Here is an 87,432-nt window from a genome sequence, read left to right on the forward strand (position 1 = left end):
CCGAGCGCGACGCCGACGACTGCAGCCAGGCCGAAGCCGATGGCGACGCGCTGCAGCGAGATCAGCACTCGCCAGGCCAGCCCGATATCCTGCGGACCATTGTCGAAGAACGGATGCGCGATCAGATCGTAGGCCTCGTTCCACACCTGAGTGGGGGGCGGCAGGCTGGCTGTGGGCGACGAGCAGGCGATCTGCCAGACGACGAGCATGAGGGCGATGACGATGACCGGCGGCACCAGCGCGCTCGCCAGCTTTCCGGCGATGACGATCGGGTCGAAGCGGCGTCTCGCCTTGGCGGTGAAGGCAATGACCTCAGCCGGTTTGGCCGGCGCGGGGAACGCCTTCACCGTGGTGTCCTCGATGGCTTGGATGGACATCTTTTCGAAAAGCTCCTTGGGCAGCACTTTGGGACGGAGTTGAAGGCGACAACGGCGCGAAGGCGCCGTTGCGCTTGGGACGACAAACGGCGCATGGCGCCGTTTGCGCCGTTCAGGCCGATGCCTTGATCTTCAGGCTGTCGAGATAGGCGGAGGGGTTCTCCGGATCGAAGGTCTTGCCGTCGAAGAAGGTTTCGACGCCGCGCGACGAGGAGGCCGGAATGTCGCTTGCCGCGACGCCGAGATCCTTCGCCGCCTCGCGCCACAGATCCTCTCGGTTGACCTGATCGACCAGCGCCTTGATGTCGGTGGTCGGCGCAAACTTGCCCCAGCGGATATTCTCGGCGAGGAACCAGCTGTCGTGGCTCTTGAAGGGATAGGACACGCCGCCCTTCCAGAACTTCATGTAGAGGTCGGTGCCGGTGGCGACGCGGCCATTGCCATAGTTGATGTCGCCTTTGAGGCGGCCGATGATGTCGGCGGTCGGCACGTTCATCCACTGCCGCTTGCCGATGATGGCGGCCATCTCGTCCTTGTTTTCCTTGGCCTCGCACCACTGCTGGGCTGCCATCACGGCCATCAGGATCGCCTTGGTGGCGTTCGGGTATTTGTCGATGAAGGCGGCGCGCAGGCCGAGCGCCTTTTCCGGATGGCCCTTCCACAATTCGCCTGTCGTGGCGGCGGTGAAGCCGACGCCCTGGTGGACGAGCTGCTCGTTCCACGGCTCGCCGACGCAGAAGACGTCCATGTTGCCGACCTTCATGTTGGCCACCATCTGCGGCGGCGGCACGACGATGGTCGAGACGTCCTTGTCGGGATCGATGCCGCCGGCGGCGAGCCAATAGCGCAGCCAGAGGTCATGCGTGCCGCCCGGGAAGGTCATGGCGGCCTTGATTTCCTTGCCTTCAGCCTTCTTGGCGGCGAATGCCTCCTTCAGCCTGGAGGCGTCGAGCCCGACGCCGGTGGCGGCATATTCCTGCGCAACCGAAATGCCCTGGCAGTCGTAGTTGAGCCGCGCCACGATCGCCATCGGCAGCGGCTGGTTGTTCTGCGTCACCTTGCCGGTGTGCATCAGGTAGGGCATCGGCGTCAGGATATGGGCGCCGTCGATGCCGTTGGCTTCGCCGCCGAGCATCAGATTGTCGCGCGTCGCGCCCCAGGAGGCCTGCTTGAGCACCTCGACATCGGGCATGCCGAACTTTTCGAAAAGCCCCTTCTCCTTGGCGATCATCAGCGGCGCCGCATCGGTCAGCGCGATGAAGCCGAGCTTGGCGCCGGTCACTTCCGGCATGGCGGTAGCCGCATAGGCGCCGGATGGCAGCAACGCCCGCGCCGCCGCCAGCGTTGCCGCGGTGGCGGCACTCGCCCGCAGGAAATCGCGGCGGGTGATGCCCGTGAGGGGGGCTTGTGTCTCGATGCGTTTCGTCATCGTCATCTCCGGTTGGGCGCGGCCTTGGGATCCGCGCCGTCGATTGCGTGTTCGGTCAAAACAAAAAAGCCGCCGGCCAGGTCTTAGCGCCCGAAAGACCGGGATCGCATGTTGACCTGAGCGGCAGCTTTGCCTGTGGCGCCCGCCATTGGACGCCTGTTTCGTGACCCCTGAGGAGCCTCCTTATTGCAAAGCAGGAACCATGCCAGTTTTGGATGAGAGGGAAAATATCAATGGAATCAGTGATGCGTGCCGATCGAGACGTTCCGGCACCGCAGCCGGACAGGCCAAAGATTGTTCATTAGCACAATTGCACGCACAATTTTTGTGCAATGCACAAGAATGACGCGAAAATGATCAGGCGTCAGTGCGGGCCGATTTCTGGCCGGCAATGTAGGCGTCGATCTCGTCGGGATCGAAGATCTGGCCGTCGAAGAACCCGTCAGGACCGAGCACCAGGCTTGCCCCGGCCGAACCGACCGGAGTCGCTGCTTTCAGCGCGCCCTCGACCTTGGCATTGGCGCCGGGCAGCGCCACGCCAAGCGGCCTCAGCCCCGAGCGGTAGAGGTCTGGCCGGTAGCAATCCCTGGCGATGGCGAGATTTTCCGGCGTGTGCGCGACATGCCCCCAGCGCACCATCTGCGTGTAGAACCAGAGCGCATGGCTCTTCCAGGGAAAGTTCGCTGCCTTGTCGAAGGGCAGGAAGAAGTCGTCGATGGTCTTCTCCGCGCCGCCGCCGAGATCAAGACGTCCGGTCAGGATCGGCATCTGCACCGCCGGCGGCAGGCCGAGGAAGCCGGGCTGCGCCATGACAGCGGCCAGTTCGCCATGATTGGCCGGATCCTGGCACCAGCGGGCCGAATGATGCAGCGCGCGCAGCAGTGCCGCCAGCGCCTCCGGATTCTGCTCAGCCCACGCCTTGCGCACGCCGATCACCTTTTCCGGGCTGTTGCGCCACAGCAGCGCCTTGACGGTGACGATGTGGCCGGTGCCGGCGGCGACCGAGGCGCTGTTCCAGGGTTCGCCGACGCAATAGCCATCGATGCGGCCGGCGGCCAGCGCATCGGCCATGAAAGGTGGCGGCACGATGACGATCTCGATCTCCCGGGTGGGATCGATGCCGCAGGCGGCGAGCCAGTAGCGCAGTTCGTAATTGTGCCCGGAATGCGGATGCACGACCGCGAAGCGGAGCGGATCGCGCCCAGCCGCCGCCCGCTCGCGGATCAGCGCGCGAAGGGCGGCGCCCGCACGCGCCGGGTCGAGGTCGGGCTCGGCGCCATGCGCCACCATGCCGGCCCAGAAGGCATTGGAGATGGTAACGCAATTGCCGCCGAGCCCAAGCGAGAACGGCACGATGGTCTCGGAGGCGAGCGGGGTCAGCCCCAGATTGCAGGCGAGCGGCATCGGCCCCAGCATATGCGCGAGATGGAAATGGCCGATGGCGATGCGGTCGCGGATGTTGGCCCATGAGGTCTCGCGGTGCAGCGTGAGATCAATGCCCTCGCGCGCGGCAAAGCCAATCTCGGCGGCCGCGACCAGCACGGCGCTGTCGAAGAGCGGCATGAAGCCGGCGGTGATCTGGTGGCTCATGCTCATTCGTCCTCCAGCGGCCCGAGCAGCCCGGCGGCGGTCACCAGGCTCTGGGCGATATCGCTGATCTTGCGGTTCTGATTCATCGCCGTCTTGCGCAGCAGCGTGTAGGCGGCCTCTTCGCTCAAGCCGCGCGACTTCATCAATATGCCCTTGGCGCGGTCGATCACCTTGCGGCTCTCCAGTTCGCTGCGCGCCTCTTCCAGCTCGCGCGCCATGCGCGAGAATGCATTGAAGCGGCTGACAGCCATGTCGAGGATCGGCTTGACGCGCTCCTGCCGCAGACCATCCACGACATAGGCCGACACGCCGGCATCGACCGCCGCCTCGATCGAGGCCTGGTCGGAGCGGTCGACGAACATGGCGATCGGCCGCTTCACCGCGCGCGACAGCTGGAACATATTCTCCAGCATGTCGCGGTTCGGGTTTTCAAGATCGATGACGATGACGTCGGGCTCGATCTCGGCAATGCGCCGCGCAATGCCGGCCACATCATGAATGACGGTGACCCGCTCATGCCCGGCCTCGCGCAAGCCGGCCTCGATGATGGAGGCGCGGATGCGGTTTTCGTCGATCACCAGAACGGCGAGTGAGGAACGGACCATGCCGGTATTTTGCTGATGCGAGGGAATTGTGCAATGCGGCAAGGCGAGGCGCCATGCCTTGCCCGGCCTATAGAGGCTGAGACTGGAAATGGGTAGCTATGATTTTGGCGTCACCGGAGGTGGCGGCTAAGCGGCAGCGGCCGCGACGAGTGCTGTCAGCTTCGCGCGGTCTTGAGATTTGCACCTGTAAGTTGTGTCTATCTCAGGAGATCCCTTGCGTGCGCATATGAGTTGCGTCATGTGTGTCTTGGGGGGAATTTCAAATGAAGATGAGTATTTTTGCCACCTTGGTGGCCGCGCTTGCTGTTTCCGGCTGCGCATCGGTAGTGCGCGGAACTACAGAGAAAGTTTCCATAAATTCAGAACCGCCGGATGCCGCGATAAGAACATCTCTTGGGCATTCTTGCCCTGCGTCTCCCTGCACGGTTGAGGTAAGCCGAAAAGAAGGCTTCACTGCCTTTGCCGAGAAGGAAGGGTACAAGCCAGGCAGCATATACATCGGAACTAAAATGAGCGGAAACGGTGCTGTAGGGCTTGCCGGCAACATTTTGGTTGGAGGCCTGATTGGTGTCGGTGTCGATGCGGTGACTGGCGCGACGTTAGATCATTTTCCGAATCCTGCAGTCATAACCCTGGTTCCAGTCGACGCCCCCGGCGAGAGCAGCAAGGCCGCAGTGCCACTCCCGCGGCAGCCGAAGGACAACGGTGCCAGAACCGGAGTCTGAACAAAAGGCACATGAGCGCCGCTCAACCTCCCGGGCCTAGCCTGTGGCTCAGCTTGGCATTGCAAGCACCGATGACGCCCTAGTCGGCGCCACCAGCACGGCCGAAACTATCACCCAGTTGCAGATGCAGCCTCGCCTCTACTCCGCCGCCTCGTACCCCGCAATGCCCTTGATCTCCAGGAAATCCTCGAGCCCGTATTCGGCGTATTCGCGGCCGTTGCCGGATTGCTTGTAGCCGCCGAACGGCAGGCTGGCGTCCCATTGGGGATAGTTGATGTAGACGTTGCCGGAGCGCATGCGGGCGGCGACTTCGCGCGCCTTCTGGATGTCCTTGGCCTGGATGTAGGAGGCCAGGCCGTAAACGGTGTCGTTGGCCTGCTCGATCGCCTGTTCGACCGTGTCGTAAGGCAGGATCGCCAGCACCGGCCCGAAGATTTCTTCCCTGGCGATGCGCATGTCATGGGTGACGTCGGCGAAGACGGTCGGCCTGATGTAATAGCCGCGGTTGAGTTCGGCCGGGCGGCCGGGGCCGCCGGTCACCAGCGTGGCGCCTTCGTCGATGCCGCTCCGGATCAGGTCCTGGATCTTGTCGAACTGGATCTGGCTGACCACCGGGCCGAGCTTCGAGCCGGGCGCATCGGCGGGGCCGACGCTGAACTTTTCCGCCGCCGCCTTGGCATAGCCGGCCGCCTCGTCGTGGCGGTCGCGCGGCACGAACATGCGGGTCGGCGCGTTGCAGGACTGGCCGCTGTTGCTGAAGCAGCCGGCGACGCCCTTGCTGACGGCGGTCGACAGGTCGACATCGGGAAACAATATGTTGGCCGACTTGCCGCCGAGTTCCTGGTGCACGCGCTTGACCGTGTCGGCGGCGGCCTTGGCTACCAGTATACCGGCGCGGGTCGAGCCGGTGAACGACATCATGTCGACATCGGGATGGCTGGAGAGCGCCTGGCCGACGGTTGGGCCGTCGCCATTGACGAGGTTGAAGACGCCCTTGGGAACGCCGGCCTCGTCCAAAATCTCGGCGAAGATGATGGCGTCGAGCGGCGCGATCTCGCTCGGCTTCAGCACCATGGTGCAGCCGGCGGCAAGTGCCGGACCGACCTTGCAGGTGATCTGATTGAGCGGCCAGTTCCACGGCGTGATCAGGCCGACGACGCCGATCGGCTCCTTGACCACGAGATGGTTGCCTTTCACGTGGCGGAACTCGAAACGCTTCAGCACTTGCGCCATCTTCTGCAGGTGCGCGAGGCCGATACCGACCTGGCTGTCCAGCGCCATCTGGCGCGGCGCGCCCATTTCGCGCGACACCGCCAGCGCCAGATCGGCGCTGCGCTTCTTGTAGACCGCGATGATGCGGTTCAGCAGGTCAAGCCGCTCAGCGACTTCCGTAAACCCGAAGGTGTTGAAGGCGCGCCTGGCGGCGGCCACCGCCTTGTCGACATCGGGTTTGGTGCCGAGCGAGATCTGGGCGAAGGAATCTTCGTTGGAGGGGTCGATGACGTCGAAACTGTTCGGCACGACCGGATCGACCCAAGCGCCGTCGATATAGAATTGCAGATTGTGTGACATGGTTTCTCTCCTTCGGTCCGCCGAAGTTCACAGATGTGGTGAGATCGGTCGTCGTATCGTGCGAGAGATAACGATGCGCCAAGGCCGATGTCAAACGCAAGTCCCGGCGATTGAGCCAGCGCGCCGGAGCGGTTCAATCGCGCCGGCCGGACGACCCTCTCAGGAACCTGATCCGGCCCGAGCACGTTGTGGACGTTACCCATGGAACAGCTTTTCGAAGAATTCGGCCATCCGACATATGTCCCGTTCCCGGTGATTGCGGCGAGGCTGCTGCTGGCGGCGGTCTTCGGTGCGGCTATCGGGTTCGAACGGGAATGGCGCAATCGGCCCGCCGGGCTGCGCACCCATATACTGGTCTGCGCGGCGGCGGCCACCTTCGGCATACTGACGATCGAAATCGTTCGCATGCCAATGTTCGTGCAGGATTCCGTCAAGGTCGATCCGATCCGCGTTGTCGAAGCGGTCACCGCCGGCGTTGCCTTCCTCGCCGCCGGCTCCATCATGTTTTCGAGAGGCGAAGTCCACGGGCTCACTACCGGTGCCGGCATGTGGCTGGCCGGCGCGATCGGCCTGGCTTGCGGGCTTGGCCTGTGGCAGGTGGCCGCGCTCGGCACGCTGCTGGTGCTTGTCGTGGCAGGTCTTCTCCATAGCTTTGCGGCAAAGACCGGGATCGGCGAGGAACAGGGAAAGCCGAAGTCCGACGAGGCCAAGCAGCGCAAGGGCTGACAAGCCTCCGCCGCGCTTCCCGCCACGCCAAATTCCGGAGCCCATCCGGTAAGAAACGTTCTGTGAAACGCTTCACTGAAGGATTTCGTGAAGGATGGTTGGATGAGGCAAACGGGGTCTTTTGTGGACGCAGGGAAGGATTGGGCTCTGCGGCCGAGCATGACCAACCACGAGCCTGGAAACTTTTACCCGGCAGAAACGTTACTTATGACGGGACATAGTGGGGCTCAGATGGTATTCAAACGGAGTACGACGGATCATTTGTCCGATGATCCTATAATCCGCGGTGATATAGCAAACAGGGTTTCGACGGCGGTCGAGAGCAATGGAATTCCGCAATTTGATGGGGTGGAAGCAGATCGCCCTGAGTTGAATGAGGAACCTGTCAAACCTGAACGGTCCCCGGCTTCATCCGTCAAAGTGACTGCCTTCGTCGGTGTCTTCCTCGTCCTTGCGGTGCTTGGCTTATGTCTCTTCGTGCTCTACTGAATGAGGGGGCAGGCTGGGCGGAGCATCGCTGACGCGGCACTCTATGGGGTGTCCATCCTGCCGACATTGGCCATTCGGCCTCAGGCAATGCAATGTTTGTTTGAATTAACGACTTAGTTCGCGGCGCACGCTGAGACTGCGAATGGTGGAAGACTGTTTGGTGGAGCCAATCGGAATCGAACCGACGACCTCTTGAATGCCATTCAAGCGCTCTCCCAACTGAGCTATGGCCCCACTTCCGGCAGTCAACCGGCGCCGTTGCCGGCGAAGAGATCCGGCGCGGGTCTAGACCGCGCCGTTAGTGCAGGCGGCTTCTAACCCCGCCTTCCCCGAATATCAAGCCGTCAAGAACCGCTTTTTCTCGACGGCGCAACGAAAGCCGGCGAATGCAGCTTACACCCGCCCGGCCCGCATCAAACTTCGTCGTCGTCGTCGCCGACGCCGATCATGTCGGCGACATCGCCGTCTTCTTCCTCTTCGTCGGCGAGGAAAGTGTCATCCTCGTCGTCGCCGAGGTCCACATCGTCCTCTTCCTCGCCAAGATCGGGAAGATCGTCGCCGCCCTTGACTTCCTCGTCTGCGTCTTCGAGCGAGACGACCTCGACGCCCTCTTCCTCCTCGGCGTCGACTTCCTTCTCGACGACTTCCTCTTCCTCCTCGATGGCGGCGATCTTGCCTTCCTCGAAATAGGAACGGGGATAGGTCTTGCCGGTATAGGGCGAGACGATCGGGTCCTTGTTCAGGTCGTAGAATTTTCGACCCGTTTCCGGATCTATGCGTTTGGTGCCAAGTTCGGGTTTTGCCACGGCAAGCCTCGTAGATAAAAGGTTGGTCCCCTTAACCGCAGTTTGAGGCGCTGTCAAAGCCTAAAGCCGGCGTCGCAAAACCCTGCATCGGAAGGTCTCGCGCGAGGGGATGACCATTTCGACGCACCATGGTACGAGACCGCCGCAACGAACGAAAAAGCCGGCCCGCCGGCATTTCATCCAGGGAATACAATGTCGCATCCTGCCGCCCCCCAGCCGGCCACCGCCCGCAAATCGCCAGCTCTTTCCGGCACGGCCCGCGTGCCCGGCGACAAGTCGATTTCGCACCGCTCGTTCATGTTCGGCGGGCTGGCATCCGGCGAGACCCGCATCACCGGCCTGCTCGAAGGCGAGGATGTGATGCGCACGGGCGCGGCGATGAAGGCGATGGGCGCGTATATCGAGAAGCGCGGCACTGAGTGGGTGATCCGCGGCACCGGCAATGGCGCGCTCTTGCAGCCGGAAGGTCCGCTCGATTTCGGCAATGCCGGCACCGGTTCGCGCCTGACCATGGGCCTGGTCGGCACCTATGACATGGAAACGACCTTCATCGGCGACGCGTCCTTGTCCGGCCGGCCGATGGGCCGCGTGCTCGAACCCTTGCGCCAGATGGGCGTGCAGGTGCTGAAGGCAACACCCGGCGACCGCATGCCGATCACGCTGCGTGGGCCCAAGCATGCCGCCCCGATCACCTACCGGGTGCCGATGGCCTCGGCGCAAGTGAAGTCGGCGGTGCTGCTCGCCGGGCTGAACACGCCCGGCGTCACCACCGTCATCGAGCCGGTGATGACGCGCGACCACACCGAAAAGATGCTCAAAGGGTTCGGCGCCAATCTGTCGGTCGAGACCGACGAGCGCGGCGGGCGGCATATCTTCATCGAGGGCCAGGGCAAACTCACGGGACAGACGATCGCGGTGCCGGGCGATCCCTCCTCTGCAGGCTTCCCGCTGGTGGCCGCACTCATCGTGCCGGGCTCCGACGTCACGATCGAAAACGTACTGATGAACCCGACCCGTACCGGGCTTTTGCTGACGCTTCAGGAAATGGGCGGCAAGATCGATATCCTCAACCCGCGCAACGCCGGCGGCGAGGATGTCGCCGATCTGCGCGTTCGTTACTCCGAACTCAAGGGCGTCACCGTGCCGCCAGAGCGGGCGCCCTCGATGATCGACGAGTATCCGGTGCTGGCGGTCGCCGCCAGTTTTGCCGAAGGCGAGACCCTGATGCAAGGGCTGGAAGAATTGCGGGTGAAGGAATCCGACCGGCTGTCGGCGGTCGCCAACGGACTGAAGCTCAACGGCGTCGACTGCACCGAGGGCGAGGCCTCGCTTGCGGTGCGCGGCAAGCCTGAGGGTAAGGGCCTCGGCGGTCACCCCAACGGCCAGGATACGACGGTGCAAACGCATCTCGACCACCGTATCGCCATGAGTTTTCTGGTGATGGGGCTGGCGACGGAAAAGCCGGTGACCATCGACGATCAGGCGATGATCGCAACGAGCTTTCCGGAATTCATGGGGCTGATGAAGGGGCTGGGCGCGGAGATCGGGTGACACTTAATGGCAATCGCAGATCTTAGAGGTTGGGGCCAAACCGAAACGTCGGAGGGACAGCGCCCCCCTCTGCCCTGCCGGGCATCTCCCCCACAAGGGGGGAGATCGGCCGTCATGTTGTCTTTCGCCAATTGCCAACGTTGCAGGATTGAGCGAAGCGCTGAAGCCGCCAATCTCCCCCCTCGTGGGGGAGATGTCCGGCAGGACAGAGGGGCGCGCGAAGGATCGCTACGCCCGTCTGAACAGTTGCGCTTTTCATGGTGATCCGCCAATGACCTTCACCATCGCCATCGACGGACCCGCCGGTGCCGGCAAGGGCACGCTGGCCCGGCGGCTCGCCGACCACTACCGGCTGAACCTGCTCGACACCGGCCTCACCTATCGCGCGGTGGCGCATGCGCTGATCCAGCACGCGCTGCCGCTCGACAATGTCTCGGCGGCGGAAACTGCCGCGCGCCAGGTCGATCTGGCAAAGCTCGACCGCGCCATATTGTCGGCACATGCGGTCGGCGAGGCTGCCTCGAAAGTCGCTGTGTTCCCAACCGTGCGGCGCATCCTGGTGGAAAAGCAGCGTGAATTCGCCAAGGCGCCGCCCGGCGCCGTGCTCGATGGCCGCGACATCGGCACCGTGGTCTGCCCCGACGCCGACATAAAGCTCTATGTCACAGCCAGCGCCGAGGTGCGGGCGAGCCGGCGGCTGGCCGAGATCGAAAGCATCGGCGGCACCGCCAATTTCACCGAGATCCTCGCCGATATCGTCCGCCGCGACGAGCGCGACATGGGCAGAGCCTCCTCACCCTTGAAGCCGGCCGCCGACGCGCACTTGCTTGATACGTCCGAAATGGCTATAGAGGCCGCGTTTCTGGCAGCGAGAGCGATCATCGACGACGTTCTTGCCAAAAGAAACAACGCCTGAGCCGGGTTTTCCCGCCGTTGCCGATTGCCGGCAGCGCAAAAGATACCCATATCGGGCACGAACCAGCCTGCCAGCATTCTTCATGCGCCGGAATTGCCGCCTGAGAGCGGCCAAGGGCTTTTTGGAAAGCCCGGAACGCCGGCAGGCCAACGCAACGCTAACCCACGGCGCCGGTCCCGCGACAGATGCGGGGCACTCCAGGAGAAACTATGTCAGCTGCAAATCCCACTCGCGACGATTTCGCGAGCCTGCTCGAAGAATCATTTTCCGCCGGCCATTCCGGCGAAGGCCAGGTCGTCAAGGGCACGATCACCGCGATCGAAAAAGACATGGCCATCATCGATGTCGGCCTCAAGGTCGAGGGCCGCGTGCCGCTGAAGGAATTCGGCGTCAAGGGCAAGGACACCACCCTCAAGGTCGGCGACACGGTCGAGGTCTATGTCGAGCGCATCGAGAACGCGCTTGGCGAAGCGATGCTTTCCCGTGAAAAGGCCCGCCGCGAAGAGAGCTGGGTCCGTCTCGAGGAGAAGTTCACCAAGGGCGAGCGCGTCGAAGGCGTCATCTTCAACCAGGTCAAGGGCGGCTTCACCGTCGACCTCGACGGCGCCGTGGCCTTCCTGCCGCGCAGCCAGGTCGACATCCGCCCGATCCGCGACGTCTCGCCGCTGATGCACAACCCGCAGCCCTTCGAGATCCTCAAGATGGATCGCCGCCGCGGCAACATCGTGGTGTCGCGCCGCACCGTGCTCGAAGAAAGCCGCGCCGAACAGCGTTCGGAAATCGTGCAGAACCTCGAAGAAGGCCAGGTTGTCGAAGGCGTCGTCAAGAACATCACCGACTATGGTGCGTTCGTCGATCTCGGCGGCATCGACGGCCTGCTGCATGTCACCGACATGGCTTGGCGCCGCGTCAACCATCCGACCGAAATCCTCAACATCGGCCAGACGGTCAAGGTGCAGATCATCCGCATCAACCAGGAAACCCACCGCATCTCGCTCGGCATGAAGCAGCTCGAGAGCGATCCGTGGTCGGAGATCGGCACCAAGTTCCCGATCGGCAAGAAGATCAAGGGCACCGTCACCAACATCACCGATTACGGCGCGTTCGTCGAGCTGGAGCCGGGCATCGAGGGTCTGATCCACGTTTCGGAAATGTCGTGGACGAAGAAGAACGTGCATCCCGGCAAGATCCTGTCGACGACGCAGGAAGTCGACGTGGTGGTGCTCGAGGTCGATCCGGCCAAGCGCCGCATCTCGCTCGGCCTCAAGCAGACGCTCGAGAATCCGTGGGAAGCCTTCGCGCGCACCCATCCGGCCGGCAGCCAGGTCGAGGGCGAGGTCAAGAACAAGACCGAGTTCGGCCTGTTCATCGGCCTCGAGGGCGACGTCGACGGCATGGTGCACCTCTCCGACCTCGACTGGACCCGTCCGGGCGAGCAGGTCATCGAGGAGTACAATCGCGGCGACATGGTCAAGGCGCAGGTGCTCGACGTCGACATCGACAAGGAGCGCATCTCGCTCGGTATCAAGCAGCTGGCCAAGGATACGGTCGGCGAAGCGGCGACTTCAGGTGAACTGCGCAAGAACGCCGTCGTCACCTGCGAAGTTATCGGCGTCAAGGATGGCGGCCTGGAAGTGCGGCTGGTCGACAGCGGCATCGAGACCTTCATCAAGCGCTCCGACCTCAGCCGCGACCGCGACGAGCAGCGCCCCGAGCGCTTCACCGTCGGCCAGAAGGTCGACGCCCGCGTCATCGCCTTCGACAAGAAGACCCGCAAGCTGCAGGTCTCGATCAAGGCGCTGGAAATCGCCGAGGAGAAGGAAGCGGTCGCCCAGTACGGCTCGACCGACTCCGGCGCTTCGCTGGGCGACATCCTGGGCGCCGCGCTGAAGAAGCAGGGCAGCTAAGCCCACAAACGCCGCGCCTTGCGCGCGGCCCGCAACAAAAACCCCGCCGGAGCGATCCGGCGGGGTTTTTCTTTGGCCAGTGCCTGAGACCGATACGCTCAGGCCCTGCCGTAGAGCGGCACCAGCGTGCCGCTCATCGCCAGATTGACCGGCGAAGCGAGATAGGCAATGGCCTGCGCCGCCGCTTCGAGGCTGACCCATTTGCCGAAATCGGCATCCGGCATGTCGCTCCGATTTGCCGGCGTGTCGAGGGTCGAAGGCGCAACCGCATTGACCAGTATGCCCTTGCCCTTCAGCTCTTCCGCCATCGCCAGCGTCATCGCCGCGACCGCCGCCTTGCTGGCGGCATAGGCGACCATGCCGGAGCCGCGCCTGGGGTCGAGCCCGGCCCGCGCCGTGACGTTGACGATGCGGCCGGATGTGCCTGATGCCAGCATCGAGCGTATCGCGGCGCGACAGCACAGGAAGGTGGTGCGGGCGTTGGTGTCCATCATTTCGGCGAAGGACGCGGATTCGATCTTCTCCACAGGTGCCGCGGCAAAGCCGCCGGCCAGATGGATGGAGGCCCACAGATCCGGAACGCCGGCATAGAACGCATCGACCTTGGCGGGGTCGGCGAGGTCGACATTGTGCGCCAGCTTGACGCGCTCATGTGCCGGGTAGGGAAAATGCCCGGGCGCGGCAGCATGGGCATTGGGCACATGGCAAATCGCGCCCTCACCCAGCAGTTTGCCGACAACCGCGCCGCCAAGCGCCCCGGTGCCGCCAGTGACCACAATATGCCTGCCGTCCAGTGTGTCCGTCATCTTCGACCGCTCCAGTCATTCTTGTACTTGCGCCGCGCCGGTGGCGAACGTCGCGCCTTTCGCGCCGTCACTCAACTGAAATTTCGATGTCGCTAGATCATTCGGCCTAGATCAAGCAGCCGGCCAGCCCTCGACGATCGCGTCCCATAGCAGGCGGTCCCTTGTCGCCGGCCGCGGGTCCTTGTGGGTCAGCTTGTGCAGCCAGAAACGATCGAAGACCGCGCGATGGGCGGCTTCATCAAAAGGGTTGAAGAGCTGGATGCGGCCCAGCGCGCCGGAGCGAGATACGCAGATGTCAGCGGATCGCGGATCGGCTTCAGTCTGCTGAAAATCATCCGACAGTCATGACATTTACAGCCACGGTCAGTCGACGGTGATTTCGATGACGTGCGGCTTGCCCGTTGCCCGCGCGCGCTTGAGCGCGTCGGCCAGATGCCCGATATCGGCGAGCCGTTCGGCGGCAATGCCATAGGCCTCGGCCAGCTTGCAGAAATCCGGCGGCGCGGGCGAGACGCCGACCGGCTCGACACCGACATTGAGCATCGAGGTTTCGATCTCGCGATAGCCGCGATTGTTCCAGACGACGAAGATGACCGGTGCCTCAGCATCGAGTGCCGCGCCCAGTTCCGGCAAGGTGAACTGGAAGCCGCCATCGCCGGTGAGGCAAACGACCGGCGCGTCGGGCACTGCAAGAGCGGCGCCGATGGCCGCCGGTGGGCCGAAGCCCAGCGCGCCAAAGCCGGTGGCGGCGTTGAACCAGCCGCCCGGCCGGTCGTGATCGTAATAGAGATTGGCGGCATAGACCGGCTGCGTCGAATCGCCGACGATGATGGCGCCCGGCAAGGCATCGCGGATCACTTCCACCGCGCGTATCTGGGCGGTGAAGGCCGGGCTGAGTTCGGCAAGGGCCGCCTTTCGTGTGGCGGCGGCGCGAACCTGGCCGTCGCCCGACGCGGCCGGACCGCCGATCCGGCCGAGCAGGGCCTCGATCGCCTCGGCGCAATCCGCCTGGATGGCAATTGTTGCCGGGCGCCGCGCGAGCTGGTCGGCGTCGATGTCGATGCGGATCAGATTGGCCGGCGGGACAAAACCGCCGTCGCCATAGCCGTCATAGTCGGTCGGACCGAATTCGGTGCCGGCGGCGACGACCAGGTCCGCCTCGGCGATCAGCGCGCGCACCGCCTTCAGGCTGGGGCTCGCCGGCACGCCTAGAGGGTGGCGATACAGCAGGCCGCGCGCATTGGTCGTCTGGACAACAGGCGCTCCCAGCCTTTCGGCAAGCCGCTTCAGCGGCGCCTCGGCTTTCTTGGCGCCGCCGCCGGCAAGGATGACAGGGCGACGGGCAGAAGCGCAAAGCTTTGCTGCCTCCGTTATCGCCGCCGCATCGGGTTCCGGCGGGCCCGCATTCGTCGAAAGATAGGAAATACCGCCGGCCGGCTTGACCATGATGTCGGTCGGGATCTCGATATGGACCGGGCCGGGACGCGACGACGAAAACAGCGCAAAAGCCCGCGCCAGCACGCCGGGCAGTTCGTCGGCTCCGGTGATGCGGTGCGAAAACAGCGCGACCTTCTCCATCATTCCGCGCTGGTCGGGCAATTCGTGCAGGTGGCCGAGCCCCTTGCCCAGCGTCGGCGTGGCGTTGACGCCCGATATCACCAGCATCGGCACCGAATCGGCGCGCGCCTGGCCCATGGCGGTAATGGTGTTGGTCAGCCCCGGTCCGGTGATGACGAAGGCGACCCCCGGCCTGCCGCTGGCGCGCGCGTAGCCGTCGGCCATGAAGCCGGCGCCCTGCTCGTGGCGCGGCGTGACGTGGCGGATCCTCGACCGGGCCAGGCCGCGATAGAGTTCGACCGTATGCACGCCGGGAATGCCAAAGACGGTGTCGACGCCGTGAGCTTCGAGCAAATTGATGAGCGCTTCGCCGACTGTCGTCATTGCGCGGCCATGGATTGCGACCCGTCTGTTTTACCCACCAAATGCTCCTGCGATGTCCCCTGCCGCCAATAACCACTACAGCAAGCTGTGATCAATGGTCCAAAAACCATGGTTGACGGAGGCAAGCGGAACGGTCCATCTTGAGAATGGGAATTCGGTACAGTGACGGTTAATGGGTAAAAGATTTCAGCAGCGACGAGTCCGGCCGTCCGACGAGGCGCCGGCAAGGTGATGGCGCCGGGTGCAGCACCCGCACTGAAGCATTTGGCGCAAAACGGCGCCGCCGAAGCCATCCATGTCGAGAACCTGCACAAGAAATTCGGCGAACTGCATGTGCTGAAGGGCGTTTCGCTGTCGGCGCGCGACGGCGAGGTCATCGCCATCATCGGCGGCTCAGGCTCGGGCAAGTCGACGCTGCTGCGCTGCATCAACTGCCTTGAGAACCCGACCAGCGGCATCATCCGCGTCAATGGCGAGGAGATCAAGCTGAAGGCCGACAGCCACGGTCACACCGTTCCCGCCGACCGCAGGCAGATCGAACGCATCCGCTCCAAGCTCGGCATGGTCTTCCAGAACTTCAATCTGTGGAGCCACATGACGCTGATCGAGAACGTCATCGAGGTTCCGGTGCATGTGCTCGGCGTCAAGCGCGACGTGGCGATCGCCGAAGCCGAAAAGCTGCTCGCCCGCGTCGGGCTCGCCGAAAAGCGCGATGTCTATCCAGCCTATCTGTCGGGTGGCCAGCAGCAACGCGCGGCGATCGCCCGGGCGCTGGCCATCAACCCGCGCGTCATGCTGTTCGACGAGCCGACCTCGGCGCTCGATCCGGAGCTGGTCGGCGAGGTGCTGAAAGTGATCGGCGATCTGGCGCGCGAGGGCCGTACCATGGTGCTGGTCACCCACGAAATGAAGTTTGCCCGCGAGGTCGCGACGCATGTCGTCTACCTCTACAACGGGCTGGTCGAGGAAGAGGGGCCGCCGGAGCAGATCTTCGGCGCCCCCAAATCCGAAAGGCTCAAGCAGTTCATCCGCAACATCGGCTAGATCGAAGCGGACGAAAACCGGGAACAACAACAAACTGGGAGATATGACATGAAGACAGTTCTTAAAACATTTGCCGCAGCGCTGCTGCTCGGCGTCGCCGCGATGGGGGTGGCCAAGGCCGATCCGGTCAAGATCGGCGTCGCCGCCGAACCCTATCCGCCCTTCGCCTCGCCGGATGCCTCGGGCAAATGGGTCGGCTGGGAGATCGAATTCATCGATGCCGTCTGCGCCGAGGAGAAGCTCGACTGCGTCATCACCCCCGTCGCCTGGGACGGCATCATTCCGGCGCTGACGACCAAGAAGATCGACCTCATCGCCGGCTCGATGTCGATCACCGCCGAGCGCAAGAAGACGATCGACTTTTCCGACAAGTACTACAACACCCCGACCGGCATCATCGGGCCGAAGGACCAGAAGTTCGGCGCCACGCCAGATGACCTCAAGGGCAAGGTGATCGGCGTGCAGGTCTCCACCGTGCATGCCGTCTACGCCAAGAAGCACTTCACCGGAGCGGCGGAAATCAAGGAATACCAGACCCAGGACGAAGCCAACCAGGATCTCGCCGCCGGCCGCGTCGACGCGGTGCAGGCCGACTCCATCGCACTTGGCGAGTTTCTGAAATCCGATCAGGGCAAGGCGTGCTGCGACATGAAGGGCACGGTGGCTCCAGACCTCGAAGTTCTCGGGCCGGGCGTCGGCGCCGGCATCCGCAAGGAAGACACCGAGTTGAAGGACAAGATCAACGCCGGCATCAAGGCCATCCGCGCCAACGGCAAATATGACGAGATCTCGAAGAAATACTTCGATTTCGACATCTATGGCGCCGACGCGCAGTCGAACTGACGGCCTGCATCCATGAGCGAATGACCACGCGGCGCGGACAGCGCGCCGCGTGGTTCGCCTGAACTCATCCACGCACGCTTTCCGCTGGCGGAGATCGCCAGTGGTCCTGGCGCTAGAGCAGGATGAATTGAAGTTGAACCGGTTATCCTGCTCTAGGTCTTTGTTTTTTCGCATGATCTTGTCCGAAAAGTCTGCAACTTTTCGGGATCATGCTCTAGCAATTCGGGGGCGACGCTAATCGACGCGGCCGGCATCTTCGAGCTTCTCTCGCCCACGCCGCCGGGCTGGGGCGGAACGCTTTTGGTCGGTCTGCTGCACACGATCGAGATCGCGATCGGCGCCACCTGCCTCGGGCTGCTGATCGGCATCGGCGGCGCCTATGGCAAGCTCTATGGCGGTCCGGTGGTGCGCGATCTCCTGGCGGTCTATACGACGGCGGTGCGCGCCGTGCCGGAACTGGTGCTGATCCTGCTGCTCTATTATGCCGGCACCGACCTGATCAATCAGGTGCTGGCGGCGCTCGGCTATCAGCGCATCGACATCAGCGGGCTGGCGGCCGGCATCGCCGTGCTCGGCTTCGTCCAGGGCGCCTATTCGACCGAGGTGATCCGCGGCGCGATCCTTTCCATCCCACAGGGCCAGATCGAAGCCGCGCGCGCCTACGGCATGTCTCCCGGCCTGCTGCTGCGGCGCATCACGCTGCCGGCGATGCTGCCCTTCGCGATCCCCGGCCTTGCCAATCTCTGGCTGATCGCCACCAAGGACACCGCACTGCTGGCGGTCGTCGGCTTCTACGAGCTGACCTTGGCGACGCGGCAAGCGGCCGGCGTGACCAAGGCCTATCTTACGTTCTACCTGGCTGCGGGCGCGATCTACCTTCTGGTGTCGCTGATCTCCAATCTGATCATCGGCCGCATCGAAGCCAGAGCCCGGCGCGGTATGCCTTCGCTCAAGGAGGCGCGCTGATGGCTGGTGAAGCGGCCATCATCAACGTCGCCGCGCGAACGTCGCTGTGGCTTCAGCCGCATCGCATCGTGCTCATCCTGATCGCGCTTGGGCTGGTTCTGGCGGCTGCCTTCTTCATGCGCTGGGACTGGCTGCCACAATATTACGAGGCGGGATTGCTTGGCATCTGGCGGTCGCTGTGGATCCTGGCCGTTACCTGCGTGCTGGGCTTCCTGCTCGCCGTGCCGCTCGGGCTGGCGCAGGCTGCCGGCCCCTTCTGGTTCGCAGCACCCGCCAAGGTCTTCTGCACCATCATCAGGGGAACACCGCTGCTCTTGCAGCTCTGGCTGCTCTATTATGGGCTGGGTTCGCTGTTTCCGCAGTATCCCTGGATACGGGAATCCTGGATGTGGCCGTATCTCAGGCAGGCATGGCCCTATGGCGTGCTGGCGCTGACCTTGTCCTTTGCCGGCTATGAGGGCGAGGTGATGCGCGGCGCCTTTGCCGGCGTGCCCAAGGGACAATTGGAGGCCGCCCGAGCCTTCGGCATGAGCCGCTGGAAGGCCTTCCGGCGCATCTGGCTGCCGCAAGCCTTCTACCGGGCGCTGCCGACGCTGACCGGAGAAACGGTGCTGCAGTTGAAATCGACGCCGCTGGTGGCGACGATCAGCGTGATCGACATATTTGCCGTCTCGTCGAAGGTGCGGCAGGACACTTACCTGACCTATGAACCCTTGCTGCTGCTGGCGTTGATCTATATGGCGATCACAGGCATCCTCGTCTTTGCCTTCAGCAGGATCGAAGCGCGGATCCCGAACAAGATCGGTTAGTAGGGGAGTAGGGGAGTAGGGGAGTAGGGGAGTAGGGGAGTAGGGGAGTAGGGGAGTAGGGGAGTAGGCTAGCCACTATTCACATACACATTTCCATCCCATTCGCATTCACTGCTCACTATTCCCTTACTCCCTTACTCCCTTAGGACCGGTACGATGCAACTCAGTCTCGACCAGGCAACAGGACTGTGCCGGATGGCGGCGCTCGGCGCCGGCGCCAATGAGGAAGCGGCCCGGTCGCTTGCCGCCTCCATCGTCGCGGCCGAGGCGGAAGGGCTCGCCACGGTCGGGCTCACGCATTTCATCGATTATCTCGAAGCACTCGAGGCCGGCCGCATCGACGGCAAGGCCGAGCCGGTCATCACCAGGCCGGCGCTCGCGGTCTTTCTCTCCGACGCGCGCGGCGGTCTCGCCCATACCGGCTTCGACCGGACGATCGACGATCTCGCCAAGGCGGCGCGCCTGTTCGGCGTTGCCATCTTTTCGCAGAAGAATGCCTATACATGCGGCGCGCTCGGCTATTTCACCGGACGCCTGGCTGCACAGGGACTGGTGTCCTTCGCCGCGACCAACGGGCCGGCCGTGCTTGCCGGCTCGGGCTCGGTCAAGCCGGTCTACTGCACCAACCCGATGTCGTTTGCCGCACCCGCCGCCGACGGTGCGCCGCTGGTCATCGACCAGTCGTCGAGCGCCACCGCATTCGTCAACATCCGCAAGGCGGCCGAGAACGGCAGACAAATTCCGGAAGGCTGGGCGCTGGACGCCAGCGGCAACCCGACCACGGACCCGGCTGCCGCCATGAAAGGCGCCATGCTTGCCTTCGGCGGCCAGCGCGGCGCCAACATCGCGCTGATGGTGGAAGTGCTGGCGGCCGGCCTGTCGGGCGCCAATTGGTCGCTCGACGCGCCGTGGTTCAGCGGCGGGCCGGACAGTCCGGGAACCGGCCTCTTCGTGCTGGCCGTCGAACCGAAGCTGCTCGATCCCGATTTCGAAAAACGCATGAAGAACCAGCTCGACCGCTTGCGGCGGCGCTTCGGCGTGCATGTGCCCGGCCGCGCCCGGGCCGAAGCGGCGGAGAAGGCGGCGGCGCGCGGCATAACAGCGCCCAAGGCCGTGGTGCAGCGCATTTCGGAATTCGCCGAACGCTATTCTTCGTAACAGACCCTTCAGCATTGGATGAATGACTGCCGGCTTTCCAGTCGGAACATCGCGACGCGCGACTTCTCCGCTCTTGCTGAACCTTTTCCCGGCTGACCGCGACAAATCGGTGTTGAGGGCAAAACTAAATTCGTCTTGCACTCGTTGCTTAAGGTGCCCGCCCGATCGGCCATGGATGAGATCGGCGGCACCTGTGTCGATGCCAGGGCTGGGATGGGCGTACTTGCTTCCGCGCCCTCCTGATACCGTCTCAGGTCAGGCCGCTCCGTCGGCCCCTGGCTTCGCATGGATGTCGCCCGGAAAACCCCGCTTCGGTGGGGTTTTCTGCTTTTCAGCATCCAAAGCAGGAAACATGCTGTCTGCGGTCAACTTTTGTTCATTTGACATGGCCGGACCCGTCGGGCGTTTGCAAGGACCGACAAAAAGAGGAGTCCCAATGTCCGCAACCACCGACAATTCCGGCAAAAGACTTGTCATTCCGGCCCTTGGCGGCCTTTATTCGGCCTTGCATGATGCCAGCGAGACGCTGCTGCGCGCCGTGGCCGGCATCTTCCTCACCATCCACGGCTCGCAAAAGATCACCAACCCGTTCGGCGCGGCCGAGATGGTCGAGGGCCTCGGCTTTTATCCCGGCGCCTTCTGGTCGCTGCTTCTGGCCTGCACCGAATTCTTCGGCGGTATCCTCATCGCCATCGGCCTGCTGACCCGCCCCGCCGCCTTTGCCGGGATGTTCGTGCTTCTGGTCACCGTCTGGTTCCACTGGGTTACCACGGGGGAGGGTTTTTTTGGCGCCGAAAAGTCGCTGCTGTGGGCGGCGATCCTGCTGTTCTTCGTCATTCGCGGCGGCAACCGCCATTCGGTCGACGCGCGCATCGGCAAGGCGTTCTGAACCGGCTAAACCAGGGCATCGGCGACGACACGTCGCCCTTTGCCTTTGGCGCGAAACGGACTATGAAACGGCTTCAGCCAAGCCAATCTGGAAAGCGCGCCGGAGCCAGCCATGACCGAAATCCTGCAGACCCCAAAGCTCGTCGTCGTGTTCGGCGGCTCAGGCTTTGTCGGCCGCCATGTCGTGCGGGCGCTGGCCAAGCGCGGCTACCGCATCAGGGTTCCCGTCCGCCGGCCTGATCTCGCCGGTCATCTGCAGCCGCTCGGCAATGTCGGCCAGATCCAGCCGGTGCAGGCCAATGTGCGCGTGCGCTGGTCGGTCGACCGCGCCGTGCAGGGCGCCGACCATGTCATCAACCTGGTCGCCATCCTGCATGAGAGCGGCCGCCAGAAATTCACCACCGTGCACGAGTTCGGCTCTCGCGCCGTCGCCGAGGCGGCGCGCGCCGTCGGCGCCGACCTCACCCACATCTCGGCGCTGGGCGCCGATCTGAATTCGCAATCGGACTATGCACGCACCAAGGCGCTCGGCGAAAAGGCGGTGCTGGAGACGATCGGGGATGCCGTCATCTTCAGGCCGTCGATCAATTTCGGGCCGGAGGACGCCTTCTTCAACCGCTTCGCCAACATGGCGCGCTATTCGCCGGTGCTGCCGCTGATCGGCGGCGGCCAGACCAAATTCCAGCCGGTCTATGTCGGCGATGTCGCCGAAGCGGTGGCGCGCTCGGTCGAGGGCAAGGTCAAGGGTGGCCAGATCTACGAACTCGGCGGGCCGCAGGTGCTGACCTTCAAGGAGTGCATGGAGGAAATGCTCGCGGTGATCGAGCGCAGGCGGCTTCTCGTGCCGGTGCCGTGGTGGGTGGCGAACATGCAGGCATCGATCCTCGGCCTCTTTCCCAATCCGCTGCTGACCAAGGATCAGGTACTGCAACTGCGCGAGCACAATATCGTCTCCGACAAGGCCACCAAGGAAAGCCGGACGCTCGTCGGCCTCGGCATCCAGCCGCAATCGATCGGAACGATCCTGCCGAGCTACCTCTGGCGCTTCCGCGCCGCCGGCCAGTTCCAGCGCAAGTCCGCGGCTTAATCCGCAATCGGTCACGAACCGCGACGCGTGACCTGCATCGGCAGGCCGCCCTGCGGCTGCGTCGTCAGTTTCTGCACCGGCCAAGGCTTCGTCTCGGCGGTGGTGTCGAAGCGGAAACGCGACAGCATGATGGCCAGCGCGATGATCGCTTCCTGCATGGCAAAGCTGGCGCCGATGCACACACGAGGGCCGGCGCCGAACGGCAGATACTGGAAGCGGTCGATCTTTTCACGATTTCCCGGATGGAAGCGTTCCGGCATGAAGGCGTCGGGCCTGTCCCACAGCTTGCGATGGCGGTGGACGACCCACGGCATCACCAGCACCGCTGCATGCCGCGGTATATAGAGGCCGTTCCAGATTTCGGGCTCGATCGGCTCGCGGTTGATCGACGGCGCCGGCGGATAGAGTCTCAGCGCCTCGTCGAAGGCGGCGCGGGTGAGCGGCATGGCGTCGAGCCATTTCGTCGGATCGGGCTCGCGCGCCAGCACCGCATCGATCTCGCGCTCGATTTTTTCCCGCTCCCACGGCGCCTCGGCCAGGCAATAGAGCGTCCAGCCGAGAGCGCGCGCCGTGGTCTCGTGGCCGGCGCCGATGAAGGTGATGATGTTGTCCTCGACCTCGGCGCGCGTCAGCCCGTCCGGGCCTTCGGCGCGCAGCAGAAGCGTGAGGAAATCCTGCGGCGCCGTGTCCGGATCGTGCTTGAGCCTCTCTTCACGCAGCTTGACGGTGTCGGTGACGATCTTGCGGAAATAGGCCATGGTCTTGCGGCCGCGGATGCGGGTCAGGCGCGGCAGCCATTCGGGCGCCCGCAACAGGTCGAGCGGATCGACCCGGCCCATGGTCTCGAACAGCCGGTCGATCTCCTTGGCGAAACTGCCCGGCTCGCCGGCTATCTCGCCGGAAAACAGCGTCTCGGCCAGAATATCGTAAGTGAGCAGCGTCATGTCATGGGCGATGTCCGACGTGCCGCCGTCCTCGTAGCGGGTGACGAACTCCAGCGTGCGTTTCAGCATCGGCCCGGCGAAACCGAAGATATGGCGCGGCGTGAACACCGGCGCCATCGCCTTGCGCGAACGCTTCCACACATCGCCCTCGGCGGTCAGCAGACCGTCGCGCAGGATCGGGCGCAGGATCAACTGGCGCACCGTCGCCATCTTGTAGTTCTTCGCATTGTCGACCAACACGTGGCGGATGAGGCCGGGATCGTTGGCGACGACCAATGGTCCGCCGACGCCGGTCACCGATATCCAGGGTTCGTTGTAGGTCGGTTCGCCCCACAGTTCGAGCGGATTGCGGTAGACGATGCGGATCATCTCCAGCGTCGAAGGCGGCGACGTGCGCGGCTTCGGCGCCGGCGGGACGAAGGGGGCGGGCTGACTGTCCATGGCGTGCTCCGCTGACGACCTCAATGTAGTGACTGGCAAGGCAGGCGTCCATGTGACCGAATGCGGACGCCAATTTCGCCGGGACAGCCGGCTCGCTTGCGCTGATCGTGCTCGACCGCCTCATACCCGCCGGAAATGCCTGCAAACCTTGGAAAAACCGCCTTTTGCGCCTATATCTAGGACATCAAAGCGGCGCGATTCGCAGCCATATTCTCGCGCTGGACAAGCGGCATCAATCAGACAGGTTTTCATGAGCGACCAGATCGACAACGCCAACGGCGCCGAGGCCGAATACGGTGCCGATTCCATCAAGGTTTTGAAGGGGTTGGATGCCGTCCGCAAGCGGCCCGGCATGTATATCGGCGATACCGACGACGGCTCGGGACTGCATCACATGGTCTATGAGGTGGTCGACAACGCCATCGACGAGGCACTGGCCGGCCATGCCGACCTCGTCACGGTGACGCTCAACCCCGACGGTTCGGTGACGGTTATCGACAATGGCCGCGGCATTCCGACCGATATCCACACCGGCGAAGGCATTTCGGCGGCCGAAGTGATCATGACGCAGCTGCATGCCGGCGGCAAATTCGACCAGAATTCCTACAAGGTGTCCGGCGGCCTGCATGGCGTCGGCGTCTCGGTGGTCAACGCGCTGTCGGCCTGGCTGAAGCTGAAGATCCGTCGCAACGGCCAGATCTTCGAGATGAGCTTCACGCATGGCAATGCCGATGCACCGCTGAAGGCCACAGGCAACTATGAACAGCAAAAGGTTGCCGGTACCTATGAGGGACGCAGCGGCAGCGAGATCACCTTTTTCCCGTCGTCCGAAACCTTCACCATGGTCGAGTTCGACTTCGGCACGCTGGAGCACCGGCTGCGCGAGCTCGCCTTCCTGAATTCCGGCGTACGCATCGTGTTGACCGATGCCCGCCATGCCGACATCGTGCGTCATGAGCTGCACTATGATGGCGGGCTCGAAGAGTTCGTCAAATATCTCGACCGCGTCAAGAAACCGCTGATCGACAAGCCGATTGCCATCAAGGCCGAGCGCGACGGCATCACCGTCGAAGTCGCCATGTGGTGGAACGACTCTTACCACGAGAACGTGCTGGCCTTCACCAACAACATTCCACAGCGCGACGGCGGCACCCATCTGGCCGGTTTCCGCGGCGCGCTGACGCGCCAGATCACCGGCTATGGCGAATCGTCGGGCCTGACCAAGAAGGAAAAGGTGGCGCTGATCGGCGACGATTGCCGCGAAGGGCTGACGGCGGTGCTGTCGGTCAAGGTTCCCGACCCGAAATTCTCCTCGCAGACCAAGGACAAGCTGGTCTCGTCCGAAGTTCGCCCGGTGGTGGAAGGTCTCGTCAACGAAGCGCTCGGCACCTGGCTCGAAGAACACCCGTCCGAGGGCAAGGTGGTGATCGACAAGGTCATCCAGGCGGCCGCGGCGCGCGAAGCCGCGCGCAAGGCGCGCGACATCACCCGCAAGAGCTCGCTCGGCATCACCTCGCTGCCGGGCAAGCTGGCCGACTGCCAGGAGCGCGACCCAGCGAAATCCGAAATTTTCATCGTCGAGGGTGACTCGGCCGGCGGCTCGGCCAAGGGCGGGCGTTCGCGCCAGAACCAGGCCATTCTTCCGCTGCGCGGCAAGATCCTCAATGTCGAGCGCGCCCGCTTCGACCGCATGCTCGGTTCCGAGATGATCGGCACGCTGATCACCGCGCTCGGCACCTCGATCGGCAAGGACGAGTTCAACGCCGACAAGCTGCGCTATCACAAGATCATCCTGATGACCGACGCCGACGTCGACGGCGCCCACATCCGCACCCTGCTGCTCACCTTCTTCTTCCGGCAGATGCCGGAACTGATCGAGCGCGGCCATCTCTACATCGCCCAGCCGCCGCTCTACAAAGTGACGCGCGGCAAGAGCTCGCAGTACATCAAGGACGAAAGCGCCTTCGAGGAGTTTCTGATCAATTCAGGGCTGGAGGAAGCCTCGCTTTCGCTTGGCTCCGGCGAGGTGCGGACCGGACAGGATCTGCGCGCCGCCATCGACGACGCGCTGGCGGTGCGGCAGCTGATCAACGGGTTGCACACACGCTATAACAGGGGCGTGGTCGAGCAGGCGGCGATCGCCGGCGGCCTCAACCCGGATGTCTTTACCGATCTCGGCCAGGCCAACGCCATGGCCGAGCGTGTCGCCAAGCGTCTCGACATCATCGCCGAGGACACCGAACGCGGCTGGACCGGCCGCATGTCGACCTCGAACGAGGGCACTGGCGGCTATGTGTTCGAACGCACGGTGCGCAGCGTCAAGGAGTTCGCGCATCTCGATCTCGGGCTGATCAATTCGGCCGATGCCCGCCAGCTCGACCGCTACGCACCGCGCCTCACCGAGGCTTATGGCGAACCGCCGGTGCTGCGCCGCAAGGAGGTCTCCGAAACCATCTCGGGACCGCTGGCGCTGCTCAACGCCGTGTTTGCCACCGGCCGCAAGGGCCTGACCATGCAGCGCTACAAGGGCCTCGGCGAAATGAACGCCGAGCAGCTCTGGGAAACCACGCTGGACCCGAATGTGCGCTCGCTGCTGCAGGTCAAGGTCAATGACGCGACGGACGCCGACAGCCTGTTTTCGCGGCTGATGGGCGACGAAGTCGAACCCAGGCGCGAGTTCATCCAGGAAAACGCGCTGTCGGTGGCCAATCTGGATATTTGACCAATCTGGATGTTTTGAATTGGGCTCATTGGCGCGCTCTGCCGCGCCAATGTCACTTGCACTGCAATAAAATCATTTGACGACCGGCCGGAACAGAAGGCCCTCCGGGACATTGTGACAGATCGATCACAATGTCTCACAGGAGGACTTCATGGGACGCGGCATTCTGCTCTGGTTGCTTGGAATTCCGATTCCGATCATCATTCTCATCATGCTTTTCGTGCGATAGGGGGCGTCGATGCAGTCCACCCTATCGGCTGTCGACATCTCCGCACCGACGGAATTACCCTCTACCGCCGTCAGTTGGGGGCCGATCATCGCCGGCGCCTTCGCGGCTTCAACGCTGACCTTCATCCTGATGCTGCTTGGTTCCGGCCTCGGGCTGAGCATGGTTTCGCCATGGTCCGGTGCGGGCGCCTCGGTCACCACCTTCGCGGTTTCGACCGCGGTCTGGCTGATCGTGGTGCAGTGGTTGTCGTCGGGCGTCGGCGGCTATCTCGCCGGCCGGCTGCGCACCAAATGGGTTGGTATCCACACCGATGAAGTCTATTTCCGCGATACCGCCCACGGTTTTCTGGCCTGGGCGCTTGCCACGCTGCTCGTCGTCGGCGTGCTCGGCTCGGCGCTTTCCGCGGCACTCGGTACCGGCGTTCAGGCCGCTTCGACTGTCGCATCGGGCGCCGCGATGGGTGCGTCGGCGGGTGCTTCAGCGAATGCCAGTGGGGCATCAGCCGACAATGCGACATCCTATCTCGTGGACTCGCTGTTCCGTCCGGCCGATGCAAGCAGGCTCGCGGCTGCCAGTCCGGATGGCGATGCTGCGGCACAGGCTTCGCGTATCCTGATCGCAAGTGCCGCGGCAGGCGAAATCTCGGCCGAGGACAAGACCTATCTGTCGCGGCTGGTCGCCGCGCGAACCGGCCTGTCGGAAGCCGATGCCCAGGCGCGTGTCGATGCCCTGGTCGCCAAGGCGCAGGATGCCAAGATGAAGGCGCAGGAAGCTGCCGACACCGCCAGGAAGGCGGGCGCCACCTTCGCGCTTCTCGGCGCCCTGTCGCTTGTCATCGGCGCCTTCATTGCCAGTGCCGCCGCGGCTCTCGGCGGCAGGCAGCGCGACGACGAAGAAGAAGCGGTTCTGCTGACCACCCGTTGATCGGCGCCCGAACGGCTTCGATCTTCTTCAATCCACTCCGGGACTGATATTCCGGAGTGGATTGTTTTTGACCTACTCTCCAGCGGGGGTCGTCGGCACTATTTGACTGGGCTCAAGCTTGCGGCCGAGATCGACGGCGTCGCGCAGCACGGCAAGATGCGAGCGTGGCGGAGTGCCGGCGGACGCGGCGATCTCGACGCCGGTCGCCGCCAACGACCAGTAGAGCGTGTGCGTGAAGATGCGGCCAAGCGAACCGCGCAGTTCGACCTCAATGTTCTCAACGCCGGGGCCGAAATTTTCCATCATCGGTCCGGAGATCGGGTCGCCGGTCAGCCAGCCATTGCCCCTGTCGAAGATGTTGGTCCAGCGCGTCGCGGCAAACACCGCGCCATGATGCATCGCGCGCTGCGGCTTGCCCGAACGACTGCGTCCTTCCTGATAAAGCACGGTGCCGCCGGTTCCCTCGGCAACCGGCGGGCAAGCCGAGAACAACCGCTCGGCAATGCCGCGCCTGAATTCGGCGAGATTGTAGGTCACCAGAAATTCGCTGTGGGTCAGCGGGCTGCCGAGCGTGACCAAATCGCTGATCTTCCACGGCAGCGGATGATCGGCGTCCCGGGTGCGGAGTTGCCGATAGAGCTTCCACTGATCGCGCCGGAACCCGGAAAGGTCGTCTAACCTGTCGGGCCACGCGGAACCATCTGACTTGAGCGTGGCCTTGTCGACGGCGCGGATCGCCTTCAGCCTCGCCTTGTCGCGGGCGGCTTCCAGCTTTCGCGGCCTGAAGTCGGCCCATAATATCTGCAGCAGATCATAGGCGATGATCGATCCCAGGCTGTGCGAGACGAGCACGATCCGGTCGTAGGCATCGTCCATCATCAGCCGCTTCAACAGCGTCAGGCCACGGTCGCGGACAAGCGCGCGCTTCTCGACCGTCGCCGCTTCAGCCCGCACATAGGCGGCCACATCGCCGAAATAGGGCAGCCAGAACCGGTCCACCGCCCAGATCACCAACGAGGCCAGGATGGTGACGACCATGCCGGTGGCCCAGGAGATGCAGCCTTGCCAGGCCGACGTCGCGAGCGCGAGCGCCGCTGCGAGGACGGCTATGACGGCCAAAAGCGTGACGAGGTAGAGCCCGCGGGCGTCGCGTGGAATGTCGGCGGGTTTGCGCCAGACAAGGTTCGTCACCCAGGCGGCGAGCCGGCCCCGCGTCGTGCCTTGCGTGATGTCGGCCCAGTAAAGCTCGTAGAAATCGGTACGGCGGCCGTCGACATCGTAAGGGGTGGTGATCCGGCGAAGCTCGTGCGAATTCGTCCGGCTGTCGGGCGTGATCCAGCTCTGGTTGATCTTCACACCGGGGTCGGCTGGATCGGCGACATGGGCATAGAACGGCGCGCGGGCGGGGTCATGGCTCCAGACTGCCTCGACAAACCCCCTCAGCGTGTCCATGGGCCGCTGCTCGCCCATGCCATGCACGATCACCACCGCCTGGCTGAGTTTGCGTGGCGCCTTTGCGGAAGCCGGCGGGTTGGTGACCGGCGATGCGGCAGGGCGAGGGTCGGACACCAGCACCTCCATCGATGACGCTATCGACGAGAACATGCCATCGTAGCTTCAAAACCGGCGGCAGGCCAAGAGAAAGCCCGGTGCGGAGCCGGGCTTTTCTTGGTCCGATTGGCCGTGAGGCCAGATCAGTGATCCATGGCCTTGACGATTTCCTCGGTCATCTTCTTGGCATCGCCGAGCAGCATCATGGTGCCGTCCTTGTAGAACAGCGTGTTGTCGATGCCGGCATAGCCGGAGCCGAGCGAGCGCTTGACGAACAGGCAGGTGCGGGCCTTGTCGACGTCGAGGATCGGCATGCCGTAGATCGGTGACGACTTGTCGTCGCGGGCGGACGGGTTGGTGACGTCGTTGGCGCCGATGACATAGGCGACATCGGCCTGCGCGAATTCGGAATTGATGTCCTCGAGCTCGAACACTTCGTCGTAAGGCACGTTTGCTTCGGCGAGCAGCACGTTCATGTGGCCGGGCATGCGGCCGGCGACCGGGTGGATGGCATATTTCACGTCAACGCCGTTGGCCTTGAGCTTGTCGGCCATTTCGCGCAACGCGTGCTGCGCCTGGGCGACCGCCATGCCGTAACCCGGTACGATGATGACCTTCTGCGCGTTCATCATCAGGTAGGCCGCATCGTCGGCCGACCCCTGCTTGACCGTGCGCTCGATGCCGTCATCGGCGGCGGCCGCCGTCTCGCCGCCAAAGCCACCGAGGATGACCGAAATGAACGAGCGGTTCATGCCCTTGCACATGATGTAGGACAGGATCGCGCCGGACGAGCCGACCAGCGCACCGGTGATGATCAGCGCCAGATTGCCGAGCGTGAAGCCGAGCGCGGCGGCCGCCCAGCCGGAATAGGAGTTGAGCATCGAGACGACCACCGGCATGTCGGCGCCGCCGATCGGAATGATCAGCAGGATGCCGAGCACCAACGAGGCGGCAACGATCAACCAGAAGATGAGTTTCGACTCGGTGGTGACCAGCAGCACGATCAGCACGATCAGCGCGACGCCAAGTGCTGCATTGATGAAGTGGCGGCCGCCGATCATGATCGGCTTGCCCGACATGCGGCCGTCAAGCTTGAGGAAGGCAATGACCGAGCCGGTGAAGGTGATGGCGCCGATGGCGACGCCAAGGCTCATCTCGATCAATGCCTGGGCATGGATATCGCCGTCCGTGCCGATGCCGAAACTTTCCGGCGCATAGATGGCGGCGGCCGCCACCATCACGGCGGCAAGGCCGACCAGCGAGTGGAAGGCGGCGACCAACTGCGGCATCGAGGTCATGGCGATGCGCCGCGCGGTGACGGCACCGACGCCGCCACCGATGGCGAGGCCGAGTACGATCAGGCCGAAGCGGCCGGCCGAAGGGGTCGCCAGCGCCAGCGTGGTGCAAACAGCGATGCCCATGCCGATCATGCCGTACATGTTGCCCTGGCGGCTGGTGGTCGGATGCGACAGGCCGCGCAGCGCCATGATGAACAGGACGCCCGAGACGAGGTAGAGGAAGGACGCGAAGTTGGCGTTCATGGCGCTCTACTTGTCCTTCTTCTTGTACATGGCCAGCATGCGCTGGGTGACGAGGAAGCCGCCGAAGATGTTGACGGAGACGAGCATCAGCGCGACGAAGCCGAAGCCGGCGGCAATGCCGGAGGCCGCGATGCCGACGGCAAGCAGCGCGCCGACGACGATGACCGAGGAGATGGCGTTGGTGACGGCCATCAGCGGTGTGTGCAGCGCCGGCGTCACCGACCACACGACATAGTAGCCGACGAAGATCGCCAGCACGAAAATGGCGAAGCGGAAGACGAAGGGGTCGATGGCGCCGCCGGACAGGGCATGGGCGGCGTCACCCGCCGCATCGGCGCCGCCGGGCGCATTGGCCAGGTTCCGCACCGCCAGCCGGACGGCGGCACTTGCCTGGTCGAGCTGGTCGAGGGCCTGCTGCAAGGTCTGGTCCATCACGCGATCCCCTTCGGCTTGGCAGCGGACTTGCCCGTGTTGGCCTTCTTGTCGGCTGTCTTTTTCGGCGCGGCTTTTTTCACCGACGCGTCGGCAACCATCGTCGTGGCCGGGATCGCTGCCGGTTCGACATGCGGATCCACCGTCGCCTTGGCGAAGGCCGGGTGCACGACCTTGCCGCCGTCGGTCAGCATCGTTGCCTTGACCAATTCGTCGTCGCGTTTGATGGCAAGCTGCTTCGTCGTCTTGTCGACCAGCGTCTCGAGGAAGGCGAACAGGTTCCTGGCATAGAGCAGCGAAGCGGAGGCAGCGACGCGGCCCGGCACGTTGAGATGGCCAACAATCTTGACGCCGTTGGCCGTGGTCACGACCTTGGCGGGCTCTGCACCCTCGACATTGCCGCCGCGCTCGACCGCGAGGTCGACGATCACCGAACCCGGCTTCATCGACGCGACCATCGCCACTGAGACCAGCTTCGGCGCCGGCCGGCCCGGGATCAGCGCCGTGGTGATGACGATGTCCTGCTTGGCAATGTGCTCGGCGGTCAGCGCCGCCTGCTTGGCCTGATACTCCTTCGACATTTCCTTGGCATAGCCGCCGGCCGTTTCGGCCGCCTTGAACTCCTCGTCCTCGACCGCCAGGAACTTTGCGCCGAGCGATGCGACCTGTTCCTTGGCGGCTGGGCGCACATCGGTGGCGGTGACGACCGCACCAAGCCGTCTTGCCGTGGCGATCGCCTGCAGGCCGGCGACGCCGACGCCCATGATGAACACTTTCGCCGCCGGCACCGTGCCGGCCGCCGTCATCATCATCGGCAGCGCCCGGTCATATTCGGCCGCCGCATCGATCACCGCCTGATAGCCGGCAAGGTTGGCCTGCGAGGACAGCACGTCCATCGACTGGGCGCGAGTGATGCGCGGCATGAATTCCATCGAGAAGGCGGTGACGCCAGCCTTGGCCAGAGCGGCAACGGCGGCATCGTTGCCGTAGGGATCCATGATGGCGATGACGGTGGTGCCTGATTTGTAGCCCTTGAGCTCCGCCTCGCCTGGCCGGCGCACTTTCAGCACCACGTCGGCCTTGGCAACATCGCCGGCCTTGCCGATTGTGGCGCCCGCCTTGGCGAACTCCTCGTCGGGAATGCGCGAGGCGGAGCCGGAGCCGCTTTCGACAATGACGTCGAAGCCCAGCCCCGCCAGCCGCTTCACCGTATCGGGCGAGGCAGCAACACGCGGCTCGTTCGCATCAAGCTCACGAGGGATGAAAACCGTCTGTCCCACCGCATGATCCTTTCGGCTGGAACCTGTTTGCGCAAGACGCCGGCCGGGTTGCCGGCGACGTCATCACGGCAAGGGTTTTTGAAAAATCTACCGGAGAATGAAGGCGCCGACGGCGAGGATCAGAACGAACAGGATGGTCGCCGAGAAGAAGCCGCCCGCAAAGAAGCCGAAAGCCATCGCCAGAAGCACGGCCGCGCAGAAGAGCGACCCGTATTTGGCGAGCATGATAAACCCCGCATAGGTGCGGTCGTGCTCGGCATAGTCCATCTTCGCGCCCAGTTCGACAGGACCGGTCGGCGTGTGATCAGCCATAGGAATACCCCTTCGAAGCATCTTTCAGGCACATAGCGAAAAGCCGGGCCGAGGGCAATGGCGCTATTGCCGCATCGCCGGCGACAACAGCCTCAAAGGAAAGTTGAAGCCGCCAGGCGAAGATCTTTTGCGAAGGCCCCGGTGTCTCAACCGGCGAACTGCGGAAACAGCCCCAGCAGGCCGACGACGATCAGATAGAGCGCGACGATGTAGTTCAACAGCCGTGGCATGATCAGGATCAGCACGCCGGCGATCAGGGAAATCAGCGGGGTAAGCGCGAGCGTGGAGATGGTCATGTCGATTTCCTTTCGATGGGATTGCCGTCGCGATGCAGGACGACGTCGTTCGTGCGCCGCCGGCCCTTGCCAGAACGCCGAAGCGGCCGGAAAGCTCCATGACTGCGCTGAAGAAACCGTGAAGACTCAGGCGGCGTTGCGAAAATATTTGGCTGTGGGCAGAATGGTCAGCGGCGCGAGTTCGCCGAAATTGGGCGTCTCGAACAGCATGCGTTGCTCCATCGGCGTCGACCGGAAAAACGGAAAACGCTGGAGAACCCGCTCCAAGTTGATATCGTAGTTCGCGTCATAGAGCACCACGGGAACGGTGAATGGAGGATAGTCTCTCGGTTCCCCCACTTGCTCGGCACCGAAAATCCGCCGGTAGAAAGCCGTGTGCTCCTTCCGGATCACGCCGATACAGGCCGTCACATCGAAGTAGATGCTGGCAATGAGCGCTAGCCGCAGCGTAACGTAAGGCAGCGCACGGTGTATCGATACGAAATTCGGCTCGGCTGCCAGAAGCGTAGGATTGACGAAGGATTCGCCGCGAAGCAAGCGCGGGCGAAGCATATCGCCGAATGTAGTCATTGCGGGTGCGTTAAGCTCACTCGGTGTCAGATGATGAATACGAAGCGTACACACAAGTGAATTGTCAACGAAGACACCAAACTGATAGCAGTTCGGCACGTCGTCGAGAGCATCCGTCATCATCTGATTTCTGGATTCAGGCAGAAATCCGTTCAGCCGGTAAGCCTTGTAGCGAAGCCGGTAGATTGCCTCCAGATCTTCACCGCTTTCGCAGCGCCTGTATTCCACGCGCTCAAGCAGTGCAGAAACATTCCTGGCAAAGCTGGACATAGTGTCGGGCGCGACACTCCCGTCCGCGCCCGACGCACGGCCGAGCAAAGTCAACTGGGCACACATGAACTCGATCCCCGTACTGCCGCCGATATGACACTACGACAGGGTCAGAAGATGTAAAGGTGAAAATAAGTAGGAGGCCGTTTACCGGTCGTTAAGGTTAACAATCGGTAAAATTAGACTAAAATATGAGGTTTTTTTGGGAAAAATCAGCGACGCGTCGCCTTCCTGGCCGTCTTGATGTCCTTGGCGAAAGGCCAGACCGTGCTCGACATGGTCTCGATGCCGGACGCGCTGAGCGCCGAGCCGAACAGGAAACCCTGAACCATATCCGGCTTGACCTGCAATGCCAGGATCTTGAGCTGCTCGAAGGTTTCGACGCCCTCGACGGTCACCGAAAGCCCCAGCGGCCGCGACAGGTTGACGATGCCCTTGAGCAGTTCGAGCGAACGGGTGTTCTGGGTGACGTCCATCAGGAAGGAACGGTCGATCTTGATCTTGTCGAGCGGCAATTTGTGGAGGTAGCTCAGGCTCGAATAGCCGGTGCCGAAATCGTCAAGCGCGATGCGCACGCCGAGCCGCTTCAATTCCTCGATATATTGGCGCGTGAGCGACTTGTCGTCGAGCAGCGCCGTCTCGGTGACTTCGATCTCCAGGCGGTCCGCGGCCAAACCCGAGTTGGCCAATGCATCGCGAACCTTCTGGATGACGTCGCGATTGCGGAAATCCTTGGCCGAGAGATTGACCGAAACGCTGGTCTGGGCCGGCCATTTGGCGCATTCGACGCACGCCGCATCGAGCACGAAGGTGCTGATCTCCGAAATGATGCCCATTTCTTCCGCCAGCGGGATGAAGATGCTGGGCGAGATCGGCCCGAGATCGGGGTGGTCCCAACGGCACAGCGCCTCGCAACTGGCGATACGCATGGTGGTCATCGCCACGATCGGCTGATAGACCACCCGCAACCCCTTGCTTTCCACCGCGCCGCGCAGGTCCGCCTTCATCAGCTGGCGATTGCGGAACGCGGCGTCCATCGATGCCTCGAACAGCCGCCAACTGTTCTTGCCAAGCTCCTTGGCCTTGTAGAGCGCGAGATCCGCCTTGACGATCATGGCGTCGACATCGGTATCCTTTACCCGCGACAGCACGGCGCCGCCGCTGGCCTGGATGCGCAGCCCGTGGCCGGCAACATCGACCTCGCCCTGCATGTCGAGGAAGATCTCGTCGAGCTTGCTCTTCAGATGGCTTTCGTCCTCGACGCGGTCGAAGAAGATCATGAACTCGTCGCCGCCAAAGCGGCTGACGGTGATGCCTGGTCCTGCCACCGCCCCCAGCCGTTCCGCCACGGCATAGATCAGACCGTCGCCGATCGGATGGCCAAGCGTGTCGTTGACACTCTTGAAATCGTCGAGATCGAGCACGGCGAGTCCGCACAGGCGATCGGGATCGCCGGACGCCATGGCCTCTCCGACCAACTCGTGGAAATAGGCGCGATTGGGCAGGCCGGTGAGGTTGTCGTAACGCGCCATGAAGCGGATCTTGTCTTCCGCCTCGACGCGGGCCGTCACATCCTCGAAGGTGATGACGCCCAGTTCCTGGCTGCCTTCGCGGGCCGAGAACTCATAGTGCTGGCCGTTGGCGAGCGAGACGAGAACCTTGCGGTCGCGACCCTCGCGCAGGGCGCGCGTCAACTGAGCTTCGATGTAGCGGCAGTCCTTCGGCGCCAGCATGCCGCCAGCAACGCCGCGCATCAGTAGAGCGTGGATCGACCGTCCAAGCAGCGCATCGGGCGATTTGAGCGACATCAGATGCGCGGCTTCGGCATTGGCAACCGCCACCCGGCCGTCGGGACCAAGCATGACAAGGCCATGCGACATGGTGTTCAGCGCGCGATTGAAGCGCTGGGCGATGCGGTTCGCCTTCTTCTCTTCGCTGATCGCTGTGAACAGCACAGTTCGCACAAGACGAGCCATCTTGTCGATGGAGAACATGAACGGGATGACAAAGAGGCCCAGAATGACGTTGTAGAAGTCGCCCTTCAGCATCAGCCCGATCGCGATCGGCGCAACCACGGACACGGACAGGATGGTCACCATCTTTGGGGAGCCGAAATTACGGCCGGTGATGGTGATGGTGCTGGCCAACACCAATGACACCGCCGCGATCTCGCCAAACAGATCCGGAACCACGTAAAGGCATACGAATGCGAAGAATCCGACCAGCGATCCGTGGATCGTCCCGGCAACGATGTAGTAGCGTTCCCAAGCAAGCGCGGATTCGTGGGTGACGATGGTGTCGGGACTGACTCTCCGGATCGCGAAATAGCGGCCGATGCTAGCGGCAACCATGAGTATGGCGAGCACAAGATAGATTAGCGCAGACGTTTTCCAATATACGAGCAAGCCGACAGCGCCTTGCGTGAAGGCGCCAACGAACAAGATGGTTGCGTCGCGAAACAGTGAGCGAACGAAGCCAACGTATATGTCCTCGGATATGTCGTCGGGTCGATCTATGTTCATGACCTTGCGGTGTCGCGCGAACCGCAGTCATGTCACAACCGCCTTAAGAAAGGTTTAGAAGGGCCGTTTCGGGCCTGCGGTCAAATCCATTGACTATTGTTCAGGTAAACAAGGTGTATCAGGGCCCGAACCCCGATCACTCGGCGGCCTGGAGTTCCGGCCGCACCGGGGCCTTTGACAGGCGTTCGAGCAGCCTCAGGCGCTCGCCCGCGGCCTTTTCGGCACTGGCCTGCCTGACATGGCCATAGCCGCGAATGAGCGCCGGCACCGAGGCAAGTGCTGCCGCGGCCTCGATCTTGCCGGGCGCAAGTGCCGCGGTGATCAACTCCAGATCGGCCTCATACTGGGCCAGAAGCCGCCGCTCCATGCGCCTCTCGACGCTGTAGCCGAACAGGTCGAGGGCAGTGCCGCGCAAGCCTTTCATCGCTGCCAGCAGGCGGAACCCCTTCATCATCCAGGGGCCGAAGCTCGATTTCCTCGGCTTGCCGTCATTGCCGCGCCTGCCCATGATCGGCGGCGCGAGGTGGAATTCGAGCTTCTCGTAGCTCTGGAACTGCTTTGAGAGTTCCGCGGCGAAGGAGCCGTCGGTGTAGAGCCGCGCCACCTCGTACTCGTCCTTGATCGCCATCAGCTTGAACAGGTTCCTCGCGGCGGCCTCGGTCACATCGGTGGAACCGGGCACGGCCCTGGCCTCGGCCTGGCGCAAGGCGGCCAATCTGTCGGCATAATGCTTGCCATAGGCGGCGTTCTGATAGGCGGTGAGGAAAGCGACGCGGCGGACAATGACGTCGTCCAGCGTGCCGGCGATCGCGGCCGTCTGCACGGCCTTGCCCGGCTGGGCAATAAGGCGGCGGACGAAATCCGGCTGATGGGCGGCACGACGGCCCCAGCGGAACGCGGCGATGTTCATGGCCACCGCCTCGCCGTTGAGCTCGATCGCCTTTTCGACCGCCTCGGCCGACAGCGGCAACCCGCCATGCTGGAAGGCAAAGCCGAGCATGAACATGTTGGCGCCGAGCGAACTGCCGAAAAGTGCTGCGGCGGTGCGGGTGGCGTCGAAGAAATGCGCCCTGTCGTCGCCGGCGGCCGTGCGGATCGCCTTTTTCAGCCGCTCGACGGGCAGCGAGAAATCGGCCGAGCGGGTAAACTCGCCGGGCATGATCTCGGCTGTGTTGGCAAGGAAGATAGTGTGGCCCTCGCGCACCGCGGCGAGCACCTTCTGGGCGCCCGACACGACGAGGTCGCAGCCAAGCACCAGGTCGGCCTTCCCCGCCGAGACGCGGATCGCATGGATATCGTCCGTACTGCGGGCGATGCGGACATGGGTGAACACCGAGCCGCCCTTCTGGGCGAGGCCGGCCATGTCGATCATGCCGCAGCCCTTGTCCTCGAGATGGGCGGCCATGCCGAGCAGCGCGCCGATGGTGACGACGCCGGTGCCGCCGACGCCGTCGATGATCGCCGCCCAGCCTTGCTCGCCAAGCGGGAATTCGGCCGGTGTCGGCACGCCGTCGAGCGGATCGGCCGTGCCGGCAATGCCTTCGGCCTTCCTGATCCTGGCGCCGTGGACGGTGACGAAGGACGGGCAGAAGCCGTTGACGCAGGAGAAATCCTTGTTGCAGCTCGACTGGTCGATCCTGCGCTTGCGGCCGAATTCGGTCTCTACCGGCTGGATCGAAACGCAATTCGACTGCACCCCGCAATCGCCACAGCCCTCGCAGACCAGCTCGTTGATGAAGACGCGCTTGTCGGGGTCGGGAAACGTGCCGCGCTTGCGGCGGCGGCGTTTTTCGGCGGCGCAGGTCTGGTCGTAGAGCAGCACGGATATGCCCTTGACCGCACGCAATTCGCGCTGGACGAGGTCGAGGTCGTCGCGGTGATGGATGGTGGCGCCGGCGGGGAACTCAGTCTTGCCGGCATATTTGTCCGGCTCGTCGGTGACGATGGCGATGCGCTCGATGCCTTCGGCCCGCACCTGCCTGGCGATCATGTCCACGGTCAGGCCGCCTTCATGCGGCTGGCCGCCGGTCATGGCGACGGCGTCGTTGTAGAGGATCTTGTAGGTGATGTTGGCGTCGGTCGACAGCGCGAAACGGATCGCCAGCGCACCGGAGTGATTGTAGGTGCCGTCGCCGAGATTCTGGAAGATGTGGTCGCGCTTCGAGAACGGCGCCTGGCCGACCCATTGCGCGCCCTCGCCGCCCATGGCGGTGAAGCCGACGGTGTTGCGGTCCATCCACAGCGCCATGAAATGGCAGCCGATGCCAGCGGCGGCGAGCGAGCCATCCGGCACCTTGGTCGAGGAATTGTGCGGGCAGCCGGAGCAGAAGAAGGGCGTGCGCGAGGCGATATCCTTGGTGTCGGCGAGCATGGCCTGGAACTGGCGCAGTTTCGCCACCCGCGCGGCGATCTCTTCCGATGGGCCGATCGTGCGCAGGATGCGTTCGCCGAGCGCAATGGCGATATCGTTGGGATCGAGCGCGCCCTTGGCCGGGAACAGCCAGTCGCCGCGTTCATCCTTCTTGCCGACGATAACCGGCTGCGTGGCGGTACCATAGAGGTTCTCGCGTAGCTGTACTTCGATCAGCGAGCGCTTCTCCTCGACGACGACGATGGTGTCGAGCCCGCGGGCAAAGTCGGCGATGTGCCACAGGTCGAGCGGCCACGGGCAGCCGACCTTGAACAACCTGACACCGATGCGGTTGGCGGCGGCCTCGTCGACGCCGATGTCTTCCAGCGCCTGGCGAACGTCGAGATAGCTCTTGCCGATGGTGACGATGCCAAGCTTCGGGTTGCGGCCGCCCGAATAGACGATCCGGTTCAGCCCATTGGCATGGATGAAGGCCGAAGCGGCGGCGCGCTTGTGCTCATGCAGCCGTTCCTCCTGGCCGAGCATGTCGATCTCGTTGCGGATGTTGAGGCCGCCGGGCGGCATGTCGAAGTCCGGGACGACAATGTTCAGCCGCTCAAGCGAAGCATCGACCGAGGCCGTCGATTCGATGTTGTCCTTGACGCATTTGATCGCCGCCCAGGTGCCGGCGAAACGCGACATGGCGAAGCCGTAGAGCCCGTAGTCGATGATCTCCTGGACGCCGGCCGGATTGAGGATCGGCACCATCGTGTCGACGAACAGGAATTCGGTGGCGTGCGCGTTGGTCGAGGATTCGGCCATGTGGTCATCGCCCATCAGGGCAAGGACGCCGCCATGTTTGGACGAGCCGGCGAGGTTGGCATGGCGAAAAACGTCGCCTGAGCGGTCGACGCCCGGTCCCTTGCCGTACCAGACCGAAAAGACGCCGTCATGCGTGCCCTCGCCCAGCAATTCGGCCTGCTGCGAGCCCCAGCAGGCGGTGGCGGCGAGTTCCTCGTTGAGGCCGGGCTGGAAGACGATGTCCGATCGGGCGAGCTGCTTCCTCGCCTTCCAGAGCTGCATGTCGAGGCCGCCAAGCGGCGAGCCGCGATAGCCGGAGACGAAGCCGGCGGTGTTCAGGCCAGCCCGGCGGTCGCGCTCGCGCTGCATCAGAAGCATGCGGATGACCGCCTGCGCGCCGGAAAGGAAGATGCGCTCCTTTCCCAGATCGAACTTGTCGTCGAGCGCAACTTCAAGCAGCGTCATCAGGCACTTCCTCTGCGGAGACCGCAGTTACAGGCGCGGCCAACGTCGGAGCTGGAAGGTGCAGTGTTTCTCCCCTTGCCGGGCAGGTCAAACAAAATCGAAGCTGCCAGGCAATGCGCAACGAACAATCCTGTCCGCGCCCGATGCTATAAGAAACCGCATACGGTTTGCCCAGCCAGCGCACGAAAATTCCGGCTTTGGCCTGAACTGGCGAAGCGGCCTCAGAGGCCCTTCGAGCAATCCGGCTTCGGCTCGCCCGGCAATTTGCCATCGGGATGGCCGGCAAGGTCGGGATTGGCCGTGTAAAGCTGATCGATGACCAGCGGCCGGTCGGGCAGGATCGACTGGTCCTCCGTCGACATCAACGTGGTGTCGATCTTTTGCAGGACCGCGCCATCGGAGCCCTTGATACTGATGGCAATCGCGTAGGGCTTGTTCTTGACGACACAGGTCAGCGCCGGGCTTTCCAGCGTCACCTTGTCGAGCTTCGGCCAGACCTTCTGCTCGACCACCAATGGCGCGCCGCCGGCGGGATCCTGGAAGCTGGCGACCGCGACCTGGCCTTCCCCCATCGGCTGCAGGGGCCGCAGCGTCACGACATAGGTCGCCCTGGCGAGACGGTAGTTGAAGACGAACAGCTTGCCGGAAATCTCGAACAATTTGCCTTCGCCGTCCTTGCCGGTATCGCGGCAGGCGCCGAGCGAAACAGCCGCAATCAGCGTGGCCGCCAGCAGGACCGAGCGCGAAGGATTTCTAGACATTGTCGACCTCATTGGCGGCCGTCCGGCGGCGGCGGTAATGGCGGCTTGCCTTCTGACGGTTGCCGCACACCGCCATGTCGCACCAAAGGCGGCTGGAATTGCGGCTTCTGTCGACAAACAGCCAGGTGCAGTTGGGGCAGATCCTCAGTCTTGCGACGGTGTCGTCGCGCAACAGCGACAGCGCCGAAACCGCCAGCGCCGCTTCGAAGGCGATCGGCGTCGCCGTATCGCCGAACGGCTTTCCCGCCGCACCGATTTCAGTGCGGCTGCCGGCCAGACCATCGGCGCAGGCTCCCAGGAAGGCCGGCAGATCGGCGGTGGCGAGCGCACCTTTCGACACCGCGCCGCGAAACAGCCGGTCGGTGGCCTCGCGGATCGACAGCACGACCGGCGCGATTCTCACCGGCGACGACGCCGCCAGCCGCCTGCCGCCAAGCTCGGCGGCGCGAAAGCCGCTTGCCGCATCGGCGAAACGGGCGATCTCGCCCGGATCGTCGAAGCGGTCGAAGGTTTTCCGGGGATCGCCACGCAGCACGACGGTGTTCGCCGTGTCGAGCGCAAGCAGGCCGCCGGTGAAGCGATGCGGGGTCCAGGAAACCGTCATAAGCCTATTTTCTAACCGATAAATCGCATTTGACAAGTTAGATTCCAGATGCAAACCTTCCTTGGGCGCGGATTGCCGCGGCCATCTGTTGTTGAGCATGTCGTTGCCCCAGAAACTGCTTGGCACTTTGGGCGACATGCTTTGGGTTGGCGCATGCTGTATTTTTTCCAGCAGGTCCTGAACGGGCTGCATTCCGGCGCGCTCTATGCGCTGCTCGCCTTCGGCTATGTCTTGACCAACGGCATCCTGCACCGCACGAACCTTGCCTATGGCGCGCTGTTCGCCTTTTGCGGGCAGACGATGATCCTCACCGCGGCCTTCGGCTATCAGGTACTGTGGCTGACGCTGTTCGCGGCGGTCGCGCTCGGCATTGTCGCGGCCTTCCTCTATGCGGCGCTGATCAGCCACATCTTGTCGCGCAGCATCTTCGAGCCGCTGGCCGACCGCACGCCCAACGCGATCGTGGTGACGACGCTTGGCGTATTGCTGCTTCTGGCCGAGGCAAGCCGCATCGCCGCCGATACCCACGATCTGTGGCTGCCGCCGATGCTGGCCCAGCCGATCGTCCTTGCGCAAAACGCCAGCTTCAAGGCGACGCTGACGCTCATCCAGTTGCTCGACTGCGCGGTCGTCGTGGCAACCGTCGCGCTCGCCACCTTTGCCTTCGCGCGCTCGAGCTTCGGCCGGCGCTGGCGCGCCGTGTCAGACGACCCAAGGGCGGCGGCCATGTGCGGCGTCGACGTGCGCGCGGTGTTCCGGCAGGCGGTGCTCGCCGGTGGCTTTTGCGCGGCGCTGGCCGGCATAATGGCCGGCGTCTACTACGGCAATGTCAGCTTCGGCTCCGGGCTGGTCTACGGCCTGAAGATCCTGTTCGTCACGGCGGTCGGCGGCTACCTCTCGCCGCCACGGGCGGCACTGGGCGCCGCCGCCTTCGGCATGGCCGAATCATTGTGGGCCGGCTATTTCCCGGTCGAGTGGCGCGACGCCTGGATGTATCTGTTCCTCGTCGCCATGCTGGTGCTGATCGGCGCCGGCCGCGACCAGAGCAAGATTGCTTGAACCGCATCAGACTTTGGTTGCATGACGCCCGGTAAGGCAGCCGTTTTCGCCCCACCCCCACCTCACAAGATTGTTTACCCCTTCCGCTTCGTGTTGACCCGCCGAGCCACGCACGGCATACCGTTGGGCCACAGCGACGTGCCGGAAAACAAGGGGGAATCGGCGCATCTCTGGCATTTTGAGTAACGCATCGTGCTTTCCGAAAATCGACACCGATTTTCGGGCCGATGCGCAAAGGGAGGAATGCATGGCAGGGCTTCTCGCTCTATCCAGAACCATTGACCGTGTGAACGAGTTCATCGGCAAATGGGTGTCGTGGCTGATTCTGATCTCGATACTGGTCAGCGCCGGCAATGCCGTCATCCGCAAGGTGTTCGATATATCTTCGAACGCCTGGCTGGAACTGCAGTGGTATTTGTTCGGCGCCGCTTTCATGCTCGCCGCCGCCTACACGCTGAAGCAGAACGATCATATCCGTATCGACATTGTCTACGGCATGTTCCCGCGCCGCGTGCAGCACTGGATCGACCTTCTCGGTCACCTCTTCTTCCTGATGCCGTTCGTGACGTTGATGGTGATCTATTTCGTCCCCTATGTGTCGCTGTCTTTCCGCAGCGGTGAAATGTCGAACAATTCCGGCGGGCTGATCATCTGGCCGGCCAAGGCCATCCTGCTGGCCGGCTTCTTCCTGCTGGCACTCCAGGGCATCTCCGAGATCATCAAGAAGATCGCCATCATGCGCGGCGATATGGACGATCCCAACCCGTTCATATCGGTTCATGAGCAGGCCGAACTCGAAGCCAAGGCGCTCGCCGACGAAGCGAAGGCGCTCGCCGGAGAGGTGCGCTCGTGATGGAGTTCATTGCCCAGAACATGGCGCCGATCATGTTCGCCTCGCTGATCATCTTCCTGCTGATCGGTTATCCCGTCGCCTTCTCGCTTGCTGCCAACGGCCTGCTGTTCTTTTTCATTGGCGTGCTGCTGACGCCCTATTCGGGCGGAGCGATCAATCTCGCCTGGCCCCTGCTCTATGCGCTTCCGGACAACTTCTACGGCAGCCGGGTGATGTCGAATGATACGCTGCTAGCGATCCCGTTCTTCACTTTCATGGGCATCGTGCTCGAACGCTCCGGTATGGCCGAGGATCTGCTCGACACGATCGGCCAGTTGTTCGGGCCGATCCGCGGCGGGCTTGCCTATGCCGTGATCTTCGTCGGCGCGCTGCTGGCCGCGACGACGGGCGTGGTGGCGGCGTCGGTCATTGCCATGGGGCTGATCTCGCTGCCGATCATGCTGCGCTATGGCTATGACCGGCGGCTGGCGTCCGGCGTCATCGCCGCATCGGGCACGCTCGCCCAGATCATCCCGCCGTCGCTGGTGCTGATCGTTCTCGCCGACCAGCTCGGCCGCTCGGTCGGTGACATGTATGCCGGCGCGCTGATCCCAGGGCTGGTTCTGACCGGCCTGTACACGCTGTACATCCTGATCATGTCGATCGTCCGGCCGAAGTCGATGCCGGCCTTGCCGCTGGAAGCGCGCACGCTCGGTCACGGTGTGCTGTCATTGCTGGCGGCGGTGCTGGCAGCGGTCGTGGTTTCCTATGCGGCGTACCGCTACCTCGCGCCGGCGCATGGCGACAATGCCGACATCCTCGGCGCCACCATCGGCGTGATCTTCATCTATGTCGTGGCGATCGCCGACCAGCGACTGAACATCAACATGATGTCGCGACTGGCGCAGCAAGTGGTGATCGTGCTGATCCCGCCGCTGGCGCTGATCTTCCTCGTGCTGGGCACCATCTTCCTCGGCATCGCCACCCCGACGGAGGGCGGCGCCATGGGCGCGGTCGGCGCACTGGCCATGGCGGCGATAAAAGGCCGGCTGTCGCTCGATGTGATCAAGCAGGCGCTGGCCTCGACGACACGGCTGTCATCCTTCGTGCTGTTCATCCTGATCGGCGCGCGGGTGTTTTCGCTCACCTTCTACGGCGTCAATGGACAGGTCTGGGTCGAGCACCTTCTGACCTCGCTGCCTGGCGGCGAAGTGGGCTTCCTGATCGGCGTCAACATCCTTGTGTTCCTGCTCGCCTTCTTTCTCGATTTCTTCGAGCTCGCCTTCATCATCGTGCCGCTGCTGGCGCCTGCCGCCGACAAGCTCGGCATCGACCTGATCTGGTTCGGCGTGCTGCTCGGCGTCAACATGCAGACCTCCTTCATGCATCCGCCCTTCGGCTTCGCGCTGTTCTATCTGCGCTCGGTCGCCGCGCGCGTGCCCTATCTCGACCGCCTCACCGGCAAGCAGATCGCGCCGGTAACCACTGGCCAGATCTATTGGGGCGCGGTGCCCTTCGTCTGCATCCAGGTCATCATGATCGGGCTGACCATCGCCTTCCCGCAGATGGTGATGCGCTACAAGGGCACACCGGTCGACCCCGGCACCATCGATTACCAGGTGCCGGAAACGCCTGGCATCGGCCTGTCGCCGCTCGGCACACCGCCGCCGGCCAATGGCGGCACGGCCCCGGCCGCACCGGCTGCACCGGATCTGTCGCAGCCGCCGAACTTCGGCGACACACCACCTGCCAAACCGGCGGCGCCGGCGCCGGATCTGTCGCAACCGCCGAGTTTCAACTGATGCCGACGGTGACAAAGCCATGAGAGAATTACGGCCATGAGAGCGGTGCGACTGGAAGCGGTCGGGAGCATCGCGCTGCGCGAGGTCGCCAAGCCCGTCCCAGGACCAGACGATCTTCTGGTGCGGATCGAGGCCTGTGGCGTCTGCGGCACCGACCGCCACCTTTTCCATGGCGAGTTCCCCTGCAAGCCGCCGGTGACGCCGGGACATGAATTCTCGGGCATCGTCGAGGCGATGGGCGGTGCTGTGTCGGGATACTCCGTCGGCGACCGGGTCACCGGCGATCCCAACATCGCTTGCGGGCGCTGCCCGCATTGTCGTGCCGGCCGGGTCAATTTGTGCAGCAATCTCAGCGCCATCGGCATCCACCGTGATGGCGGCTTCGCCGACTATGTCCTGTTGCCGCGGAAGCAGGCCTTCCTGCTGCCCAGCGACCTCAAACCCGCGCATGGCGCGTTCTGCGAACCGCTTGGCTGCTGCCTGCATGGCGTCGACCTGGCCGAAATCAAGCCGGGCGCCTCGGTTGTCGTGCTGGGCGGCGGCGTGATCGGCCTGCTCACCGTGCAACTGGCGAGGCTTGCCGGGGCAAGGACCATCATCCTGTCGACGCGCCAGGCCTCGCGGCGCGCGCTTGCCGAGGAATTGGGAGCGACGGCGACGGTCGATCCGGGCGCGGGCGATGTCATCGAAACGGTTGCCGGTCCGTCAGGCCTGATGCCTGGCGGCGTCGACGTGGTGTTCGAATGCGCCGGCGTGCGCGACACTGTCGAACAATCCATGCGGCTGGCCAAGGCCGGCGGCACGGTCATCATCGTCGGCGTGACACCGCAAGGCATGAGAGCGGCGTTCGAGCCCTTCGATCTTTTGTTCCGGGAACTGAATATCCTCGGCTCCTTCCTCAATCCCTTCACTCACGGCCGCGCGGCTGAGCTCATCGCCACGGGCGCGATCGAGATCGACAGGCTGATCTCGAGGCAGGTGCCGCTTGAGGAGGCTGCGGCTGTGATCGCAAACCCACCCGCACCAGGTGAGGTCAAGGTGCTGGTGGTGCCGCAGCGACGTTGAGCCACCTTCATCGATTAGGGCAATCGCCTCAGAATTGAGTTCGCCCCTCACTCGTTCCGTGCGTTGGCGCTGCCTCCGTCTCCGGGACAGTTGGAATTCATCGCTCGGACGCCAAGCAAAGAAAACCCCCGGGCGAGCCGCCCGGGGTCTCTTTGAATGAAGAGCAATCGAAACGACTAAAGCTTGCCGTTGCGGTGCTGGACCATCATGAAGGTGTCGTAATTGTATTCGGCCACCTGCGCCCAGAGATAGTGCTCCTTGCGGAACGCCTTGATCGATTCCCAGATCTTCTTGAACGGCGCGTTCGTGGCCTCCATCTCGGCATAGACCTCATTCGCCTTCTCGAAGCAGGCCGCCATGATGTCCTGGCTGAACGGGCGCAATTTGGCGCCGCCGGCCACCAGCCGCTTCACCGCCGCTGGATTGAGATAGTCATATTTCTGCAGCATGTTGGCGTCGGCCGCCTGTGCGGCGGTGTGCAGCAGCGACTTGTAAGCCGGCGAAAGCTCCTCGTATTTCGCCTTGTTGAACATCAGATGAACCGTCGGTCCCCCTTCCCACCAGCCGGGATAGTAGTAATAGGGCGCGACCTTGTAGAAGCCGAGCTTCTCGTCGTCATAGGGGCCGACCCATTCGGCGGCGTCGATCGTGCCTTTCTCCAGCGCCGGATAGATGTCGCCGCCGGCGATCTGCTGCGGCACGACGCCGAGCCTCTGCACCACTTTGCCGGCAAAGCCGCCGATACGCATCTTGAGGCCGGAGAGGTCGGCGACGGTGTTGATCTCCTTGCGGAACCAGCCGCCCATCTGCACGCCGGTGTTGCCGCCCGGCAGGCCGAAAAGCCCCTGTGTGGCGAGGAACTCGTTGAACAGGTCGATGCCGCCACCATGATAGTGCCAGGCATTGATGCCGCGTGCATTGAGCGAGAACGGCACCGCGGCTCCCAAGGCCCATGTAGGATCCTTGCCCCAGTAATAGTACGACACGGTGTGACAGGCCTCCACGGTGCCGGCAGTGGTGGCGTCGGCGACTTGCAGGCCGGGCACGAGTTCACCTGCGGCGAAGACCTGGACGGTGAAATTGCCGTCGGTCGCTTCCGACAGCATCTTGGAAAAGACCTCGGCTCCGCCATAGATCGTATCGAGCGATTTAGGGAAGGACGACGCCAGCCGCCACGTCACTTTCGGATTGGACTGGGCGATTGCCGGCGCGGCGAGCGCTGCGGTAGCGGCCGCGGCGCCCACGCCGGTTACGCCGGCCTTGCGGATGAATGATCGACGATCCATGAAGTTCCTCCCTTTTGGATCAACAGACCGACGTTCGGGAAATCCTCATGCCCCGGCCGGCTTGGCGGAAACAATACACGGGCAAGAAGTCGAGTCCAGCACGGCAGCCGAACCAAGCGCTGCTCCTGCAACTATAGTCTAACGCCTGCCGTGTGGCCCATGCGACACGCCAAAACTTGCCATGGCAAAGCGCCTTCGGATCGCCTATTTTAGAGGCAGAACATGTCCCTGCACCCAATGGAACCCGGATCAAAAATGCAGCAGCCGCTCGTCGCCATCTCGACCGACGTCCGCCAGTTCGACAACTACACCTGGCATGCCGCCCCGCGGCAATATCTGGAGGCGGCGCTCTCGGGCGCCGGCGTGTTCCCTGTGCTGGTGCCGTCCTTTGGCGACCGGCTCGATTTCGACGAGCTGCTGTCGTCGGTCGACGGCGTCATGGTTACCGGCTCGAAATCCAATGTGCATCCCTCGCTCTATGGCGGCGACGCCAGCGAGGCCAACGGTCCCTACGATCCGGCGCGCGACGCCACCACGCTGCCGCTGATCCGCAGGGCGATCGAGCGCGGCGTGCCGCTGCTTGCCATCTGCCGCGGCATCCAGGAGATGAATGTGGCGCTGGGCGGCTCGCTGGCCACCGAAATCCAGGAGCACGAGGGGACGCTCGACCACCGCGCGCCGGTGAGCGACAACCAGGACGAACGCTTCGCCATCAACCAGACCATTTCAATCAAGCCCGGCAGCTGTCTCGCGGGCGTCTTCGGCGCTGGCGACATCAAGGTCAATTCGTTGCACCGCCAGGCGATCGACAGGCTCGGCACGAAGCTGCAGGTCGAGGCGGTCGCTGCCGACGGCACCGTCGAGGCGGTTTCGGTCCGCGACGCCCGCGCATTCGCGGTCGGCGTCCAGTGGCATCCTGAATACTGGGTCAAGTCGGACGATACTTCGGCCAAGATCTTCCGTGCCTTCGGCGATGCCGTGCGCTTGCATGCAGCGGTGAAAGCCGGCACGCGCGCCGCTGCGGAATAAATAGCTTAATCGCCCGAAATCAGGAATCGGTAGCCGCCAGCGACAGCAGCGGCAAAGCCGGCGCGTAGGATTCGTAGCCATCGCCGTCGGCGACCGAGAAAGTGACGATCGGATCGATGCCATTCGCACTGAAGGCGACGGTGTCGTCATCCTGCACTCGCCAGAATTTCGCGCGCTCGATGCCAGGTAAAATCCGGCGGCAATTCGCGGCGACCGTCAACAGCGACAGGCCATGCGAAATTTCAGCGCCGCGCTTGACCACGCAAGATGCTGCGTCGCCATTGGCCACCAACCTGTAGTTGCCGGAGGATGGCGCTGGCGCATTGGCTGTACGGCCCTCGCCGCCACCGTCATAGAACAACCGAACGCCGCCCAACAGCGCAGCCGCCGCAATCAACGCAGGAAGCGTTTTCATCTGTCTGCACCCATGCATTTGGTGATGGATGCACAATCATTTCAAAGCGTTAAGCTGGCGTTAACAGGTGTGACAGGCCCTTGCTCAGCGCCGCGCCTTGACCATTTCCGCCTCCGGCACGGGAGTGAGCGCCCGTCCTTCCGAGAACCATGAGACCAGATTATCGACGCACAGATCCGCCATGGCGCGGCGGGTGTGCTCGGAAGCCGAGCCGACATGCGGCAAAAGCGACGTGTTGGGCGCGGCGAGCAGCGCTGCCGGCACATTCGGCTCGTCGGCAAAGACATCGAGCCCGGCGGCGGCGATGGTGCCGTTGGCTAGGGCTGCGGCGAGTGCTGTCTCGTCCACCGTGCTGCCGCGGCCGATATTGACGAAGACGCCGTTCGGGCCGAGCGCCTCAAGGATCTCGGCATTGATCGCCTTTTTGGTCGAGGCGCCGCCGGGCGCCACCGAGATCAGCGTGTCGACCGCCGCGGCCAGGCCTTTCAGCGTCGGGTGGTAATCGTAGGACAGGCCTTCGACACGACGACGGTTGTGATAGGCGATCGGCAGCGCAAAAGCCTCAAGCCGCCGGGCTATGGCGAGGCCGATACGTCCCATGCCGAAAATGCCAATGCTGCGTTCGCGCAAGGTCAGCCGGCTTAGCGGATAGTTGCCCTCGCGCGCCCAGCTGCCGTCGCGCAGCCAGGTCTCGGCGCGCGGCAAATCGCGGATGGTGTTGATCAACAGCCCGATCGCCGTGTCGGCAACCTCCTCGGTCAGCACGTCAGGCGTGTTGGTGACCATGATGCCATGTTCCGCCGCGTGGCGGGCGTCGACCGAATCGTAGCCGACGCCGAAATTGGCGATGATCTCGAGGTTTGGCAGCGCGTCGATGAAGGCAGCGTCGATGCCGCCGAACGAGGCGATGCCGCGCACCGTCCGGCGCATGTCATCGGTGACCAGGGACGGATCGGCGCGCTCGATCCTGACCTGCTGGAACGTCTGGTCGATGCGGCCAACGGCATGGTCGTTGAATTGGCCCGGCACCAAAATGGCGACGGGCAGTGATTGTTCGGCCTTTGTCATGCACGCTCCACCGGCTTGCCGGTCGACTGGCGCACATGCAGCTCCGGCTTGATCAGTTCCTGCGACGGCCGCACCGTCTGTCCGTTGAGCTTGTCGAGCAAGGCGCTGGCGGCACGGCGGCCGACCTCGCGCTGGCCGTTCCAGACGGTGGTCAGCGCCGGCGTCGCGATCGCCGCCTCTTCGAGGTCGTCATAGCCGGTGACGGAGATGTCGATGCCCGGCAACAGGCCGGCGCGGGCAATGCCGTTCATCAGGCCGATGGCGACGAGGTCGTTCCAGCAGCAGGCGGCGGTCGGCTTGTCCTTCAGCGCCAGGAACTGTCCGGCTGCCTCGAAGCCTGCCTGCTTGGTGCGCGGGCCGGCGATGCGCCAGGACGACCTGACCTCGAGCCCAGCCGCCTCCATGGCGTTGACATAGCCCTGGTAGCGGTCGCGGCCGGTCGAGGTCTGGTCGGTACCGCCGATCATGGCGATGCGCTTGTGGCCGAGCGAGATCAGATGGTTGGTGGCAAGCCCGGTGCCATAGGCATCGTCACCGCGAAACACCGGCACGTCAGCGCCCTCGACGGTGCGCGCGATCAACACCGCCGGCAGGCCGTTTTCCTCGGCCATCAGGATGTCGGAAGCCGGTGTGCCGATGGCCGGCGACATGATGACCCCATCGGCGCCGAGCTGCAGAAGCGTGTCGATGAAGGTGCGCTGCTTTTCAAGCTGGTCGTAATGGTTCGACAGGATGAAGGTCTGCCGGCTACGGTCAAGCTCGCTTTCGATCGAGCGCAGGATCTCGGCGAAGAAGGGGTTCATGATATCGTGGACGACGACGCCAACGATGCCCGAGCGCGAGGTGCGCAGGCTGGCGGCGCGGCGGTTGTAGATATAGCCGATGGCGCGGGCGTGTTCCTTGATGCGGTCGCGGGTGGCGCCGGCGACCAGCGGGCTGTCGCGCAGCGCCAGCGAAACCGTCGCCGTGGACACGCCCAGCGCATCCGCGATCGTCGAAAGCTTGATCTTCTGTGCCAGCCCTTCGCTCCCCGATCGTTTTTTAAACTGTTTAAAGGCGGCCTTATGCCATCGATCGGGAGCAAATCAAAGTTTTTTCGCGAGCGTTTCCGCCTCCGCGTCCAGGGCCGCGTGATTGCGCAGGCGAAGCCGGTGTTCGCGATGGACGATATAGAGGCCGCTGGCGACGATGACGGCGGCGCCAATGAGCGTCCAGCGGTCGGGAAACTGGTTGAAGACGAGCCAGCCGGAAATGATCATCCAGATCATCTGCGAATAGGGATAGGGAGCGAGCGCCGTGGTGGTTGCAAGCCGGTAGGCCTGCACCAGGAGCCAGTGGCCGATGCCGCCGAAGACGCCCAGCATCAGCAGGATGAACCAATCCCAGCCGTCATGCGGCAGGGAAAATGAGAACGGCAGCAGGGGCAAAAGCACAACGGCCGGCGCCAGCGCCGAAAACAGGATGAGGCTTTCCGCGGTTTCCGTCGCCGCCAGGCGACGCGTCATGATGACGTAGAAGCAGTTCGACAGTATCGAGCAAATCGCGAAGGCATGCCCGGTGCCGAAGGCGCCGACGCCCGGACGGGTGATGATGAGAACGCCGACAAAGCCCGTCAGGATCGCCAGCCAGCGACGCCAGCCCGCCCACTCGCCAAGCAGCGGACCGGCGAGCGCTGTGATCACCATCGGTCCGAAGAAATAGATCGACGTGGTTTCCGCAAGCTGCAGGGTCTGCAGGGCCAGAACGTTGAATATGGTCGACCCGAACAGGAACAGACCGCGCGCGACCTGCGCCGGCAGGTTGGCGGGACGAAAGCGCGCCGGCTCGCGCCATCCGCGCAGAAACGCGCCGACCAGCAGGACATGGACGGCAAAGCGAACCCAGGCGACAATCAGCGCCGAGACCCCGGCAAGCACCAGATATTTGCTGCTGGTGTCGAGGAAGGTGAAGAATACATAGACCGAAAGCATGCAGAGGATCGCCGCAGGAGGCGTCGCGCTTTCGTCTTGTTTTCGGGGAGGACTCAATTTCAGGCCGGGTACTGAGGTAGAGCCCCACCTTTGCGGGAATTGTCACCCGTCGGCAAGCCAAAAGAGACTGGCACAACAAGAGCCAACGACAGGCTTAGATCGAGACTTAAGCCTGCATGCGGGCGCCCTTGGTGATCTTGTCGACCAGCTTCTTGTCGGCGCGCAGCGCGATGCCGACCACCTTGACGTCGCCGGGCGCGAATTCGGCAAAGACGGCGCGGTTGGCGACATCGTGGCCGGTCGAGAACATTTCCTCGACATAGAGCGACGTCGTCACGCCACGCTCCAGCGCCCGTCGGTGGATCGCGCCAAGTGTTGCGCTGTCGGCGGAAAGCACAATGACCGGCTGGATCGAGAGCGGGTTGTAGATATTGCCGGCGCGGTCCCGGTAGGGCTCCCCAATGATGTCTGGAAATTGCGCGACGATGCCGCTGGTCAGGAAGGCGGTGACGTTGAGCTTCTGCCAGACGGGAAGGTCATCCCAGAGCACGATTGCAAATTTCGTATCGAACATGAACGTCCCCGATCAAATCGATCCGGCACAGATGGTGTCGGCTGCTTGCGGCCTGCAAGCCATGGAGACAGAAATTCGCCCGGGGACGAGACTGGGTCAGTCGTCGATGTCGGTATCGTCATCGAGGAGCACCATCTCCTCGTTGGAAAGATTGGCCTCGATGCGGGCGAGCAATTTGAACAGCGCCTTCTGGTCCTTCTTGTCGAGGCCCTTGAGCGCCTGCTTTTCGGTCTTCTTCACCGATTTCTCGATGGCGTGGATGATTTCGCGGCCGGTTTCGGTCAGGAAGATATGGGCCTGACGGGCATCGTTCACCGAGGCGCGCTTTTCCAGGAAGCCTTGCGCCTGCAGCCGGTTGATGGTCTTGGTGATGGTTGGCGGGCGTACGCCGAGGCGGCCGGCGAGAGTGCCGGGCGTCTGGCCGTCCTCGCGATCGAGCGCCAGCATGATCTGGTCCTGCCCGGCATAGAAGCCGTGCGCCAGGAGCCGCGCGGCGAGAGCCGTTCGCGCCAGCCGCGCCGCCGAATGCAGCCGGCTCATTGTCGCAGTCTTGTCCGCCTTGGCCATGGTCATCCCTCTTCGGCCGAACCGGTGCGAGCAACATAGAAGCTGCCGGGCGGTTGGCAATCGACGATCAAAAAGAATCCGGCGCCGAAAACAGCTTTGCCGGCAAGCATTGCGATGTCCGCCGTGGTGAATGCCAGATGTTTATTTCAGTTAGATGACAAAAGACTTTCGCTGCCGGGACTTTGCAGGGCAGGCGATGCACACCAAACCGCACTGCTCAGCCGGCCTTCACCGCGACGATCAAGAGGGCTTGATAGGCCTCCGCCACCTCGCGAACCGCCGCCTGCGACAGCGGTCCGGCCCGCCGTGCGATGCCATCCCTGGCATTCAGCGTGTCGCGCTTGCCGGACCGATCGTTATAGGGCGCGACGGTGGTGAATATCTGCTCGCTCAAGCTGTCGGGGAAAAACAGCTGGCCGGTCATCACCGACTTGTCGTCGGGGAAGACCTTGAAGTGGATGTGGGTGGTGCGGCCACGATACCAGCCGGGATAGACGGTGGCGAAGGAGACGATGCCATTCTCGTCGCTCTTCTGCCAGCCGCGCAGAAAACTCTGGCCGGAGGTGTCGACATCCTGGCCGTCGCCCTGCCCGGGATAACCGGAATAATGCCCTTGCGCGTCGCAATGCCAGATGTCGACGCGCGCGCCGGCAAGCGGGCGACAGGCCGCGTCGACGATTTGCAGCCGCACATTGAGGGCAATGCCTTTTTTGCCCTCGGTGATATCGGCGCGATCGAGCTTCGGATCAAAATAGAACGGCCCTTCGGTGACCTCGGGCGTGATGGCGCAGACGCCGGCGCCATTCTCGAACAGAGCAAGCCCGGCATAGGGTGAAGCCTCTCCGGCCGTTGCCCCGGCTGGTAGAACAATGCCGCCGCCAGCGGTCACCGCGATGAGGCTGAGGGCCTGACGCCGGCTCATGGGCAAGGAAAATGGTTCGTCGGACATCTGGCGCCTCTCAGGCAGGCCTGTTTGGCCCATCGGTTTGCCGCGTGCAAAAGCCGGGCACACATCCTATATGGAGCCGACAATCTCCTTTTCGAGGCCCAGACATGAGCGATGCCCAGACGACGCAGATTCCCGTAACCGTCCTCACCGGCTATCTCGGCGCCGGCAAGACGACGCTGCTCAACCGCATCCTCTCGGAAAACCACGGCAAGCGCTATGCAGTCATCGTCAACGAGTTCGGCGAGATCGGCATCGACAATGAGCTGATCGTGGAATCCGACGAGGAAATCTACGAGATGAACAATGGCTGCGTCTGCTGCACGGTGCGCGGCGACCTGATCCGTGTCGTCGAAGGCCTGATGCGCCGGCCCGGCCGTTTCGATGCCATCGTGGTCGAAACGACCGGCCTCGCGGATCCCGTGCCGGTGGCGCAGACCTTCTTCATGGACGACGACGTGCGCTCCAAGACCAGGCTCGACGCGGTGGTGGCGCTGGTCGACGCCAAGCACCTGCCGCTGCGGCTGAAGGATTCCCGGGAAGCCGAGGACCAGATCGCCTTTGCCGATGTCGTCGTGCTCAACAAGACCGATCTGGTGACGCCGGAGGAGCTCGCCAAGGTCGAGGCGACGATCCGCGCGATCAACCCCGCGGCCAGGATCCATCGCACCACCCGCGCCGGCGTGGCGCTGTCGGAGGTTCTCGATCGCGGCGCCTTCGATCTTGCCCGTGCTCTGGAGAACGATCCGCATTTCCTCGAGGCGCATGACGACCACGACCATCATGATCATGACGGGCACGATCACGACGACCACCATCATCACGCGCATCCCTCCGACATCCATGACGTGACGGTGCAGTCGGTGTCGCTGCGCGGCGGCGAGATGGACCCGAAAAAGTTCTTCCCGTGGATCGAGAAGGTCACCCAGATGGAAGGGCCGAACATCCTCAGGCTGAAGGGCATCATCGCGCTCAAGGGCGATGACGAGCGCTATGTCATCCAGGGTGTGCACATGATCATCGAGGGCGACCACCAGCGCGCCTGGAAGGATGGCGAGAAACACGAGAGCCGGCTGGTGTTCATCGGCCGCGAACTCGACGCCGACCGGCTGAAGAAGAGTTTCGAGGCCTGCCAGGCGGCTTGATTTCCAACCCTTATAACGTTAGCGCTGCCCCTTCTTTCCTTCTCCCCTTGTGGGAGAAGGTGGCCGAGCGCAGCTCGGTCGGATGAGGGGTGTTCCAGCTTGGCATCGGCGGCGATCCGTCCAACACCCCTCATCCGTCTTGGCGCTGCGCGCCAATCCACCTTCTCCCACAAGGGGAGAAGGTCGCGTCGCACCCTGGCCGCGCTAATGATTCCTCCAATGGCGGCAAGGCGACCAAACAATCTCTAATGGAACAGTTCGCATGCCCACAGTCGCTCCGCTTGATCTCGAAGGCCACTGCGTTGCCGCCGTCTTCCTCGACGACGTGCCGCATTTCGCCCTGGCCGACGGCGCCGTCCACCGGCTCGACCACGGCCACAAGACGGTGCAGGCCAATGACGGGCTGCTCGCTGCCATCCATGATGTGGCTAACGACCGGCTGATCACCGGTGGCGAGGACGGCAAGGTCTTTGCCATCACCGCCGGTGGCAATGCCGCGGAAATGGCGAGTGCCGGCAAGAAATGGGTCACCGGCGTCGCCGCCGGGCCGCAAGGCGCCATTGCCTTCGCCTCGGGCAAGACCGCCTTTGTGCGCTTTGCCGACGGCAAGACCCGGGAATTCGCGCATCCGCGCTCGGTCGAGGGGCTGGCGTTTTCGCCCAAGGGCATGCGTTTCGGCGTCGCCCGCTACAATGGCGCGACGCTGCACTTTCCTGCGGCCGCGGGAAAGCCGGTCGAACTCGAATGGGCCGGCGCCCATACCGGCATCACTTTCTCGCCGGACGGCGCCTTCCTCGTCACCACAATGCAGGAGAACGCCCTGCATGGCTGGAAACTCGCCGACGGCAAGCACATGCGCATGAGCGGCTACCCCGGCAAGGTGAAAAGCCTGTCGTGGGCGCCCAAGGGAAAATGGCTGGCAAGCTCCGGCGCCCCGGCGGCGATCGTCTGGCCGTTTTCAAGCAAGGACGGGCCGATGGGCAAGGCGCCGCTGGAGCTCGGCACGCGCGGAAACGCCTTGGTGACCTCCGTCGCCTGCCATCCAAGCCAGGATGTGGTCGCTATCGGCTATGACGACGGCATGGTGATGGCGGTGCGCTTTGCCGACGCCAAGGAGGTGCTGCTGCGCCGGCCGGGCAAGGGCGCCATCACCGCGATGATGTGGGACAAGGAAGAACGCCGCGTAGCCTTCGGCAGTGCTGCCGGCGACTGCGGCGTCATCGACATTTCAGCGTAGGGGAGTACGGGAATAAGGGAGTAGGGGAGTAGGTACGCAGTGAGCGCCGCTCCCTATTCCCCTATTCCCCTATTCCCCTATTCCCCTATTCCCCTATTCCCCTATTCCCCTATTCCCCTATTCCCCTATTCCCCTATTCCCCTATTCCCCTATTCCCCTATTCCCCTATTCCTGAACCATTGCAGGGCAGCCGCGCGGCCAATTGCGGTTCCGGGCGCCAACTGGCTAGAGTGACGTACAAAAGAGGCGCCCATGCTCGTGTCGGACCGTTCGAAGACTTTCATCGGTGGCATCAGCGCTGCCCGCGTCTGTGCGCTGCGCGAGAGCGAGGCGGCCATCTTCCGCAAGGCGCGGCCGAAATCGGCGGCAAAGGTCGGCAACGGCCTACCCGGCTTCTTCGGCGGCGTGCCGATGCACTGGATGGCCGACTGGCCGACGCCCTTCCCGATCTTGGTCGACAGCGCCAAGGGCGCCACCATCACCGACATCGACGGCAACCGGCTGGACGATTTCTGCCTCGGCGACACCGGCTCGATGTTCGGCCATTCGCCGCCGCCGGTCGCCCGCGCCATCCGCGCGCAGGCTCGACGCGGCCTGACCTATATGCTGCCTTCCGAAGATGCGCTTGCCATCGGCCCGCTGCTCAAGCAGCGCTTCGGCCTGCCTTTCTGGCAGATCGCGACGACGGCGACCGACGCCAACCGCTTTGCGCTGCGCGTTGCCCGCGCCGTCACCGGCCGCGAGAAGATCCTGGTCTTCAACGGCTGCTATCATGGCTCCGTTGACGAGACGATGGTGCGGCTGGTCGACGGAAGGCCGGCCAACCGGCCCGGACTGGCCGGCGAATTCCGCGACCTGACCCGGGCGACCGAAATCATCGAGTTCAACGACCTGCCGGCGCTGGAGGCCGCACTCCGGAACAAGGACATCGCCTGCATCATCACCGAGCCGGTGCTGACCAATTCCTGCATGGTGCTGCCCGAACGCGGCTTCCACGATGCGTTGCGGCGCCTCACCCGTGCGGCCGGAGCGCTGCTTTTGATCGATGAGACGCACACGATCTCGACCGGCCCCGGCGGCTACACCAGGACATACGGGCTGGAGCCTGACCTGTTCGTATTGGGCAAGCCAATCGCCGGCGGCGTGCCGGCCAGTGTGTGGGGGATGAGCGAGGACGTCGCCACGCGCTACACCGATTATAGCAGGACCAAGGAGCCAGGCTATTCCGGCATGGGCACGACGCTGTCTGCCAATCCGCTGCAATTCGCGGCGATGCGCGCGACGCTGGAAGAGGTGATGACCGACGAGAATTACGCCCATATGGACCGGCTGGCGCGGCGGCTCGACGCCGGATTGACCGCCGTCATCGACCGCTACCGCCTGCCCTGGCATGTTGCGCGTGTCGGCGCCCGCGTCGAGTTCATCTGCGCGCCCGGCCCGCTGAGGAATGGCGGCGAAGCGGAAGCAGCGCATGCGCCCGATCTCGAAGCGGCGATTCATGTCGCGCTGGTCAATCGCGGCGTGCTGATCGCACCCTTCCACAATATGATGCTGATCTCGCCGGCGACGAGCGCGGCCCAGGTGAACAAGCTGATCACCGCCTTCGCAGCAGTTGCGGCAAGGCTCACGGCGTGAGACAAGCTTGCGGCATGAGAGAAGCGCGCAAGCCAGATTTGAGTTCCATCATAACCTCACCTTCGGGTTCCACGCCCGCCGAGGCGCGAGCCTTTCTCGATGCCCATCCCGAGATCGAAGCCTTCGATATCGTGCTGACCGACGCCAACGGCGTCGGCCGCGGCAAGATCGTGCGCCGGCACGAGTTGATGAGCATCTTCGAGGGCGGCCGGCACATGCCGATCTCGATCCTCGGCCTCGACATCACCGGCGAGGACGTGCACGAGACCGGGCTGATCTGGACGACAGGCGACGGCGATCTCAGGGCATGGCCGATACCCGGCACGCTGGTGCCGCTGTTCGGCACGCAGCCGCCGCGCGGCCAGGTGCTGATGGCGATGCACCATCTCGACGGCCAGCCGATGTCGTCGGACCCGCGGCTGGCGCTGGCCCGGCAGGTGGACATACTGGCGGCCAAGGGTCTCTATCCGGCCGGCGCCTTCGAGCTCGAATTCTTCCTGCTCGCCAACGACCGCGACGGCGACGGCAAGGTGCGACCGGCGAACGCCGTGCTCGACGGCCGCCGCTCGGCCAAGACGGAAGTCTATTCCGTCGACCATCTGCACGGAATGGAGCCGCTGTTCTCCGACATCTATGCCGCGGCCAGGGCGCAAGGCATTCCGGCAGAGACGGTGATTTCCGAATACGCTCCGGGCCAGTACGAGCTGACGCTGAACTACCGCAAGGATGTGATGCGGGCGGCCGACGACCTCGTCATGCTGAAGCGGCTGGTGCGGGCACAGGCGCGCCGCCACGGCGTCACCGCTTGCTTCATGGCCAAGCCGATCGAGAAATATGCCGGCTCGGGCATGCATTTCCATGTCTCGCTACAGGACAAGGCCGGCAGGAACGTCTTTGCCGAGGCCGGCGGCGAAAGCTGGTCGCTGCCGCTGCTGCGCGGGCTCGGCGGTCTCATCCAGACCATGGCGGAATCGATGCTGGTGTTTGCGCCGCACGCCAATTCATGGCGGCGCTTCGTCTCGCAGTCCTATGCCCCGGTGGCGCCGACCTGGGGTGTCAACAACCGCTCGGTGGCGCTGCGCGTGCCGGCGGGCGACGCCAGCAACCGGCGCATCGAGCACCGGCCGTCAGGCGTCGACGCCAACCCCTATCTGGTGGCGGCGACGGTGCTGGCCGGCATCGTCAAAGGTCTCGACGAAGGTCTCGATCCCGGGCCTGAAACCACCGGCAATGGCTACGAATCGGCAATCACACAAACGACGATGCCGGTGGACTGGCGCGCCGCGATCGAAGCGGCAAGGGCCTCGACCTTCCTGAAAGGCGCGCTGGGCGAGGACCTGCACCGGACATTCGTGGCGATCAAGCAATCCGAATATCTGCGCGTGGCGCGCACGGTCAGCGAACTGGACTACCACCTCTATCTGCACGAGGTGTGACAGGCAGCCGACCTCGCGACTTCAGCGGATCAGGATCGCCCGGAGATCGTTGACATTCGTCCCGGTTGGGCCGGGCACAAAAAGGGCGCCGACGGCATTGAATGCTGTCCAGGCGTTGTTGCCGGCAAGCATGGCCTTGGCATCGACGCCCGCCGCCCGCATCCGCGAAACCGTCGCGCCATCGGCAAAGGCGCCGGCATTGTCCTCCGAGCCGTCGATGCCGTCGGTGTCGGCGGCCAGCGCGTGGATGCCCTGCGCACCACCGATGCCAATGGCGAAGGCGAGCAGGAACTCGCTGTTGCGGCCACCCTTGCCTTTGGCGCGCAAGGTCACCGTCGTTTCGCCGCCGGACAGGATCAGCACCGGCTTCGGAAATGGCCGGTTGCGCGTCGCCACTTCGCGCGCGATCGCGGCATGGACGCCGCCCACCTCGCGCGCCTCGCCCTCGATGGAATCGGAAAGGATGACCGCCTCGATGCCCTGGCGCCTGGCTTCCGCAGCCGCCGCTTCCAGCGACACCCCGGCCGAGGCGATCAGATGCACTTCATTGCCTGAAAAGCGCGGATCGTCGGCGCGCGGCGCATCGGCAGCCGGCGAATTGATGTGCGCCATGACGGAAGCCGGCAGTTTCATGCCATAGGCGGCGATCGAGGCCAGTGCATCTTCGCGGCTGCCGGCATCCGGCACGGTCGGGCCTGAGGCGACCAGGGCCGGATTGTCGCCCGGAATGTCGGACACGACCAGCGACACCACCTTGGCCGGCCAGGCCGCTGCCGCCAGCCTGCCGCCCTTGATGGTGGAAACATGCTTGCGGATGGTGTTCATCGCCGCGATCGGTGCGCCCGAGGCAAGCAGCGCCTCGTTGACGGCGATCTCGTCGGCCAGCGTCAGATTTCCGGCAGGCGACGGCAGCAGTGCAGAGCCGCCCCCGGAAACAAGCGCCACGACCAGATCGTCCGCCGTCAACCCCTGGACCTTCGCCAGCAGCCGACGCGACGCCTCAAGCCCGGCGGCGTCCGGCACCGGATGCGCGGCCTCGATGATCTCGATGCGCTCGCATTTCGCGCCATAGCCGTAGCGGGTGACGACCAGCCCGTCGATCGGCCCGTCCCACACCTTCTCGAAAGCCGCCGCCATCTGCGCCGAGCCCTTGCCGGCGCCAATGACGATGGTGCGCCCCTTGGGCTTTGCCGGCAAATGATCCCTGATGGTTCTTTCGGGATCGGCAGCGGCGACAGTAGCGTTGAAGATGGCGGTGAGGAAGAGTCTGGGGTCGATCTCTGTCATTTTGCTTCCGGCGGCAATGTCAAATCGCGCCCGTCAGTGCCGAGATGCTCGCACAGCGCATCGATGACGACGCCATGGTCCTCGCGCTCGGGCAAGCCCGAAACCGCGATCACGCCGATGACGCCGGCGCCCTTGACCGTTATGGGAAAACCGCCGCCGGCCAGCACATAGTCTGTGATATCCAGCCCTTCGCCTGGCTTGAAGCTGCGGTCGGGGCGCTGCTGCTCCAGAACCATGCGATAGGTACTTCTGAGGTAGCGCCGCACGACGTTGATCTTGCGCCGCGCCCAGTCCGGATTGGAGGCGTTGGAGCCAGGCATCGCCGCGTAGAACAGCGGCCGGTCGAAGGTTCTGACATCGACGATGATGGGCAGGTCTTGCCTGAGCGCCCGGTCGCGGATCGCCGAGCCGATCTTGAAGGCGGCTGCTTCGTCGAAGGTGGGGAAGACCAGCGTAGCTTCCTGTTTCTTGATCAGAGCGATGTCGTCCGCAACGGTCATGTCGTTCCCCTGTCAACTTCGCCGCACGCTTTGGCCGATGGCTGCCGCCGGGTCAAGCGATCAGTATGGAGGGCGCTAAGCCGCCATGTCGCTCTTCGCCGCCCGGCCGGCCACATAGACCTCGCGCACGGCGCGGTCGTCGCCCAGCGTCTGCAGCAGAAACAGTTCCTCGGCCAGAGTCTCAATGGTTTCCATCCTGAGCCGCATCGCCGGCGTGGCGCCAGCGTCGAGCACGACAATGTCGGCGTCGGTGTCCAGGTCCAGCGTGCCGACCTTTTCTGCGACCGACAGCGCCTCGGCATTGCCGCGGGTGAGCTGCCAGAAGGACTGGAATGGATTGAGCTTCTCGCCATTCAGCGCGATCACCTTGTAGCCCTCGTCCATGGTGCGCAGCATCGAATAGTTGGTGCCGCCGCCGACATCCGTGGCGGTGGCGATGCGGAGTGCTTTGTCACGCCTGCGGTGGCGTTGATAGTCGAACAGGCCGGAGCCGAGGAACAGGTTCGACGTCGGGCAGAAGACCGCAATCGAGCCCGCATCCGAAATCGTATCGGCCTCGCGTTCCGACAGATGGATACAATGGCCGAGCAGGCTCCTTTTACCCAGCAGCCCGTAATGTGCGTAGATGTCGGTGTAGTCGCGCGACCACGGGTAGAGATCCTGCGTAAAGGCGATCTCGGCGTGGTTTTCCGACAGATGCGTCTGCAAGTGCAGATCGGGATGCTCGCGACAGAGCGCGCCCGCCATCTCCAACTGCTCTGGCGACGAGGTGATGGCGAAGCGCGGCGTGATGGCATAAAGCTGGCGCCCCTTGCCGTGCCATTCGGCGATCAGCGCCTTGGTGTCGTCATAGCCTGATTGCGGCGTGTCGAGCACGCCTTCAGGCGCGTTGCGGTCCATCATCACCTTGCCGGCGATGTTGAGCATGTTGCGGTGATGCGACTCGGCAAAGAACGCCTCGGCAGAGGCCTTGTGTACCGAGCAATAGGCGGCGACCGTCGTCGTGCCATGGCGCACCATTTCGTCCAGGAACAGCCTGGCGATGCGACGGCCGTGCTGGGCGTTCCGGAATTTCGTTTCCTCGGGAAAAGTGTAGGTGTTCAGCCAGTCGAGCAGTTCGGCGCCATGGGATGCGATGACCTGCATCTGCGGGAAATGCACATGCGCGTCGATGAAGCCCGGCAACAGCAAATGCGGCCGGTGGTCGATTCTTCTCGCCCCTTGGCCGGCCTGTTTCTCGACCTCGGCATAGGGACCGGCGGCGACGATCCGGCCGTCGCGGATCAGCAGGCCGCCATCCTCCTCGTAGCGCCAGGCGGCATGATCGTCGATGGTCTCGGGCCAGCGCAGGAAGGACAGCGTGCGGCCGCGCAGCAGTATGGATGTCATGCTATTTCCTTGCGCCTTCGAACCAGTTCACCAGCAGCGCCCGCTCCTTGTCGGTGATATGGGTGACGTTGGCAGGTGGCATGGCGTGGCTGCGGCCGGCCTGCAGGTAGATCTCGCGGGCATGTTTGGCGATGGCCGCGTCGGTGTCCAAAACCACTCCCTTCGGTGCCTGATAGATGCCCTCGTAGACCGGCTCCTGCGCATGGCACATCGAGCAGCGGCCAAGCACGATATCGCGCACGGCGGGAAAATCCGCCGAGGCGATATAGACCTCGGCTGCCGAGGACGCCTTTGCCTCGCCGGTCAGCACCTTGGGCGCCGTCGACAGCCAGATAATGATGACGAACAGGATGGCGGCTGCGAGCCAGGTCCAGGTCGGGTTGCCCTTGCGCGTATGGACGCTGTTGAAATAGTGCCGGATCAAAACGCCGATGATGAACACCAGCGAGGCGATGACCCAGTTGAACTCAGTGCCGAATGCCAGCGGATAGTGGTTCGACAGCATCAGGAACAGAACAGGCAGCGTCAGGTAGTTGTTGTGCAGCGAGCGCTGCTTGGCGATCTTGCCGTATTTCGGATCGGGCTTCCTGCCGGCGATCAGGTCGGCGACGACGATCTTCTGGTTGGGGATGATGACCATGAAGACATTGGCCGACATGATCGTGGCGGTGATGGCACCGAGATGCAGGAAGGCGGCGCGGCCTGTGAACAGATGGGTGAGCCCCCAGGCGATGAACACCAGCACGCCATAGAGCACCAGCATCAGGCCGGTGTCGCTTTTTCCCAGCGGCGAGCGGCAGAGCAGATCGTAGACCACCCAGCCGACGCCGATCGTGGCCAGCGACAGCAGGATGCCTGTAGGCACCGACATGGGCAGCACGTTGGGATCGATCAGGAACAGATCGGCGCCGGCGTAGTAGACGACGCACAGCATGGCGAAGCCCGACAGCCAGGTGACGTAGGATTCCCATTTGAACCAGGTCAGATGCTCCGGCATTTCGGCCGGCGCCACCAGATATTTCTGGATGTGGTAGAAACCGCCGCCATGCACCTGCCATTCCTCGCCGAAGGCGCCGGCAGGCATGCCCGGACGCTGGCGCAGGCCAAGGTCGAGCGCGACGAAATAGAAGGACGAGCCGATCCAGGCGATACCGGTGACAACGTGCAGCCAGCGCACGGCAAAACTCAGCCAGTCCCAGAAAATCGCGAAATCCATCATTGAAGTCGTCCCTGCCGGTGAGGAGACTTTACGGACTGGAGCGTAAACGGAAAGGGCTGAGCTGCACGATGACTTTCAAAAAAAATGGAAAATACTAAGGTTATCTCACGCAGCCGCATGAGAGCCCCGAAGCCGCATGGCCTATCTCGACAACATCGCCGTTTTCGTCCGCGTCGTCGAACTCGGTAATCTGTCGGCGGCGGGGCGCGACATGCGCATTTCGCCGGCGGTCGCCTCCAACCGCATCAAGGAACTGGAGAAACACCTTGGTGTCAGGCTGTTCAACCGCACGACAAGGCAATTGATGCCGACCGAGCACGGCACCGTGTTCTATTCCGGCGCCAAGCAGGTGTTGGAAGCGATCACCGAGGCGGAAGCCGCCGTGTCGGCGCTGTCCGGCCAGCCGCGCGGCACCATTCGTGTAACGGCGCCGCTCGGCCTTGGCCGCCGGCTGGTGGCATCGGGCATTCCCGATTTCCACGACAAATATCCCGATATCGAAGTGCGGCTTCGGCTCTCCGATCACAATGTCGACATCATGAAGGAAGGCATCGACGTCGCCTTCCGGCTGGGCATCATCGAGGATTCCAGCCTCAGGATGCGCGGCATCATGGAATGCGAACGCGTGCTGGTGGCGGCGCCGAAATATCTGGAGGCGCGCGGCGAGCCTGAAGAGCCGCAGGAGCTGATCGGCAAAAGGCATGACTGCCTGATGCTGCGCTATTCCGGCGCGCGCGAATATGTGTGGACGCTGCAGACGGCGGACGGCCCGCGCAAGTTCGAGGTGCACGGCCCCTACGACACCGACGATGGCGATGTGCTGACCGGCTGGGCGCTGTCGGGCCGCGGCATCATCAACAAGCCGCGCTTCGAGGTCGAGCCGTTCATCCGCGACCGGCGGCTGAAGGTGATCCTGGCCAGCACGCCGCCGACACCGGTGCAGTTCGCCGCCGTCTATCCGCACAAGAAGCTGCAGGACCCGAAAGTAAGACTGCTGCTCGACTTCATGGCCGAGCGCTGCCAGCGGCTGATCAGGGATCTTCTGGCCGGCAAGTGAAAGGCTGCTGGACTATCACAGGCGGTTGCCATCCCTGGAGGTGGCGAACATAGTTCCGGTGGCATTTCGTCTTGCAAGGACCATCGATGGACAACGGCGCCACAATGCATCTCGCCGTTTCGCTGCTGCCGGGAAACGCATCTTCCAATGAGCCGCCCGCCGGCGGCCCGGATTTCAGCACTGATTTCAGCGCTCTGGCCCGGTTCGCGCAAAAGGCCGAAGCGGCCGGGCTGGACATGGTGCTGCTTGCCGATGCCGCGCTGGCTTCCGGCGAAGACGCGCCGAACCAGCCTGTATGCTTCGAAGCAACGACCTTGCTGGCGGCACTGGCGACGGTGACAAGCAGGATCGGCCTCGTCGCAGCGGCATCGACGATCGCCAACCAGCCCTACAATCTGGCGCGCCGTTTTGCCTCGCTCGACATTGTCAGCCACGGCCGGGCCGGCTGGAGCGCGACCATGGCGCAAGATCCGCGCGAGGCCGCCAATTTCAGCCGGCCGGACGGGTTTTCCACTGACGAATTTCGCCGCCGCACGGAAGAATACATCGGCATCGTTCAGGGTCTATGGAACGGCTGGGATGCGGAAGCGCTGCTGTTCGACAAAAGCGGCGGCCGTTTTCACGACCCCGAAAAGATGCATCTGCTCGACCACAAGGGCGAGTATTTTTCCGTGCGTGGACCGCTCAATGTCGCGCGTTCACCGCAGGATATGCCGGTGCTCGTCCTGTCCGGCCTGTTGGAACCCGATACTGATATCGCCGCCCGCGCCGCCGATGTCATCTTGCTGGACGAAGGATCGGCGGAGGATACCAAGCTGCACTGTCACGATCTGAAGCGCCGTGCCGCAGCGTGCCGACGTGAACCGGAGGCGGTCAAGGTGCTGATCAATGTCAGGGGCGATGTCGTCGTCGACAGGCTCGAACTGTTGTTCCAGTCGGAAAGCTGCGACGGGTTCAACATCCTGATGCCGCCCTCGGCACTCGATGATTTCGTCGACCGCGTGCTGCCGGACCTTTGTCGCCGCGGTCTGTTTCGACAGGGCTATCGCGGGGCAACGCTGCGCTCGCATCTTGGACTTGCCGGAGGCGACCGATGACCGGCGCCTCCCGTCAGATGAAGCTCGGCGCCTTTCTGTGGGCGACGGGCCACCACATCGCCGCCTGGCGCCATCCCAAGGCGCATGTGACGGCGGGGATCGACATCGACCACTACATCCAGTTGGCGCGCATAGCGGAAGCGGCGAAGTTCGACATGATCTTCTGCGAGGACGCCGCCGGCCTGCGCGAGGCCAATGTCGGCATCGCCAGCCAGACCTCGCGCTCGATCGGTTTCGAGCCGATCAGCCTGCTTTCGGCCCTCGCCGTCCAGACCGAGCGCATCGGCCTCGTCTCCACCGCCTCGACCAGCTACAACGAGCCCTTCGGGCTGGCGCGGATCTTTTTGTCGCTTGACCATCTGAGCGGTGGACGTGCCGGCTGGAACCTGGTCACCTCGGCCAGCCCCATCGAAGCCGCCAATTTCGGCTCGACGGGCCTGCGCCCGCATGCCGACCGCTACGAGCGGGCACGGGAATTCGCCACGGTGGTCGCCGGCCTCTGGCGCGGCACGGATGCGGGCGGCCTCAACCATGACGGACAGAGCTTTTCGGTAAGGGACGCACTCGATCTGCCGCGCTCGCCGCAAGGCGCGCCGGTGATGGTCCAGGCGGGCGCCTCGGACGTCGGCCGGGACCTTGCCGCCCGCACCGCCGATGTGGTGTTCACCGCGGCGCAGACTTTCGAGGAGGCAAAGGCCTTCTACGACGATCTCAAGGGTTGGCTGGCGGCCTATGGGCGCGAGCCGGACGACATCAAGATCATGCCGGGCGTCGCGCCGGTGGTGGCCGAAACGGAAGCGGAAGCCCGTGAGAAATATGAGGAACTGCAGGGGCTCATCCCCGACGATGTCGGTGTGGCGCTGCTGTCCAGCTATCTCAGCATCTCGGATCTCGGGCGCTATCCGATCGACGGGCCGCTGCCGGAGCTGCCGGCGAGCGAGGGGATGAAAAGCCGGCAGGCGCTGGTCATCGAGCAGTCGCGCCGAGACAACCTTTCGATTCGTCAGCTTGCCCGCCATTTCGCCGGCGCGCGTGGACACTGGCGTATTGTTGGAACCGCGACGCAGATCGCCGACGAGCTCCAGGCGCGGTTCGAGGGTGGTGCTGCCGACGGCTTCAACGTCATGCCGTCCTGGTTTCCTGGCGAACTCGACGCCTTTGCCACACTCGTCGTGCCCGAACTGCAGCGGCGCGGACTGTTCCGCACGGAGTATGAGGGCCGCACCTTGCGCGAGCATCTCGGCTTGAAGCGGCCGGCGTAGAGGGCGAGCGTAGACCCCGGGAAAAGAAGGATCCGAATACGCTATCCCGCTTCAGTGGGATGGTGCTTTGTCCACCTTGTCCCGCAATTCCCGCCAGAGCAGATAGTAGAGCAGCCCTCCGCCCTGCTTATCTAACCATGACTTTGGGCTTGCCGCGAGCGATCCGGATTTGAGATACGCCCCGGCGCATACCAGACGAGGAGCTGAGTCACCGCCGACAACGCGACGAAATACAGGATCGATCCTGCCCATAACATCAAGGTTGTTCTGCGAGTCATCGCGCCAGCTCAGTGGCGAACGCCGGTAATGTGAGGCGTCCGGTCGATTGCTGGCCGGACTTCACCAGCGCCGTCATGATCTGGGCTGCCGCGAGCGCCGCGATCACCTGCGGGCGCTTGTCCTTGACGGCATCGCCGCCGATCGGCGAGACGAGACGGGCGAACCCCGCCTCGGTACCTTCCGCTGACTTCAGAAACCAGCTCTTGAAGGTCGCTTTCTTGGTCCTGGAGCCGATCATGCCGACATAGGCGGTGTCGTTCCGCTTCAGCACCTCGGCGACGATGAGGAAGTCGAGAGCGTGGTCGTGGGTGAGGATGGCGAAAGCGGCGCCCGCTGGCGCCTCGCGCACCACGGCCTCGGGCATTGGCGTCAGCATCGTCTCGACCGTTTCCGGCATCCCCTCCAGCGCCTCGGCCCGCGTCTCGACGACGACGACATGCACCGGCAGCAAGGCCGCCGCCGACGCCAGCGCCTGGCCGACATGGCCACCCCCGAAGAGGTAGAGGTGAGGCAGATGCGCCTCCTCGGCCTCGGCATTGCGGATGAGTTCGGCCCCAAGGGCCGGGTTGAGCAGCCGTATCGATACCTCGACCCTGCCGCCGCAGCATTGGCCGATTTCCGGCCCAAGCGGAATGTCGAGCGTGGCGCGAGTATCCCTCCCCCTTGAGGGGAGGGTGGCGGCGAAGCCGTCGGGTGGGGTCGCCGCGGCAGTGCTCGACGCTCTGGCGGTGCCTTCCGAGACGGCCCCCTCTGGCCGCTTCGCGGCCATCTCCCCCTCAAGGGCGGAGAGAAGCAGCTGCCGGGCCTTGTCGATCGCCATGTATTCGAGCTGGCCGCCGCCGATCGTGCCTGATGTCGCCGATGCCGAGACCAGCATGAAGGCGCCGGTTTCGCGCGGCGTCGAGCCTTTCGTCGCCGCGACCTCGACCAGCGCAATGCGGCCCTGGCCAGCAAGGAAGTCTTTCAGGCTTTGCACTTTCGAGTTCATTTTTGCATTCCCGGTTGGGAAATATAGGCTTTTTTGGCCGGATTTGCACTTTCTGCCCCCGCCTTGGCCGCACCTTTCAATCGCTCGATCGCCATCAGCACGCGTTCTGGTGTTGCGGGGGCATCGAGGCGCGGACAGACCTTGTGATCGGCGACGCTCGCCACCGCATCCGACAGCGCATGCAGCACCGACATGCCTAACGGGAACGGTGGCTCGCCGACGGCCTTGGAACGATGCACCGTTGGTTCGCTCGCTTCCGGCCAGTCGGCCAGCGTCACATTGAAGATCTTCGGCCGGTCGGAGGCGAGCGGGATTTTGTAGGTCGACGGCGCATGGGTGCCCAGCCGGCCCTTGGCGTCCCACCACAATTCCTCGGTCGTCAGCCAGCCCATGCCCTGGATGAAGCCGCCCTCGATCTGGCCGAGGTCGATGGCGCGGTTCAGCGAGCGGCCTGTGTCGTGCAGGATGTCGGTGCGCTCGACCATGTATTCGCCGGTCAGCGTGTCGACCGAGACTTCGGAGCAGGAAGCGCCATAGGCGAAATAGTAGAATGGACGGCCTTGGCCCTTGTCGCGGTTCCAGTGGATCTTCGGCGTCTTGTAGAAACCCGCCGCGGAAAGCTGGATGCGGGCCATATAGGCCTGCTTGACGAGGTCGGCGAAGGCGATCTCCTGATTGCCGATGCGCACCCGGTTGGGCAGGAACAGCACCTGATCGCGCGGCACCTGGTATTTTTCGGCGGCGAAATCGGTCAGCCGGTCCTTGATCTGCCGGGCGCCGTTCTGCGCCGCCATGCCGTTGAGGTCGGTGCCGGACGATGCGGCGGTGGCCGAGGTGTTCGGCACCTTGCCGGTGGTCGTCGCGGTGATCTTGACCTGGTCGAGATCGATCTGGAACTCTTCCGCCACCACTTGCGCCACCTTGACGTAGAGACCCTGCCCCATCTCGGTGCCGCCATGGTTCAGATGCACCGAACCGTCGGTGTAGACATGCACCAGCGCGCCGGCCTGGTTGTAATGCGTGGCGGTGAAGGAGATGCCGAACTTGACCGGCGTCAGTGCCAGGCCACGCTTGATGAAGCGGCTGTTGGCGTTGAACGCATCGATGGCGCGGCGGCGCCTCGCATAGTCCGCGCTCACCTCCAGTTCGGCGACGATGCGATGGATGATGTTGTCCTCGATCGTCTGGTGATAGGGCGTGACGTTGCGGTCTGAGGTGCCATAAAAATTCTGCTTGCGGATTTCGAGCGGATCCTTGCCGACGGCGAAGGCGACCTCGTCGATGACACGCTCGGCTCCGACCATGCCTTGCGGGCCGCCGAAGCCGCGAAAGGCGGTGTTCGACACGGTGTTGGTGTAGAGCGGCGCAGATTGTGCGTGCACCGCCGGCCAGAAATAGGTGTTGTCGCAGTGGAACAGGGCGCGGTCGGTGACCGGGCCGGACAGGTCCGACGAGAAGCCGCAGCGCGCCGCGAACATGAAGTCGACGCCGAGGATGTTGCCGTCGTCGTCAAAGCCGACCTCGTAGTCGACGAGAAAATCGTGACGCTTGCCGGTGGCGATCATGTCGTCGTCGCGATCGGGACGGATTTTTACCGCGCGGTGGTGCTTCTTGGCAGCAATCGCGGCCAATGCCGCAAACTGGTTGCCTTGCGTTTCCTTGCCACCGAACCCGCCGCCCATCCGGCGGATTTCCACCGTGATGGCGTTGCTCGGCACGCCGAGCGCGTGGCTGACCATATGCTGAACTTCGCTCGGATGCTGGGTCGAGGAATAGATGGTGACATCCTGGTCCTCGCCGGGAATGGCCATGGCGATATGGCCCTCGAGATAGAAATGCTCCTGTCCGCCGATGCGCATCCGCCCCTTGAGCCGGCGCGGCGCCGCCTTGATCGCCGCGGCGGCATCGCCGCGCTTCAGCGTCAGCGGCGGCGTGACCAGCTTGTCTTTCCTGGGATCGAGCTCGCCGATGTCGGTGACGAAAGGGAGTTCCTTGTACTCGACCTTGGCCAGCCTGGTGGCGCGGCGCGCCTGTTCGCGCGTCTCGGCGATGACGCAGAAAATCGGCTGGCCATGGAACTGCACCTTGCCGTCGGCAAGCACCGGCTCGTCATGGCGGCCGGTCGGCGAAATGTCGTTCTCGCCAGGAACGTCCTTTGCCGTCAGCACGTCGACGACACCGGGTGCGGCACGCACCGCCGACAGGTCCATGCTGGCGATGGTGGCATGCGTGGCCGTGCAAAGCCCGAGACAGCCATGCAGCGTGCTGGCTGGTTCCGGCATGTCGTCGATATAGATCGCCGTGCCGCTGACATGCTTGTGCGCGGAATCATGGCGCTGGTCGGTGGCAACGCCGCCGGAGATTTTTTGCGCCTTGAGGTTGGGAGCGTGCGTGGTCATTGAACAACCCCGGTGATGCGGTGTTCCTTCACACCCCCCTCCTGTCCTGCCGGACATCTCCCCCGCAAGGGGGGAGATTGGCAGCTTCAACCTCACCGCCCGTTCAACAGTACCGGCGATTGGCGAAAGCCGACGCGACACCCGATCTCCCCCCTTGCGGGGGAGATGGCCGGCAGGCCAGAGGGGGGTGGGAAGGATCGCGGCCTTCAACATCGTCGTCGCCATCTCACGCCGCCTCGTATCTTGAAACCTGGATCGGCGCCTTGGTGCCGGTGGTCTCGACAAAGAAACGCAGCAACAGGTTCCTCGCCGCCAGAGCCCGGTATTCGGCAGAGGCCCGCATATCGGTCAGCGGTGTGAAATCCCTGGCGTATTCGGCCATCGCAGCCTCTACCGTTTCTTCCGTCCACGGCTTGCCGAGCAACGCCTTTTCGACAGCCGACGCGCGCTTCGGCGTTGCGGCCATGCCGCCATAGGCGATGCGGATATCGGCCACGCTGCCGTCCTTGGCGAGCGTCAGGCAGAAGGCGCCGAGGGCCGCGGTGATATCCTCGTCGCGGCGTTTGGTGATCTTGTAGACGGCAAACTTGGTGCCCTTGGCCGGCACCGGCACATGCACGGCCTCGACGAATTCGCCTGATAGCCGGTCCTGCTTGCCATAGGCGATAAAATAATCTTCCAGCGGGATCGTGCGCCGCTTCTTGCCCCGCCGCAACGTGAGTTGTGCACCGAGCGCGATCAGCGGCGGCGGCGTGTCGCCAATCGGCGAGCCGTTGGCGATGTTGCCGCCGATCGTGCCCATGTTGCGCACCTGCTCGCCGCCGATGCGGTCGAACAGCGGCCCCAGCGCCGGGATGCGCTTCGACAGCGTAGCGAAGGCTTCGCTGTAGGTGGCGCCGGCGCCGATCGAAATCACGCCCTTGTCCTCGGAAATCGTGCACAGACCATCGAGATTACCGATGAAGATCACCGGCGAAATGTCACGCATATGCTTGGTCACCCACAGGCCGACATCGGTCGAGCCGGCAACGATGGTGGCGCCCGGTTCCTTGTCGAGCACGCTTGCCAGATCGTCGGCATTGGCCGGCACGACCAGCCGCTGCTTGCCCGAGCCGATCTCGACGCGTGTACCGTCCTTCATCGCCGCAAGCTTCGCGGTGATCGCCTTGCGCTCCGCCGCCAGCGGATCCTTGGCCGCCCTGCCGTAGCTGGAAATGGCGCGTGCGGCGCGGACGATCGCCTCATAGCCGGTGCAGCGGCAGAGATTGCCCTGCAGCGCCTTCTCGATGGCCGCGTCCGACGGCTCCGGCAATTTCATCCAGAGCGCGTAGAGCGACATGACGAAGCCCGGCGTGCAGAAGCCGCATTGCGAGCCGTGGAAATCGACCATCGCCTGCTGTACAGGGTGCAACCTGTTTCCATCGCCACGCAGATGCTCGACGGTGACGACATGGGTGCCGTCGAGCGAACCGAGGAAACGGATGCAGGCATTGAGGCTCTCATAGACCAGCCTGCCGGCGGAAAGCCGCCCGACCAGCACGGTGCAGGCGCCGCAATCGCCCTCGGCGCAGCCTTCCTTGGTGCCGCGCAGCGCGCGGTTGAGCCGCAGCCAGTCGAGCAAGGTCGCGTTGGGCGCGACAGTCGTCAGCGCCACATCCTCACCATTCAGGATGAAGCGGATCTCGTTGCGTGTCTTGACCTTGGCCATGTCTCAGCTCCCCCTGTAGGTCGAATAGCCGTAGGGCGAGATCAGCAACGGCACATGGTAGTGCACCGTCTCGGCCATGCCGAAGCGGATCGGCACGCTGTCGAGAAAGGCCGGTTCCGGCAGTTTTGTTGCCTGCCGGCGCAGATAGTCGCCGGCGGCGAAGACCAGTTCGTATTCACCGGTGCGGAAGTCGGTGCCGGCAAGCAGTGGCGCGTCGCAGCGGCCGTCATTGTTGGTGACCACCGTCTTCAGATGCGTGCGCGTGTCGCTGTCGAGACGGTAAAGCGCAATCGACAGGCCCGCCGCCGGGCGGCCGGTCGCGGTGTCGAGAACATGGGTCGTCAGACGCCCGCCATCGGCTTTCGACGTTTCTGCCACTGGCCGCCTCCTGTTTCCGATATGAACGAATTGGCCCGGTACAATCGAACATGGTGATGAATTGTGCGCCAATTAAAGGCGATGCATAAGTCCCGGTCGAGCGGAGCCCGACAAAAACACTTTCAAAAATTTTCGGGGGAATGCGCAAGCAGCCCTTTCGATATCCTCATCACAACATCCGGCAGGAGCGACAATGCGTTACCAACGGAACATGCGCGGCTATGGGGCCAATCCTCCCGATCCGATATGGCCCGGCGGCGCGCATGTGGCGGTGCAGTTCGTCGTCAATTACGAGGAAGGCGGCGAGAACTGCGTTCTGCATGGCGACAAGGCGTCGGAAGCCTTCCTGTCCGAGATCGTCGGTGCTGCTCCCTGGCTCGGTCAGCGCCACTGGAACATGGAATCGATCTACGAATATGGCGCCCGCGCCGGCTTCTGGCGGCTCCATCGCCTGTTCACCGAGGCGCAAGTGCCGGTGACCTGCTACGGCGTCGCCACCGCATTGGCACGCTCGCCCGATCAGGTCGCGGCGATGCAGGAGGCCGGCTGGGAGATCGCCTCGCACGGGCTGAAATGGATCGACTACCGCGACCATGCGCCCGATGACGAGCGCCGCGACATGGAAGAGGCGATCCGGCTGCACTACGAGGTGACAGGGGCACGGCCGACCGGCTGGTATACCGGCCGCACGTCGACCAACACGGTGCGGCTGGCGGCAGAGGAAGGCGGCTTCGACTATGTGTCGGACACCTATGACGACGAGTTGCCCTATTGGTTCGAGCTTGGCGGGCCGGATGGCAATCAGAAACCGCAGCTCATCATCCCCTATACGCTCGACGCCAACGACATGCGCTTCGCCACGCCGCAAGGGTTCAATTCGGGCGACCAGTTCCTTGCCTATCTGAAGGACAGTTTCGACACGCTCTATGCCGAGGGCGGAGAAGGGCGGCCACGCATGATGAATATCGGCCTGCACTGCCGTCTCGTCGGTCGTCCGGGCCGGGTCGCGGCGCTGAAGCGCTTCGTCGACTATGTAAAGTCGCATGACAAGGTGTGGCTGGCGCGGCGCATCGACATTGCTCGCCACTGGCAAGAAAACCATCCTTATCAGCCACCGACACTCAGGCCGTCGAAAATGGAATTCGAAGCTTTCGTCCATGCTTTCGGCGGCGTGTTCGAGCATTCGCCCTGGATTGCCGAGCGCGCCTATGAGCTGGAGCTCGGCCCGGCGCATGACAGTGCCGGCGGCCTGCACAATGCACTTTGCCGGATCTTCCGCGCGGCAACAGAGGCCGAGCGGCTGTCCGTGCTCACCGCTCATCCGGACCTTGCCGGCAAACTGGCAAAGGCCAGGCGGCTGACGGCAGAGTCGGCGAAAGAGCAGGTATCGGCCGGGCTCGACGCGCTGACCGACAAGGAGCGCGAGCAGTTCTCCAAGCTCAATGCCGCCTACGTCACCACTTTCGGCTTCCCCTTCATCATCGCGGTGAAGGGCAAGACCAGGCAAGAAATCCTGGCGGAATTCGAGACGCGCATCGGCAACAGCCGCGGCGCCGAATTCGACACCGCCTGCAAACAGGTCGAGCGCATCGCGCTGCTTCGGCTGAGAGACATGCTGCCGCTCTAAATGTTTGGTTTTACGCAATTCCGGACGGAAAACCGTCACACACTTTTCCTGGAATTGCTCTGAGGATCAGGACTATGGATATAATCAAGACGCCCGAGCGAACCTATTATGCGCCGCATGGCGGCCATCCCGGCCAGAGCGAGCTTTTGACCGGCCGCGCCGTCTTCACCGAGGCCTATGCCGTCATCCCCAGGGGGGTGATGCAGGACATCGTCACGAGCGCCCTGCCGTTCTGGGACAAGACCAGGGTCTGGGTGCTGTCGCGGCCGCTGTCCGGCTTTGCCGAGACGTTCTCGCAATATATCGTCGAGGTCGCGCCAGGCGGCGGCAGCGAGCGGCCGGAACCGGATGCCGGCGCCGAAGCCGTGCTGTTCGTGGTCGAGGGCGAGCTCAGCGTTTCGCTTGCCGGCAAGAAGCATAGCTTGAGGCCCGGCGGCTTTGCCTTCCTGCCGCCGGCAAGCGGCTGGACCGTCCGCAACGACAGCGGCGCGGCTGTGCGCTTCCACTGGGTGCGCAAGGCCTATGAGGCGGTCGAAGGCATCGATGCACCGCCAGCCTTCTTCACCAACGAGCAGGATATTGCCCCGAGCCCGATGCCCGGCACCGAGGGCCGCTGGGCGACGACGCGCTTCGTCGACCCGGCCGACATGCGCCATGACATGCATGTCACCATCGTCACGCTCGAGCCGGGCGCGGTCATTCCCTTCGCCGAGACACATGTCATGGAGCACGGCCTCTATGTGCTGGAAGGCAAGGCGGTGTATCGCCTCAACCAGGACTGGGTCGAGGTCGAGGCCGGCGACTATATGTGGCTGCGCGCCTTCTGCCCGCAGGCCTGCTATGCCGGCGGCCCCGGAAAATTCCGCTATCTGCTCTACAAGGACGTCAACCGGCACGCCAAGCTCGGCGGGGCGGGCGTCGGGGTCCAAGCGCGGTGACCCGCATCGTCGCCCGGCCGCTGACCCGCGATGACTTCGCCGCATTCGGCGACGTCATCGACATGGACGGCGACAACCACTACCCGATCAATGGCGGCAAGGCCGAGCGCTACCACGATCTCGCCACCGCCGAAGCCCAGGGGCCGAATGCGCGCGTGGTGATCTCGATGGTGCGCGGCACGCCTTATGATCTGCCGCTGAAGCTGACCATGGTCGAGCGCCACCCGTTCGGCAGCCAGGCTTTCATCCCGCTGTCGCCGCGACCCTTCCTGGTCGTGGTCTGCCATGACGGCAAGGACGGCCCCGGCGAGCCGCAAGCCTTCATCACCGCACCCGGGCAAGGCATCAACTATCGGCGCAACCTCTGGCACGGCGTGCTGACGCCGATTGGCGAAACACAGGATTTCCTGATCGTCGACCGTGGCGGCGACGGCTCCAACCTCGAAGAGTGTCATTTCTCGCACCCCTACGAGATCCATCTTCCCGACAGGATTGGATTGTGACCGACATATCGCTGATCGACCGCCTGCTCGACGTCATCGAGCACGACATCGTGCCGAAGACAGCCGATGGCGTGGCCCATGGCAACAAGCTGTTCGGCGCGGCGATCCTGAGGAAGGACGACCGCTCGCTGGTGCTGGCCGAAACCAACAACGAGATCGAGAACCCGCTCTGGCACGGCGAGGTGCACTGCCTGAAGCGCTTTTATGAGATGCCCAGGGCCGAGCGTGTAGATACGAAAGATGCGATCTTTCTCGCCACGCACGAGCCTTGCTCGCTCTGCCTGTCGGCGATCACCTGGACCGGCTTCGACAATTTCTACTATCTGTTCAGCCACGAGGATTCGCGCGACAGCTTCGCCATCCCGCACGATTTGAAGATCCTGAAGGAGGTCTTCACCCTCGATCCCGGCGGCTACAATGCCGAGAACGCCTATTGGAAGAGCTTTTCGATCCGCAGGCTGGTGCGGTCGCTGCCCGAGGCCGAGCGCAAGCGGCTGGAAGCGCGCATCGGAAAAATCGCCGAGCGCTACAACGAATTGTCCGGCGCCTATCAGGCAAGCAAGGCCGAAAACGATATTCCGCTGAACTGACGCGGGTTGCCTAGCTTACCTTCGCCTTCTTCAGCACCTCATTTATCCTGGCTTGCCAGCCTTTGCCGGTGGCCTTGAATTTGCTGACGACATCCTGATCCAGGCGTATGGACACCACTTGCTTGGGCTTTTCCACGGCTGGCCGGCCACGCGCACGCCTTATGCTCTCGAAAAGTTCCGGAAACACTTCCGCGAAAGGCTTGGCTTGCGCCAGCTGTTCGTCGGTCGCCTCCCCATCGTCGGGATCAGCAGCAATTTGTCTTTGAATTTCCGCTTCTTCCTCATCGGCAAGCGGTCGAATGTGCGATTTAGGATTGCTCATATACTGACCTTTCCCTTCGGCTGGCATGACGCATCGAGATCACCGAAATCGCTTCGGAACCAAGGGGCTTGAAAATAACGGCGAGAATAGTCTCCTTGAATTCGCCAATCGCTTTGAGCCGGCCGGCTTTGGCTGGGAGGACGGTCGTGGTCGCAAAAAACTCAATGTCGAGTTTGGCAAAGTCGAGACCCCGATTTTCGAGGTTCGTTCACACGCTTTGGCTCATCCCAAACGATTTTCAGGCGAGACCATCCTCAGTGCGTCGGACTTAACAATAAACGTAATACATAAATTAACAAGACAGCGCAAGATGGAAGCCGAGTGTGGCCCCGCCAAATCGTCGTCGCGGCGACAGAGACCGTCGCCGGTTTGACTTCATGGCGTGCGCGCTTCATGCGTCACTGAGAGCCTGGAGAGCATCGCATGAAAACCGTCACCGAATTTCCCCGCAAGGTCGTCGAATTCCCGGATATGGGCATCGTCATGCCGGACGGCTGCCGGCTGTCGGCGCGGGTGTGGATGCCGGAAGACGCCGGCGACGACCCGGTGCCGGTCATCCTCGAACATTTGCCCTATCGCAAGCGCGACGGCACGATCTTTCGCGATCAGCTGACGCATCCCTATTTCGCCGGCCACGGCTACGCCTCGATCCGCGTCGACATGCGCGGCAATGGCGATTCCGAAGGACTGATGGACGACGAATATTCCGAGCAGGAATTGCAGGACGCCTGCGATGTCATCGCCTGGGCGGCATCGCAGCCCTGGTGCAACGGCAATGTCGGCATGATGGGCATTTCCTGGGGCGGCTTCAACTGCCTGCAGGTGGCGACCAGGCAGCCGCCCGCGCTGAAGGCGGTGATCAGCATCTGCTCGACCGTCGACCGCTATGCCGACGACATCCACTACAAGGGCGGCTGCCTCTTGATCGAGAATTTCGGCTGGGCCTCGACGATGCTGTCCTATTCGTCGCGGCCGCCGGACCCGCTGCTCGCCGGCGACAACAGGTGGCGCGATTTGTGGCTGACCCGGCTGGAGAACCAGCCTTTCCTGGCACCGCTGTGGCTGAAGCACCAGCATCGCGACGCCTATTGGAAGCGCGGCTCGATCCGCGAGGATTTTTCCGCCGTCAAGGCGGCTGTGCTGTCGATCGGCGGCTGGCATGACGGCTACCGCAACACGATTTCTCATCTCGCGACCAACATCGAGGCGCCGGTCAAGGGCATCGTCGGCCCCTGGATTCACAAATACCCGCATTACGCCGCACCCAAGCCCGCCATCGGTTTCCTGCAGGAAGCCTTGCGCTGGTGGGACCGCTGGCTGAAGGGCATCGACACCGGCGTCGAGGCCGACCCGGCCTACCGTGCCTATGTGATGGACAGCGTGCGCCCGGCGCGCTGGCATCCGGAGCGGCCGGGCCGCTGGGTCGCGGAACAGGAGTGGCCGTCGCCCGCCATCAAGACGCAGAAGATCGAGCTGATCCCCGAGGGCAGCAAGCCGGCCATCGTCGCTTCGCCGCAGAGCTGCGGCCTTGCCGGCGGCGAATATTTCCCCTTCACCTTCGGCCCGGAACTGCCCGGCGACCAGCGCCCCGACGATGCACTGTCGGTATGCTTCGACCAGCCGGCGCTGAGCGAGGCGATCGACATCTTAGGCGCGCCGGAGCTTCTGGTCAGGGTTGCCTCCGACCGGCGCCAGGCAAACATCGCTGTGCGGCTGTGCGACGTGCATCCGGACGGCGCTTCGGAGCTGATCTCCTACGGCGTGCTCAACCTGACGCACCGCAATTCGCATGAATTTCCCGAGGCACTGGTGCCCGGCGAAACGGTTTCGGCGCGGGTCGTGCTCGACCAGTGCGCCTACCGCGTGCCGGCCGGCCACCGGTTGCGCATTGCCGTCTCCAACGCCTATTGGCCGATGATCTGGCCCTCTCCGGAGCCAGTCCGACTCGAGCTCAAGGCCGCGACGCTGATGTTGCCGCTGCGCCCGCTGGCGAAAGGCGACGAGGTCTCGTTCCCGACACCCGAAGGCGCGACACCTTGGGCGACGGAGACCATCCGCGACGCCAATTCCGAGCGTCATGTCGATCGCGACGAGAAGACCGGGATCGTCACGCTTGCCATAACGGACGATTTCGGCGCGGTGCGCGATCTGGAGCATGGCCTCGTCCATGGCAGCGTCGCCCGCGAGACCTGGGCGATCCGCCCTGACGATCCCTTGTCAGCGTCGGGCAGGACCCACTGGACTCAGACCTTGTCGCGAAATGGATGGTCGGTGCGTACGGAAACCTTTGCCGAAATGCGCTCCGACGCGCAAAACTTTGTGGTTAACGCCAGAATCGAGGCCTATGAGGGCGAAATCCTGGTTTTCGAGCGCGATTTCGAGGAGAAAATACCGCGCAGCCTCGTCTGAAGGCCTATCTGATTGGTCCAATTGCGACGTACGATTTACGCCACGGCATGTCGCATTCGGTCTTGCTTACCGCTTTCCCTTGCGGTCATTATTCTCCTCACAAGAAACAAGAAAAACGACCGTAAGGTCGTACCAACAGAGTGAGGAACTCAACATGTCGAATGAACTGGAATATCTCAGCCGGCGCGTCGCGTCCGGCAAACTGAGCCGTCGCGATTTTCTCGGCCGGGCGGCGGCGCTCGGCGTCACCGCGACCTTGGCCAACTCGCTCCTTTCGAGCGCAGCCCGCGCCGCCGGTCCGGTCAAGGGCGGCACGCTGAAGGCCGGCCTCGTCGGCGGCGAGTCCACCAACAGCCTCGACCCGGCGCTGATGATGACGCAGGTGCCGTTCGCCTTCGGCAAGTGCTGGGGCGAAATGATCGTCGAGCTCTCGCCCGAGGGCAAGCTCGAGAACCGCATCGCCGAGGAGATCGGCTCGTCGGACGACGCCAAGGTGTGGACGCTGAAGATCCGTGACGGGGTCGAATTCCACAATGGCAAGACGGTAACCGCGGAAGACGTGGCCGCCACGCTCGAGCGTCATTCCGACGAGAAGTCGAAGTCCGGCGCGCTCGGCTACATGAAGGGCATCGAGACCATCAAGGCCAGCGGCAAGGAAGTCGTGCTGACCTTGAAGGAGGCGAACGCCGACCTGCCCTACCTGCTCAGCGACTACCACCTGATCGTCCAGCCGAACGGCGGCAAGGACAAGCCCGATGCCGGCATCGGCGCCGGCCCGTACAAGATCGTGACCAACGAGCCTGGTGTTCGCCATGGCGGCGAGCGTTTCGCCAATTACTGGCAGGGCGACAAGATGGGCCATGCCGACCAGATCGAGGTCATCGTCATCAACGATGCCACGGCGCGCACGTCTGCCCTGCAGGGCGGCCAGGTCAACATGATCAACCGCGTCGAGCCGAAGATCGTCGACCTGATCAAGCGTCTGCCCGGTGTCACCATCCGCAACCATGCCGGCCCCGGCCACTACGTGTTCATCATGCACTGCAACACCGCGCCGTTCGACAACAACGATCTCAGGATGGCGCTGAAGCTGGCGATCGACCGCGAGGAGATGCTCGACAAGATCCTGCGTGGCTATGGCTCGCTCGGCAACGACTTCCCGATCAACGCGTCCTATCCGCTGTTCACCGAGATCGAGCAGCGCAAGTACGACCCCGACAAGGCCAAGTTCCACTACAAGAAGTCGGGGCACGACGGCACCGTGCTGCTCAGGACCTCGGATGTCGCCTTCCCCGGCGCCGTCGACGCCTCCCAGCTCTTCCAGCAGAGCGCGGCCAAGGCCGGCATCAAGATCGAGCTCAAGCGCGAGCCCGGTGACGGTTACTGGAACGAGGTCTGGAACAAGCAGCCCTTCTCCGCCTCCTATTGGGGCGGCCGCTCGACCCAGGACCAGATGTATTCGACCGCCTATCTGTCGACGGCCGATTGGAACGACACGCGTTTCAAGCGCCCGGACTTCGACAAGATGGTGCTGGCGGCGCGCGCCGAACTCGATGAGACCAAGCGCAAGCAGATGTATCACGACATGGCTGTCATGGTGCGCGACGAGGGCGGCCTCATCCTGCCGATGTTCAATCAGTTCATCGACGCGACGGGTGCCAAGGTCGGCGGCTGGGTCGACGATCCGCATCAGGAACTGATGAACGGCTACGCTTTGGCGAAGTGCTGGCTCGAAGCCTGAGCTTGGCCTTGCGGATATGTCCTCACCCATCGTGAAACTGGTGGCCCAGCGCGTTGCGCTGGGCATCCTTCTCTTGTTGGCCGTCTCGGTCCTGATCTTTGCCGGCACCCAGATCCTGCCCGGCGACGTCGCGCAAGCCATTCTCGGACAGTCGGCGACGCCGGAGTCGCTCGCCAATCTGCGCGAGCAGCTCGGCCTCAACCAGCCGGCCTATGTCAGGTATTTCCACTGGCTGGGTGGCGTATTGACCGGCGATCTCGGCACGGCGATGTCGAGCGGCCAGGACATTGCGACATCGATCAAGGGACGGTTGTGGAACACGCTGTTCCTCGCCTTCTGGGCGGCAATCGTGGCGGTGCCGCTGGCGATCATCCTCGGCCTGATTGCGGTGCGCTACCGCAATGGCTGGGTTGACAAGCTGATCTCCGGGCTGGCGCTCGCCTCGACGTCGTTTCCCGAGTTCTTCATCGGCTATGTGCTAGTCTATTTCTTCGCGGTGAAATGGCAGATCTTTCCCGGCATCTCGACCGTCTATGACGGCATGCCATTCGGCGAGCGGATGCAGGCGATCGCGCTGCCGGCGACGGCGCTGACGCTGGTGGTGCTCGCCCATATGATGCGCATGACGCGCGCGGCGATCCTCAACGTCATGCAGTCGGCCTATGTCGAGACGGCGGAACTGAAGGGCCTGTCGGCCTTCAACGTCATCCGCAAGCATGCCTTTCCAAATGCCATCGCGCCGATCATCAATGTCGTCATGCTCAACCTCGCCTACCTGATCGTCGGCGTCGTCGTGGTCGAGGTGATCTTCGTCTACCCCGGCATGGGACAGTATCTCGTCGACCATGTCACCAAGCGCGACGTGCCGGTGGTGCAGGCGGTCGGCCTGATCTTTGCCGCCGTTTACATCAGCCTGAACATCATTGCGGACATAGCGGCCATCATCGCCAATCCGCGTCTCAGACATCCGAAGTGAGGGAGCGGGCATGCTCGATATAAAACGCATCCCCATCCCGGCACTGATCGGCATCGTGCTGACGGCGCTGTTCGTGCTGGCGGCGATCTTCGCGCCGTTGATCGCGCCGTACGGCAATGCCGAGATCGTCGGCGACGTCTGGGAACCGATGTCGGCGACCCATTTGCTGGGCACCGACAATCTCGGCCGCGATCTGTTGTCGCGCATGGTCTACGGCGCCCGCATCACATTGTTCATCGCGGTGCTGGCCACCGCGCTGTCGTTCTCGCTCGGCGCCATCCTCGGCTTCTCGGCGGCGGTTTTCGGCGGCTGGTTCGACACGCTGCTGTCGCGCCTTGTCGATCTCCTGATGTCGATCCCGACGCTGATCATGGCTCTCGTCGTGCTTTCGGTGCTGCCGACCAACCTGGTGACGCTGATCCTGGTCATGGGCGTTCTCGACTCGACCCGCGTCTACCGGCTGTCGCGCGCGGTCGCCGTCGACATCAACGTCATGGATTATGTCGAAGCGGCGAAGCTGCGCGGCGAAAACGAGGCCTGGATCATCTTCCGCGAGATCCTGCCCAATGCGCTGTCGCCGCTGGTCTCGGAACTCGGGCTGCGTTTCATCTATGCGGTGCTGTTCCTGTCGACACTGTCCTTCCTTGGCCTTGGCGTACAACCGCCTGACGCCGACTGGGGCGGCATGGTAAAGGAAAACAAGGACGGTATCGTCTTCGGCATAGCGGCAGCCCTCATCCCGGCGGCGGCGATCGCGGCACTTGCGATCTCCGTCAATCTGGTTGCCGACTGGGTGCTCAACCGCACGACAAGCCTGAAGGGAGGACGCGGGTGATGGCTGACAACAAAGCGAAATCCGGCCTCCTGCTCGACATCCGCAATCTGCGCATCGAAGCCACGGTGTTCCCGCCGGGTGAAGCGCCGAAGAACATCGTGCTTGTCCATGACGTCTCGCTGACGCTCGAGAAGGGCAAGGTGCTCGGTCTCATCGGCGAGTCCGGCGCTGGCAAATCGACCATCGGCCTGTCGTCGATGGGCTATGGCCGCGGCGGCGTGCGCATCACCGGCGGCGAGGTCATCCTCAATGGCCGCGACATCCTCAAGGGCGGCAAGGAGGGTTTTCGCAAATTGCGTGGCCGCGAGGTCTGCTATGTCGCGCAATCGGCGGCGGCGGCCTTCAACCCGGCGCACAAGCTGATGGACCAGGTGGTGGAAGCCACGCTGCTGCATGGCACGGCGACACGGGCAGAGGCCGAGAAACGGGCCGTTGCGCTGTTCAAGAAGCTCAGCCTGCCTAACCCCGAAAGCATCGGCGAACGCTTTCCGCACCAAGTGTCCGGCGGCCAGCTGCAACGCGTGATGACGGCAATGGCGCTCTGCTCGGAGCCCGACCTGATCGTCTTCGACGAGCCGACCACGGCGCTCGACGTGACGACCCAGATCGACGTGCTGGCGGCGATCAAGGACGCCATCCGCGACACCCATGTGGCGGCGCTCTACATCACCCACGACCTTGCCGTCGTCGCCCAGGTCTCGGACGAGATCATGGTGCTGCGCCACGGCCGGCTGGTCGAATGGGGCGGCACGCGCCAGATCATCAAGGAACCGCGCCAGGAATACACCAATGCGCTGGTCTCGGTGCACGAGATAGAACACCAGGAGCAGAACCCCGGCACGACGCCGTTCCTGTCGGTCAAGAAGGTTACCGCCGCCTATGGCCGCAGCCACATCAAGGTGTTGAAGAACGTTTCCGTCGATATCTATCCCGGCCAGACCCTGGCTGTCGTCGGCGAGTCCGGCTCCGGCAAGTCGACGCTGGCGCGGGCCATCACCGGGCTGTTGCCGCCGGAAGAAGGCACCGTCACTTTCGACGGCAGGCCGCTTGCCAACAGGCTTGCCGACCGGCCGAAGGAGGATCTGCGCCAGTTGCAGATGATCTACCAGATGGCCGACGTGGCGATGAACCCGCGCCAGACCGTCGGCACCATCATCGGCCGGCCGCTCGAATTCTATTTCGGCATACGCGGCCGCGAGCGCGACAAACGCGTCGCCGAACTGCTCGACAAGATCGAGATGGGCAAGGGTTTCATCGACCGCTACCCGGCGGAGCTCTCCGGCGGCCAGAAGCAGCGCGTCTGCATTGCCCGCTCGCTCGCCGCCAAGCCGAAACTGATTATCTGCGACGAGGTGACTTCGGCGCTCGACCCGCTGGTGGCCAACGGCATATTGAAGCTGCTGCTCGAGCTGCAGAAGGAAGAAAGCGTCGCCTATCTGTTCATCACCCACGACCTGGCGACGGTGAAGTCGATCGCCGATTCGATCGCGGTGATGTATCGCGGCGAGGTGGTGCGCTACGGCGCCAAGAGCAAGGTGCTGGCACCACCCTTCGACGCCTACACCGACCTTCTCTTGTCCTCGGTTCCCGAAATGGAGATCGGCTGGCTGGAAAAGGCGATCAAGGGGCGGCGCATGGCCAGCGCGGGGAATTAGCTCGGAAACGCCCATCGCTTCGTCATCCTGGGGCGGAGCAAGGAGCGAAGCGACGCAGCGCAGACCCCAGGATCCATGCCGCGACTTCAGAGCGCTGCTACGGTGCAGAATTCTGCTCCGCTGCGCCCTTCGACTGAGGTCACGGCATGGATCCCAGGGTCTCCGCGACGGAGCTTCGCTCCTGCTTCGCCCAGGGATGACGAAGTTCGGGGCTTCGGCCGATAGGGAACCGACAAAACATCGCCTTCGTCATCCAGATGCAATGCGGAACAGAAAAGATCGGCGCCAACGGTCGGTGCTCGTGGGACGCTGTCTGGAAAAGGGGTAGGAAAATGCAGAACGAACTCGATCATCTCGCTGATCTCGCCGGCAAGGGCCGGATATCGCGCCGCGACTTCCTCGGCCGCGCCGCGGCGCTCGGCGTGTCGGCGGCACTGGCACCGGCGCTGGCCGGCAAGGCCTTTGCGCAGACGCCGGTCAAAGGCGGCATCATCAAGGCAGGCCTGCAGGGCGGCGAATCGACCAACAGCCTCGATCCGGCTCTCAATCTCAGCCAGGTCACATACAGCTTCGGCAAGCAGTGGGGCGAATATCTTGTCCGGCTGACGCCCGACAACAGGCTGGAGAACCTCATAGCCGAGGAGATCGGCGCGTCCTCTGATGCCAAGACCTGGACGATCAAGGTCCGCGACGGCATCGAATTCCACAATGGCAAGACCGTCACCGCGGAGGACATCGCGGCCACCATCGAACGCCATGCCGACGAGAAGTCGAAATCCGGAGCACTCGGCATCCTGAAGAACATCAAGGGCGTCAAGCCGAGCGGCAAGGAAGTCATCGTCACGCTCGGCGATGCCGACGCCGACTTCCCCTATCTGATGGCCGACTACCATCTCCCCATCCAGCCGAACGGCGGCAAGGACGATCCGAATGCCGGCATCAGCGCCGGCCCCTACAAGGTCACCGTCAACCAGCCGGGCGTGCGCCATGGCGGCGAGCGCTTCGCCAATTACTGGCGCGGCGACAAGGCCGGCCATGCCGACCAGATCGAGATCATCGTCATCAACGACGCCACCGCACGGCTCGCCGCCCTGCAGGGCGGGCAGGTTCACATGATCAATCGTGTCGAGCCGAAAGTGGTGGACCTGGTCAAGCGCATCCCCGGCGTCAGCATCGAGAACGTATCGGGCAAGGGCTACTATCCGTTCAACATGTTCTGCAACACGGCGCCGTTCGACAACAACGATCTGAGGATGGCGCTGAAGCTTGCCATGGATCGCGACGAGATGCTGGAGAAGATCCTGCGCGGCTACGGTTCGGTCGGCAACGACTTCCCGATCAATGAAGCCTATCCGCTGTTTTCCAGCGACATCGAACAGCGCAAATTCGATCCGGAAAAGGCGGCGGCGCTCTACAAGAAGTCGGGGCACAGCGGCTCGGTCCTGCTGCGCACCTCCGACGTTGCCTTTCCCGGCGCCGTCGATGCCGCCCAGCTCTACCAGCAGTCCTGCGCCAAGGCCGGCATCAAGATCGAGATCAAGCGCGAGCCCGGCGACGGCTACTGGTCGGAAGTCTGGAACAAGCAGCCCTTCTCGCTTTCCTACTGGGGCGGGCGCGCCACGCAGGACCAGATGTATTCCACTGGCTATGTCTCGACCGCCGACTGGAACGACACGCGCTTCAAGCGGCCCGAGTTCGACAAGATGCTGTTTACCGCGCGTGCCGAGCTCGACCAGGCCAAGCGCAAGGCGATCTATCACGACATGGCGGTGGTGATGCGCGACGAGGGCGGGCTGATCGTGCCCTTCTTCAACCAATTCATCGACGCTGCCGCCACCAACAGGATCGGCGGCTTTGCCAAGAGCCCGATCGGCGAGATGATGGATGGCTACGCGCTTGGCGAATGCTGGCTGACCGCCGCCTGATCATAAGACGTGGGTCTGGGCCTGCCGCCATCGACCGGCGGCCCAGACCCTCATCCTTCCGATAAGACAATACGGAGCCGCCGGTGGCGCTGAAGACAAAACTGTTGCTCATCATCCTCGACGGCGTGCCTTACCGGAACTGGCGCCGGCTGATGGGCAATCTCGAAGGCTGGGTGCAATCGGGCGAAGCGCGCGTCTGGAAGATGCGCTCCGTGCTGCCGTCGACCTCGGCCTGCTGCTATGCCTCGATCCACACCGGCGTTTCGCCGCAGGTGCATGGCATTCTGTCCAACGAGAACAGGTTCCGCGTCGAACAGCCCGACATCTTCTCCGAGGTCAGCAAGGCCGGCGGCAGGACAGGCGCGGTCACCCATTCCTACTGGTCCGAATTCTTCCGGGCCTATCCGTTCGATCTGGTCGAGGACATGGAGTTCGACGAACCGGGCGGGCCGATCACGCATGGCCGGTTCCACACCATGACCGGCTACAATGCCCGCAACCAGATGACGCCGAGCGACGTCGACCTGTTCGCGACGCTGACCATGCTGACCAGGCGTCACGGCATCGACTACGGCATCCTGCACAGCTGCACGCTGGACTCGATGGGCCACCGCTTCGGCCACGACTGCCAGGAGATGGATCATGCCGTCTATGCGATGGACGGCATGCTGGCTGCCTTCCTGCCGGGCTGGCGGGACGCCGGCTACGAAGTGATCGTCACCGCCGATCACGGCCAGACCGACCGCGGCCATCACGGCGGCCATGACGACGAGATGCAGGATTTCGCTCTGTATTATTTCGGACAGGGCAAGGGGCCGGAAGCCGATACCCTGCTCAACCAGTTGCAGCTGGCGCCGACGGTGCTGAAGCGTCTCGGCGTACCGGTGCCGGCGACGATGAAGGCGAAACCGTTTCTGAGCTGAGTGACCGACTGCGACGTTGGCGTCCCCCCTCTCCCCGTCACTATACGGGGAGAGGGTAAGGGTGAGGGGCAGCGCCAACGTTCAGAATAGACATCGTGTGCTGGCGCCG

At 63.6% G+C, this 87,432-nt stretch carries 75 protein-coding genes, 1 tRNA gene and 1 pseudogene (1 of these 77 running past the window's edge); 38 read left to right on the top strand and 39 right to left on the bottom strand.

Annotated elements, in window-relative coordinates:
* The 4 genes from ntrB to MESS4_RS00690 all read right to left on the bottom strand — a co-directional run.
* Positions 1 to 377, bottom strand: partial view of a nitrate ABC transporter permease gene (ntrB, locus tag MESS4_RS00675; RefSeq protein ID WP_036240378.1) — the 5' portion only. Its footprint begins 520 nt before the window's first position; 377 of the gene's 897 nt are visible here — the first part of the coding sequence; its start codon is at positions 375 to 377; its stop codon lies beyond the left edge, outside the window.
* Positions 378 to 489: 112 nt separating this feature from the next.
* The gene (locus tag MESS4_RS00680) at positions 490 to 1,806 is read right to left on the bottom strand and encodes a CmpA/NrtA family ABC transporter substrate-binding protein (RefSeq protein ID WP_006325296.1); all 1,317 of its coding nucleotides are present in this window, start codon (positions 1,804 to 1,806) and stop codon (positions 490 to 492) included.
* 357 nt (positions 1,807 to 2,163) lie between these two features.
* On the bottom strand, positions 2,164 to 3,402 hold the full coding sequence (locus tag MESS4_RS00685; protein WP_006325300.1) for a CmpA/NrtA family ABC transporter substrate-binding protein: 1,239 nt from the start codon (positions 3,400 to 3,402) through the stop codon (positions 2,164 to 2,166).
* Positions 3,399 to 4,001 carry an ANTAR domain-containing response regulator gene (locus tag MESS4_RS00690; RefSeq protein WP_006325302.1) on the bottom strand — a complete coding sequence of 201 codons (603 nt, stop codon included), beginning with the start codon at positions 3,999 to 4,001 and terminating at the stop codon, positions 3,399 to 3,401. The genes MESS4_RS00685 and MESS4_RS00690 overlap by 4 nt, the downstream gene beginning before the upstream one ends.
* 263 nt (positions 4,002 to 4,264) lie before the next feature.
* On the opposite strand from MESS4_RS00690, the gene MESS4_RS31450 reads away from it, so the two are divergent.
* Entirely contained in the window at positions 4,265 to 4,726 is a 462-nt protein-coding gene (locus MESS4_RS31450) for a translation initiation factor 2 (protein ID WP_081609603.1), read from the top strand.
* A 138-nt stretch (positions 4,727 to 4,864) separates the two neighbouring features.
* Here MESS4_RS31450 and MESS4_RS00695 read toward each other — a convergent pair whose 3' ends face one another.
* Positions 4,865 to 6,298, bottom strand: coding sequence for an aldehyde dehydrogenase family protein (locus MESS4_RS00695; RefSeq protein ID WP_006325306.1), 1,434 nt, complete (start codon positions 6,296 to 6,298; stop codon positions 4,865 to 4,867).
* Between the two features lie 201 nt (positions 6,299 to 6,499).
* Between MESS4_RS00695 and MESS4_RS00700 the strand changes: the two genes are divergently transcribed.
* A complete protein-coding gene (locus MESS4_RS00700) occupies positions 6,500 to 7,024 on the top strand; it encodes an MgtC/SapB family protein (RefSeq protein ID WP_006325308.1) in 525 nt (174 codons plus the stop codon).
* Between the two features lie 647 nt (positions 7,025 to 7,671).
* Here MESS4_RS00700 and MESS4_RS00710 read toward each other — a convergent pair.
* Positions 7,672 to 7,747 (bottom strand) — tRNA-Ala (locus MESS4_RS00710).
* 179 nt (positions 7,748 to 7,926) lie between these two features.
* Positions 7,927 to 8,319 carry a TIGR02300 family protein gene (locus MESS4_RS00715; protein WP_006325314.1) on the bottom strand — a complete coding sequence of 131 codons (393 nt, stop codon included), beginning with the start codon at positions 8,317 to 8,319 and terminating at the stop codon, positions 7,927 to 7,929.
* 192 nt (positions 8,320 to 8,511) lie between these two features.
* Between MESS4_RS00715 and aroA the strand changes: the two genes are divergently transcribed.
* The 3 genes from aroA (at position 8,512) to rpsA (ending at position 12,693) form a co-directional block, all read left to right on the top strand.
* The gene (gene aroA, locus MESS4_RS00720) at positions 8,512 to 9,870 is read left to right on the top strand and encodes a 3-phosphoshikimate 1-carboxyvinyltransferase (RefSeq protein ID WP_006325315.1); all 1,359 of its coding nucleotides are present in this window, start codon (positions 8,512 to 8,514) and stop codon (positions 9,868 to 9,870) included.
* Between the two features lie 271 nt (positions 9,871 to 10,141).
* Positions 10,142 to 10,786, top strand: coding sequence for a (d)CMP kinase (gene cmk, locus MESS4_RS00725; protein WP_006325316.1), 645 nt, complete (start codon positions 10,142 to 10,144; stop codon positions 10,784 to 10,786).
* A 209-nt stretch (positions 10,787 to 10,995) separates the two neighbouring features.
* Positions 10,996 to 12,693 (top strand): 30S ribosomal protein S1, encoded by a 1,698-nt coding sequence (rpsA, locus tag MESS4_RS00730; protein ID WP_006325318.1) that lies wholly within the window; start codon positions 10,996 to 10,998, stop codon positions 12,691 to 12,693.
* A 98-nt stretch (positions 12,694 to 12,791) separates the two neighbouring features.
* On the opposite strand, the gene MESS4_RS00735 is transcribed toward rpsA, so the two are convergent.
* Positions 12,792 to 13,499, bottom strand: a complete 708-nt coding sequence (locus tag MESS4_RS00735; RefSeq protein WP_006325320.1) for an SDR family NAD(P)-dependent oxidoreductase — start codon at positions 13,497 to 13,499, stop codon at positions 12,792 to 12,794.
* A gap of 225 nt (positions 13,500 to 13,724) precedes the next feature.
* On the opposite strand from MESS4_RS00735, the gene MESS4_RS34885 reads away from it, so the two are divergent.
* Entirely contained in the window at positions 13,725 to 13,847 is a 123-nt protein-coding gene (locus MESS4_RS34885; RefSeq protein ID WP_280110227.1) for a hypothetical protein, read from the top strand.
* 15 nt (positions 13,848 to 13,862) lie between these two features.
* On the opposite strand, the gene MESS4_RS00740 is transcribed toward MESS4_RS34885, so the two are convergent.
* Positions 13,863 to 15,440, bottom strand: a complete 1,578-nt coding sequence (locus MESS4_RS00740; RefSeq protein WP_006325322.1) for a 5-guanidino-2-oxopentanoate decarboxylase — start codon at positions 15,438 to 15,440, stop codon at positions 13,863 to 13,865.
* A 231-nt stretch (positions 15,441 to 15,671) separates the two neighbouring features.
* Here MESS4_RS00740 and MESS4_RS00745 point away from each other — a divergent pair, with 231 nt between their 5' ends.
* The 7 genes from MESS4_RS00745 to MESS4_RS00775 all read left to right on the top strand — a co-directional run bounded on the left by MESS4_RS00745 (position 15,672) and on the right by MESS4_RS00775 (position 22,235).
* Positions 15,672 to 16,484, top strand: coding sequence for an ABC transporter ATP-binding protein (locus tag MESS4_RS00745; RefSeq protein ID WP_006325323.1), 813 nt, complete (start codon positions 15,672 to 15,674; stop codon positions 16,482 to 16,484).
* A 48-nt stretch (positions 16,485 to 16,532) separates the two neighbouring features.
* Complete coding sequence (locus MESS4_RS00750) at positions 16,533 to 17,327, top strand: transporter substrate-binding domain-containing protein (protein ID WP_006325324.1); 795 nt, start codon at positions 16,533 to 16,535, stop codon at positions 17,325 to 17,327.
* 300 nt (positions 17,328 to 17,627) lie between these two features.
* Positions 17,628 to 18,293, top strand: coding sequence for an ABC transporter permease (locus MESS4_RS00755; RefSeq protein ID WP_006325325.1), 666 nt, complete (start codon positions 17,628 to 17,630; stop codon positions 18,291 to 18,293).
* Positions 18,293 to 19,102, top strand: coding sequence for an ABC transporter permease (locus MESS4_RS00760; RefSeq protein WP_006325326.1), 810 nt, complete (start codon positions 18,293 to 18,295; stop codon positions 19,100 to 19,102). Before MESS4_RS00755 ends, MESS4_RS00760 begins: the two co-directional genes overlap by 1 nt.
* Before the next feature lie 156 nt (positions 19,103 to 19,258).
* A complete protein-coding gene (locus MESS4_RS00765) occupies positions 19,259 to 20,260 on the top strand; it encodes an Ldh family oxidoreductase (RefSeq protein WP_036240350.1) in 1,002 nt (333 codons plus the stop codon).
* A gap of 436 nt (positions 20,261 to 20,696) precedes the next feature.
* The gene (locus MESS4_RS00770; protein ID WP_006325328.1) at positions 20,697 to 21,149 is read left to right on the top strand and encodes a DoxX family protein; all 453 of its coding nucleotides are present in this window, start codon (positions 20,697 to 20,699) and stop codon (positions 21,147 to 21,149) included.
* Positions 21,150 to 21,260: 111 nt separating this feature from the next.
* Complete coding sequence (locus MESS4_RS00775; protein WP_006325329.1) at positions 21,261 to 22,235, top strand: complex I NDUFA9 subunit family protein; 975 nt, start codon at positions 21,261 to 21,263, stop codon at positions 22,233 to 22,235.
* Positions 22,236 to 22,246: 11 nt separating this feature from the next.
* Here MESS4_RS00775 and MESS4_RS00780 read toward each other — a convergent pair whose 3' ends face one another.
* Positions 22,247 to 23,620: a cytochrome P450 gene (locus tag MESS4_RS00780; RefSeq protein WP_006325330.1), complete on the bottom strand. Its 1,374-nt coding sequence runs from the start codon at positions 23,618 to 23,620 to the stop codon at positions 22,247 to 22,249.
* 250 nt (positions 23,621 to 23,870) lie between these two features.
* Between MESS4_RS00780 and gyrB the strand changes: the two genes are divergently transcribed.
* Both gyrB and MESS4_RS00790 read left to right on the top strand, forming a co-directional pair.
* Positions 23,871 to 26,342, top strand: a complete 2,472-nt coding sequence (gene gyrB, locus MESS4_RS00785; protein ID WP_006325331.1) for a DNA topoisomerase (ATP-hydrolyzing) subunit B — start codon at positions 23,871 to 23,873, stop codon at positions 26,340 to 26,342.
* Positions 26,343 to 26,580: 238 nt separating this feature from the next.
* Complete coding sequence (locus MESS4_RS00790; protein ID WP_006325334.1) at positions 26,581 to 27,495, top strand: hypothetical protein; 915 nt, start codon at positions 26,581 to 26,583, stop codon at positions 27,493 to 27,495.
* Positions 27,496 to 27,567: 72 nt separating this feature from the next.
* Here the strand turns inward: MESS4_RS00790 and MESS4_RS00795 are convergent, their stop codons facing one another.
* The 11 genes from MESS4_RS00795 to MESS4_RS00840 all read right to left on the bottom strand — a co-directional run bounded on the left by MESS4_RS00795 (position 27,568) and on the right by MESS4_RS00840 (position 41,250).
* Positions 27,568 to 29,064 (bottom strand): hypothetical protein, encoded by a 1,497-nt coding sequence (locus MESS4_RS00795; RefSeq protein WP_198292709.1) that lies wholly within the window; start codon positions 29,062 to 29,064, stop codon positions 27,568 to 27,570.
* A 125-nt stretch (positions 29,065 to 29,189) separates the two neighbouring features.
* Entirely contained in the window at positions 29,190 to 30,587 is a 1,398-nt protein-coding gene (locus tag MESS4_RS00800; RefSeq protein ID WP_006325337.1) for an NAD(P)(+) transhydrogenase (Re/Si-specific) subunit beta, read from the bottom strand.
* 6 nt (positions 30,588 to 30,593) lie between these two features.
* Positions 30,594 to 31,022: a proton-translocating transhydrogenase family protein gene (locus tag MESS4_RS00805; protein ID WP_198292710.1), complete on the bottom strand. Its 429-nt coding sequence runs from the start codon at positions 31,020 to 31,022 to the stop codon at positions 30,594 to 30,596.
* A complete protein-coding gene (locus MESS4_RS00810) occupies positions 31,019 to 32,299 on the bottom strand; it encodes a Re/Si-specific NAD(P)(+) transhydrogenase subunit alpha (RefSeq protein WP_006325339.1) in 1,281 nt (426 codons plus the stop codon). The genes MESS4_RS00805 and MESS4_RS00810 overlap by 4 nt, the downstream gene beginning before the upstream one ends.
* Before the next feature lie 87 nt (positions 32,300 to 32,386).
* Complete coding sequence (locus MESS4_RS00815) at positions 32,387 to 32,611, bottom strand: aa3-type cytochrome c oxidase subunit IV (protein ID WP_006325340.1); 225 nt, start codon at positions 32,609 to 32,611, stop codon at positions 32,387 to 32,389.
* A gap of 146 nt (positions 32,612 to 32,757) precedes the next feature.
* A complete protein-coding gene (locus MESS4_RS31455; protein WP_006325341.1) occupies positions 32,758 to 32,907 on the bottom strand; it encodes a DUF3096 domain-containing protein in 150 nt (49 codons plus the stop codon).
* Between the two features lie 126 nt (positions 32,908 to 33,033).
* Positions 33,034 to 33,813, bottom strand: coding sequence for a hypothetical protein (locus tag MESS4_RS00820; RefSeq protein WP_006325342.1), 780 nt, complete (start codon positions 33,811 to 33,813; stop codon positions 33,034 to 33,036).
* Between the two features lie 146 nt (positions 33,814 to 33,959).
* The gene (locus tag MESS4_RS00825; protein ID WP_006325343.1) at positions 33,960 to 36,269 is read right to left on the bottom strand and encodes an EAL domain-containing protein; all 2,310 of its coding nucleotides are present in this window, start codon (positions 36,267 to 36,269) and stop codon (positions 33,960 to 33,962) included.
* Positions 36,270 to 36,405: 136 nt separating this feature from the next.
* On the bottom strand, positions 36,406 to 39,885 hold the full coding sequence (locus MESS4_RS00830; protein ID WP_006325344.1) for an indolepyruvate ferredoxin oxidoreductase family protein: 3,480 nt from the start codon (positions 39,883 to 39,885) through the stop codon (positions 36,406 to 36,408).
* A 221-nt stretch (positions 39,886 to 40,106) separates the two neighbouring features.
* Positions 40,107 to 40,646: a hypothetical protein gene (locus MESS4_RS00835; protein ID WP_006325347.1), complete on the bottom strand. Its 540-nt coding sequence runs from the start codon at positions 40,644 to 40,646 to the stop codon at positions 40,107 to 40,109.
* Entirely contained in the window at positions 40,639 to 41,250 is a 612-nt protein-coding gene (locus tag MESS4_RS00840) for a CGNR zinc finger domain-containing protein (protein ID WP_006325349.1), read from the bottom strand. Before MESS4_RS00840 ends, MESS4_RS00835 begins: the two co-directional genes overlap by 8 nt.
* A 153-nt stretch (positions 41,251 to 41,403) precedes the next feature.
* On the opposite strand from MESS4_RS00840, the gene MESS4_RS00845 reads away from it, so the two are divergent.
* From MESS4_RS00845 to MESS4_RS00860, 4 genes are all read left to right on the top strand, one after another.
* Positions 41,404 to 42,309 (top strand): branched-chain amino acid ABC transporter permease, encoded by a 906-nt coding sequence (locus tag MESS4_RS00845; RefSeq protein WP_006325350.1) that lies wholly within the window; start codon positions 41,404 to 41,406, stop codon positions 42,307 to 42,309.
* Between the two features lie 247 nt (positions 42,310 to 42,556).
* Positions 42,557 to 43,162, top strand: a complete 606-nt coding sequence (locus MESS4_RS00850) for a TRAP transporter small permease subunit (RefSeq protein WP_006325351.1) — start codon at positions 42,557 to 42,559, stop codon at positions 43,160 to 43,162.
* On the top strand, positions 43,162 to 44,943 hold the full coding sequence (locus tag MESS4_RS00855; protein WP_006325352.1) for a TRAP transporter large permease subunit: 1,782 nt from the start codon (positions 43,162 to 43,164) through the stop codon (positions 44,941 to 44,943). The genes MESS4_RS00850 and MESS4_RS00855 overlap by 1 nt, the downstream gene beginning before the upstream one ends.
* 36 nt (positions 44,944 to 44,979) lie before the next feature.
* Positions 44,980 to 46,008 (top strand): L-threonine dehydrogenase, encoded by a 1,029-nt coding sequence (locus MESS4_RS00860; RefSeq protein WP_006325353.1) that lies wholly within the window; start codon positions 44,980 to 44,982, stop codon positions 46,006 to 46,008.
* 176 nt (positions 46,009 to 46,184) lie between these two features.
* Here MESS4_RS00860 and MESS4_RS00865 read toward each other — a convergent pair whose 3' ends face one another.
* On the bottom strand, positions 46,185 to 47,294 hold the full coding sequence (locus tag MESS4_RS00865) for a TRAP transporter substrate-binding protein (RefSeq protein WP_006325355.1): 1,110 nt from the start codon (positions 47,292 to 47,294) through the stop codon (positions 46,185 to 46,187).
* Between the two features lie 255 nt (positions 47,295 to 47,549).
* On the opposite strand from MESS4_RS00865, the gene MESS4_RS00870 reads away from it, so the two are divergent.
* The gene (locus MESS4_RS00870) at positions 47,550 to 48,323 is read left to right on the top strand and encodes a gamma-glutamyl-gamma-aminobutyrate hydrolase family protein (RefSeq protein ID WP_006325356.1); all 774 of its coding nucleotides are present in this window, start codon (positions 47,550 to 47,552) and stop codon (positions 48,321 to 48,323) included.
* Positions 48,324 to 48,342: 19 nt separating this feature from the next.
* On the opposite strand, the gene MESS4_RS00875 is transcribed toward MESS4_RS00870, so the two are convergent.
* The 7 genes from MESS4_RS00875 to MESS4_RS00905 form a co-directional block, all read right to left on the bottom strand.
* On the bottom strand, positions 48,343 to 48,738 hold the full coding sequence (locus MESS4_RS00875; protein ID WP_006325357.1) for a hypothetical protein: 396 nt from the start codon (positions 48,736 to 48,738) through the stop codon (positions 48,343 to 48,345).
* An 84-nt stretch (positions 48,739 to 48,822) separates the two neighbouring features.
* Positions 48,823 to 49,806 (bottom strand): 2-hydroxyacid dehydrogenase, encoded by a 984-nt coding sequence (locus MESS4_RS00880; protein WP_006325358.1) that lies wholly within the window; start codon positions 49,804 to 49,806, stop codon positions 48,823 to 48,825.
* A complete protein-coding gene (locus MESS4_RS00885) occupies positions 49,803 to 50,825 on the bottom strand; it encodes a LacI family DNA-binding transcriptional regulator (RefSeq protein WP_081609604.1) in 1,023 nt (340 codons plus the stop codon). Before MESS4_RS00885 ends, MESS4_RS00880 begins: the two co-directional genes overlap by 4 nt.
* Before the next feature lie 66 nt (positions 50,826 to 50,891).
* Positions 50,892 to 51,776: a DMT family transporter gene (locus tag MESS4_RS00890; RefSeq protein WP_006325360.1), complete on the bottom strand. Its 885-nt coding sequence runs from the start codon at positions 51,774 to 51,776 to the stop codon at positions 50,892 to 50,894.
* Positions 51,777 to 51,942: 166 nt separating this feature from the next.
* Positions 51,943 to 52,350, bottom strand: a complete 408-nt coding sequence (locus tag MESS4_RS00895) for a DUF2000 family protein (protein ID WP_006325361.1) — start codon at positions 52,348 to 52,350, stop codon at positions 51,943 to 51,945.
* Between the two features lie 96 nt (positions 52,351 to 52,446).
* Complete coding sequence (locus tag MESS4_RS00900; RefSeq protein ID WP_036240381.1) at positions 52,447 to 52,917, bottom strand: MarR family transcriptional regulator; 471 nt, start codon at positions 52,915 to 52,917, stop codon at positions 52,447 to 52,449.
* Between the two features lie 217 nt (positions 52,918 to 53,134).
* On the bottom strand, positions 53,135 to 53,866 hold the full coding sequence (locus MESS4_RS00905; protein WP_006325366.1) for an intradiol ring-cleavage dioxygenase: 732 nt from the start codon (positions 53,864 to 53,866) through the stop codon (positions 53,135 to 53,137).
* 104 nt (positions 53,867 to 53,970) lie between these two features.
* On the opposite strand from MESS4_RS00905, the gene MESS4_RS00910 reads away from it, so the two are divergent.
* From MESS4_RS00910 to MESS4_RS00925, 4 genes are all read left to right on the top strand, one after another.
* Positions 53,971 to 55,008: a GTP-binding protein gene (locus tag MESS4_RS00910; RefSeq protein ID WP_006325367.1), complete on the top strand. Its 1,038-nt coding sequence runs from the start codon at positions 53,971 to 53,973 to the stop codon at positions 55,006 to 55,008.
* A 262-nt stretch (positions 55,009 to 55,270) separates the two neighbouring features.
* Positions 55,271 to 56,245: a WD40 repeat domain-containing protein gene (locus MESS4_RS00915; protein ID WP_006325368.1), complete on the top strand. Its 975-nt coding sequence runs from the start codon at positions 55,271 to 55,273 to the stop codon at positions 56,243 to 56,245.
* A gap of 252 nt (positions 56,246 to 56,497) precedes the next feature.
* The gene (locus tag MESS4_RS00920; protein WP_006325369.1) at positions 56,498 to 57,880 is read left to right on the top strand and encodes an aspartate aminotransferase family protein; all 1,383 of its coding nucleotides are present in this window, start codon (positions 56,498 to 56,500) and stop codon (positions 57,878 to 57,880) included.
* A 14-nt stretch (positions 57,881 to 57,894) separates the two neighbouring features.
* Positions 57,895 to 59,316, top strand: a complete 1,422-nt coding sequence (locus MESS4_RS00925) for a glutamine synthetase family protein (RefSeq protein WP_006325370.1) — start codon at positions 57,895 to 57,897, stop codon at positions 59,314 to 59,316.
* A 21-nt stretch (positions 59,317 to 59,337) separates the two neighbouring features.
* Here the strand turns inward: MESS4_RS00925 and MESS4_RS00930 are convergent, their stop codons facing one another.
* The 4 genes from MESS4_RS00930 to MESS4_RS00945 form a co-directional block, all read right to left on the bottom strand.
* Positions 59,338 to 60,603, bottom strand: coding sequence for a glycerate kinase (locus tag MESS4_RS00930; protein ID WP_006325372.1), 1,266 nt, complete (start codon positions 60,601 to 60,603; stop codon positions 59,338 to 59,340).
* A complete protein-coding gene (locus MESS4_RS00935; protein WP_006325374.1) occupies positions 60,600 to 61,103 on the bottom strand; it encodes a heme-degrading domain-containing protein in 504 nt (167 codons plus the stop codon). The genes MESS4_RS00930 and MESS4_RS00935 overlap by 4 nt, the downstream gene beginning before the upstream one ends.
* Before the next feature lie 75 nt (positions 61,104 to 61,178).
* Positions 61,179 to 62,492, bottom strand: a complete 1,314-nt coding sequence (gene guaD, locus MESS4_RS00940) for a guanine deaminase (RefSeq protein WP_006325376.1) — start codon at positions 62,490 to 62,492, stop codon at positions 61,179 to 61,181.
* A gap of 1 nt (position 62,493) precedes the next feature.
* Entirely contained in the window at positions 62,494 to 63,711 is a 1,218-nt protein-coding gene (locus MESS4_RS00945; RefSeq protein WP_006325384.1) for a urate hydroxylase PuuD, read from the bottom strand.
* Positions 63,712 to 63,847: 136 nt separating this feature from the next.
* On the opposite strand from MESS4_RS00945, the gene MESS4_RS00950 reads away from it, so the two are divergent.
* From MESS4_RS00950 to MESS4_RS00960, 3 genes are all read left to right on the top strand, one after another.
* Positions 63,848 to 64,768 (top strand): LysR family transcriptional regulator, encoded by a 921-nt coding sequence (locus MESS4_RS00950; RefSeq protein ID WP_006325385.1) that lies wholly within the window; start codon positions 63,848 to 63,850, stop codon positions 64,766 to 64,768.
* An 86-nt stretch (positions 64,769 to 64,854) separates the two neighbouring features.
* The gene (locus tag MESS4_RS00955) at positions 64,855 to 65,865 is read left to right on the top strand and encodes an LLM class flavin-dependent oxidoreductase (protein ID WP_006325386.1); all 1,011 of its coding nucleotides are present in this window, start codon (positions 64,855 to 64,857) and stop codon (positions 65,863 to 65,865) included.
* Positions 65,862 to 67,127, top strand: coding sequence for an LLM class flavin-dependent oxidoreductase (locus tag MESS4_RS00960; protein ID WP_006325387.1), 1,266 nt, complete (start codon positions 65,862 to 65,864; stop codon positions 67,125 to 67,127). Before MESS4_RS00955 ends, MESS4_RS00960 begins: the two co-directional genes overlap by 4 nt.
* Before the next feature lie 274 nt (positions 67,128 to 67,401).
* On the opposite strand, the gene xdhC is transcribed toward MESS4_RS00960, so the two are convergent.
* From xdhC to uraH, 4 genes are all read right to left on the bottom strand, one after another.
* The gene (gene xdhC, locus MESS4_RS00965; RefSeq protein WP_006325389.1) at positions 67,402 to 68,394 is read right to left on the bottom strand and encodes a xanthine dehydrogenase accessory protein XdhC; all 993 of its coding nucleotides are present in this window, start codon (positions 68,392 to 68,394) and stop codon (positions 67,402 to 67,404) included.
* Positions 68,391 to 70,793: a xanthine dehydrogenase molybdopterin binding subunit gene (gene xdhB / locus MESS4_RS00970; RefSeq protein WP_006325390.1), complete on the bottom strand. Its 2,403-nt coding sequence runs from the start codon at positions 70,791 to 70,793 to the stop codon at positions 68,391 to 68,393. The genes xdhC and xdhB overlap by 4 nt, the downstream gene beginning before the upstream one ends.
* Before the next feature lie 226 nt (positions 70,794 to 71,019).
* Complete coding sequence (gene xdhA / locus MESS4_RS00975) at positions 71,020 to 72,501, bottom strand: xanthine dehydrogenase small subunit (RefSeq protein ID WP_006325391.1); 1,482 nt, start codon at positions 72,499 to 72,501, stop codon at positions 71,020 to 71,022.
* Positions 72,502 to 72,504: 3 nt separating this feature from the next.
* Positions 72,505 to 72,879, bottom strand: a complete 375-nt coding sequence (uraH, locus tag MESS4_RS00980; RefSeq protein WP_006325392.1) for a hydroxyisourate hydrolase — start codon at positions 72,877 to 72,879, stop codon at positions 72,505 to 72,507.
* Between the two features lie 193 nt (positions 72,880 to 73,072).
* Between uraH and puuE the strand changes: the two genes are divergently transcribed.
* From puuE to MESS4_RS01000, 4 genes are all read left to right on the top strand, one after another.
* Positions 73,073 to 74,506, top strand: a complete 1,434-nt coding sequence (gene puuE / locus MESS4_RS00985) for an allantoinase PuuE (protein WP_006325397.1) — start codon at positions 73,073 to 73,075, stop codon at positions 74,504 to 74,506.
* Positions 74,507 to 74,580: 74 nt separating this feature from the next.
* Positions 74,581 to 75,444, top strand: coding sequence for a bifunctional allantoicase/(S)-ureidoglycine aminohydrolase (locus MESS4_RS00990; protein WP_006325398.1), 864 nt, complete (start codon positions 74,581 to 74,583; stop codon positions 75,442 to 75,444).
* Positions 75,441 to 75,947 carry an ureidoglycolate lyase gene (locus MESS4_RS00995; protein WP_006325399.1) on the top strand — a complete coding sequence of 169 codons (507 nt, stop codon included), beginning with the start codon at positions 75,441 to 75,443 and terminating at the stop codon, positions 75,945 to 75,947. Before MESS4_RS00990 ends, MESS4_RS00995 begins: the two co-directional genes overlap by 4 nt.
* The gene (locus MESS4_RS01000) at positions 75,944 to 76,537 is read left to right on the top strand and encodes a nucleoside deaminase (RefSeq protein WP_006325400.1); all 594 of its coding nucleotides are present in this window, start codon (positions 75,944 to 75,946) and stop codon (positions 76,535 to 76,537) included. The genes MESS4_RS00995 and MESS4_RS01000 overlap by 4 nt, the downstream gene beginning before the upstream one ends.
* Positions 76,538 to 76,547: 10 nt before the next feature.
* Here the strand turns inward: MESS4_RS01000 and MESS4_RS01005 are convergent, their stop codons facing one another.
* Entirely contained in the window at positions 76,548 to 76,859 is a 312-nt protein-coding gene (locus MESS4_RS01005) for a BrnA antitoxin family protein (RefSeq protein ID WP_006325401.1), read from the bottom strand.
* A pseudogene (locus tag MESS4_RS31470) lies at positions 76,846 to 77,101 on the bottom strand (BrnT family toxin). Before MESS4_RS31470 ends, MESS4_RS01005 begins: the two are co-directional and overlap by 14 nt.
* A 181-nt stretch (positions 77,102 to 77,282) precedes the next feature.
* Between MESS4_RS31470 and MESS4_RS01010 the strand changes: the two are divergent.
* The 7 genes from MESS4_RS01010 to MESS4_RS01040 all read left to right on the top strand — a co-directional run bounded on the left by MESS4_RS01010 (position 77,283) and on the right by MESS4_RS01040 (position 87,323).
* The gene (locus tag MESS4_RS01010) at positions 77,283 to 79,268 is read left to right on the top strand and encodes a CocE/NonD family hydrolase (RefSeq protein ID WP_006325403.1); all 1,986 of its coding nucleotides are present in this window, start codon (positions 77,283 to 77,285) and stop codon (positions 79,266 to 79,268) included.
* 154 nt (positions 79,269 to 79,422) lie between these two features.
* Positions 79,423 to 81,009 (top strand): ABC transporter substrate-binding protein, encoded by a 1,587-nt coding sequence (locus MESS4_RS01015; protein WP_006325404.1) that lies wholly within the window; start codon positions 79,423 to 79,425, stop codon positions 81,007 to 81,009.
* 16 nt (positions 81,010 to 81,025) lie between these two features.
* Positions 81,026 to 81,985, top strand: a complete 960-nt coding sequence (locus tag MESS4_RS01020; protein WP_006325405.1) for an ABC transporter permease — start codon at positions 81,026 to 81,028, stop codon at positions 81,983 to 81,985.
* 10 nt (positions 81,986 to 81,995) lie between these two features.
* Positions 81,996 to 82,820 (top strand): ABC transporter permease, encoded by an 825-nt coding sequence (locus MESS4_RS01025; RefSeq protein ID WP_006325408.1) that lies wholly within the window; start codon positions 81,996 to 81,998, stop codon positions 82,818 to 82,820.
* Positions 82,820 to 84,475 carry an ABC transporter ATP-binding protein gene (locus tag MESS4_RS01030; protein WP_006325409.1) on the top strand — a complete coding sequence of 552 codons (1,656 nt, stop codon included), beginning with the start codon at positions 82,820 to 82,822 and terminating at the stop codon, positions 84,473 to 84,475. The genes MESS4_RS01025 and MESS4_RS01030 overlap by 1 nt, the downstream gene beginning before the upstream one ends.
* A 332-nt stretch (positions 84,476 to 84,807) precedes the next feature.
* On the top strand, positions 84,808 to 86,400 hold the full coding sequence (locus MESS4_RS01035; RefSeq protein ID WP_006325410.1) for an ABC transporter substrate-binding protein: 1,593 nt from the start codon (positions 84,808 to 84,810) through the stop codon (positions 86,398 to 86,400).
* Between the two features lie 83 nt (positions 86,401 to 86,483).
* Entirely contained in the window at positions 86,484 to 87,323 is an 840-nt protein-coding gene (locus MESS4_RS01040) for an alkaline phosphatase family protein (RefSeq protein WP_006325411.1), read from the top strand.
* The last annotated feature ends 109 nt before the right edge of the window (positions 87,324 to 87,432 follow it).

Origin of the sequence: Mesorhizobium sp. STM 4661 (assembly GCF_000359125.1) — a bacterium.
Lineage (GTDB): Bacteria > Pseudomonadota > Alphaproteobacteria > Rhizobiales > Rhizobiaceae > Mesorhizobium.

Excerpts from the sequence above, each read along its gene's own strand:
- MESS4_RS00680 (WP_006325296.1), bottom strand. The coding sequence starts at position 1,806 with ATGACGAAACGCATCGAGACACAAGCCCCCCTCACGGGCATCACCCGC.
- MESS4_RS00685 (WP_006325300.1), bottom strand. The coding sequence starts at position 3,402 with ATGAGCATGAGCCACCAGATCACCGCCGGCTTCATGCCGCTCTTCGAC.
- MESS4_RS00690 (WP_006325302.1), bottom strand. The coding sequence starts at position 4,001 with ATGGTCCGTTCCTCACTCGCCGTTCTGGTGATCGACGAAAACCGCATC.
- MESS4_RS31450 (WP_081609603.1), top strand. The coding sequence starts at position 4,265 with ATGAAGATGAGTATTTTTGCCACCTTGGTGGCCGCGCTTGCTGTTTCC.
- MESS4_RS00695 (WP_006325306.1), bottom strand. The coding sequence starts at position 6,298 with ATGTCACACAATCTGCAATTCTATATCGACGGCGCTTGGGTCGATCCG.
- MESS4_RS00700 (WP_006325308.1), top strand. The coding sequence starts at position 6,500 with ATGGAACAGCTTTTCGAAGAATTCGGCCATCCGACATATGTCCCGTTC.
- aroA (WP_006325315.1), top strand. The coding sequence starts at position 8,512 with ATGTCGCATCCTGCCGCCCCCCAGCCGGCCACCGCCCGCAAATCGCCA.
- cmk (WP_006325316.1), top strand. The coding sequence starts at position 10,142 with ATGACCTTCACCATCGCCATCGACGGACCCGCCGGTGCCGGCAAGGGC.
- rpsA (WP_006325318.1), top strand. The coding sequence starts at position 10,996 with ATGTCAGCTGCAAATCCCACTCGCGACGATTTCGCGAGCCTGCTCGAA.
- MESS4_RS00735 (WP_006325320.1), bottom strand. The coding sequence starts at position 13,499 with ATGACGGACACACTGGACGGCAGGCATATTGTGGTCACTGGCGGCACC.
- MESS4_RS34885 (WP_280110227.1), top strand. The coding sequence starts at position 13,725 with ATGGGCGGCTTCATCAAAAGGGTTGAAGAGCTGGATGCGGCCCAGCGC.
- MESS4_RS00740 (WP_006325322.1), bottom strand. The coding sequence starts at position 15,440 with ATGACGACAGTCGGCGAAGCGCTCATCAATTTGCTCGAAGCTCACGGC.
- MESS4_RS00745 (WP_006325323.1), top strand. The coding sequence starts at position 15,672 with ATGGCGCCGGGTGCAGCACCCGCACTGAAGCATTTGGCGCAAAACGGC.
- MESS4_RS00750 (WP_006325324.1), top strand. The coding sequence starts at position 16,533 with ATGAAGACAGTTCTTAAAACATTTGCCGCAGCGCTGCTGCTCGGCGTC.
- MESS4_RS00760 (WP_006325326.1), top strand. The coding sequence starts at position 18,293 with ATGGCTGGTGAAGCGGCCATCATCAACGTCGCCGCGCGAACGTCGCTG.
- MESS4_RS00765 (WP_036240350.1), top strand. The coding sequence starts at position 19,259 with ATGCAACTCAGTCTCGACCAGGCAACAGGACTGTGCCGGATGGCGGCG.
- MESS4_RS00770 (WP_006325328.1), top strand. The coding sequence starts at position 20,697 with ATGTCCGCAACCACCGACAATTCCGGCAAAAGACTTGTCATTCCGGCC.
- MESS4_RS00775 (WP_006325329.1), top strand. The coding sequence starts at position 21,261 with ATGACCGAAATCCTGCAGACCCCAAAGCTCGTCGTCGTGTTCGGCGGC.
- MESS4_RS00780 (WP_006325330.1), bottom strand. The coding sequence starts at position 23,620 with ATGGACAGTCAGCCCGCCCCCTTCGTCCCGCCGGCGCCGAAGCCGCGC.
- gyrB (WP_006325331.1), top strand. The coding sequence starts at position 23,871 with ATGAGCGACCAGATCGACAACGCCAACGGCGCCGAGGCCGAATACGGT.
- MESS4_RS00790 (WP_006325334.1), top strand. The coding sequence starts at position 26,581 with ATGCAGTCCACCCTATCGGCTGTCGACATCTCCGCACCGACGGAATTA.
- MESS4_RS00800 (WP_006325337.1), bottom strand. The coding sequence starts at position 30,587 with ATGAACGCCAACTTCGCGTCCTTCCTCTACCTCGTCTCGGGCGTCCTG.
- MESS4_RS00815 (WP_006325340.1), bottom strand. The coding sequence starts at position 32,611 with ATGGCTGATCACACGCCGACCGGTCCTGTCGAACTGGGCGCGAAGATG.
- MESS4_RS31455 (WP_006325341.1), bottom strand. The coding sequence starts at position 32,907 with ATGACCATCTCCACGCTCGCGCTTACCCCGCTGATTTCCCTGATCGCC.
- MESS4_RS00820 (WP_006325342.1), bottom strand. The coding sequence starts at position 33,813 with ATGTGTGCCCAGTTGACTTTGCTCGGCCGTGCGTCGGGCGCGGACGGG.
- MESS4_RS00825 (WP_006325343.1), bottom strand. The coding sequence starts at position 36,269 with ATGAACATAGATCGACCCGACGACATATCCGAGGACATATACGTTGGC.
- MESS4_RS00830 (WP_006325344.1), bottom strand. The coding sequence starts at position 39,885 with ATGACGCTGCTTGAAGTTGCGCTCGACGACAAGTTCGATCTGGGAAAG.
- MESS4_RS00835 (WP_006325347.1), bottom strand. The coding sequence starts at position 40,646 with ATGTCTAGAAATCCTTCGCGCTCGGTCCTGCTGGCGGCCACGCTGATT.
- MESS4_RS00840 (WP_006325349.1), bottom strand. The coding sequence starts at position 41,250 with ATGACGGTTTCCTGGACCCCGCATCGCTTCACCGGCGGCCTGCTTGCG.
- MESS4_RS00845 (WP_006325350.1), top strand. The coding sequence starts at position 41,404 with ATGCTGTATTTTTTCCAGCAGGTCCTGAACGGGCTGCATTCCGGCGCG.
- MESS4_RS00850 (WP_006325351.1), top strand. The coding sequence starts at position 42,557 with ATGGCAGGGCTTCTCGCTCTATCCAGAACCATTGACCGTGTGAACGAG.
- MESS4_RS00855 (WP_006325352.1), top strand. The coding sequence starts at position 43,162 with ATGGAGTTCATTGCCCAGAACATGGCGCCGATCATGTTCGCCTCGCTG.
- MESS4_RS00860 (WP_006325353.1), top strand. The coding sequence starts at position 44,980 with ATGAGAGCGGTGCGACTGGAAGCGGTCGGGAGCATCGCGCTGCGCGAG.
- MESS4_RS00865 (WP_006325355.1), bottom strand. The coding sequence starts at position 47,294 with ATGGATCGTCGATCATTCATCCGCAAGGCCGGCGTAACCGGCGTGGGC.
- MESS4_RS00870 (WP_006325356.1), top strand. The coding sequence starts at position 47,550 with ATGCAGCAGCCGCTCGTCGCCATCTCGACCGACGTCCGCCAGTTCGAC.
- MESS4_RS00875 (WP_006325357.1), bottom strand. The coding sequence starts at position 48,738 with ATGAAAACGCTTCCTGCGTTGATTGCGGCGGCTGCGCTGTTGGGCGGC.
- MESS4_RS00880 (WP_006325358.1), bottom strand. The coding sequence starts at position 49,806 with ATGACAAAGGCCGAACAATCACTGCCCGTCGCCATTTTGGTGCCGGGC.
- MESS4_RS00890 (WP_006325360.1), bottom strand. The coding sequence starts at position 51,776 with ATGCTTTCGGTCTATGTATTCTTCACCTTCCTCGACACCAGCAGCAAA.
- MESS4_RS00895 (WP_006325361.1), bottom strand. The coding sequence starts at position 52,350 with ATGTTCGATACGAAATTTGCAATCGTGCTCTGGGATGACCTTCCCGTC.
- MESS4_RS00900 (WP_036240381.1), bottom strand. The coding sequence starts at position 52,917 with ATGGCCAAGGCGGACAAGACTGCGACAATGAGCCGGCTGCATTCGGCG.
- MESS4_RS00905 (WP_006325366.1), bottom strand. The coding sequence starts at position 53,866 with ATGTCCGACGAACCATTTTCCTTGCCCATGAGCCGGCGTCAGGCCCTC.
- MESS4_RS00910 (WP_006325367.1), top strand. The coding sequence starts at position 53,971 with ATGAGCGATGCCCAGACGACGCAGATTCCCGTAACCGTCCTCACCGGC.
- MESS4_RS00915 (WP_006325368.1), top strand. The coding sequence starts at position 55,271 with ATGCCCACAGTCGCTCCGCTTGATCTCGAAGGCCACTGCGTTGCCGCC.
- MESS4_RS00920 (WP_006325369.1), top strand. The coding sequence starts at position 56,498 with ATGCTCGTGTCGGACCGTTCGAAGACTTTCATCGGTGGCATCAGCGCT.
- MESS4_RS00925 (WP_006325370.1), top strand. The coding sequence starts at position 57,895 with ATGAGAGAAGCGCGCAAGCCAGATTTGAGTTCCATCATAACCTCACCT.
- MESS4_RS00930 (WP_006325372.1), bottom strand. The coding sequence starts at position 60,603 with ATGACAGAGATCGACCCCAGACTCTTCCTCACCGCCATCTTCAACGCT.
- MESS4_RS00935 (WP_006325374.1), bottom strand. The coding sequence starts at position 61,103 with ATGACCGTTGCGGACGACATCGCTCTGATCAAGAAACAGGAAGCTACG.
- guaD (WP_006325376.1), bottom strand. The coding sequence starts at position 62,492 with ATGACATCCATACTGCTGCGCGGCCGCACGCTGTCCTTCCTGCGCTGG.
- MESS4_RS00945 (WP_006325384.1), bottom strand. The coding sequence starts at position 63,711 with ATGATGGATTTCGCGATTTTCTGGGACTGGCTGAGTTTTGCCGTGCGC.
- MESS4_RS00950 (WP_006325385.1), top strand. The coding sequence starts at position 63,848 with ATGGCCTATCTCGACAACATCGCCGTTTTCGTCCGCGTCGTCGAACTC.
- MESS4_RS00955 (WP_006325386.1), top strand. The coding sequence starts at position 64,855 with ATGGACAACGGCGCCACAATGCATCTCGCCGTTTCGCTGCTGCCGGGA.
- MESS4_RS00960 (WP_006325387.1), top strand. The coding sequence starts at position 65,862 with ATGACCGGCGCCTCCCGTCAGATGAAGCTCGGCGCCTTTCTGTGGGCG.
- xdhC (WP_006325389.1), bottom strand. The coding sequence starts at position 68,394 with ATGAACTCGAAAGTGCAAAGCCTGAAAGACTTCCTTGCTGGCCAGGGC.
- xdhB (WP_006325390.1), bottom strand. The coding sequence starts at position 70,793 with ATGACCACGCACGCTCCCAACCTCAAGGCGCAAAAAATCTCCGGCGGC.
- xdhA (WP_006325391.1), bottom strand. The coding sequence starts at position 72,501 with ATGGCCAAGGTCAAGACACGCAACGAGATCCGCTTCATCCTGAATGGT.
- puuE (WP_006325397.1), top strand. The coding sequence starts at position 73,073 with ATGCGTTACCAACGGAACATGCGCGGCTATGGGGCCAATCCTCCCGAT.
- MESS4_RS00990 (WP_006325398.1), top strand. The coding sequence starts at position 74,581 with ATGGATATAATCAAGACGCCCGAGCGAACCTATTATGCGCCGCATGGC.
- MESS4_RS01005 (WP_006325401.1), bottom strand. The coding sequence starts at position 76,859 with ATGAGCAATCCTAAATCGCACATTCGACCGCTTGCCGATGAGGAAGAA.
- MESS4_RS01010 (WP_006325403.1), top strand. The coding sequence starts at position 77,283 with ATGAAAACCGTCACCGAATTTCCCCGCAAGGTCGTCGAATTCCCGGAT.
- MESS4_RS01015 (WP_006325404.1), top strand. The coding sequence starts at position 79,423 with ATGTCGAATGAACTGGAATATCTCAGCCGGCGCGTCGCGTCCGGCAAA.
- MESS4_RS01020 (WP_006325405.1), top strand. The coding sequence starts at position 81,026 with ATGTCCTCACCCATCGTGAAACTGGTGGCCCAGCGCGTTGCGCTGGGC.
- MESS4_RS01025 (WP_006325408.1), top strand. The coding sequence starts at position 81,996 with ATGCTCGATATAAAACGCATCCCCATCCCGGCACTGATCGGCATCGTG.
- MESS4_RS01030 (WP_006325409.1), top strand. The coding sequence starts at position 82,820 with ATGGCTGACAACAAAGCGAAATCCGGCCTCCTGCTCGACATCCGCAAT.
- MESS4_RS01035 (WP_006325410.1), top strand. The coding sequence starts at position 84,808 with ATGCAGAACGAACTCGATCATCTCGCTGATCTCGCCGGCAAGGGCCGG.